This is a genomic window from Ruegeria atlantica (genome assembly GCF_013033965.1).
Classification (GTDB): domain Bacteria; phylum Pseudomonadota; class Alphaproteobacteria; order Rhodobacterales; family Rhodobacteraceae; genus Ruegeria; species Ruegeria atlantica_D.
This window is the reverse complement of sequence record NZ_WQFE01000002.1, coordinates 113,501-228,843: the sequence shown is the minus strand read 5'-3', so window position 1 is coordinate 228,843 and position 115,343 is coordinate 113,501. Positions and strand designations below refer to the sequence as shown.

The window sequence follows — 115,343 nt, the reverse complement described above, 5'->3', positions numbered from 1 at the left end:
CAGGCACAGGAACGCGCGGTGGACGTGCAGATCACCCGCCTGCGCCGCAAGATCGAACAAGACCCCAAGCAGCCGCGTTATCTGCAGACCGTACGGGGTGCAGGATATATGTTGGCGCCGGATTGATTTAGCCGCTACGCGGGGTTTTTGTGCCTTCGGCGAGGATATTGTTAGCCAGATGAAGATGGGATCCCAATGACGACCGCCCTTTTGACCCACGCCGATTGCCTTGACCATGTGACGCCACAGGGACACCCCGAGCGGGTGGCAAGATTGGAGCACATTCTGCATGCATTGGAAGGGCTGGATCTGAAACGTGTTACCGCGCCGCTGGCTGCAGATGACGACCTGCTACGCGTGCATCCGGAAAGCTACATCCGCGATATCCGTGACAGCAGGCCTTCTGACGGTTTCAAGCAGATTGACGGCGACACGTTCATGTCTCCGGGGTCGGTCGATGCGGCCTATCGCGCCGCCGGGGCGGTCGTACGTGCGGTGGATATGGTTTTGGGCGGCGAGGTCCAGAATGCCTTTTGCGCGATCCGTCCCCCCGGACACCATGCTGAAACGGAGACGGCCATGGGCTTCTGCCTGTTTGGCAATGCAGCGCTGGCGGCCAAACATGCGCTGGATCATCATGGGCTGAAGCGTGTGGCAGTCGTGGATTTCGACGTCCACCACGGAAACGGCACGCAGGATCTGCTGTGGGACGAAGCCCGCGCCCTGGTGATCACCAGCCAGCAGATGCCGCTTTGGCCTGGCTCGGGCCGTCCGGACGAGACCGGCGCTTATGAAACGGTGCTGAATATTCCGCTACCCCCCGGTTCGGGTGGGGCTGAGATGCGCACGGCCTATGAGACTCAGGCCTTCCCGCGCCTGCGTGCATTCAAGCCGGAGCTGATCATCATTTCAGCAGGTTTTGATGCGCATCAGGACGATCCGCTGGCCAACTTGAACTGGTCCACAGGCGATTTTGCCTGGGTCACGGCTGAGTTGTGCAAGATTGCCGATGAGCTGTGTGAGGGTCGTATCGTCTCGACTCTGGAGGGCGGGTATGATCTGAACGCCCTGGCCGAGGCCACTCGTGCCCATGTGGAAGAACTGATGAAGGCAGCCCGATGACCGATACTCCTGTTGATCAGATGACATTCGAACAAGCGATGAAAGAGCTTGAGGCCGTTGTTGGCCAGCTGGAGCGTGGGGATGTGGCGCTGGATCAGTCCATTGCACTGTACGAGCGCGGTGCGGCGTTGAAGAAACGCTGTGAGGACGAACTGAAGCGGGCCGAGGAAAAGGTGGCGGCAATCACACTGGATGCCGACGGGCAACCCACCGGGACGACCCCTGTCGAAGGTCAGTAAATGTTCAAGGAAGTTCTGGCGCAGGATGCCGCGCGGATTCAGGCTCAGTTCGATCTGGTCCTGAGCGCGCTGGACGATCTGGATGTGACCAAGGCGATGGCCTACACCACGCAGGGCGGCAAGCGGTTGCGCGGTTTTCTGGTGCTGGAAAGCGCGCGACTGCACGGCATTGACGCTGCGCAGGCAATCTGGCCTGCGACGGGAATTGAAGCCCTGCACGCCTATTCGCTGGTTCATGATGACCTTCCCTGCATGGATGATGACGATTTGCGGCGCGGACGCCCGACCGTGCATGTGAAATGGGATGATGGCACTGCGGTTTTGGCCGGCGACGCGCTTCAGACGCTGGCCTTCGAGCTGTGCGTCCGGCCCGAGGTTGGAAATGCCGAGGTTCGCGCAGATTTGGCTCTGACGCTTGCCAAAGCCAGCGGTGCGCAGGGGATGGTTTTGGGCCAGGCATTGGATATGGCGGCGGAAACAGCGGCCGCGCCTCTGACCTTGGAGCAGATCACCAGGCTGCAAGCAGGCAAAACCGGAGCACTGATTGAATGGTCCGCCTGTGCAGGTGCCCGTCTGGCGCAAGCGGATCCAGAGCCGTTGCGCCAATATGCCCAAGCGCTTGGCCTTGCTTTTCAAATCACTGATGACATTCTGGATGTTGAAGGTGATGCCGAAAAGGCCGGCAAACGATTGCAAAAGGATGCCGAGGCGGGCAAGGCCACGTTTGTTTCGCTTTTGGGTCTGGATGCCGCGAAATCCCGCGCCGCAGATCTGGTGGATCAGGCCTGCGCCGCGCTGGACGGGTACGGTGCCAAGGCTGAAACCTTGAAGGACGCGGCACGCTTCGTTATTGCCCGGGACAGCTAAGCCAGGAACGCCAAATGTCTGACCGCCCGAACACGCCCCTGCTGGACCTTGTGAACCGCCCTGCGGATCTCAAGCAGTTCTCAGATGCGCAATTGCATCAGTTGGCGCAGGAATTGCGGTCCGAGACGATCTCGGCCGTATCCGTCACTGGCGGGCATCTGGGCGCGGGTTTGGGCGTTGTTGAACTGACAACCGCCCTGCACGCGGTGTTCGACACGCCGCGCGACAAGATCATCTGGGACGTTGGACACCAGTGCTATCCACATAAAATCCTGACCGAACGGCGCGACCGAATTCGCACTTTGCGGATGAAAGACGGTCTGAGCGGTTTCACCAAGCGCAGCGAAAGCCCCTATGACCCGTTTGGCGCCGCGCATAGTTCAACTTCAATCAGCGCCGCGTTAGGTTTTGCTGTTGCCCGCGATCTGGGCGGTGTGACGCCCGAGGGATTGGGTGATGCGATTGCCGTGATCGGCGATGGCTCGATGTCCGCCGGCATGGCCTTTGAAGCGATGAACAACGCCGGCCATCTGAAAAAACGCCTGATCGTCATCCTGAACGACAACGAGATGAGCATCGCGCCGCCCGTCGGAGCGTTGTCCAATTACCTGTCGCGGATCTATGCCGAAGAACCGTTTCACGACCTGAAGGCAGCCGCCAAAGGTGCGGTGTCCCTGCTGCCGGAACCATTCCGCGAAGGTGCAAAACGGGCCAAAGAGATGCTCAAGGGCATGGCCGTAGGCGGCACTTTGTTCGAAGAGTTGGGCTTTTCGTATCTCGGCCCGATTGACGGGCACGATATGGACCAGCTGTTGCCGGTCTTGCGCACGGTCAAAGCCCGCGCGACCGGCCCGATCCTGATCCACGTACTGACAAAAAAGGGCAAGGGGTATGCCCCCGCCGAGCAAGCCCGCGACAAAGGCCATGCGACCGCGAAATTCGACGTGGTCACGGGCGAGCAGAAGAAGGCGCCTTCAAACGCACCGTCTTATACGTCGGTCTTTGGCAAAACGCTGGTGGAAGAGGCCGCACGGGACGACAAGATCGTTGCGGTCACCGCCGCGATGCCCGACGGCACCGGGCTGAACCTGTTTGCGGAACGCTACCCGTCGCGCTGTTTCGATGTGGCGATTGCCGAACAGCACGGCGTGACCTTCGCCGCCGCTCTGGCTGCGGGGGGGATGAAACCGTTTTGTGCGATTTACTCCACCTTCCTGCAGCGGGGCTATGATCAGGTCGTGCATGACGTGGCCATTCAGCGCCTGCCGGTTCGCTTTGCAATCGACCGCGCGGGGTTGGTGGGCGCGGATGGCGCCACCCACGCGGGGTCGTTCGATATCGCCTATTTGTCAAATTTGCCCGGCATCGTGGTCATGGCTGCAGCCGATGAGGCAGAACTGGTACATATGGTTGCCACAGCTGCTGCGCATGATGATGGCCCCATCGCTTTCCGTTATCCGCGTGGAGAAGGAGCTGGCGTTGACCTGCCCGAACGCGGAGAGGTCTTGGAGATCGGCAAAGGCCGGATCATCCAATCAGGCGCGCGCGTCGCGTTTCTGTCCTTCGGAACCCGGCTGGCCGAAGTGCAAAAAGCGGCGGAAGCATTGGCTGCGCGGGGCATCACACCCACAATCGCCGACGCACGTTTCGCCAAACCTCTGGACCGCGATCTGATCTTGGATTTGGCCGCCAACCACGAAGCGCTGATCACCATTGAAGAGGGTGCTATCGGTGGTTTTGGCAGCCATGTTGCGCAATTGTTGGCGGATGAAGGCGTTTTTGACCAGGGTCTTAAGTATCGCTCCATGGTATTGCCCGACACCTTTATCGACCAGGCCAGCCCTGCGGATATGTATGCGGTTGCGGGTCTGAATGCTGAACAGATCGAGGCCAAGGTGCTATCTGTACTGGGCGTCGCATCCATCGGTGAAAAACGCGCCTGAGGCAGGATGCTCAGCTCTCGAAAACCACTGTTGCTTGAAAATCTCTAAACGGCCGTTTTGGAAATCCGCAGACTTCATCCGGTTTCCGGTGGGTCTTTGAGGGCACAGGGACCGATTGCGTCCTGTCGCAACATTCCGGTGCCCCTGCTTTTCTGCTAAGCGTAAGAAAAACGAAAACTCCACCCTTGAGCAGGCGGGCGGATGAGAAACACGATAGCAGCGCTGGCAGCGATCTTCCTGATGAGCATGCCGGCAAGTTCAAAAGAGATTCAGGTTGGCAATGATCCGGGCGGGCGGATTGTGGATCGTATGGTCCAGATCGAAATCGCCAACCGGATCAACGCGCAGTTCCAGATCAACGGGGACTATTGCCACTCCAGCTGCACTATGCTGCTGGGTGCGGACGATGTCTGCGTTTCGCCCAACACGATCTTTGGCTTTCACGGCCCCCATCACCCGAACCGCAAAAAAATGACGGCCGATGAGTTCGACCGAAAAAGCGCGACCCTGTCCAGCTACTACCCAAAACCGGTCAGAAACTGGTTCATGTCCAAGGCGCGGTTCGCCGGACCCAACGAGCTTTTGTATGTGACGGGCGAGTACCTGATAGGTCTTGGCGTGCAGGAATGCGCCTAGGGCGACGATACACTAACCCCGCAGTCGCCCCGTGAAACGCACGCCAATGTCCACGACCATCGTCGCCAACACGACCGCCTATTCAGCATCTTCCATCTTGGTTGCGTTGAGATGCGCAAAAAGCTCAGGTCCGACGCGATCATACAGCTCGATCTGTGTCTCAAGAAAGTCGATGTGACCTTCTTCATCCGACATCAGTCTTTCGAACAATCCCATCGAGACATAGTCGCCAGCCTCTTTGCAAACATCCCGTGCTTCCTTGTAAAGCGCGCGCGCGCTTTGCTCTGCTGCCAGATCGCATTCCAGGGTTTCACGCGGGTTTTCACCGATCCGCAAGGGATCAAGTTTTTGCAGGTTGGGATGGCCCTCCAGAAAGATAATACGTTCAATAAGCTTGTCGGCATGCTCCATCTCTTCAATGGATTCTTCACGGCTTTTCTTGGCCATGCTGCCAAGGCCCCAATCGTCTTGCAGGCGATAGTGCAACCAGTATTGGCTGACGGCGGTTAGTTCGTGACGCAGGGCTTTGTTCAGATACTCGATTACCTTTTTGTCACCCTTCATGATGAAACTCCTTGGCTGTGTCTAAAAAACTGGCGTGGAAACAACTTTTACAAGCTTAAGGCTACCACCAGATCGGCAGAACCCAAAGCCGACAAATATCTGTTCTGAAACAGTTAATTGCCGGTTATCTGACGATTCTCGTATGAATTAGGACGTGCCACCTGGAGGCAGATTTTCAACACATTGGTTCTGGAGAGCAAAGGAGGAACACTGCGGGATTCCGGCCTCAACAATTATTCTGCCAGCGTTATTATTTTACTATCAGGAAAATTTTGTGCTATCGTGGTTCGAATTGAATTGGGTATTGCGCCACGCCTGCTTGCAGAACCGGTTTCGACAAGTGTAGCAAGAAATTGAAAGAGTGAAATTGAAGAAACGCGACAAAGAAATGGCGACAGACTTAACGCAGGACCCACATTCCGTTCGTTCGGGTGACAGAGAAAAAGTTCTTGAAGTTGCCATTGGTCGCGAAGTTCGGGCCTTCCGCAAGCAGCAGAATACGACGGTCGCAGAATTGGCTCAGATGACCGGATTGTCGATTGGTATGCTGTCGAAGATCGAAAACGGAAACACGTCGCCTTCTTTGACAACATTGCAGTCGCTGGCTCATGCTCTCTCGGTTCCCCTTACAAGCTTCTTTCGACAATTCGAAGAGCGTCGCGAAGCGGTTCACACAAAGGCCGGTGAAGGCGTTGAGCAGGAACGGGAAGGAACGCGCGCCAATCACCAATACAATCTATTGGGACATCTTGGGTCCAATGGATCGGGGGTGATCGTAGAACCTTACCTGATCACTCTAACCGCCGAGTCGGACGTGTTCCCAACTTTCCAACACGGCGGAATCGAGACGATTTACATATTGGAAGGCGAGGTGGATTACCGCCACGGAGACCAGATTTACCCATTGAAGCCCGGCGACACCCTTTTCTTTGACGCTGATGCCCCGCACGGCCCAGAACGGTTGGTAAAGCTGCCAGCCCGGTACATTTCTGTCATCAGCTATCCGCAGACAAATTGATCTTCTTGCGCAGTAAGAAATCTGTGGGGCGATCATAGCCTTCATGACTGCCCGTGCCCACCATGGTAAATCCGAGCCTTGAAAACACGCGATGGTTTTCAGTGAGCTCCACGCGCGTTTCCAGTTCCAGCGCAGGCAGACCAAGCTCTGCTGCACGGCTTTCGGCGTGATTGACCAACAAGCGGCAGATACCCTGCCCCCGCCTTCCTTCATTCACCGCCAGTTTTCCCAAGTACAAGCTGTCGGGCTTGCGCGTCAGGAACATGCACGCAAATAGTGGTCGGCCGATGGCCCAGATTTCACCGCCACCCTGACAAAAGGTGCGCATTCTTTCCACCGTCAGCCGATGGATGGAAGACGGAGGGTCGACCCGGCCATCCATATATCGAAATGACGCGCGCAGCAGAGCAAGCACATCTCGAAGTGCGATGTCATTGCTTGGAATCAACCAAGGTGATTTGTCCGGATCAACCATTTGGGCGAAGACACGTCGCAGCGTGCGCTTACTTTGACAACGGCGGTTCCGTTTCAAGATCCGGCCAGATCCCCGGCGAAGTTGGCAACCCATCGTCGAACTGGCTGAGATAGTCCAGCATCATTGGACGGTTGTCGATGAACCCTTTGTAAGTGGCCAGTTCTACCGGCAGGTCCCGGATAACGCGGTGCAGACGACGGCCCCATTTTGGAACGGTCATCAGGTCCTGAAAACTGCACAGATAACAACGGATCGGAAACACCAGCGCATTGGACCGCGGTAGACGGAAGAAGGTTTGCAATTCGACGCGCAGATGCTGCTTGTGCGCAATGTTTTCTGGTGTCAGCGTGGTCTTCTGGATGCCCCATTTGTGGTAGTTTTCCGGGCTGGTATCTAGTAGCGGATTCACCGTCATGGTCCAGTTCAAACGCCGCGCAGGTGCGCCTTGCTGGATATTCAGCAGGAACTTCAGGGCACGCTGGAAAATGCCCATCTCATGGGCTTTTGGAACCGGTGCATGCCATTCGAAAAAGTTCATGCCGATGTCAAAGTCCAGGCTCCAGTCGGCTTGAGTTGTGACCATACCGGCATCCATCCACAGCATCTCATCACGCTGATCCAATACAGCGAAATCGCCCTGAGCCTGACGCGTGATGTATTCCATCGGACCGTAAGGCAGCGTCGTTTCATCCATGAAGGTAAAGCTGTGATCAATCCCCAGCGGCTTGTTGATCCAACGCCACTGGTTGCCGTTGCGGTGCAGCTCGAACAGGTCCGGGTAGTCCTCGGATTTGCTGACCATGATCAGTTCCAGCAAGTCCCAACCCGCCAATGTCATATGCGGCAACGACTGACAGCGCAGCGGGTCCTGATCCAAAACGATGGCCCGGTCTTTCATCTCGGACACATAATGCTCGTCGACATCAAACCGCATCTCATAGACCGAGCCCTCGGGTCCACCGCGATGCTGTTCCATGTTGACCGAATACATGTAGCTGTCTTCGTGGAACGGGAAGGGAAAGCGTTTGATCGCCCAGTCCGAGTTGTGGAACGTATAGTCGTCGCGGAAGGATTCGTCGTTGAATTGAATGGTCATGTAGGGCCTCCTCTCAGCGGTCCAACACGAGGGACTTGCCCTCGAAACGCGATACGCAGGGCATTATTTTCTTGCCCGCAGCCTTTTCTTCGTCGGTCAGCCAGTGATCGCGGTGCACAAAGTTTCCGTGGTGATCCAGCACAACGGTTTCGCACTGACCGCAAGCCCCGCCGCGGCACAGATACGGCGCATCCACGCCTTCCCGTTCAATAGCTTCGAGCAGGCTTTCATTTTCACCCACATGAATGACCTTGTCCGACTTCGCCAGTCGCACCTCGAACGGTTTGCCGGGTTGAGGTGCCAGAAACTCTTCGTAATGTACGCAATCTTCTGGCCAACCTTCGGCGGCGGCGGTGCTTCGCACCCAATCGATCATACCCTTGGGGCCGCAGACATAGACATGTGTGCCCAGAGGCTGCCCGCTGAGCAGATTCTTCAGATCGATCTGCTGGTTCTGATCGTCGTAATACAGGTGCGTTTCGTTCGGATGCCTGTCTGTTAATTGCTCGGCATAAGATGCCAGCGTGTGATTACGGCAGGCATAGTGCAGCTCCCAATGCCCGTGCAGCAGTTCCAACTGTTTGATTTGCGCCAGAAACGGGGTGATCCCGATGCCGCCGGCCAGTAACAGGTGCTTGCGGGCACGCAGATCGAGTGAGAACAGGTTGACCGGATAGCTGATTGTCATTTCATCGCCCAGCTTGACCTGACGGTGCATGAACAACGACCCGCCCCTGCCCTCGTCATCGCGCCGAACCGAAATGGTGTAGGATGACTGATCGAACGGGTCGGACATCAGCGAATATGGGTTGAGCCGGGTGATGCCTCCGTCCTGCATTTCGACAACCGTATGCGCTCCGCCCGAAAAGGTTGGCAATTGACTGCCATCGGTTCGTTCGAACCGGAACCGCGTAACCAACTCGTTCAGCGGGGTGATCTCGGTCACTTTGACCTGAATTTTTTCGGCGCCACTCATTCGTAGATCCCCTTCGGCTCGGGCACGTTACCATGATCTTCGGCATCAACGCGAACACCCTGATAAGCGGCTAGTCGGCGGGAATAGTGATCGCGCACGAACAGGTTCAGCCCGCAATGCGAACAGACAAACGGATCAATCTCAACGTCTTCGGTAATGCCCTTGCAGTGGACGCATTGCATCCGGCGCGCAGTCGAGCCGCGATGTTCCGTCTGGATCGCCGTGTGTGGAAGACCGACGGCCATCACCTCGTTCATGGCCTGCCCCATCATGCCCTCTGTACCGGTCAGATAGACCTGCAACCCCATATGCGCGTCCTCCAGCACGCGGCGAATGCGCTGCAGCGCGGCTTCATAGGACGGGCCTTCGTAGAATTGTGCGGGGTTCAGCGCCTGCAGCTTTTCCGAGTAGTCCGTGCCTTTGGGAATGTAGATCAGATGGGTTTTGGCCATCAGGTCGGAGGTTGCGATGTCAAGAACGGCTTCGGCGCCTTCGGCCTCAGCGATCATGAGATGATGTTCGCCCTGGCGAACCTCTAGCGTGCCCCAGACCGGGCGGCTTGCGATTGACTTGGGAAATTCGAACTTTGACATTGTGCCCTCAAATAGGAAAAGGGCGCCACGGTTTGCCCGTCGCGCCCCCTGAAACTCAGCCCTTTGCGGTTCTGATCGATTTGTCCTGATCGTAGAACGGCATCTCTTCCGCGGTCGCCGCTATTTCTGTCCCATCGCCGTTGCGGACCGTCAGATTGGTTCCGGGTGACGCGCAGGCAACCGGCATCCGCGCAATGCCAACGTTGTGTCCGTTGATCTCGGAGTACATGCCGAAGGTGACAACACCGACTTTTTCACCGTTCTGCAGGAGGTCAGCGCCCTCGTCCGCGGGGGTCGTGCCGTCGAGTTTAACACCATAGATCTTGAACCTTTCCTTGCCTTGAGAGGCATAGTGGTTCTCGGCCCCGATGAACCCGGTTTTTCCAGGTGAGACGGTGAATTCCAGACCCAACTCCCACAGCGTATCACCACAGGTTTCATCGTCGAACGGATAGGTTTCAGAGTTATCACCGGGGTAAAACAGCAGGTAGCTTTCGGTACGCAGCAGATCGAGCGTCGAGAACTGAACCGGGACGATACCCATGTCTTTACCCTCAGCCAGAATGTTGTCCCAAAGGTGCACAGCGTGCTTGGCCTGGCAGAAAATTTCGTACCCACGTTCACCGGTATAACCGGTCCGCGAGATCATTACCGGGCAACCATAGAGCTTGGTCTGCATAATCCCAAAATAAGCCAGGTCTCGAATTCCGGGAATGTGCTTGGCCAGAAAATCAACGGCCACCGGTCCCTGCAGCGACATGTCGTGCATGTCGTCGTCAAATATGACCGCGCAGTTCTTGCCCGCCGCAACCGATGTCAGCTGCTCCATGCCTGTCCCCGTGCCATGCACGACAAGCCATGTGTTCACCGATAAGCGATAAATGATGCAGTCATCAACAAACTTGCCTTCGGCATTCAGGATCGAAGCATAGGTCGACCGGCCCGGCATGATCTTTTCCACGTTCCGCGTGGTGACGCGGTCAATGACATAGGCGGCATCTTCGCCAACCACGTGAACCTTTTTCAGACCCGATACATCCATAAGACCCGCTTTGGTACGGATCGCTTCATAGTCCGCTTTGGCGCGTTCAGGACTGTGGTCATAGAACCAGGCGGTCCCCATTCCGTTCCAGTCCTCAAGTTCGCCGCCGATCTCGGCATGGCGCTGCGCAAGGGCTGACGTCCTCCAAAGAATGGCCATGGTTCAAGTCTCCCGTTGATTGCTTTTGTTGCCCATATTGAGGCCGATGTCGGGTTCAAAATCAACACCTGTGTGCAGAATTTTTTCCTGTTGGGAATATTAGCCTGCGTTTTTTGCACCCTGGAACATCCAAAGATTTCCTATAAAACTTTTTATTATCAGTACCTTGAATAGTGAAATCTCTCATCAAGGCACGGTCGCGACGCCCATGTAAAAGATGTTTGCCCCACATATCTATTGACAGGTCGTCAATGAAATTGTCCCCTGAGTAGATAAAATTTCCCAGCAGGAAAACTCCGGAGAGAGACCTCCTGCTGCAACAACAGGGAGACTACGAAGTGGATGGTAATCTAAACGCACTTACGACGGTCTTTACCGAGTTTTATTACTGGGTAACGGTCGTTTTCATGTTCCTCATCCATGTGGGCTTTTGCATGTACGAGGTCGGCGCCAGCCGAGCCCGTAACCATATGCACACATTGATGAAAAACATCATGATCATCCCGCTTGTGACGGTCACATTCTTCTTCTTCGGATGGTGGATCTACTGGGCTTTTCCAAACTTTCCGTTCTGGGGTGGGCTCGACACAGAAGCGGGTGCAGCAAACCTACCCTGGGCCGACACGATGGCGACCAACCTTGGCGATAGAATCACAGGGGTTTTCTGGGCCGCATTCCTGCTGTTCTCTTGGACTGCAGCATCAATCGTTTCCGGGTCTGTGATCGAACGGATCAGATCTTCGGCCCTTTGGGTGCATGCGGTCATGATCGGATCGGTCTGGTGGATCATCGACGCCGCCTGGGGCTGGCACTATGGCGGCTGGATGGTGCGAATCCTAGGCTACCATGATGCTTACGCCTCTGGGGTTATCCATGCCATTGCCGGGGGCTACGCGCTTGGCGTGATTATGGTTCTGGGGCCGCGCCTCGGCAAATTCGCCAAGGACGGCACGCCGCGGGACATCCCGCCGCACAATCCATGGCTGCTGACGATCGGAATCTTTCTGATCTATACCGGGTTCTGGGGCTTCTATGCCGCTTGCAACGTTCCTGCCATTTCGCCCGAGGCGATTGACGGCCAAATCACCGGCGTAACCTGGACAGCAACCAACATCTATCTGGCTCCGACGACCCTGTCGGCGATCACCTTCAACTTCCTCATGTCGCTGTCTGGCGGTCTGATGGCAGCATATGTGATCTCGAAAGGTGATGCGTTCTGGACATTCTCGGGCGGGCTTGCCGGAATCATCACCGCCTCGGCCGGTAACGATCTGTATCACCCAATCCAGGCGATGATCATTGCCGCCATCGGTGTCGTCATCGTGTACAAGCTGCACTATTGGGTCGAACGCCGGTTCAAGCTGGATGACGCGGTGGGTGCCGTTGCGGTGCACGGTTACGCCGGGTTCGTTGGTCTGGTGATCTCAGGGTTTGTCCTGTGGGGTGTCCCGTCATCGCCTTACGAAGGTTATGCAACGATCAACCCGATCGGGCAGATCACCGGCGCGGTCATCATGTTCTTTGTTCTGGGCTTCCTGCCTGGATGGGCTCTGGCCAAGATTCAATCTTCCATGGGCGTGCTGCGCATCCCGGAAGAGGTTGAACTGCAAGGCCTCGATTATGCCGAGCATCACGCCTACGAGGACGCAAAGGCCGCAATCATCGAAGCTGACAAACAGGAACTGGCCGCCCGTGCAGGCGCGGCTGCCAAGTAAAGGAGAGAGACATGTCTACAAATGGATACACAAGCTGGGCTGTCGATCTTGCTGAGGTTGGACCGATCTACCCCTTCCAGGGCTACGAAGTTCTAATGGTCATTGTCGGCGTCGTGTTCTGGATTGGCTGGCATCGCATTCAGTTTGTCCGCGAAGGCGAACACCTGGAAAAGGCACGCCACACTGGTGACGAAGAAAAAGTGAAAGCCCAGTTAGAGCGATACTGACTCAGCTTCAAAAAGAACCTGCAATGGGCGAGAAACCAGAGGTCTCGCCCATTGCCTCTTAGGAAAAAAACTTTCCTATGATTATTGATGTCCTGCGAATTTGTTGGTACCGTCGAATCATAACGAAACACACAAGGAGATCTGCCAGCCATGTGCGGAATTGTTGGATTATTCCTCAAAGACCAGTCTCTTGCGCCCCAACTGGGCAATATGCTGACAGACATGCTGATCACGATGACAGATCGTGGCCCCGACAGTGCCGGTATTGCGATCTACGGCGCGGAAAGGGACGGGAAAACCAAGATAACGGTTCAGTCCCCCACCCCCGAAACCGACTTTGTCGGCTTGGCCGATGAGCTGGGCAAAAGCCTAGGTGCGATGGTTGGTCAGACGGACAACGATACACATACTGTTCTGGAAGTTCCCGCCGGTCAGTTCGAAGCCGCGCGCACAGCACTGGCCGAAATCCGCCCCTCGGTTCGGATCATGAGCCGGGGTGACAGCCTCGAAATCTATAAGGAAGTTGGCCTGCCCAAGGATGTTGCGGACCGCTTCAACCTGAGCGGCATGAGCGGGACCCACGGCATTGGTCACACCCGAATGGCCACGGAATCTGCGGTGACGACTATGGGCGCGCACCCTTTCAATACGGGATCCGATCAATGTCTGGTCCATAATGGGTCGCTGTCCAACCACAACTCGTTGCGCCGAAAGCTGCGCCGCGAGGGTGTGGTTATCCAAACCGAGAACGACACCGAAGTTGGTGCTGCATACCTCACTTGGAAAATGATGAACGGAGCCACTTTGGGGGAAGCTCTGGAAACCAGCATCGATGATCTGGACGGATTTTTTACTTTTGTTGTGGGCACAAAAGACGGCTTTGGCGTCGTGCGCGACCCGATTGCCTGCAAACCCGCGGTGATGGCGGAAACAGATCAATATGTGGCCTTTGGCAGCGAATACCGCGCCCTTGTGAACCTGCCCGGAATCGAAGACGCCCGGGTTTGGGAGCCTGAGCCTTCCACTGTTTATTTCTGGTCGCACACCAACAGCCCAACAACACACGAAAAGGCCGCCTGATATGCAGACCTATGATCTAGAGGCAGACGGGCTGCGCGGATTGAACTCGTCCCTGCAGGCGCAAAACGCTGAGACCAATCAAACAAGCTGGGAAATCGTGAACCCCAAGGGCAGTCATGCGATTGCCGTCGGGCTGGACGCACCCATTGAGGTGACGGTCAAGGGCTCGACCGGGTACTATTGTGCCGGGATGAACCAGCAGGCGACCATCAAGGTCGAAGGCTCAGTTGGTCCGGGCGTGGCCGAGAATATGATGTCCGGTCAGGTCATTGTTGACGGCGACGCCAGCCAGTACGCCGGGGCCACGGGCCACGGCGGGTTGCTTGTGATCAAAGGCAATGCAAGCTCGCGCTGCGGCATCTCGATGAAAGGCATCGACATCGTGGTGCATGGCAATATCGGCCACATGTCCGCCTTCATGGCGCAAGCAGGAAATCTGGTGGTTTGCGGAGACGCAGGCGATGCGCTTGGGGATTCACTCTACGAGGCACGGCTATTCGTGCGTGGTTCGGTCAAAAGCCTCGGCGCCGATTGCATCGAGAAGGAAATGCGCCCCGAGCATCTGAATATCCTGAAAGACTTGCTGGATCGTGCGGGCAGCGACGCCAAGCCGGAAGAGTTCAAACGCTATGGCTCGGCCCGTCAGCTCTACAATTTCGACATCGACAATTCCGCCGCTTACTGAGGAAGAAGGGTATGAAAGATATGGACGATCAGATCCCCCGCACCCTGCCGATTCAGTCGGCGACGTTTTCCAACCCGATCAACGCAGAGATCCGTCGCGCCGCTGCGACCGGCATCTATGATATTCGTGGCGGTGGTGCCAAACGGAAGGTTCCGCACTTTGACGACCTGCTGTTTCTGGGAGCGTCGGTGTCACGCTATCCGCTGGAGGGCTATCGCGAACGCTGCGATACCTCGGTCACACTGGGCACGCGCTTTGCCAAAAAGCCGATTGAGCTGGATATCCCGATCACCATTGCGGGCATGAGCTTTGGTGCCTTGTCCGGCCCGGCAAAAGAAGCCTTGGGCCGTGGCGCATCTGCGGCGGGCACGTCTACCACCACCGGTGATGGCGGCATGACGCCCGAGGAACGCGGTCATTCAACCAAGCTGGTCTATCAATACCTGCCTTCGCGCTATGGTATGAACCCCAATGACCTGCGCAAAGCGGACGCGATCGAGATCGTGGTTGGCCAGGGTGCGAAACCCGGCGGCGGCGGTATGCTGCTGGGCCAAAAGATCAGTGACCGGGTGGCCGAGATGCGCACGCTGCCCAAGGGGATCGACCAGCGTTCGGCCTGTCGCCATCCGGATTGGACCGGCCCGGACGATCTGGAGATCAAGATCCTCGAACTGCGTGAGATCACGGATTGGCAGGTGCCGATCTATGTGAAAGTTGGCGCAACCCGCCCCTACTATGACACTGCATTGGCCGTGAAAGCCGGAGCCGACGTTGTCGTCATGGATGGTATGCAAGGTGGCACGGCGGCCACGCAGGACGTGTTCATCGAACATGTCGGACTTCCAACGCTGTCTTGCATTCGCCCGGCCGTGCAAGCGCTGCAGGATCTGGGCGTGCACCGCGAGGTCCAACTGGTCATCTCGGGCGGTATCCGCACAGGGGCCGATGTTGCCAAAGCGCTGGCGCTGGGTGCAGATGCGGTCGCCATCGGCACGGCCGCACTGGTGGCGCTGGGCGATAACGACCCGAAATGGGAATCTGAATATCAAAAGCTGGGTACAACCACCGGCGCCTATGACGACTGGCATGAAGGCCAAGACCCGGCTGGTATCACCACGCAAGACCCTGATCTGGCCGCACGTCTGGACCCGGTCGATGCGGGCCGCAGGCTGCGTAACTATCTGAAAGTTATGACACTTGAGGCGCAGACCATCGCCCGCGCCTGTGGTCACAACCATCTGCACAACCTCGAGCCCGAGGACTTGTGCGCCCTGACAATGGAGGCCGCCGCCATGGCGCGGGTGCCGCTGGCGGGAACCAGTTGGTACCCGGGCAAGGACGGGTTCTGAAACGATGCTGCGCGGCTCCCTGAAGGGGGCCGCGTTTTTGCTTTGAAAAACTAAAATTCAACAGGGAAAGGAAAGCAATCGTGACGACAGATCTCGCAGCTTTCGCAAAAGAAAAAGGCGTCAAATACTTCATGATCTCGTTCACCGACCTGTTCGGCGGACAGCGGGCCAAACTGGTGCCCGCACAGGCAATTGCGGAGATGCAGGAAGATGGCGCTGGCTTTGCCGGCTTTGCAACCTGGCTCGATATGACACCGGCACATCCAGACATGTTGGCGGTACCTGATCCGTCCTCGGTCATTCAATTGCCCTGGAAGCCCGAAGTGGCCTGGGTCGCTGGCAACTGCGTGATGGAAGGCCAGGATGTGGCGCAAGCGCCGCGCAACGTGTTGCGCCGCCTGATCGACGAGGCCGCCGCCGAAGGTCTGCATGTCAAAACCGGCATCGAGGCCGAGTTCTTTTTGCTGACCCCAGACGGAGAGCAGATCAGCGACCCGTTCGATACAGCCGAAAAGCCCTGTTACGATCAGCAGGCGGTTATGCGTCGCTATGACGTGGTACGCGAGATCTGCGACTATATGCTGGAACTGGGCTGGGGGCCGTATCAAAACGATCACGAGGACGCCAATGGCCAGTTCGAGATGAACTGGGAATTTGACGACGTTCTGCGCACGGCAGACAAGCACTCGTTCTTCAAGTTCATGACCAAATCCGTGGCCGAAAAACACGGGCTTCGGGCGACCTTCATGCCGAAACCAGTCGAAGGACTGACCGGCAATGGCTGTCATGCGCATATCTCGGTCTGGGATGCGCCGGGCACGGATGCAAAAACCAACGTATTTGCTGGTGAAGGCGAAGGCCCCACCGGAGAGGTCGGTCTGGGCGAACGCGGAAAACACTTCCTGGGCGGCATCATGAAACACGCCTCAGCGCTGGCAGCGATCACCAACCCTACAGTGAACAGCTATAAACGTATCAACGCGCCGCGAACCATGTCAGGCGCAACATGGGCGCCCAATACCGTGACCTGGACCGGTAACAACCGGACGCATATGGTGCGCGTCCCCGGCCCCGGCCGGTTTGAGCTGCGCCTGCCAGACGGTGCCACCAACCCCTATCTGCTGCAAGCCGTCATCATAGCGGCAGGTCTGTCCGGTATCCGGTCCAAGGCGGATCCTGGCAAGCGCTGGGACATCGACATGTACGCAGAAGGCCACAAGGTACGCGGCGCACCGAAGCTGCCTTTGAACATGCTTGATGCCCTGCGTGAATACGACAAGGACAAGGAGTTGAAGGCCATGATGGGTGCCGAGTTCTCATCCGCGTTCCTCAAGATGAAACATCAGGAGTGGAACTCTTTCGTCTCTCATTTCTCGCGCTGGGAAAAAGACAACACATTGGACATCTAGGCCGGATTACAGGATTGCGTCTCTGGGCCGTGGCACAAGCTGCGGCCCTGTTTCTTCAAGCCCCAAGAGGCACGCCATGAACGTTCTGGTTTTTCAACATACCCAAGGTGAAGGTCCCGGCGCATTTTGCGACCACATCGCCAATCACCAGGATGATATGCAGATCGTACATCTCTACAAAGGGCAACCCATTCCACAATTGGACAATTTTGATCTTTTGCTGGTGATGGGTGGTCCAATGGATGTCTGGGAGATGAATACCTACCCGTGGCTAACTCTTGAAAAGCAGGCCATCAGGACATGGGTGCGTGATCTCAATCGACCGTATTTCGGTATCTGTCTTGGACATCAATTGCTTGTTGATGCACTGGGCGGCACTTGCCAGCGCATGCAGACCCCCGAAATCGGCGTGCTACCTGTCGCGCTGACTGACAGCGCGTATCAGGATGCCCTATTTGCCGCCCAGCCCCGGCAGTTCACCGTCCTTCAATGGCACGGGGTCAGCGCTCAGGATCTGCCACCTGGCACGACCGTTCTTGCAGGATCAGTGGGATGTGCGGTGCAAGCCATACGCGTCGGGAACCGGGCATGGGGTGTTCAGTTTCACCCCGAAATCGTTCAGGGGACGATCAGCGCCTGGATGGGCGATCAAGGCAACCATCAGTGCGCTGTTGACTGGCTGGGATCGGCTGACGCGGCGTTGGCTATGGAGCGTGACAGCGACAAAATCGCAGCTGATCAGTTTAGGATGACATCAAGAATGTACACTGCGATGCGCCAGCTCTGATCAGAACAGCCAGATGCGCAAATTGTCTCTACACAAGTCCTTCATCCGTCTCTAGCCGCCAGTCCGGAACGTCGTTGACGAGCACGAGAGCGGCCCTGCGCAACGTCGCGCGCATTTTATCGACAACCGGGCCCGACATGTCACAGTCAGCCAATGCAGCATCAAACGTGTCCAACCATAACTCTGCGTCGGCTTTGCGAATAGGGATATGCGCGTGGATTTCACGCAGATCCATGTGGCCAAAACGTTCGCGGTAGTAGGCCCGTCCGCCCAGAAACCCACTGAGAAACTCGAACTGAGCCTGCCTGGTGTGGTTTAACCCATGTCCCCGAAAATGCAGCCTGTGCAGGGAATGCACCGCCGGGTCGGTCTCCATGCGATCATAAAATCGTTCAACTAGTGCCCGTAGTTGTTCTTCGCCGCCAAGTTGTTCCAAAGCAGAAGACATTGATGATTTCTCCGAGCTTTTGCTAGCTGAATATTGCATATCAGGAATATTAGTTTATCAACAGTGACATCTTGGCGCTGCAAATTTGTGGAAGAAAGTGTATGTGGGCAGCATTGAAACGATCACCTTTGGCTGACGCATGAGCGCTCTCACTCTTGGGCTGCTTGCGGCGTTGTGCTGGGGCGTCCACGATCTGTCGGTCCGCTACGTCAGCCGGACCGTCAACGTAATCGCCTCGCTCATGACTGTATTGGTGATCGGCGCGGTGCTGCAGTTTTGTCTGGTGGCTGCGAAGGGCGATTTCGCCCCGATACCTGGCCGCGCGATTTCGTTCGCAATGGCAACCGGTGGCTTTTACCTCTTGGCCGGTCTCAGCATGTACGAGGCGTTTCATCGTGGACCTGTAAGGCTGGTTGCACCTCTTGTTGCCAGCTACCCGGTCCTGTCCGTCAGCGCCGCAATCTGGCGTGGTACGACAATCAGCGCCTGGCATTGGCTCGCCGTGGCTGCAATCGGGATCGGTGTATCGATCGTCGCGGTACGTTCCGATGACACAACCACGACCTACCCCGCGTTCGGTCCGACCATTGTCTTATCTTTGCTGGCGGCAGTCGGATTTGCGGCAGCATTTGCCTTGGGTCAGTATGCCACCGAAATCAGCGATGAATACACGGTTTCGCTGATTGGTCGATTGACGGCAATTCTTGCTCTGGCGGTAATAGCATTTGTGTCACGCAGTTCGGTCTGGCCCGGAATGCAAGCCTTGCCATTGTTGTGCCTGATGGGTCTTTTGGACGCCATTGCAATTCTAAGTGTAGTTGCCGCCGGAGGGCTTCCAAACGCCCAGTACGCTTCTGTCGCTGCCTCCGTGTTCGGGCTATTGACTGTCGTTCTGGCATGGGCAGTTCTCAGAGAGAGCATGGCCCCAAGCCAATGGCTCGGTTGTATCATAGCGTTTGCTGGTATCGGCTATCTTGCGCTCTGAGCTTTGACCAAGTTCAGTGCCTATTCGGCGGCTTAGAACAAGCCCTCGATCTCACCGCAGACAACCACGATGAAGCCCGCACCCGCGGACAGGCGCACCTCGCGCACCGGAACCGAGTGGCCGGTGGGTGCGCCGCGCAAGGAGGGGTCGGTGACAAAGTGGTTGATGGCGACAACAACCGGCACGCCGAAGGATTTCACGTTCTCGATGTGACGGCCCAGGTTGGCACAGCCAGATTTCACAGCATCGACATTTTTTCACACCCAAACCGGCACCAAAGCCCGCTTCGGTGACCACATAGTCGGCGACTTTCAGCGCGGTTTTGGTGGCGATGACCGCGCTGCTGAAAGACGCGATGCAGCCGAATCTGGTGCAGACTATCGGGGTCAGGCGTATCTTTTTCGCCCCGCACTGAGACCCAACAACCAGCCTTCGACAATGCGCTGTTCTGGAAATGCACTGTGACTCGGCCTTTTCAGCAGATAGTATCCTGACTGCGTTCGCACAAATGCATCTTGTACTGGCCGGACCAAGGCGCCGCTTTCCAGCAATGGGTCGACAAGATGGGCCCAGCCCAATGCAATCCCCAATCCATCAACCGCAGCCTGCACCGACAAAGGATAGGTATTGAACGCAACGGCTTGTTCCATTGATGATGTCGACACACCATTTCCACTGAACCATGTTCGCCATGTCATCCATTCTGCATGGCCGCTAGTGACCTCGATAAGGTCCAGTTCCGGCAGCGCAGAAATATCAGCCGCGCTGGGATTGTTTTTGAGGTACTCGGGGCTGCACACCGGAAAAACGGTTTCGCCAAACAGAAGTTTCGCCTCGTAACCCGGCCAGTCGCCATCCCCACGCAGAATTGTCAGGTTCATCGAGTCCGACAGGCATTCTGCATCACTGTCAGAAGACACCAAAGAGATGCGGATACGGCCATTGGATTTGTTGAACTTACGAAGTTGCGGCATCAACCATAGTGACGCAACAGAATTGGTCGCAGATATCGAAACCGTATTGGCCTGATGTTTGGCCAGCATGTCCCGGCTGACCTCCCGCATCAGGTCCAGCGATTTTTCTACAGTGGCCAGCAGGATCGCACCCTGTTGGGTAAGGGAAACCGATCGATGCCCCCGCACAAACAAAGGCACGTCATAATGCTGTTCCAGTAAGCGCACTTTGCGGCTGATCGCGGTCTCTGAGATGTTCAGCACCTTGCTGGCTTGCGCAAAACTCTGCGCCTTGGCCGCGGCCTCGAATGCCAGCAAATAGTCCAGCGGTGGCAGAACTTTCCCGGTGACTGGCGCTTTTTTTGACATCTTGGCGCAGATTCCCGATCTGGATGTGGTCGCGATCAAAAACATTTGCCCGCATCTGTCAGCATCCGATCAGGCAACTGCCTGTTAAGATAGCAAAAAGTCGAGTTAGCCTCAAGAATTTATGGCCAAGGCCCCTCAAATTTCTGTTCTGCACATTCGCCGATCTTGGGCAGAATGATCGAATTCTGGGCCGGAAGAGTCCTTAACTCAAAAATGAACGTCACTCAGGGAGCAAACATGAAACTTACAAACCTACTTTCTGCTGCAACCTTGGCAGCAGTAGCGGGAACCGGGGCGATTGCCGAAGACAGCAGCGACCCCATCGTCATCCCAATTCACAACTGGTCCAGTCAGATCGTGATGTCGAATGTTGTCGGCCTGATCTTCGAAGAGATGGGCAACAATGTCGAATACGTCACCACCGACAGTCAGGCCGTCTATGAATCGGTACGCCTGGGCGACGTCGCGCTGGAGATGGAAGTCTGGGAAGGCGCGTTTGGTGCGTCATACCGGGCAGCGCTGGAAAAAGGCGGCCTGCATGACGCGGGCGATCACGATGCGGTTACACGCGAGGATTGGTGGTATCCGATGTGGACCAAGGAATCCTGTCCAGGTCTGCCTGACTGGCAGGCTTTGAACGACTGTGCGCACCTGTTCGCGACAGCCGAAACCGGCGATAAGGGCCGTTATCTGGATGGACCGGTGGACTGGTTGAAGCATGGTAAAGAACGCGCCGAAGCGCTCGATCTGAACTTTACTGTGATCAACGCAGGTTCTGCTGCGGCTCTGTGGGCGGAAATTGGCGCGGCTGAAGCCGACAAGAAACCTGTTTTGGTCTTCAACTGGACGCCAAACTTCGCTGAGGCTGTCTGGCCAGGTGAGTTCGTTGAGTTCCCCGCATGGGAAGACGGGTGCGATACAGACCCGGCCAAGGGCCCCAATCCCGAAGCGCTGTATGATTGCGGCAACCCTGCCAAGGGGTATCTCAAAAAGGCAGCATGGGACGGTATGAAGGACAAGTGGCCAGCCGCATATTGCGCCCTGACCAAGATTTCTTTCACCAACCCTCAGATTGCTGAGATGGCCAAGCTGGTCGACACTGATGAGCTTGAGCCGGAAGAAGCGGCTGAAGAATGGCTGGACGCAAACCGCGACGTCGTTGATCCTTGGATCAGCGCCTGCAGCTCTTAATCCGGCCTTATCCACTGAAACTGGCGCGGCCTAGCACATCTCAGCGATGCAAGGCCGCGCTCAACACGAAAGAAAGGCAGCCATGTCCGCCACAGCGCCTGTCATCTCAGCAAAAAACGTCTGGAAACTGTTTGGACCCTCGCCAGAGAGCTATCTGAAATCTCTGCCCGCGGGCCGCAGCTTCGATGAAATCCGTGCCGATGGGTACATCGCTGGGGTTAAGGACGTCTCGATTGAGGTCGGCCGCGGCGAGATGCTTGTCATCATGGGGCTGTCTGGATCAGGCAAGTCCACTCTGGTGCGGTGTTTTTCAAGACTGCACGATATTACAGGCGGAACGATTGAGGTTGACGGTCAGGACATCATGAGCCTGAGCGAGCGCGAACTGATTGAGCTGCGCCGCAACAAGATGGGTATGGTGTTTCAGTCCTTCGGATTGCTGCCGCATCGCACGGTTTTGGACAACGTAGCCTTTCCACTGGAAATGCGCGGGCAGGATCGCCACGACCGGCGCGAACGTGCGCTGGAAGTCATCAAGCTGGTGGGCCTCGAGGGACGGGAGGAGTACTTCCCGCGCGAACTCAGCGGTGGCCAACAGCAACGAGTTGGCATTGCCAGATCCCTGGCCATCGAACCGGATATCTGGTTTCTGGATGAGCCGTTTTCGGCTTTGGACCCGTTGATCCGCCGCGAAATGCAGGATGAGTTCCTGCGATTGCAGGAGATGCTGGGTAAGACCATCGTCTTTATCACCCACGATTTTGACGAAGCACTGCGTCTGGCCGACCGGATCGCGATCATGCGAAACGGCGCCGTCGAACAATGCGATACGCCCGATCAGATCGTGATGAACCCAGCCACCGAATATGTAGCCAAGTTTACCGAGGACATCGACAAAGCCCGCGTCGTGCATGCGAAGGGCCTGGCAAAACCCGTGAACGGACATGCATTGGAAGGTGCTCCGATCAATGGCGGTTCAACCATTCACGAACTGGCGCGGATATTGGTCAACGACGACCGGATCCTGTTGCCAGTTGCGAATGACAAAGGTGTCGTCACCGGGGTTCTGGACCGCGACACCGCATTGAACGTTCTGCTTGGAGCGGAATGATGGCGACGCTGTCCACCGAAATACCGGACACATCAGACGGGACCTGGGGGCGGACCAAGGTTCTTACCGCACTGCTGGTCACCGCCCTTGCTCTGATCCTCGCCAAAGCCGTCGGCGTTTTGCCCGAATGGCTGAACCGCATCCCCGAAGCGGCAATACCGCCGACCGCGCAGATTCTGGATGCAATCTTTGACTTCATTCAAAACGACCTCGGTCTGATCTATGTCACCCGCTTTATTGCTGAAGGTCCGCTGGAGTTCCTGCTGGATACGTCGGCAAATCTTTTGGAGGGCAAGCGGCGCTGGCCCTATCTGGGTCCGATTCCATGGTCCGCGATCGCCGCAGTGGCAGCTGTTGTCGGCTATGCCGTCGGTGGTTGGAGGCTTGCCGCATTGGGGGCAGGAACCTTCATCTGGACCGCCGCAATCGGCCAGTGGAAGATCGCCATGCAGACGATGTCCGTCATCGTGGTCGCAGCGCCTCTGGCCTTCTTACTGGGTCTGGTTTTGGGCATCGCCGCCTGGAAGTACGGCTGGTTCGAACGGATGCTGAAGCCCATTCTTTCAGTGCTGCAAACCCTGCCTTTCTTCACTTATCTTTTGCCGGCGGTGATCTTCTTCAAAGTGGGTCCAACAGCAGGAGCCGTCGCGACAATTACTTTCGCTATCCCGCCGATGATCCTGATGACCACTCTGGGCCTGAAAAAGGTCAGCCCCGAAGTGATTGAAGCAGGCCAGATGTCTGGCTGCACCCGCTGGCAGATGCTGCGCCATGTCTATGTTCCCGCCGCGCGAACCGAAGTTTTGGTTGGCGTCAATCAGGTGATCATGCTGTGTCTGGCCATGGTGGTTCTAACCGCCTTCATCGGTATGCCCGGCCTTGGCGCTAAACTGTTGGCAATGATGGGCAGCTTCAAACTTGGCCGGTCTTTCGAAATTGGTGTGACCATCGTCCTTCTTGCTGTCACGCTTGACCGGATGTCCAAGGCCTGGGTCGTCAAACAGCCTGTTCACTTCGAACGTGGGACGCCGTGGTGGAAACGGCATCAAATTTCTCTGGTCGCACTGGTTCTGTTTGTTGGGTTTACTTTGCTGGCGCAGGTGTTCCCGATCCTGGCCGAAGTTGGCCGCAAGCAGCATCTGAGCCAGGGCAAGGAAATCGACGTGGTGATCAAATCGTTCCTGGCCATCGATGTGATCAAAGGAACAACCGAATGGTTGCGCTGGTTCCTGAACGTCAAAGTTCTGATCCCCTTCCGCGACACTTTGCTTGCCATTCCCACGCCCGCTTTCATCCTGTTGGTGGTTTCCTTTGCCTACTGGGTCGGAGGCCGTAAGCCCGGAATATATGCCGCGATCTTCTTTACGATTGTCGCGTTCTCAGGCTGGTGGGATCGGTCGGTGATCACGCTGTACACCGTGATCTCAGCCGTCGCTCTGGCGACCCTGATCGGCATTCCGCTGGGCGTTGTCGCGGCCCGGTCCAACCGCTGGTCCAAAAGCATTCTGTTGGCCTGCGATACAGCACAGACTTTCCCCAGCTTCATCTACCTGATCCCGGCGATCATGCTGTTCGGCGTCAACGACGTGGCCGTTGTATTCTCGATCCTGATTTTCGCCGCCGTGCCGCTGATCCGGTACACTATTATTGGCCTCAGCAGCGTGCCGCCGGAAATGACCGAGGCTGCTGATATGTCCGGCTCGACCCGTCGGCAAAAACTGATGTCCGTGCAGTTTCCGCTTGCCCTGCCGACAATGGCGGTCGGATTCAATCAGGCAATCATGTTCGCCTTCTTCATGGTCATCATTGCGGCGTTCATCGGTACGCAAGACCTAGGGCAGGAACTTCAACGAACGCTGGCGGGAACCGAGTTGGGCAAGAATTTTGTGCTGGGCCTGAACGTGTCGCTGATGGCACTTACCTTTGACATGGCAATCAGCAGCTGGGCTGAGCAACGCAAAAAGCGGTTGGGGTTGGATTGAGATGGCACAGCAGCAAATCACACGCACCGTCACACGTTTTGAAGACCCGGGATTCGTCCGGATGCGGATGGACGGCCTGCCTGACGCGCAAGTCTGGTGGAAAAATGTCAGCTTTGATGAGGAAACCGGGCAAGGCAGCTATCTGATGAAGATGGCACCGGGTACCCATTCGAACCCTCACATCCATCACGGACCGGAAGAGTTCTTCGTCCTCGACGGCGACCTGACCGATAACGACGGGTTTCAATATCGCAGCGGCGACTTTGTTAGCCTGGCAGCGGGGTCAAGTCACTATTCGCGAACCGAGGCGGGATGCCTGCTGGTCGTTACCCACCGCGGCCAAACCGAAGCCATTCAGGAAAATGCACTATGAACGTGAAGCCGGTATTCGAAGTTCCTTTCGAACGCAGCGGGGTTCTGACCCCGGGTCTTCCGATCCTGCCGCATGGAACGGAACGTCATCCGATCCCCGGAATGGGGTCGCGCGCTGTTCCGGTGTCCAAGGGCGACACCATTACGCTGCTGGACCGCGATGGGATGCAACCGGCAGAATTGGTTTTCTTTGCCCCTGACCGAAGCTCCGATGCAGCTATGCTTGGCGCACAGGGACACGGGCGACCAGACGGTTTGATTGCGACGCTGGCGAACGGATCGCCGTCCGGAAAGAAAGTGCTGCGCGCCCTGGAGGTTGCCGGGTTCAACATCGGACAAGGTGACGCAATCCGGGCTTTCTCAGACGGATCGCGCCCCGGCGACATGGTACATTTCGTAGCTGAAAATGATGGTCTTCTAATCGTCGCCGCACCGGGTGAGGCGATGCGTCCAGAGGACAACAACCCACCCACAGATATCATCCTGTACATTCAGCGATCTGCGCCCGGATTGGAAAAACCCGATGTAGGACCGCCCGATCCGCTGGCCGATCCGCTCAAGGATTTCAATATTCAGCCGGGCAATGCGCACTCCTACGAAGTGAAGGCTGGCGAGTTCATTCAGATCGTGGATGTCCGCGGACGCGAGTGCTCGGATTTTCAGGCGTTCAGCCGCCGCGCACTGGATCAGGGGATTGAGCGCGAGATCGACCCGACAACAACCCGCAGCCTGATGGGCAGCCTATATCCGCAACCGGGCATATTCTCGAAATACTGGTCGGTCGATCAGGAACCTCTGGTCGAGATTGTACAGGATACGTGCGGGCGCCATGACACATTCGGCCTCGCCTGTACCGCACGATACTACGAAGACCTTGGCTATCCGGGCCACGTGAACTGCTCGGAAAACATCAACAAGGATCTGGATCAGTATGGCATCAAGCCGCGCGGTGGATGGCCTGCGATCAACTTCTTTTTTAACACGATGCTGGATGACACCAACGCCATTGGAATGGACGATCCGTGGTCGCGACCGGGTGACTTTGTGTTGCTGCGGGCGCGGACCGATCTGGTCTGCGTCAGCACCGGATGTCCCTGTGACATCGATCCGGCGAATGGCTGGAACCCAACCGATATTCAAGTGCGAACCTACAAGGCGACCGAGGATTTCACACGATCCTACGGCTATAGAAAATCTGCGGAGGCGGATGTGGAAGAAACCAAGAAAACTGCATTTCACGACTGCTTCGCGCGGCATACCCGTGATTTTGTCGAGTACAACGGCTATTGGCTGCCCAACACGATGACCAATCATGGTGCCATTGCCGAATACTGGGCCTGCCGGGACAAGGTTGCCGTGATGGATCTTAGTCCTTTGCGAAAGTACGAGGTGGTTGGACCCGACGCGGAAGAGTTGATGCAGCTCTGCGTGACCCGCAACATGAAGAAACTAAGCGTCGGTCAGGTCGTGTACACAGCCATGTGTTACGAACATGGCGGTATGATCGACGATGGCACGGTCTACCGGCTGGGTGAGACCAATTTCCGCTGGATTGGCGGCAACGACACCAGCGGCTTGTGGCTGCAGGAACAGGCGCAAAAGCGAAACATGAATGTATGGGTGCGCAACTCCACGGATCAGTTGCACAACATTGCGGTTCAGGGACGGCATAGCCGTGAAATCCTGTCCCGGATATTCTGGACACCACCACAACAACCGACAATTGAAGAACTGCCATGGTTCCGGCTTACCATAGCTCGGGTTGGTGATTTGCAGGGGAAATCCGTGGTGATTTCCCGGACGGGCTATTCCGGTGAGCTGGGATATGAAATCTTCTGTCATCCGAAGGACGCCGTCGAGATCTTTGATCGCGTCTGGGAGGTTGGTCAGGAGTACGGCATCGCTCCTCTGGGGCTTGCCGCGCTGGATATGTTGCGGATCGAAGGCGGCTTGATTTTTGCCGGGTCTGAATTCGACGATCAAACCGATCCCTTCGAGGCAGGCATCGGTTTCACCGTGCCACTGAAATCAAAGGTTGACGATTTTATTGGCCGCGCGGCGATTGAAGAACGCAAGGCTCATCCTCATCGGAAACTGGTAGGTTTTGAAATTGATGGAGGGACAGTTCCTTCACCCGGTGACTGCGTGCGTGTTGGTAAAGCCCAAGTTGGAGAAATCACCAGCGCAATGAAGTCTCCCATTCTCGGGAAAGTCATTGCGTTGGGTCGCATTGCAACCACACATGCTAACGTCGGCAGCGACATCGAAATCGGCCAGTTGGATGGACAACAAAAGCGCCTGAAAGCCAAAATTGTGCCCTTCCCGCATTTTGATCCGACAAAGGAACGAGTGAAGGGTAACTATTCACAAGCTGATGTTCCTGATGCCGCGGAATGAAAACTCTGTCACAACCGGTTTGATCAAAGGGATATTCACGCCCTGGCGAAACGTATGGGGGTTTTTGGCGTGAAAGAAGAGCATGGCAACTGGGGTGCTGTCTTCCCAGTGCCATCACCCAACGCCAACCCCAAAAATGGCGTTTCACTACCACTTTGGCTTTCATTTGTAGCAATCACACTCGTTCAGCCAGCCATTGGATTAGCGGCCGAATGCCCAAGAATTTACGCCGTCGAAGACTACAATCGCACCGGTGTCGCGCCTTATGGTTCCGTATGCCAGGCCTTCGAGGGATTGGATAGCTCCCGAGGCGTTTCATGCTATTGGACGTTTCCGTTTAGAAGCGCGGAAGCCGCAAGCTATTTCGAAGACGCATGGGCTGAAGTCGTTCGATGTCGCGAAGGCTCCTCAACTTCTGACAACAGCCCCGTCAATCACCCCGACAGCTATGACCTGAGAGAATTTAACTCTGGAAACCGCGTCTATCGTGCAGCCAAAAAAGACAAAGGCAATGAAAAGCGGACACTGGTTTTTCTGAGCGTCGAGTACAGCAACTGAAACCTACTGGGATGTGTTGCGCAACTTGTGCAAGATCAGTTTTGGCGTTTGGTTCGGCAAAAGCCGCTATCAGACATTTGCAATACCCAACATCGCTGTCAAACGACATACGCGATGAAAGTGTAGAAGCCAGTCACGAAAATTAACCACCTCGAACGTCAACGCGACCGCTGATCTTTGCACCAGAGCTCATCGTCATGGTTCCGGTCGTCACGTCTGCCTTCAACTCACCTTTTTCTTCGATAGCCAAAGCGCGACTCTTTACGCTCCCTTCGACACCGCCCGCAATTTTTACTTCCTCAGCCTGAATGCCACCCTTCACTGTTCCTGAAGCCAGTACATCAACGGACTTAGCGTCGACATTGCCAGTCACGTTGCCGGCAACTGAGATGGTTCCTTCATTGGCGACCAGGTCACCCTGAATCGTCAGGTCTTTTTGAATCACTGTTGCAGTCAAAACATCTTCCTCGCGGTTCTACTTGAGTCAGGCATACGTGCTGCCGAGGAGGAATGCGAATGAAGGTGCCAATGGAAGCAGGTTTCTGCCGATGGTGTCGTCACTCTACTGTTGTGCAAGCGGGCCTTCGGGGTGATTAATTGACAGGTTAGTGTCGGAGGGAAACGAGGTTAGATTCAAGTTCCGGTGTTGGAGGCGCACCAAAACACGACACATGTTTATTTCAAAAAGTCAATTTTTGGACGAAAGGGAAAACTAATAACTCGTTAGCTTTTTTCACAGCGCCCTAAGATTCAGACTACTTGTTTTCAACAGATTGGACCGTCAGTTCAGTGAGTTAAGTGTCACAAGACTTTGGGGAAGCCAAATTTGTAAACCATAGCTGGCGCTCGTGCCGATTTTGAACAGCAAATCATTTGGTCCAAAGAGTTCAATTCGATATGTGGATTATCCGGTGGCTCAAAGAGCACCGCATGACTTAACAGTTTGATAATTATTCTTATTTTTGAAAGATATGGTGCCTCAAGAGGGACTCGAACCCCCGACCTTGTCCTTACGAAGGACCTGCTCTACCAGCTGAGCTATTGAGGCAAGCGATGGTTCCTTTAAACTCAAGTGCTGACGCGTGCAAGTCTCGATAGCCTTGGATGTCCTTTGTAAGCGTTGTTGCGATTCCTGACGCTAAAGTCTCCGGCCACCCGCACCGCCTTTGAAGCCCAGCGAAAAAGCGTCGCCTTTTTGGCCAGTTACCCTCGCGTTTCGTGACCGCATCATTACGATTGACTGATCTATATTATTTCTATATTTCATGAAATATGATAGAACGAATAACAGACCAACTAGCCATACTTGGTCATCCGCAGCGCATCCTTGTGTTTCGCATGTTGATGCGACGTTTTCCTGACAATGTCCCTGCGGGAGAACTGGCGGCGGAACTCGACCTGAAGGCCAGCACCCTGTCGAACTACCTGAATGCGCTTCAGCGTTCTGGTCTGATAAAGCAGGAACGCTCAGGAACCTCTTTGCTCTATTCCATTGAAATGGAGAACGTGCAGCAGATGCTTGACTACCTTATCGTCGATTGCTGCCGTGGCCGCCCCGATATCTGCATGCCTTATGCTCAGGGAACTGAGGTCGTGGCCGATCGGAAATACAACGTTCTGTTTCTGTGTGTCGGCAACTCCGCCCGATCGATTTTTGCCGAATCCTTGCTGCGCATGATGGGGGGTGACAGGTTCAATGTTTATTCGGCAGGTACGCAGCCCACGTCAAAGCTCAACCCGTTCGCCATGCAAGTTCTGGGTGATAAAGGGCACGACACGTCCGTCCTTCGGTCCAAGCACATGTCAGAGTTCGCAGCACCCGGCGCACCCGAGATGGACTTTGTCTTCACCGTCTGCAATCAGGCTGCGAATGAGGAATGCCCAGCCTGGGAAGGCCAACCAATAAGTGGCCACTGGGGCATGCCAGACCCGGTCAAGGCGGACGGTACGGATGCCGAAAAGAGCCTTGCGTTCCAAAATGCTTACGGCGCGCTCAAGCGCCGGATCGAAGCCTTTACGTCTTTGCCGGTCGAAAGCCTTGACCGGATTGCCCTGCAATCTGCTGTCGATGAAATCGGCAGAACGTCACCCGAGGATATGAAATGACAACCTACGCTGTGAACGGGCTGGGCCGGATGGGAAAGCTGGCCCTGAAACCGCTGCTGGACAAGGGCGCTAAGATCGCCTGGATCAATGACGCAGTCGGCGACCCGGAAATGCACGCGCATCTGTTGGAATTTGACACCGTGCATGGGCGCTGGGACACCAGCTTCGGGCATGACGCCAACAGCGTTACGATCAACGGCACCCGCCTGCCCTTTATCGGCACCAAGGATCTGAAAGCCCTGCCGCTGGAGGGTGTCGATGTGGTGATCGACTGCACCGGCGTCTTCAAGACCGGGGCCAAACTGGCACCTTACTTCGAAGCCGGAGTGAAGAAGGTTGTTGTCTCGGCCCCGGTCAAAGATGGGCCGACCGCCAACATCGTCATGGGCGTGAATGAGGACACATATGATCCGGCTGTCCACCGTATCGTGACGGCGGCGTCCTGCACCACGAATTGTCTGGCCCCGGTCGTCAAGGTCATCCATGAGAACCTTGGCATTCGCCATGGGTCGATGACCACGATCCACGACGTGACCAATACACAAACCATAGTGGACCGCCCCGCCAAAGACCTGCGCCGGGCGCGGTCCGCCTTGAACTCGCTGATCCCGACCACCACCGGATCGGCCACGGCGATCACACTGATCTACCCGGACCTCAAGGGGCGGCTGAACGGTCACGCGGTTCGCGTACCGCTGCTGAACGCGTCGCTGACCGATTGTGTGTTCGAAGTCGAACGTGAAACCACTGTCGAAGAGGTCAACGCGCTGTTCAAAGCCGCTTCTGAGGCTGAGTTGAAGGGCATCCTGGGTTATGAAACGCGGCCGCTGGTTTCGACCGACTACACCAATGACGAACGCTCTTCGATTGTCGATGCGCCCTCGACCATGGTGGTGAATGGCACCCAGGTGAAGATCTATGCCTGGTACGACAATGAAATGGGCTATGCGCATCGGCTGGTCGATGTTGCACTGATGGTTGGTGCCTCGCTGTGACCCGGCGGCCCGAAGGTTTGTCGGCCTATGTCGCGGTCACGGCAGCCTACTGGGCCTTTATGCTGACCGACGGGGCGCTTCGTATGCTGGTGCTGTTGCACTTTCACACGATGGGATTCTCACCGGTTCAGCTGGCATACCTGTTTGTTCTGTATGAGATCGCCGGCATGGGTACGAACCTGGCCGCCGGATGGATCGCCGCGCGGTTCGGGCTGACCTCGACGCTGTATGCGGGGCTGGCGTTGCAGGTTGGGGCGTTGCTGGTTCTTACCCAACTAGATCCTAACTGGCCGATTCCGGCAAAAGTTGCTTTTGTGATGGTTGTTCAAGGGGCCAGCGGGGTAGCCAAGGATCTGGCCAAGATGTCCTCGAAATCAGCTGTGAAACTGCTGGCACCGACCGAGGGCGGCGGACTGTTTCGCTGGGTTGCCGTGCTGACCGGGTCTAAGAATGCGGTCAAAGGGTTGGGGTTCCTTTTGGGGGCAGGCCTGCTGGCGACCGTTGGTTTTATGTGGGCGACACTGGCCATGGCGATTGTGCTGGCGGTCATTCTGGTCGCTGTCTTCGTTTTGATGCCGCCTGGCCTGCCCAAAGGGCGCAAGGGCGCGGAATTCTCCGAGGTTTTTTCGAAATCCGCCAATGTGAACTGGCTTTCAGCCGCACGCGTGTTCCTGTTCGGTGCGCGGGACGTGTGGTTCGTGGTCGGCATCCCGATCTATTTCTACGCCGTCCTGTCCGACGGCACCGAGGCGGGCAACCACGCGGCATTTTTCCTGATCGGAACCTTCATGGCCGTCTGGGTTATCCTTTACGGGGCTGTTCAGGCCAGCGCGCCGAACATCCTGCGTGCCAAAGAACGCACGGAAGATGACCTGATCCACGCTGCCCGAAACTGGGCTGCTGCCCTGTTCTGTGTGCCTGCTGCCCTGGCCGTGGCGGTTCTGTTCTCCTCCGGACCCGCAACCTGGCTGACCGTTACGCTTGTGTTGGGCTTGTTGGTCTTCGGGGCCGTCTTCGCGGTCAACTCATCGCTGCATTCCTACCTGATCCTGGCTTTCACCAAGTCCGAGCGGGTGACGATGGATGTGGGCTTCTACTACATGGCCAACGCGGCGGGCCGTCTTATCGGGACAGTTCTGTCCGGCCTGACCTACCAAATCGGTGGGCTTCCACTGGTTCTGGGCACCGCAGCCGCCATGGTCGCGCTGGCCGCCATGGCATCCGGCAAGCTGACCTCTCAGCCGCGTGAGGCATATTCATGAGCATTTTTGAGCGCTTTTTGTCCGTCTGGGTCGCCCTCGCGATGGTTGGCGGCGTACTGATCGGGCTGGCTGCACCCGGCCTTGTCCAGCTGGTCGCCTCTGCCGAGGTGTCCAGCGTCAATCTTGTCGTGGCCGTACTTATCTGGGCGATGGTCTACCCTATGATGGTGGGCGTCGATTTCGGTTCGGTGGCGGGCGTTGCGCGCCAACCGCGCGGGTTGATCGTGACTCTGACGGTCAACTGGCTGATCAAGCCGTTCACCATGGCCTTTCTGGCGGTTCTGTTCTTTGACCACGTCTTTGCGCCGTGGATCGAACCCGATGACGCAGCCCAATATACGGCAGGGCTGATCCTGCTGGGTGCCGCCCCCTGCACTGCGATGGTGTTTGTCTGGTCTCAACTGACCAAGGGCGACGCGACTTATACGCTGGTGCAGGTTTCCGTGAACGACCTGATCATGGTGGTGGCGTTCGCCCCAATCGTGGCCTTTCTGCTGGGTGTGACCGATATTCAGGTTCCGTGGCAGACACTGGTTCTGGCAACTGTGCTTTACGTGGTTTTGCCACTGATCGCTGGTCTGATCACGCGGCACAAACTGGGATCGCAAGAGGCCGTCGATGCCTTCTCTGCCCGTGTCAAACCCTGGTCAATCATGGGCTTGATCGCCACGGTCGTTATCCTGTTCGGCCTGCAGGGTCAGACCATACTGGCCAAACCACTGGTCATTGTCATGATCGCAGTGCCAATCCTGATCCAGAGCTACGGCATCTTTGCCCTGGCCTATGGCGCAGCCTTTGCGCTGAAGGTGCCGCACCGGATCGCCGCACCTTGCGCCATGATCGGCACGTCGAACTTCTTTGAATTGGCCGTCGCTGTGGCAATCAGCCTGTTCGGGCTGAACTCGGGCGCGGCACTTGCGACCGTTGTTGGCGTTCTGGTTGAGGTCCCGGTGATGCTGTCGTTGGTGGCCTTCGCTAACCGAACACGCGCACAGTTTCCGGAACCTGCGCCGTCTGTGTCAGAGAACTGGAACAAAGAACGGCTTTAACCGTTCTTTGCTTGCGATCGCCGACAGCGCCGCGCGCGCGGTATCCAGCGACTCGCGAATCGTGACATCCATATCCAGATACCGATAGGTGCCCAGACGGCCAACGAAAGTGACGTCTCGGGTTTCTTCGGCCAGCGCAACGTATTCACCTAGCAACGCTTTTTCCTTTACCTGACGGATCGGATAATAAGGTATGTCATCCGGACCAGCGTCGCGAGAAAACTCGCGATAACAGACCGAGCCTTCGTGTGTCTCCCACGGTGCAAAGTGCTTGTGCTCGGTGATCCGGGTATACGGCACCTCTTCTTCGCCATAGTTCATCACCGCGCACCCCTGATAGTCGCCGTCATAGGTGAAACGTTCAAAATCGAGGGTGCGATAGCCCAGGCGCCCAAGCTCATAGTCGAAATAGCCGTCCAGCGGGCCGGAATAGAACACATGATCGAAGTCACCGGCCATGCCGCGTTCGAACGTGGTGTTCAGCCTCACCGTGATGCCAGGGTGGTCAAGGATACCAGAAATCATGTCGGTATAGCCGTTCTCGGGCATGCCCTGGAATTTATGGAAAAAGTAGTTGTCGTCGTAGTTGAACCGCACAGGCAACCGCTTCAGGATCGACGCTGGCAGCTCGGATGGGTGGCATCCCCATTGCTTGATCGTGTAGCCCTTGAAAAATGCCTCATACAAATCACGACCGACAAACCGCATCGCTTGTTCCTCGAAACTCTGCGGGTCGGTGATGGATGTGTCGGCCTGTTCTTCGGTGATAAACGCATGCGCTTCGTCCGGTCGCATGGTCTTGCCAAAGAACTGGTTGATCGTGTGCAGGTTCACAGGCAGCGAAAAGACCTGACCCTGAGACGTGGTTTTGACCCGGTTCTTATAGGGCAGGAAGTTGGCGTATCTGTTCACATACTGCCAAACTTCTTCGTCATCGGTATGGAAGATATGCGGCCCGTAGACGTGCACCATAACGCCAGTGTCCGTGTCCCGTTCCGTATGGCAATTGCCACCGATATGGTCACGGCTGTCGACGATGGTGACATCATGCCCCTGTTCCGCAAGTTCCCGACCGATCACGGCGCCGGACAGCCCGGCCCCAACCATCAAAAACCGCATATCAGGTGCTTTCCTGTTTCAGAGAGATCGTCGTCATGTCGAGCGGTTTGATCAACTGACGCCGTGCAATCTTGAAAATGCCGGATCGCGCTTCGCTGGTACTGCGGAACTTTGACAGGACCGACATCCATGCACGGCACATGTGCCAACCCAGTTGCAGACGACCCGAGATGGGTTGCCCACCCTGCAGGATCGCCGCGAAAACAACCGGGACGGTGCGCCGCGACAGATCAAACATCTGCTTCAGGACGGCCTCTTCTTCCTCAGAACTGAGGTTGTTCGACTCGGCCATCGCCGCTTTCAGGTTTTTTCCGATCGGCCTTGTGTGGTGCATCGCGATTTCGTCCAGAATGGCGGTTCGAAACGCGCCGGCCTCCGCCCAACGGCACCAGATATAGTCCAGGCCATATCCGCTCATCGTACCCTGGAACAGAGGCAGTGCTATTTTCAGGATATCCTTGTGAAGGCATGGAGCCATAATCTCGATATAGTTCGTATACCGCAACACAAAGCCCGGACATTGGCTGAACACAAAATGCGAGAAATAGCTGTCAGGAGTGAGCGACGGTTGTGCAATGCGTAAACCGTGAACCTGCATGGCATCGAACAGCGCATTTACATCCGTGGCACTGATGTCCAGATCGTCATCCGGCAGCCAATAGTAATCATACTGATCAAGATCACGGTCGGTGAGGGTTTTGTACAACCCGTCCCACTTGCCGCCTTTGACGAGAATAGCCTCGACGCCAGGTTCGGGTTCAAACGCCGCAAACGCCTCGTCCGAGAAGTAGCTTATCAGAAGATCGAATTTGCGATCTTCATAGGGAATTTCTTGCCACCGATGGTGCAATGACTTGTTGCCCGCACGGACAACCACAAGGCTTTTCTTCATACGCGGTTCCGAACCCGATTACCGGCCTGCATCAAGGGGCCGAGCCCTTCAATCATGTCTGGATTCAGAGGATGGCTCAACCGCCCGTAGGTGTACTTTGTCTGGTACATTATGTTTCGGACAAATCTGGCCATGGGTGAGCCGGGTTTCATTTTACTGCGGCAGGGGTCAATTGTGCTGTCTGTCTCTTTGCGCTCTGCAACCATCTGCTCGGCAAGAGTGAGAATAGGCACGTTGTGTTCCCAATAGAACTTGAGGTCTATGTCGATAGGGCGCGCAATAGGGGCTTCGAGCGCCAAGAGCCGAGCGGCGGCACGACGGCCGATGATATAGCCTGTGGTTCTGGGTGGCAGGCGATCAGACAGCACAAGCTCTTGATCTGCAACAGATTTGATAACCTGCCCGTTGTTTCCCGACACACCATCAATCTTGATCATAACGTCTTCGAAACATTCTCCGCATTCGGTCAGCTCATTAAAAAATGGTCTGGGGTCCTGCACGAAAGTTGCGTCGTCTTCCAAAACAAGATTCACATAGTCGGACGAGTCAGCAATTTCCTGCCATATCTGGCGATGCCCCAAGGTACAGGCGACTTCATTGCGGCTGAGCGGACGTTTGAATTTGGTCCGGTTCATGTCGGCATCGTAAAGGTGATGCAACTCCGAGTTGTTCAGCTGCTCACCGGGGATGGCGTCGCAAAACTCATGGTTCAAGCCAAAGCGGGCAAATTCGCTTTCGCAGAAACGTCGCCGTTCTACATCTTTCGGCAAACTCAGAATGACGGTCTTAATCGACACTGTTCCATTACCAATAATTTTTGCACCGCGTAATTATGGGCCGCATTTACCAAGCACAAGGGTAAAAGGTCTGTTCTTTTCCCACTACGCGACGAGGACTTACTGCGGCAAAAAACCGCCGAATTTCAATCGTTATACTCACACTACAGCTCTCAGCCCTACAAAATCAGAGCTTCCATTCTTCCCCGCATATACATATCACAATGAAACCAAAATGAAAATCGTTTGACAGCACCGATAGCGGTAGCGCGAGATTTTGCCAACAGCTATGTTTTTTATCAGATTTCAGGAGTTTTTCGGCGCAATATTTTCCACACAGAACCCCTTAAAGTTGAGCAAACAACTGCGGGCCTCGACCCAAAAAGTGCTGGTATGGTCGGCGCGGGAAAACTCGCAGTATACTGTGCCACCCCGCTCAATGCGAACGTCAGTACCTTGCACAACGCTTTGGCACTCCCTATTTGGCGGACTCTCTGCGCAACCGTTCGATTGGGCAACTCTGTCGCGTCATTTGATCTGCCCTTTAGGCAGGAACGATTATAGGTTATCTGAGCGAGCGCATGATTTCATGATCTGGAGAATGCAATGATTAAGCGTGCCTGGACCGAATGGCGATCAGGCTATATGGGCCGCCTCATTTCCGAGAGTTTTTTCGCTCAGGGTCCTCTTTATGCCGTTGCCATCGTTGCAATGATCGCCGTCGCTGCGACCACCGCAGGCTCCGCTTTCATGATGGAGTACATCGTTGATGCGATGACCAGCCCTGAAATGCGTGACTGGGCAGCCGTGATCGCTCTGGGCGTTGTTCTGCTCTTCCTGACCAAGGCGGTCGCCTCTTACATCCAAGCCATCTACCTGGCGCGTGCGGGCAACCGGATCGTCGCGACACAACAAGACCGCGTGTATCGCAAACTGTTGCGGCACGGCGTTTCCTTCTTCGCTGAAAACGAATCTGCAGATTTGCTGATGCGAACGACTCATGGTGCTCAGGCAGCCCGGCAACTTATCGATGTTCTTGTCACCGGATTCGTTCGGGATGCATTGACGTTGGTGGGCCTTGTGATCGTCATGGTGTACCAGCAACCTGTACTTTCGATCATGTTCTTCGTCGTCGGACCTATCGCTTTGCTGGGCGTGCGGCACCTTCTAAAAAGCGTTCGCGCAATCATGCAGGCCGAGTTCAAGTCTTTGGCTGAAATCATCCGCGTCCTGCAGGAGACGACGGTCGGTATCAAGGTAATCAAGGTCTTCTCGCTTGAAGATCGGATGATCACCCGCATGGACACAGCTATCCGCAAGGTCGAAGAGCGTTCGAACGACATTGCAAGACTGCAATCCATTGCCAGCCCGTTGATGGAGTTTCTGGCCGGCTTGGCCGTTGCAGGTGTTCTGGTCGTCAGCACACTTGGGATTGCGGGCAGTGAACAGCCAACTGCAGGCCAGTTGATGTCGTTTATTACCGCCCTGCTGATGGCATATGAGCCGGCAAAACGCTTGTCGAGAATGCGCGTTCAAATCGAGACCGCAATGGTGGGTGTTGGTCTTTTGTTCGGCCTGCTGGATCAGGAAGACACGATGCAGGAAAATCCCGAGGCACGCGATCTGCTTGATGGGCCCGGCGAAATAGCTCTGCGCAATGTCACCTTCGGCTATCAAGGTTCAATGCCAGTGATCGAAGACATGAATTTGGTTTTCGAAGCCGGAAAAACCACTGCGCTGGTCGGCCAATCGGGCGGCGGTAAGTCGACAATTTTCGGTCTGATAATGCGGTTCTACGACCCCGATGGGGGAAGTGTCGAAATTGACGGTCAAAACCTCCGGGAAGCCAGCTACTCTTCGCTGAGGCGCAAGATTTCTTACGTGGGCCAAGACACGTTCCTGTTTTCCGCTTCGGTAATGGAAAACCTGCGCTGCTCGGCACCAGATGCAACGGATGAAGAGGTCATCGAGGCTGCGAAGGCCGCACATGCGCATGACTTTATTTGTGAACTGTCCAACGGCTATGACACACATGTCGGGGAAAACGGAACATTCCTGTCCGGTGGTCAGAAGCAACGCATCGCCATCGCCCGCGCGATCCTACGCAATGCCGAGATCTTGTTGCTGGACGAAGCCACCAGCGCATTGGACGCAGAATCCGAAGCGCTGGTGAAGTCGGCCCTGGACGCGTTGACGCAGAACATGACTGTGATTGTTATTGCGCACCGTCTTTCGACCGTTCTTGAAGCCGATAAGATCATGGTCGTTCAGGATGGGGCCGTTGTCGAACAAGGCAATTTGGACGAGCTTATGGAACTCAATGGCCAGTTCCGCAATCTGTTCGACCGGCAGTTCAAGAAACGCGAACCTGCAGCCAGCGCACAGACCGAAATCGCGGATTGATCTTCGCGACGCTGATTGTATAGACGCGTCACCCCACCGCGGCAGGGGCGGCGTGGCAACTGGGTTCATGGCGGAGATGCGGTACCGGATTAAGGCGCGCTGGGAACCGCCAGAAAGTTGTTGCATTTGTGTCCCATCATCTTTGAAAACTTTGAATTTGAGACTTAAACTCTCACAACCAGAGATTTAATTAAAAAATTCAGAGACTTCTTCTCCGCCATGAAAATGACAAGTTGCGGAATGACATTGCCGCGTAAATTACAACATCTCATCTTGAGGCTAAAATATGGTCACCAGTGTTTCGAGGCCCTCCTCCTCTTCACCACTTCACTCAATTCAAGGGTCTGTGGCCTATGGTGATGGAATTGACAGCACGGCGACCGTACTTACGTATCACTTCGGCAAAGCCGTCGACTCGCAGACCTGGACTGAAGCATACAAAGCGGAATTCAGGGCAGCGCTCGCCGTCATTGAAGCTGTAGCAAACATCAGATTTGTTGAATCTGGCAGCCCGTCGGCTGACCTGGTCGAATTTATTGCGCCTAGTTCGGTCTTCGGAGGACCAAGCACACTAGGTTCACATCAAATAAACTTTTTCGGTCCATCCGCAGGTGTATACAGCACTGATTTTTGGAGACCGGGCACTCAGAGTAATGGAGATCCCGGCGGGTTTTTCTTCACCACAATCGTTCATGAAATTGGGCATGCCTTGGGTTTGGCGCACCCGCATGACAACGGACTTGGCACATCTGTCATGACCGGAGTGACCTCCCCTTTCGATTCTTTCGGGGCCGGAAACTTGAATCAGGGTGTTTACACCGTCATGTCCTATAATGACGGCTGGACCCAGCAAAATGGTCTGCTCTCGACTTCGGCAACTTATGGCGGGTCAACCGGACTGGGCGCACTGGATATTGCCGCCTTGCAGGAAATGTATGGCGCAAACACGTCAACCAATTCTGGCGACAACGTTTATATCCTTTCGGCCGCGAATGTTGCTGGCGTAGGTTACCAAGCCATCTGGGATACCGGCGGCATCGACATCATTGCCCATAATGGCCATCAGGGGGCTACTATCGATCTGCGATCAGCCACTCTGGATTATTCAAGTACCGGCGGTGGTGTCGTTTCTCATGCCGCTGGGGTCAAAGGTGGATTCACGATCGCCCATGGCGTCGTGATTGAAAACGCTGCAGGCGGATGGGGCGACGACACGATCCACGGCAACAGTGCCGTGAATGATCTGCGGGGTCACAATGGCCACGATACGATTTTCTCGGCATCAAACGGATACAACAACAACACAATCTACGGCGGGAATGGCAATGACGTCATTCACCTCGCGGACGGGCGTGGTGCGGATACCGTTTATGGCGAAAACGATGACGACATTGCCCTTGTATCAAGCAACGCGGGTTCGTTTTTTGGCGGCGCCGGGCATGATACGGTCAGATTTGCCAGCGCGTTAAGCAATTTTCTGTTCCTGAACAACGGCGGAAATTACGAGTTTCTTAACCTGATCACTCGCCTCACATTCACGGTCGGCACTGATGTCGAACTGTTTCAGTTCCAGAATGGAGTATGGACCTACGATCTGGCGGACCTGACCCCTGCAGTGGCCGTTCAGAATATCGAAACGAACGGCACTGTTCTGCAGCACACCGCGCAAGGCGCTTACATTTTGGACGGCGGCACATTGAACATTGGCTTGAAGTACAAAGACCAAATCGTCGGCGACCAAACCTTCGCAGGGTGGCAGGCTGTACAAGCCCAGGCTTCCAACGGTGGTTATCGGGTTTTGTGGAAAAAATCCGACGGTCAATACGTGAATTGGGTCGTACATTCTTCAGGTGATTTCATCACATTTGACCGCATTGAAAACATTGTCGACCTGGAAACCTTTTTTAATGCTGATCTGAACGATGACGGGACAATCGGGCACACGATCAACATCGTCGAAACAGATGGCTCGACCAATCTCCGCGAAGCCACTCAAGGGTACTACTTGATCGGCACGGATACCCGGATCAAATTCAACGGTCAGGATGTCGGACCCAACAGCTTTGCCGGCTGGAAAGCCACTCACGTTGAGGCCGATGGCGATGGTTACCGGGTTCTGTGGACAAACGGCGCGGGGGAATACACGGATTGGACCGTGGACGGAAGCGGTTCATATGTAAGTCATACGACTGTCGACAACATTGTTGATGTTGAAACCGTGTTCGACGTCGATTTTAACAACGATGGTACGATCGGCCATACCACCAGAACCATCGAGTCAAACGGATCTACAACCCTGTCGGAATCGACCCACGGGTATTACCTGATTGGCGCGGATACACGGATCAAGTTCAACGATGAAGATGTCGGACCAAGCAGCTTTGCTGGCTGGCAGGCCGTACAGGTCGAAGCCAAGGATGGCGGGTACCGCGTTCTCTGGAAGAACGAAGCTGGTGAATACACGGATTGGACCCTGAACGGCGACGGTGAGTATGTGTCTCATGCTCCCGTCGGAGTCATTGAAGATGCTGAAATTCTCTTCGGCGTTGATCTGAATGACAATGGGACAACTGGGTATGAAACCACCACGGTCGAGACAAACGGATCAACGTCATTGGCAATTGCGCGTCAGGGTTTCTACCTGATTGATGGCGCGACACGGATCAAATTTAACGGTCAAGACGTCAGCCCCAGCAGTTTTGAAGGCTGGGTCGCCATTCACGTCGAGGCTACCGCAGGCGGCTACCGTGTCCTGTGGAAAGATGGCGACCGTAACTACACTGAATGGACCCTTGATGGCGACGGCAATTACGTAAGCCACGCTCAAGTGGACGACGTTGTAAGTGTCGAGAGCTTTTATGGATATGATATCGACGGGAGCGGAACTGTCGGGTTCAATGAGCCTAGACTGGCGCTACAGCCGAGCGACAATCAGAAGTCCAAAATCGCGGAAGGGCGTCAGGCATCCTTGCCCGGGAATGACGATGAAGACGACTTCCAATTCCACGCGGAATCAATGGAAAGACTGGCAAATTCCAATTCCTCCGAAAGGGCTGAAGCCGGCGATCTTGATGTTCTGATCAGCGCCCCGCATGAAGCGCTCCGTGTTGCCGCCAATGGCAGCGCCGGTATTGATCAGGAAATGATGCCGGAAGAGGTTATCCTTGAAAGCTTGCTCGAGGAGGACGCTTTCTGGCTGTGATGCGCAAGGGCCCAGCAGGATCCCAACATTGCCATAGGTCGAAAAAATGGCGGAACGAAAAGTGCATTCCGCCATTTTAGTTCATTCTTGCCGTCAAAACTTAGTTATTCGCCAGCGCTTTCGAAAGCGTATAGTACAAGCTGCCGACGGCATCTTCCGGAGATGTCAGAAAAACAGTATCGATCCCTGGCTTAGGATGCTCTTCTTTAGCCAGCGCAAACGAGATAAATCTCTCTTTCGTGAAACCATCCAAAAAGATGACCTTCAGTCCAAGCTCACGTGCAATCCACGCTATATTGGACTCGCTATGGAAGAACCGGTGCGCCGGATACACATAACCAGGCGAAAGCATCGGGCCCTGACAGATAAGCACGCCATCCGGAGCAAGAGACTTAACGGCTTCCCTTAGGATTTCCATCGGATTCTCAAAGTGCTCGATGACATGCCAAAGGAAGATAATGTTCACGCGTCCCTGTTCTTCAGAGCGCTGCGCCAGAAAATCCAAAGCCGAGGTCGTTATCAATCGATCACCCGGCAGATCAAAAGCTGCGCGCGCACGATGACTTAACTCGGCCGATGGTTCACATCCGTAGGCATCATAACCTTTGGCAAGCAATGCGGCCAAAAGGTTGCCGCGACCTGATCCAATATCATAAGCGATAGTGTTTTCGCCCGGTGCCTTTATGATTCCCTCGTAAAAATCAACAACGGCTTCCATGCCAGCAACCAATTCGGCCAAGGATTCCGGCGTTTCATCCTTCCAAAACTCCTCATGGAAAGATGTCTGCCTAGAAATTTCGTCTTCGACGACTTCAGGATAATCGGGACACAACGCGGCACAATTCTTGCAATGGAAGATTTGAACCGGGGCCATTTCGAAGTCCGGCGCTTTGAGGATTGGGACCACATCCTCAGAGTTGCAGCAGTTGCAGCTGGTTAATTCTTGGCTCACGACTGGTTTGCTCTCTTGTTCCACGTGTTTTTCTTTTCAAGTGGCACGCATGACTGCAGACGAAACTTGTAGCAAATGCGTCCTCGTGACTAACCGATTGTTCACAAATTACTAAGCACCAGCGGTCGCAGGCTGCGACGCGCCTGAAACTGTTCCTCCGAGGATCTGTTGATACAACTTTATATACGAGTTGCAAATGTCCTCATAGTTATGCCCGCTTGTCGCGGCCTCGCGGCAAGATTTTCGGATATCGGTCAGTTTTTCTGGTGTGAGTTCGCGCAAAAACTCCACGATGGGCTCGATCTTGTTCTTTGTCAGGATACCGGTGACTCCGTTATCCACCAACTCAGGAATGCCTCCGTTTGCAAAACCAGCAATCGGTGTACCAGATGCTAAGCATTCCAGAACAATAAGAGGGCAGTTTTCTTCTTCCGAAAACACAAAGGCGGTATCACAAAGGCTGTATAGTTCCGCGCGTGTCTCTTGGTCTTTTACAAAGCCGGCGTGGACTACGGACAAACCTTCAAACAGGTCAGCTGCCAATTCAGAATAGCGCCCGACAAGAACAATTACGGGGTCTTTGTCTTCCATAATCCGCGCAATTTCGGCGACTTTGTTAGGTCCTTTACGCGAGTCCCCAAGGTGGCTGGCGGAAAACAGGTAAACTGGGCGGCCATCGTCTGGAATATCGTGCTTTTTTCTCATCTCGCTGACGTTGCGAAGACGGAAACCCTCGAGGTCCACCCCATTGGTGATAAAATGCGCTTTGTCGGCAGGCCAGCCCGCGGACTTGTATTGCTCGATCATCCAGCGGCTCGGCGCAGAAAAATGGACGTTTTCCTGCTGCAACTTCTTACGCCGAGTATGCAAGGTTTTGACCCGGTTCTTTCTGGTCTGCATAGGCCAGTTTCCCAACTGCGGGCAAAACTCACATGTCGATTGAAACTGCGTGCAATTGGTTGGGTAAAGGCAGCCGGCCGTAAACGGAGAGCAATCGTGGAGTGTCCACAAAACCGGAGTTTTTTGCGAGATCCAATTCACGGCCTCATGTGAGAGTGTCGTGGACAGATCGTGCATGTGGACGATGTCGAAGTCCTGTCGCAGGCTCCGTACCGTGGAAGATAACAACTCGAAAGGGTTGTGATCACGGTAACCGCGCTTTCCCTCAAGGTTCTTCAATGCCCGTATAACAGGGCCGGCACCACCGTAAATTGGGTGTTGTGAATCGTCATCAGCGTTGAAATGGACGGCTGTATGCCCGAACTTCTGCAGATACCGGGTAACATCGGCCGCGACTGCGCTTGCACCGCCGCCGCGCACATCGCTTTTGCTGACTACAGCTACTTTCATATTCGCTCCGGTCTTCAAACTTTAGAGAGTTTCTTTTTCTTGCGGACATAGTTGACTCTGGCACGGGTCAACTTGCCCAGTGTCGCCGCGTAAGCCTCGGGCCAACGACTACGCTTTAGATTTCTCTGGTGAGAGTTCTTTTCACCAATCATTGTTAGGCTCTCGCCAATTTCGTCCCCAATCCCCGAAAAAACTCTGACGGAAGAAAAACGATGTGCATCATGCCGTGATGGAGTTTGCATGAATTGCCAAGCATCCGAGGCATCATAGCCTTGAGTGAGTACCTTGATATCGTCATACGACAGTTTTTCGGTAAGGTCTTCAATTGCTTTGAAGGCACCGTTTTGAATGTACCGCGCCCTTTGCATAGCGGAATGTTCTGCTTCGGAAACATCAAACTTGAGCCAGGTGTATTCGTCATTTTCCTTCACAACAGAATAGACGCTGCCGTGATCAGCGGAAAAAAAGAACTCAAGAATGTCGCGATACCGGCCAGTCATTTCAGCTTGGTACGACCCCATACCATTCATGCAGGTAAAGGCTTCGTGCGGAAAACCCCGGCGCTCAAGAATGTCGATCGCATCCCAACTGGTTCCGGCATAAAAGCCGACGATGTCTCTTTTGCCGTTTAGGCATTCTTCGATTGCCGCTTGCAGGCTGCCGCGCCAGCCCAAATCAACCAGGCCGGATTTTTGACCTTCTGGGAACTCCCGTTCATAATAAGCAACAACGGCTTCGCGCTCTGCTCCGAACGCGCGTAGCAGCGGACCGGAATTCTCGGACAGCCCGTGCAAGAACTTCTTTCGCGATCTGCGATCAAGTTTCGCATCAGGGTCGAAACCCAAAGATTGCATATGTGCTTTTATCGATTCCGCCACGCGCAACTTGACAAAAAACTCTGAAATGGTTTCTGAGTTTTCTAAAGTCGTGTGTAAGAAGTTCTTTACAACTTCCGGTCGCAAAAGCGTAAATGGCAAGGTTGTAAGGCGCCGGGACGCAGCGACATATGATGTTTCCCACTCTGGATGCAAAAGATCGAAGACCTTTTGCATAAACTGGCCGTCCCGAGCCAGGAACGCCATTTTTTGAACGCCATGCTTGCTGGCATTTTCCGCCAGCCAAATGCTGAAAGCCGTCACAAATGGCGCAAGTATAGTCGCACCAATGGCTTCAAAGTACTTTTCTTCACTCAGCTCGGTGACATCTGCAGTTGCGCGCTTATAGCACTCTTCCTCCAGGAAACGGGCAATAAATGCTTGAGACAGCGCATGGCCGCCATAATAAGCAAAGGTGTTGTCCTTGGCCCGTTTGACGCGATGCATAAGTGAGTTGGACGGCGTTAGGTGATGTGTCCTGAACCCCCTCAACTCTGCCATGCGAACGTCTGGGTACCAGTTGTCGCCGATATGCATAATCTCGGTCGGAGCAACTTTAAAATGGTCCACAACCAGGTCGTATGCTGTACCGTGGTGCTTGGACTTCTGTGTTTCGCTGGACAGGAACAGCTTTTCGTAACCAGTAATGCCAACGTTCTCGAGAATATCGTCAATGACGTCACGCGGAAGGTACATATCCGAAGTCACCACGTACCGCGCGCCAGTTTTCTTGATGTGGTCCAGGAATTCTCGACCGAATACCGAGAGCTTGATTGCACGCTTTTCGGCAGCGATTTCTTTTGCCTTCAAAACCCGCGCATCTTCCTCGCTGCAGCGAGCAAGCAGACTCAGGCATTCATATATCTCATCCAGCGAGGTTTCTTCGCGGCCATCGGTTGCAGCCATTCGACGCGCAAGTGATTCACCGTGAACCCTATAATCCGTGAAGTTGTCAATGATGCGCTTCACTTCAGGATCCGCCTCCATTCCGACAAATACGTCGACAGGCGTTTTTGTTAATCGAAATACTAGCGTGTCAAATATGTCCACTGAAAAGTGGGTGATATTGGTGTCTGTCGCGAACAAAGAAACGCAGCCTTTTTTGGAAACGATATTGCCCGCTCTTTATCGTAGAAAGGGCGGTAATAGCCAGCCTGATTCTGGCGGTCGGAGCGTTTCCGCCACAGGAATTGTGTCGGAGGACGATCTAGCCGGAAAATGATGCGCATGCCTGCAAAGATATCAGCTCTGAGTTTTTGACGGCAGGTGCGACCTGGGTTTTGCGGAAGCGTTTTCAGTAACTATTGACGAGCCACTAGCGGGGTAGAACGCCCGGTCCTCACTTTTTGCAACCATTGGCACCTGACAAAAGCGCAAGATTGGAGCCTGGCCTGGCGACCCCGGCAGGATTCGAACCTGCAACCTGCCCCTTAGGAGGGGGCTGCTCTATCCAGTTGAGCCACGGGGCCGCGCATGGCCCTCTGTAGACGGGTTTTTCCAGGTTGTCATGGCCTTTGCACAACAGTTGTAAATCTTGCGCTGTTCACGCTACCATCGGGCAAAACAACATCGCAGGTGCCCCAGTGACAACAGAAACCAAACGCCCACTTACCCTTCGTGATGTCTCGGAAGCGTCCGGAGTGTCAGAAATGACGGTTAGTCGGGTTTTGCGAAACAGGGGCGACGTCTCGGATGCCACACGCACGCGTGTTCTGGCTGCGGCAAAAGAACTTGGTTACGTGCCCAACAAGATCGCGGGCGCGCTGGCGTCCAGCCGGGTGAATCTGGTGGCGGTGATCATTCCCTCGCTGTCGAACATGGTTTTCCCAGAGGTTCTGACCGGCATCAATCAGGTGTTGGAAGATACCGAACTGCAGCCTGTTGTCGGCGTCACCGACTATATGCCAGAAAAAGAAGAGAAAGTGCTGTACGAGATGCTTTCGTGGCGGCCGTCAGGCGTGATCATCGCCGGACTGGAGCACACGGACGCGGCGCGGGCGATGCTGGACTCGGCCGGTATTCCAGTGGTCGAGATCATGGACACCGACGGCAAGCCAGTGGATGCGATGGTTGGGATTTCGCATCGTCGGGCAGGTCGCGAAATGGCGCAGGCAATCCTGAAGGCAGGATATGAGCATATTGGTTTTATGGGCACCAAAATGCCGCTGGATCACCGGGCCCGCAAACGTTTCGAAGGTTTCACCGAAATTCTGGGCAAGCATGGGATCGAGATCGAAGATCGCGAATTCTACTCTGGCGGTTCGGCCCTGGCCAAAGGGCGTGAGATGACGCAGGCCATGCTGGAACGATCGCCCGATCTGGATTTCCTGTATTATTCCAACGACATGATCGGTGCCGGTGGGTTGTTGTACCTGCTTGATCAGGGAATTGATGTGCCAGGGCAGATCGGTTTGGCCGGATTCAACAATGTCGAGCTTTTGCAGGGCCTGCCACGCAAGCTGGCCACAATGGACGCCTGCCGGTTAGAAATTGGCCGGAAAGCGGCAGAAATCATTGCGGCGCAACTGGCCGATCCCACAGCCGAGGTTGACACACGTGTGACCCTGACCCCCAAGATCAGCTATGGCGACACGCTAAAGCGGCGTTGAAAACATGGCGCTGCAGCGGCTGGACAACCGGGCAGCCCGCGCGCTGTTCATGGATCGCCATGCGCTGGCTGAGCCGCCTTCCGGCGGTGCAAAAGGCACCGACTTGCTTGAGCTGATCCATCGACTTGGCTTTGTGCAATTGGACAGCATCAACACGGTCGCGCGCGCGCACGACATGATCCTGTATTCGCGTAGGCCCTCCTACCGCGCCAACAACCTCAAACGCCTGTACGAACGCGACCGAGCGCTTTTCGAACACTGGACCCATGACGCTGCCGTCATTCCGATGGAGTTCTACCAGCACTGGCACTTGCGGTTCCAACGCGATGCGGAATTGCTGAAATCCCGATGGAAAAACTGGCGCCGCGATGGGTTCGAGCAGCGGTTTGCCACTGTCCTGCAGCATATTCGGGACCACGGGCCGGTTTCTTCGTCCGATGTTGGCAAGGACGAGAAGAAGGGGTCTGGCGGTTGGTGGGACTGGCATCCGTCGAAAACGGCGTTGGAGTTTCTGTGGCGCTCTGGCGCTTTGACAGTCATTGGACGGCAAGGTTTCCAAAAGCGCTATGATCTGACCGAGCGCGTGATTGAAACGCATCTATGCCCCGGGAACATGCCTTGTGACGAAGAAGCAACCGTAGACTGGCTGTGCAACGCAGCCTTGGATCGGCTAGGCTTTGCAACCTCGGGCGAACTGGCTGCGTTCTGGGACACAGTGTCGGTCAGTGAGGCCAAACACTGGTGTGAACAGGGTCTAACACAGGGAATACTTGAAGAAGTCGAAATTGCCTGCGCGGATGGAAAACTGCGCAAGGTATTCGCACGCCCAAACATTGTCGAAGACGCAGGGGCCGTGCCCCGCCCTTCGGGTCGCATCCGCGTCCTAAGCCCGTTTGACCCGATGCTGCGCGACCGTACCCGTGCCCAGCGACTGTTCGGCTTTCATTACCGCATTGAGGTCTTTGTCCCTGCCGCCAAACGAACATACGGATACTATGTATTCCCCTTGTTAGAGGGCGACCGAATGATCGGGCGGATTGACATGAAGGCCAACCGGGATCGCGGCGTGCTACAGGTCAGCGCTCTATGGCCTGAACGATCCGTGCGCTGGTCCGACGCCAGGACCAACAGATTGCAGTCAGAGCTTGAGCGTGTCCGCCGATTTGCCGGATTGGACAGTGTGGAATTCGACCGTGAGTGGCTGAAAGCCCCAAGATAGAGTCGGCTTATTGGGCCAACTTCAGGTGAATCGGCTGTAGCCCGTCAATCCCTCCGTCCAGTACATCACCTGCCTCGACCGGGCTTACCCCAGCCGGCGTTCCCGTCAGGATCAGATCGCCGGGTCGCAGGTGATAGTACCCGGACAGGTGGCAGATGATCTCATCAATCTTCCAGATCAATTCCTCCAGCGTCGCATCCTGCCGGGTTTCCCCGTTCACGTTCAGATAGATGCGCTTGTTGTCGTCCGGAGACCAATCGGTCGCGCGGGCCAACGGCGCAAGCACGGTACCGTTTTCAAGATCCTTGCCCAGATCCCAGGGCCGCTGCTTGTTCCGTTCACGGATTTGCAGGTCACGGCGCGTCATGTCCAGCGCGCAGCCATAGGCAAAGACCGCATCCAGCGCCTCGGCCTTAGTTGCGCGGAAAACAGGTTTGCCGATCGCAACTGCCAGCTCCATCTCGTGGTGGAAGTTCTCAGTTCCCGGAGGATAGGGCACGGTCGCACCTGACAGAACAGCGTTCGGGGCTGATTTTGTAAAGTAGAACGGGGCCTCTCGGTCAAGCTCGTCGCCCATTTCCGCCGCATGGGCCGCATAATTGCGGCCAACGCAGAAAATACGTCCCACAGGATATGTCGACTCTTCGCCCTCGACCGGGATTGAGATCGGTTCGGGTAAGGAAAACAGGTCGTCCGGCATCAAAGCCCCCTAACTGTAACTGACAGCTTACTTCTATGTTGGCAGCGCCACATGGACAAGCCATGCCGGAACGCACCTACCATCACCATTACGCGAACATGCCCTGGCGTCGGGCTGTTCACAATTCCCGGTTTCGCCTTGGAATGAACCGGACTTGAGCTACCTTTGGTTGCAATAAGGGTCCTGCTATCAACGTTCAGGACAGCCACGCGATGGCGAAGACCTTAACCCACCTGCCGCTGATCAAGCGCTTTGCTTGCAGGCAGGTGCAACTGAATCAGAGAACGACGGCCAAAGATCTGTACCCCCCACACGATCTTTGCGTTCGGATGTCCGCCAATTTTCAGGCGGCTGCTTCTCTGAGGTGTGAGCCGGGTGCTAAGGGAAACCTGAACATCTGGCCGCAGGCCAGACATGCAGTCCAGTCAAAGTCTGGCCACCCCGCCGGAGGATACCCATGCTTCTCTGGCGGGGACAATGCACATAGCATGCAAAACGCAAGTTCAGGTTTTTAGATCATGCAGATCATTCAGCAGGTCCAGAAGGGCTTCGTGCCGGTCAGGGCCAAGTTGCGTTTTGATCTCTTCGGCCAAGTGCAGCGTCACCTGCATATTATCTTCGATGATCTTTTCGCCTGTGGCCGTGATCTCAACGATCTGACGGCGCTTGTCTTCGGAATGGGTCCGGCGCCCGATCAAACCCTTGGCTTCCAGTTTTTGCAGAATGCGCGTCAGACTGGGCAGCAAAAGGCACGCACGATCCGCGATATGCGTCGGCTCTTGCGGACCTTCTTCTTTCAGAACACGCAGAACGCGCCATTGTTGTTCCGTAACACCCGCATCAGCCAGCATATTCCGAATGGGTCCCATGACCCTTTCACGCGCCCGCAGCAATGCAATCGGCAATGAGCGGGACGTCCTAGGTAAGTCGCTGGTCATAAATGAATTTTTGCCGAAATTGGGTCGAAATTCAACTGGTCAAGAATTTTATTCATGATATCAGCAAGTTGACCAGTTTGGATGTCACCTTTTCCAGTGCCGCCCAGTATTTTGGGAGTGTCAAAATTAGTAAACAAAGCAATTAATATTGACGTTTTCCTTAAAATGACCATCACTGGACGCATGAAGAAATTTAAACCCGGCCTTATCCCGGGTTGGCAGAGATCCGAGGTTGACATGAAGTGGGATGAGTTTTCGGACTGGGGCAAACGAATTGCCGAGTGGACGCAGGATTACCACCTGACTGTCGGTGACAAACCCGTCCGCGCCAGGACCGAGCCAGGGGATATCCTGAACGCCCTACCGGCGCGACCACCCGAGGCGGCGCAGCCGATCGAGGATGTGTTTCGGGACTTCGAACAGATCGTAATGCCCGGTATCACCCATTGGCAACATCCAAGGTTCTTTGCCTATTTCAATTCGAACGCCTCGGCCCCATCGGTTCTAGCCGAGTTTCTGGCCAGCGCCATCGCGCCGCAATGCATGCTGTGGCAGACCTCACCTGCTGCGACCGAGATGGAAACGCGGATGATGGACTGGTTGCGTCATGCGCTGGACCTGCCCGAGGGTTTCGCTGGCGTCATTCAGGATTCAGCGTCGTCCGCGACTCTGGCTGCTGTTCTTACGATGCGCGAGAAAGCGTTGAAATGGAGGGGTAATCAGCAAGGTCTGTTCGGACAAAAACCGCTGCGTGTCTATTGTTCGGCCGAGGTACACACCTCGGTTGATCGTGCCATTTGGGTTGCGGGGATCGGACAGGACAATCTGGTGCGGATTCCAATCAAGGGCGGTTGGCGCGGCATGGACCCCGAGGCGTTGGAAGCAGCGATTCAAGCCGATTTAGACTCTGGTTTGCATCCAGCGGGCGTTGTTCTCTGCGTTGGTGGCACGGGAACAGGGGCCACCGACCCTGTAGATGATTGCCTGAAAATCGCGCGAAAGTACGGGCTTTATTCCCATGTGGATGCGGCCTGGGCGGGATCGGCCATGATCTGCCCGGAATACCGCCATTACTGGCCCGGCGTGGATCAGGCTGACAGCATCGTCTTCAACCCGCATAAATGGCTGGGCGTGCAGTTCGATTGCTGCGCGCATTTCCTGAAAGACCCCGACGATCTGGTGCAGACGCTGGCGATCAGTCCCGAATACCTCAAGACCCACGGCAAAGATGGAATCATCAACTACTCCGAGTGGTCGGTGCCATTGGGCCGTCGGTTCCGGGCGCTCAAACTGTGGTTCGTTATCCGGGCGTATGGGTTGGAAGGACTGCGCGCGCGGCTGCGTAATCACGTGAACTGGTCCGTGGCGCTGCATGATCGGCTCGCGAGCGAGGCGGATTTCCAGATAGTCACCCAGCCCATGTGGTCGCTATGGACATTCCGCTATGCACCGGCTGGTCATATGGATCTGGACGAATTGAATCTGCGTCTGGTGAACGCCATCAATGACGATGGTCGCATCTATCTGACGCAAACACGCGTTGACGGCGATCTGGTGATCCGGTTCCAGGCCGGTCAGTTCGAAACCACCGAAGAGGATGTTCGAATGGCCTTTGACGTCATTACTGAAATCGCCCGCTCATTGACTTAGACAGGAGGCCCGGCCATGCCAGTCCCACAGAACGGCTTCAAACAGGCTCTAAAACAGGGAGATCGTCAGATCGGTTGCTGGATGAGCTTTGCTGAATCCATCACCGCCGAGATCATGGGTACGGCCGGTTTCGACTGGCTGGTCATTGATGGTGAACACGCGCCGAACCATATCCGCTCGATCCGGGATCAGTTGATGGCGCTGGCGGCTAGCCCCTCGCACCCGGTCGTCCGCGTTCCAGTCGGAGATACGGCAGTGATCAAGATGGCGCTGGATGCAGGGGCGCAAACTGTCCTGGTGCCGATGGTCGAAACCGCCGATCAGGCGCGGCAACTGGTGCGAGACTGCCGCTATCCACCAACGGGTGCGCGCGGCGTTGGGGCAGGTGCGGCCCGGGCGACAATGTACGGTTCGATTCCCGAGTACATCCAATCCGCCGACGATCAAATCTGCCTGCTGGTGCAGGTGGAAAACCGCGCCGGAATGGCTGCCTTGGATGACATTCTGAAAGTCGAGGGGATCGACGGGGTGTTCATTGGCCCGGCGGACCTGTCCACCGACATGGGCTATCAAGGAAACAGCGCAGCACCCGAAGTGCGTGCCGTCATTGCAGATGCTATAACGCGTATCAAGGCCGCGGGCAAAGCCCCTGGCATCTTGGGCACCAATGACGAGGCCAGCCAGGCCTATTTTGAAATGGGGGCGCAGTTTCTTGCGGTCGGCATTGATGTGATGTTGCTGGCCCAGACATCGCGGGCTCTGGCAGCCAAATGGAAAGCGAAATAGCGCGTCAGGCGTGCATGGCGGCGGCGGCTTGCGCATAACCACCCGAGGCACCATCGACAAAGTGAACGTGATCGTCGCGCGTCGCCGAAGGAACGATACAGGTCATCATCGCCTCATCCTGCGCATGCAACCCATAGCGAATCTTGCCCTGCCCGCGTGCTTGTTCAAGCATCATCTGGATTTGCGACAGAGTGGTCGGGTCGCAATCCAGGGTCATTTTAAGCCCGTCATCGAATTTTCGGTAGTCAGCATTGCGGCTGACCATACGCTTGTAATGCTCGGGTTCGAAATTGCCCAACCGTTTGCCCGATGCGAATAACAGAGCGATCAAAAAGTTCTGCCCCAGCAGTTTGATCCGCTGCACCAACAGGTTGCGCCCAGCACGCGATACGCGGGCATCCAGACCAACATCCGGGGGCGGCCAACTGATCGGCGGGCCGTTTTCCGGCACCGGATGCCCCGAACGCTCCAATTCTTCAGAGGCCGACAAGACCGAGCGGGCGAGATCCGCAAAATCGCTCTCGGTTGCATTTGCCGTCGGCTGAATCACGACCGAGACGATCTGACCATTGCGTGCCTTGCTGTTGGACCACCGGCAGGACAATCCGGTCAGGTCCGGCTGCGCGCCCGGTTCTGCGGGTGCCACCGTGAATTTGCCTGCCTTCATCTGAGCTTCGGCCCAGGCTAACCCACCACCCGAAAACATGGCATAGTCCACCCCATCAGATGGCGCATAGCGCGCAACTCGCAGGTCTTTGCCAGCTGTCCGGATTTCAGCAACCGAAACCAACGCCGCGCGCAATGAGATCGAGAACTCTTCTTCCGCCCAGCGCCTGAGATCCGCCAACACCGCGTTGGCGGTGTCAATCTCACTTGCGGGCACGGCAAATCCGGCGCCATCGCCGCCAAAAACGTAAGGAAACTCTTTGCCCCGAAGCGCATTGATCATGGCCGAAATCACAGCGGCACCGACCATGTTCACCGTTTTGTATCGTCCTTTTGCAATCTCACCGGTGGAATCAACAATATCGGCCACGCCCAACGCCCAATCGCCCGGGACAGCGGAAAACCGCGCCGGATCCACCAATCGTGTAAACTCCCGCAACAGGGGAAGGCTGTCATAGAATGCGGCCTGGGCGTCTTTCATGGGCACCTCGAATACTCGGTAAGGACAAGAATAGCCCGAATGTGATCACTGTCCGGTGAAAACAGTATAGCACACGCGCTTGTGCATGGCACCGTGACGTGCCAAGCATTTCTCCGCTGGTGCGGGGAGAGGCTTTTCATGAAGACAGGTCTGGTGGTGTTGTGTCTGGGCTATGTGCTCAGTCAGTTCTTTCGCGCCTTTCTCGCGGTTCTCAGCGTCGATCTGGGGCGCGATATCGGCGCCACGCCCGAGGATTTGGCCTTTGCGTCCGGTCTTTGGTTTCTGATCTTTGCGGCGATGCAATTGCCGGTGGGCTGGGCGCTGGACCGGGTCGGCCCGCGCCTGACAGCGGCGGTCTTGCTGCTGGCAGGTGGTGCGGGCGGTGCGGCGTTGTTTGCGGTATCCAGCACTCCCTTTCATGTCGCCATCGCCATGGGGCTGATCGGGGTTGGCTGCTCACCGGTTCTGATGGCGTCGTACTACATCTTCGCGCGCGAGTACCCCCCTGCCCGGTTCGCCACTTTGGCCGCGGTCATGCTTGGCGTTGGGTCAGTTGGCAATCTGGTCGCCTCGTACCCTACGGCATTGGCGGTTGAGTTGATGGGATGGCGGGCCACGATGGGGACGCTGGCCGGATTTTCTGCGGCCATCGCGTTGGGTATCTGGGTCAGCGTGCATGATCCCAAGCGTGTCGAGACCGAACACAAGGGATCAGTGCTGGACCTGCTGAAAGAGCCCGCGTTATGGGCGATACTGCCATTGATGCTGGTGGCCTATGCCCCGTCGGCAGCAACGCGCGGCCTTTGGGCAGGACCGTACCTAAGCGATATCTTCGGCCTCAGCACCACCCAGATCGGGACGGCGACCCTGATCATGGGCGCAGCGATGATTGCTGGAACTTTTGCATACGGCCCACTGGACAGAATGTTGGGTACACGAAAATGGGTGGTTTTCGGCGGCAACGCGCTGGCTGTGGCGGGTTTGGTCCTGATGTGCCTGTGGATCGACAACGCGGTTTGGCTGTCGGTTATTCTGATGGCAGCGATCGGATTTCTGGGGGCCAGCTTTCCGGTCATCATGGCCCATGGCCGTGCCTTTGTGCCGCCGCATCTGGTCGGGCGCGGCATGACCCTGTTGAATCTGTTCGGCATCGGCGGCGTTGGGCTGGCGCAATTCGTCACCGGGCGCATTCACGCCGCCACGGTGGACATCAGCCCAACCGCGCCCTACACAGCGATATTCGGCTTTTTTGCGGTCACGCTGACCATCGGATGCGTGATCTATCTGTTCAGCCGCGACAGCGTCGACTGACGCTAGAACCGCCAGGAGTATCCCAGTGTCAGACCCCCGCGTCATTGCCCCCAACCTCAAACGCAGGCTGTCAGGCGTAACCGCGACGATTGCCCGCTTGGTGCCGCTACAAGTGCAATGGATCGATATCGCCGCAACCGGGCCGGGCTTGCCGGATGACATCCCGCATATCCCGCTGGGCCGACTGCCTTTTTTGTCGCGCAAAACGCTGCGCGTCTGGCACGCGCGCCGCAATACCGAGATGTTGCTGGGCCTGATCCTCCGCAACGTCCTGCGGCTGCGGTTGAAACTATTGTTCACCAGCGCCTCCCAGCGCGCCCATAGCGGCTATACAAAATGGCTGATCGACAAGATGGACGCCGTGGTCGCCACCTCGCGCAAAACCGCCGGGTATCTGGAGCGCGACGCGCAGGTGATCATGCACGGCATCAACCTGCAAGACTTCACGCCGCCGGAAGATAAGGCTGCCATCCGCGACCGGCTGGGTTTACCTGACGGGCTGCTGCTGGGGTGTTATGGCCGCATCCGGCACCAAAAAGGCACCGATGCTTTTGTCAACGCGATGATCGATCTGTGCGGTCGCTTTGATGACGTCCATGGCATCGTCATGGGCCGGGCCACGGAAAAACACACCAGTTTTCTGGCTGAGCTGAAAGACAAGGTTGTCAAGGCGGGTCTGTCCGACCGCATCCTGTTCAAGCCCGAAGTCACGGTTGATCAGATCGCCGAATGGTATCAGGTGCTGGATCTGTTCATTGCCCCACAACGGTGGGAAGGGTTTGGCTTGACGCCGCTGGAAGCAATGGCTTGCGGAGTCCCGGTTGTTGCTACGGATGTGGGAGCGTTCTCCGAAATCGTCACCGACCCGTCGCTGGGCCGCGTGGTCGAGCCGGGCGATGTACCGGCGCTGGCCGACGCCGCTGCCGAATTGCTGTCTGACCGCGAATCCCTTGCGCGTTCCGGTGGGGCTGCCCGCACGCATGTCGAACAAAATTTCGACATCAATGACGAGGCAAGAACGCTTGTAGCCCTCTACGAACGTCTTTTGACCGACACCTGAGGCGATGCGCCGCGTAAAATCGGCGTTATTGCGTCAATTAGGCCCCGAATACTCTTTTTTCTTTGCCGCAACGCAGCTATGAACGCGCGTCCTTAACTTTGGAGACATGATATGGGCTATCGCGTCGTAGTCGTCGGCGCCACGGGTAACGTGGGCCGCGAAATGCTGAACATTCTGGCTGAACGCCAGTTCCCCGTCGATGAACTTGCTGTTCTGGCAAGCCGTCGTTCGCTGGGCACCGAAGTAAGCTTTGGCGACACGACACTCACTACCAAGGACCTGGATACGTTCGACTTCACCGGCTGGGACATGGCACTGTTTGCCGTGGGTTCCGAGGCGACTAAAGTGTACGCCCCCAAGGCGGCGGCCGCCGGCTGCGTGGTGATCGATAACTCGTCGCTGTATCGCTATGACCCGGACATTCCGCTAATCGTGCCGGAATGTAACCCGCAGGCGATCCACGACTACAAAAACAAGAACATCATCGCCAACCCCAACTGCTCGACCGCGCAGATGGTTGTCGCGCTGAAGCCGCTACATGACCGCGCCAAGATCAAGCGCGTTGTCGTGTCGACCTATCAGTCGGTTTCGGGTGCCGGTAAGGAAGGCATGGACGAGCTGTGGGATCAGACCAAAGCGGTCTACAACCCCACCACGGACGTTCCGCCGAACAAATTCCAGAAGCAGATCGCCTTCAACGTCATTCCGCAAATCGACGTCTTCATGGAAGACGGCTCGACCAAGGAAGAATGGAAGATGGTTGTGGAAACCAAAAAGATCGTCGATCCGTCGATCAAGGTTACAGCCACCTGCGTCCGCGTCCCGGTCTTCGTCGGCCACTCCGAGGCCGTAAACATCGAGTTCGAAGAATTCCTGGACGAAGACGAAGCCCGCGACATCCTACGCGAGGCACCGGGCATCATGGTGATCGACAAGCGCGAACCCGGCGGTTACGTCTCGCCAGTTGAATGCGCAGGTGATTTTGCCACCTTTATCAGCCGCATCCGTCAGGATTCGACGATTGAGAATGGTATCAACCTGTGGTGCGTCTCTGACAACCTGCGCAAGGGTGCGGCACTGAATGCCGTTCAAATCGCCGAACTGCTGGGCCGTGAGGTTCTGAAGAAAGGCTGATCTTTCAACCCAAAACGCATTTTCCAAAGAACCCGCCAATCCGGCGGGTTCTTTTTTTGCAAATGCCTGTTTTTTTGGGACTCGTCGGAGGACTTAACCAGTCAAAACATTCAGAGAATGACGGCATCCAATGTTTTCGGATGCTCGGTGACAGCTTCCCAGCCATCCTCGTTAATGATGAAACTGTCGCCCACCTGTGCGCGGAACGTATCCACTGATACCGATCCATCGACGGCAAATACCATGCCAGGCTGCAAGACGGTCTTGTCGCCCGTAACTAGCTGCGGTTTCTCCAAATAGCTAAATCCGGTCGCACGGCCACATCGGAACGGATATTCATAGCCTGCGGCCTGAATGACTTCGGCATAGGCGGCATGTACGCTTTCGGCGGTCACGCCAGGACGCAACGCATCTAACGCAGCCGCTTGACTGGCCACAGCAACCTCGTAGACGCTCTCTTGCCGCTTATCCATTACTTCGCCGATCCAGAATGTGCGGTCGAACCCCAGTTTGAAACGGTGAAAATTGGTCATCCCGCAGAAACACAGAAACACCGGCTCGCCCCGTTTCATGATCCGGGTGGTCGCGCGGTGATGCGTTTTGGTGATGGTGTCGCCCGAGGCCATGATCTGCAGAAAATGAGTGTTCGGGGACATATCCGCATCATCGTAATGCGCAGCTAGCAGGTCCGCGGCTTTTCGTGTTCCCGCCTGAGACGTCGCCAAGGCGACTTCATATTCCGGCACCCCGTGCCCGATGGCACTGCGCCCGGCTTCCATCATCGCCATAGCCACCTGACCAGCATAGCGGGCAAGCTTGAGTTCTTCGGCGGACTTAATCATGCGCATTTCAGCAAGTATTGGCGTGACGCTAACCATCCGCTGCGCAGGAACAATCGTATCCATATAGGCACGAACAATCGGTGGCATATGATCGGGTTCAACCCCGACACTTTGTGCACCCTTTACTGCGGCAGGAAGCTCGGCCCGCCACTCATCACCCATGCCATCGTTCCACGCAGCGATGCGATCAACCTTGGCCGCCGAAATGGCCGCGTTCAGATCGATCGTGGGTGTGATCAACAGACTTTCGCCGCTGCGGTGCACGACCAGTATCGTAGGTCTGCCGAACTCCATATGGAGGAAGTCATAATACCCGGTCAAATAATAGACGTTGTCATCGTCGGTGATGAGAGCAACGTCTATTCCGGCCTCAGACATATGATCCTGAAACTCTTGCATCCTCGTGGCAAACATCAACAGCTTCTCTCCTGAGGTAGCAAATCGGGTATTTTACAACTTGTTGAGCTGCGGAAAATCACCCCTGTCCTTCAACCAGCGCCTTGAGGTTGGTCAGACCCCGCTCATAGTCTCCGCCGACCCAGTTATCCATCATCAGACCCATCCAACGCGACATCGGGTTCATGCCAAGATCGGATTCGAACCCCCAGGTCACCTGTGTCTGTTCTCCCTCGGGCGTCAGATCGAAGGATGCCGTCGCTTGCCCCATCGGGCCGAAATCCAGCGCCGTCTTAACCGTCTGGTCCGGCACGCTTTCGACGATTTCTTGCGAGCCGGTGCCCACCTGCGGGTGGTCTGATGCCCAGTTCAGAGTGTTGCCGACGCCCGCCTCAGGTCCGCTATAGGACAGTTGCGTTTCAGGATCACGCGACAGCCAGGGCGACCATTTTTCGGTTTCCTGCATCGAGTTCACGTAAGGAAAGATCGCGCTGGCAGGTGCGTCGATCGTGATGCTGCGGGACACTTCCGCCTTACTGGGCAGCAGATAGGACACGCCGACAAGAACCAGAATGAGAACAAGCAGAGTGACGAGAATACGTTTAATGAATCGCATGACGCGCTCCTGATCGAAAAGATGTGGTTTTGATCATAACAAAAAATGGCGCGAAATCAGAGACCTGATCCGCGCCATTCGAATTCTTCAGATGTCAGCTCGCTTAGACGACCACGAATTTCTTCTCTGCCGGGTCATAGCATTGCAGCCCACCTTCCCCGATGTCGGTCCACAGCCCATGCAGGCTGAGCGAGCCATCCTCAACCGCAGAGGACACAAACGGGAAGGTCATCAGGTTTTCCAGCGAGGCCACAACCGCCTGCCGTTCAAACTGTCGCGCCTGTTCGACGCTGTCCTCGACATCGGCGACCAGATCGTATTTCGGTTTAAGGATATCCATCCAGCGGCCAACAAAGCTTTCTTTTGCTTCCAGTTGCGGCGCCTTGCCCTTGCACATGTCGATGCAGCCCTGAACGCCACCGCATTGCGAATGGCCCAGCACGATCAGATGCGCCACTTTCAGCGCCGTTACCGCGTACTCAATGGCAGCACTTGTGCCGTGGTGATCCCCATCGGGGGCGTATGGCGGTACAAGGTTGGCAATGTTGCGGTGAATGAAAAACTCGCCCTGGTCAGCACCAAAGATCGATGTCACGTGAACCCGGCTGTCACAGCACGAAATCACCATCGCACGCGGACGCTGTCCTTCGGTGGCCAGACGGCGATACCAGACCTGGTTTTCCGAATAGGTGGTGGCTTTCCATCCGTGGTACCGCTTGACCAGATAGGTCGGCAGAGGTTTGGCTAAGTCCATTCTCATGTCCCTGTTCTTGTCTCTGTCGGCTGCTGTAACCTGAATTCGCAAAAAATTCGAGCCATTTTCCAGCATCGACGCAAGGATTTGCAAAGGTTTCTACCGCCAAAGTCCAGCTATGCCGTGGGGGCGTAGAGAATTGGGGTAGATGTGGTGGATAAAATAGTCACGCTTGAACAAAAGGAAACGGTTCGACTGGATTTGGACCGTCTGAACGGGTTGTACCGGCAACTGGGTGACAAGAACGCTCTGGATGTTCTGTGTCGCACGGTCGAGGAACTGGCCGTGCGCCTGTCGAACTGTGAACGGTATTGGCGTCAACGCGACTGGGCCGGGCTGCGCAAATGCGCGCGGTCTCTGGTGGCAATAGCCGAACAAATCGGCATGACCGCACTGGCCCGTGTCGCTGGTGACGTGGCGCAAAACGTCGATGCCGGGGATGCGGTCGCAACCGGGGCTACGCTGTCCCGCCTGATCCGGGTCGGTGAGAAATCGCTGACAGTGATCTGGGATCAGCAGGATCTTTCCGTCTGACGGGGCTTGCGGACGGAGTGTGGGCGGATAGGCTGGGCACAACCCGAACCAGTCGAGATACCCATGACCCTGTCCTTCGCTTCACCTTCAGAGCCTTCCGTGCCGCTGCATGTCATTGCGCAACCTGATCTGGACGATTGGCTGAAAGACCAGCCAAACAGCGTTACGTCCTGGGTCGAGGCCAGCGGGTTCACCGGGGCCCTGGGACAGGCGCTGCTGATCCCGCAATCGGATGGCACACCGGAAATGGCCTTGGCTGGTTACGGAAAAAGCAACGGCCGCGCGCGCAAACGATTCCCACTGGCCGCGGCGGCCGAAGCCTTGCGGAAAGGATCCTATCACATTGCGTCCGGCGTACCCGCTGATGCGTTAAGTTCGGAATGCCTGGGCTGGCTGCTGACCGGATATGCCTTTGACCGCTATGCCAACCAATCTCCTGCCAAGGCGCGACTCGTTGCTCCGGAAGATATCGATGCCACGCGGATTGAAGCGCTGGCCAATGCCGAGGCGCTGACCCGCGATCTGGTCAACACACCGACCTCCGACATGGGACCAGATCAGCTGCAGGCCGCAGCCGAAGATTTGGCGCAGGAATTCGGCGCGACGTGCAAAACGGTTCATGGTGACGCTCTGCTGGATCAGAATTTCCCGATGATCCACACGGTCGGCCGGGCAGCCGCACAAGCTCCACGCCTGATCGAGATGAACTGGGGCAAAACCGGACCCAAACTGACACTGGTCGGCAAAGGTGTGTGCTTTGACACCGGCGGGTTGAACCTGAAACCCGGGAATTCGATGTCCCTGATGAAAAAGGACATGGGCGGCGCGGCCAATGTGCTGGGACTGGCACGGATGATCATGGCCCTGAACCTGCCTGTCCAACTGCGTGTGTTGATCCCGGCAGTCGAAAACTCGGTTGCCGGCAATGCCTTCCGGCCGGGGGATATCCTGACTTCCCGAAAGGGTTTGACGGTCGAGATTAACAACACCGACGCCGAAGGACGGCTGGTTCTGGCCGATGCCTTGGCGCTTGCGGATGAAGGTGATCCGGACATGATCATCTCGATGGCGACGCTGACCGGAGCCGCGCGAGTGGCCGTTGGTCCCGATCTGGCGCCTTTCTACACCGATGACGACCAAGCGGCCGAGGCGCTGGCACGAGCGGGTAAGAATGCCGCCGACCCGGTCTGGCGGATGCCCTTTCACGAACCCTACGAGGCGATGATTGAACCCGGCATCGCTGATCTGGACAATGCACCTCCGGGAGGGTTCGCGGGATCAATCACTGCTGCGCTGTTCCTGCGTCGTTTCGTCGGGGAAAGCCGCTATATGCATTTCGACATTTATTCCTGGCAGCCCAACAAGGCCCCCGGACGCAGTAAGGGGGGGCTGGGTCAAGGGCCGCGCGCCTTGCTGACCGCGCTGCCTGAGATCCTGGGCCTATGACCCGCAAGCGCATCATAAAGCCGGTTGTCGATCTGCTGCGCAATCCCGACGGCCCTCGGGACCGGCAGCTATTGTTTGGCGATGAGGTCGATGTTTTCGAAACCTCCGACGGGTGGGCCCGGGTTACCGCAAAAAAGGATGGCTATCCCGGTTGGGTTTCTTCCGATCAACTTGGGCCTGAAACAGCCGGGACCCACTGGGTTACAGCGCCAGCAACACATGCCTATGAGCAGCCGGACATGAAAAGCCCCGACCGGGCAACTCTGAGTTTCGGCAGCAAACTGAACGTGCTGTCGGAACATGGGAAGTTTCTTGAGACGGAACTGGGGTTCATTCCTGCGATTCACGCCAAGCTCAGCGAAACACGGCTAACCGATCCGGTTGCCGTGGCCGAACTGTTTCTGGGCACGCCGTACCTGTGGGGCGGCAACAGTCGCTTCGGTATTGATTGCTCCGGGCTGGTTCAGGCCGGTTTGCTGGCCTGCGGCACTCCCTGCCCCGGTGATAGTGGGGATCAGGAGCGCGAATTGGGCAAGCCGTTACCCGCCGGGACAGAGCCAAAGCGGGGGGATCTGCTGTTCTGGAAGGGCCACGTGGCCTGGATCTATGGCGAAAATATGCTGCTACATGCCAACGCCTACCACATGGATGTGACATTCGAGCCGATGGATCAAGCAATCACACGGATTCTGGAGCAGGGCGACGGGCCAGTTACATCCCACAAAAGGCTCTAATCAAGGTCAACAGACCGGATCAGTTTTCGCTCCAACACGCGCAACACCGTGCGCAGGTCATGGCCCCGCTTCAGGATGCGCCCATCCATGCCAACCACCGAGTACATTCCCTGTTTTGACCGCAGCCGGGGGTGTTTTTCGACCCGGTAAATCGGATGCTCTGCCGTGCGCCGAAATATGGAAAACACTGCGATGTCACGCAGGTTGGAAATGCCGTAGTCGCGCCATTCTCCGGCGGCTACCATCTTGCCGTAGACGGACAGAATATGTGACATCTCGCGCCGGTCGAACGCGACGGGCATCTGGGCCGAGTTTGCAGAAAACCGGCTGGGAGGCTGCATGTTCATACCCTCAGCCTTGCCGGAAAACGCGTTTGAATCAAGCCCGATGCCAATAGGTGTGGTATTTTTGGACCGCTGTGTCCTAGCGCCGACCAACTTGCCGGCAGATCAAAATCACCGGTAAAAGCCCGACTGCCAGGATCACAAGCGACGGCACCGCCGCCCCCTCCAACCGCTCGTCCGAGGCCAGACGATAGGCTTGCACCGCAAGCGTATCAAAGTTGAAAGGGCGCATAATCAGGGTTGCGGGCAGCTCTTTCATCACGTCGACAAACACGATCAACAAGGCCGTCAGCAATGAAGGTGTCAGGATCGGCAAATGCACACGGCGTAAGGTGCCCAATGGCGATTGGCCCAAAGACCGGGAAGCGGCATCCATATTGGCATGCACTGTACTCTGCCCGCCTTCATATGCGCTGAGCGCCGCTGCCAGAAAGCGCACCATATAGGCCGCCACCAACAGCCAGATCGAACCCGTCACCAACAGTCCTGTCGAGATGTCGAATGTCTGACGCATCCACGAATCCAGCGCGTTGTCGAATCTGGCAAAAGGCACCATCAAACCAACGGCGATCACTCCGCCGGGCACCGCATAACCCAACCGCGCCAGATAACCTGTGGTCGATGATCCTCGACCCGGGCGAAGACGCTGAAAGAAGCCGATACAGATCGCGGCGCAGACTGTTACCACGGCGGCCACGCCTGCAAGTGTCAGTGAGTTTTGAATGAACCCGATGTAGCGCCGTGATAGCAGGTTTTGTTCCGAAGTCAGGCCCATCTGGATCAGGATGAACACCGGCAGCAAAAAACCCAGCACAACTGGAATTGCACATAGTGTTATTGCTGCCGCAGATTGCCAGCCCTTAAGCTGCGCCGAAGGCAGGGATGCATGGCTTTTGCCCGCCTGATAGTACTTTGCCTTGCCGCGCTGCATCCGTTCCGCCACAGCCATGACCAGCGCGAAACCCAACAGGCACAGGGCCAACTGCGCAGCGGCGGCGCGGTCCCCGATCGAGAACCAGCTTGTGTAAATACCCGTGGCGAAGGTCTGAACGCCGAAATAGGCGACCGTGCCGAAATCAGCGATGGTTTCCATAATGGCCAGCAAAACACCCCCGGCAATCGCCGGGCGGGCCATCGGCAAAGACACGTGCCAGAACGCCAGCCACGGGCTTTTACCCAGCGCGCGGGCGGCGAGAAAGGCGGTGGCGCTTTGCTGCAGAAACGCCGCGCGCGCCAGCAAATAGACATAAGGATAAAGCACCAGGATCAGCATCACCGCCGCGCCCTCGGTCGAGCGGATTTCGGGGAACCAATAGTCGCGCGGCCCCCACCCCGTCACATCGCGCAGCGTGGTCTGCACGATACCGGGATGATCCAGAATGAAGGTATAGGCATAGGCCAGAACATAAGCCGGGAAGGCCAGCGGCAAGACCAGCGCGATCTCAAGAAAGCGCACGCCCGGAAAGCGCGTCATCGTCACCAGCCAAGCCGCGCCGACCCCGATCGAGAACGTGCCCGCGGCCACCAGAACGACGAGGATCACGGTCGTCAGCGCATAACCAGGCAGAACCGTCTCGACCAAATGCGAGACTGTATCCGTACCGCCCGTCACCGCAGCCAGAACAACTGCAACCATCGGCAACAGGCAAGCCGCCGCCACCAGATAGGCCACAGATGCCACCAACCGGGTGCCTAGCGCACCGCGATTGCGCGTTCCGTGTTCTGAATAGTCGATTTCGGCCATGGATCCGGGTTGTGACTGCCGTTGGCTATTGATCAGCCTTTAATCGACCAAAATGCTAAGAAACACCAGTGTGGGGGCGCACAAATCTGCGGCACATACTGCCGCAGACATGCGATCCGATCACTCGTAGACGCGCTGATCCTCGATCACCAGCCCGTCCTTAGGTAGCGATCCGGGGGCCACAACCTCGATCGCGCCCTTCAGTTTCAGTACCTCGACCACGGTTCTGGCATAGGTCACGTCGTCACCGCCCGGGCTTTCGATCTGAACGGTCATCGTATCCATCTCACCCTGTCGGGCGGCAATGACACGGGCTTTGACGATTTCCTCGTGCTTGTCGACCAGCGCCGCCACCTGTTCGGGCCGCACAAACATGCCCTTGATCTTAGTGGTCTGGTCCGCGCGCCCCATCCAGCCTTTGATCCGCAGATTGGTCCGCCCGCAAGGCGACACGCCCGGCATGATCGCCGACAGGTCACCGGTGGCAAATCGGATCAGCGGGTAATCAGGATTCAGAGAGGTTACCACAACCTCACCCACGTCACCGGGCGCCACCGGTGTTCCAGTGCCCGGGGTAACAATCTCGACGATGACATGTTCGTCGATGATCATCCCCTCCATCGCGGGGCTTTCATAGGCGATGTTGCCAAGATCAGCCGTGGCATAGCATTGCAGGCAGGAAATGCCGCGGTCGGCGTAGTCCTGACGCAACGAGGGGAACAGCGCCCCGCCGCCAACAGCGGCCTTAGAGATATTCAGGGCCACGCCCATCTCGTCCGCCTTGTCCAGAATGACTTTCAGATAGTCGGGCGTGCCCGCATAAGCCGTGCATTCAACATCGCGCGCTGCTGTCACCTGCAGTTCCGTCTGTCCGGTCCCAGCTGGCAGTACAGCCGCGCCAACTGCACGGGCACCGTTTTCAAAGATCATCCCTGCTGGCGTCAGGTGATACCCGAAACAGTTTTGAACGATATCTCCGGGGCCTACGCCTGCCGCATGCAGGAACCGTCCCATGCGCCACCAGTCATGATCCGTGCTGCCGGGTTCGTATATTGGGCCGGGCGACTGGAACACATGATGAAAATGCCGCGCGGGTTTGACGGTGAACCCGCCGAATGGCGGGCGTGACGCTTGCGCCGCTGCCAGATCGGACTTCCGCAATACCGGCAATTTGACCAGATCTTCGGCAGAGTTAACAGCACCAGTGTCCGCATCAGCCAGATGCGCTGCAAAGCCGGGGGCCGACAAGGCTCGGGTCATCTGAGTGCGCAGCGCCTGGGCGTGATCGGCGGCACGTTCGTCGGCTGATCGGGTTTCGAGAGCGTCGTAATAGGTCATCGCCAGATCCTCCATTCCCTTACAGCCACCTCTTGCGGCGGCGGTAAGATCGCACGTCGCGGAAGCTTTTGCGGCCTTCGTCGGACATGCCCAGATAGAATTCTTTCACATCCGGATTTTCGCGCAGATCAGCGGCGGGACCGTCCATCACGACACGCCCGGATTCAAGGATATAGCCGTAATGCGCAAACCTTAGAGCCACATTGGTGTTCTGTTCGGCCAGCAGGAAAGATACACCCTCTTTCTCGTTCAGGTCCTTCACGATGCCGAAAATCTCTTCGACCAGCTGAGGCGCCAAACCCATCGAGGGTTCGTCCAGCAGGATCGTCTCGGGTCGCGACATAAGGGCCCGACCCATCGCAACCATCTGTTGCTCACCACCCGAAGTATAGCCTGCCTGCGACCGGCGGCGTTCCTTGAGGCGGGGGAAATACGTGTAGACCAGTTCAAGGTCCTGCTGGATCGCGGCTTTGCCATCCTTGCGGGTATAGGCGCCCGTCAGCAGATTTTCCTCAACAGTCAGGTGTTCGAAACAATGGCGGCCTTCCATCACCTGGATGACGCCTTTTTCCACCAGATCGGCGGGGTCACTTTCATGCACGCTGGTGCCGCGATATTCGATCGTCCCTTTGGTGACCTCACCGCGTTCCGAATGCAGCAGGTTCGACACCGCCTTGAGAGTTGTCGTCTTACCCGCCCCGTTGCCGCCCAGCAGGGCCGTGATACCACCCTTGGGTACGGTCAGGCTGACGCCTTTCAGGACGAGGATCACGTGATTGTAGATCACCTCGATATTGTTGACCTCAAGCAGGGTTTCCGCCTTTACGTCAGTGGTTTGAGCCGCATCCAGCATCTGCGCGTGTCCTTAAGCGAGTGTGGGCTTCGGGGCGGCGGTCTGCCGCCGCCCCGTTAGTTCAAAGCGCCGTATCAGCAGCGCCCTTCAATGTTGTTTTCCGCGGCATATGCTGCGGAGTCTTCGTCGATCAGCGCACCGATCACGTCGCCATCAGTTGGCTTGAAGTCCGAGATCAGCGTCCAGGTTTTGTTCGCTGCGTCCCACTGGGTCACACCAACCAGGGCGTCACCGCCGTGGTTTTCACACGAGACCGAGAAGGTCGGACCAAAGTTCGCCAGGCCGAGTTCGGCCATTTTCTCTTCGGTCATCTCCAGCGCTTCCATGCCGGCGCGCATCTCGGACGGGGTGATTTCCGCATTGCCCGAGATTTCCTGTGCCTTCTTGATGGCCTCGGCGGCAAGAACGGCCGCATAGAGACCTCGGTTGTACAGAACTGTACCGACCTGATCGCCCGCGCCAGCGGCCTTGCCCGCATCGACAACGTGCTTCTGCAGATCCTCAAAGACCGGGAAATCCGTGCCTACGTTGTGGAAAGTCAGTGCCTTGTAGCCATTGGCGGCTTCGCCCGCTGGCAACACATCGTTTTCAGAACCGGACCACCAGATACCGATAAAGTTTTCCATCGGGAACCGGATGTTGGCGGCCTCTTGCACGGCAACCTGGTTCATGACCCCCCAGCCCCACATCAGCACATAGTCGGGACGATCACGACGGATTTGCAGCCATTGTGACTTCTGTTCCTGACCTGGATGATCGACCGGCAGCGCGACCAGCTCAAAGCCGTGCTTCTTGGACAGCTCTTCAAGTGTGCGGATCGGTTCCTTGCCGTAGGCCGAGTTGTGGTAGACCAGCGCGATTTTCTTGCCGCTCAGATCGCCACCGTTTTCCTCGAGCAGATAGTTTATCGCGCCCGAGGCTCCGTCCCAATAGTTGGCCGGATAGTTGAAGGTGTGGCTGAACACATCGCCATTCTTGGCCGAGGTCCGGCCATATCCCATCGTGTGCAGCGGAATGTCATCCGCAGTAACTTTCGGGATCAGCTGATAGGTGATGCCTGTCGACAGTGGCTGATACACCAAAGCGCCTTCGCCCTTGGTGGCTTCATAGCATTCAACGCCTTTTTCGGTGTTGTAGCCGGTTTCGCATTCGACCATCCGGATCGGAACACCACCGATGCCGCCATCGCGTTCATTCAGCAGCGTGAAATAGTCGTTATAGCCATCCGAGAACGGAATGCCGCCAGCGGCGTAAGGCCCGGTGCGATAGCTCAGATCGGGGATTACGAGATCCGCCAAAGCCGGACCTGCGGCCATCAGGGCGCTCAGCGCCACGGTTGCCAGTTTCAATTTCATCGGGTGTCTCCTCCCTTGGTTAGTCCGATGTTGCGTTCAGGCTTGTGCCGCCCGTTTTTTCATTGGGCCGATCCCTTAGTGCGGGAACGGCCATAGTCTCAGTTTCTCTTTCGCCACGCGCCACAGCTGCGCCAGCCCGTGCGGTTCGAGGATCAGGAACATGATGATGAGCGCGCCCACGATCACCAACTGCAGATGCGCCACGATATCCGTGGGCCAGCCTAGAACGTCGACGCCCACCACTTTCAGGACCACCGGCAGCAAAACAAGGAAAGCAGCACCGGCGAACGATCCGAAAATAGACCCTAACCCGCCGATAATGATCATGAACAACACCAGAAACGATTTCTGGATGCCGAAGACTTCGCCGACCTCGACCGCGCCCAGATAGACTGCAAAGAACAGCGCTCCTGCGATGCCGATGAAGAACGAGCTGACAGCAAAGGCGCTCATCTTGGCCTTCAGCGGGTTCACCCCGATGATCTCGGCCGCGATGTCCATGTCACGGATCGCCATCCATGTCCGGCCCGTCGTGCCGCGCGTCAGGTTGCGCGCGATCAGGGCGCTGACGGCCAGGAAAATCAGGCAGAACATATAGGTGGCCCAAGCAGGGGCATTTGGGCCGGTGATGATGATGCCAAACACATCCCGTTCCGGTGCGTTGATCTGACCCGAGGCAGAATAGTTGTAGAACCACGGCACCCGGTTGAAGAGCCACACAAGGAAGAACTGTGCCGCTAACGTGGCCACCGCCAGATAGAACCCCTTGATACGAAGGCTGGGCAAGCCAAACAGCACGCCCACTATGGCTGTAATGCCGCCCGCCAGAATGACATGGATGAACATGCTGACATCCGGGAAAGAGGTCATCAGTTTGTAACAGGCATAGGCACCCACGGCCATGAAACCACCAGTACCCAAGGATACCTGCCCGCAATACCCCACAAGGATGTTCAGCCCGATCGCCGCAATCGCATAGATTAGAAAGGGCAGCAGCAGCGCATTGGCCCAGTAGTCATTGATCACGAAGGGAATGATCCCGAAGGCCACCGCCAGCACGACATAATACCGATACCGGTCGAACTTGATCGGAAAGGTCTGGCTGTCATCTGTGTAGGAGGTTTTGAAATCCCCGGCCTCACGATAAAACATGTCTTACTTTCCCCATTCTTCCTGCGCCCGGTTGCGGGCCTCGGCGTCCAGTTGTTTGGAGCCTTTTGCATATCCGCTCGCCTCTGAGGCGCGCACCAGTTTCATGTAGGCCAGGATCCCCATGACCAGCCCGGCAAACGCCAGGATCGCTGCAATCACCAGTTGGCCTTCCGTCAGATCGTCTGAGGTCAGGGCGATATAGCCAAACGCCCAGAAGCCGGCCCACGCGATGATGTTGATGACAGCGATCAGCTTGGTCATTCGGCTATACCCTCTCGATGATCTTCTCACCGAACAGGCCCTGCGGCCGGAACACGAGGAAGATCAGCGCCAGAACATAGGCGAACCAGTTCTCGGTCGCGCCGCCGACCAGCGGGCCGATGGCAAACTCGAACAGTTTCTCACCCACACCGATGATCAGGCCACCAACGATGGCGCCGGGGATCGAGGTGAACCCGCCCAGCATCAGCACCGGCAGCGCCTTGAGTGCGATCAGCGACAGCGAGAACTGAACGCCCGACTTGGTGCCCCACATGATGCCAGCGACCAATGCCACGAACCCGGCCACCGACCACACCATGATCCAGATAAAGTTCAGTGAAATCCCCACCGACAGCGCGGCCTGATGGTCATCCGCCACCGCGCGCATGGCCCGGCCCTGCTTGGTATATTGGCTGAACGCGACCAGCGCGGTTACTAGCAGCGCGGCAATCACCGTCGCCACAATGTCCAGATTGTCGATAAAGAAGCCGTAGCCGAAGATGTTGAACGTGGTCTCATCGATCCACAGGTTGATGCCCTGCGGCAGGCCCACATCCAACGCCTTGATCTCGGACCCCCACATCAGGTCGGCCACACCCTCAAGGAAGTAGGCCAGACCAATGGTGGCCATGAACAGGATGATCGGCTCCTGCCCGACCAGATGCCGCATGACAAAACGCTGAACCGCCCAGGCCAGCAAAACCATGACCGCCATCGTCATGATAATCGCCACAAACGCAGGCACGTTCCACCCGAACTTGTGGATATGCGTCCCGAAGGTCGCGTTGATCAGATGGGCAAACGGCACTTGTCCATTCATGATGCCCACCAGCGTCATGGCGGCGAACAGCGCCATAACCCCTTGGGCATAGTTGAAAATTCCGGACGCCTTGTAGATCAGCACAAAGCCCAAAGCGACCAGAGCGTAAAGAACCCCGGCCATCAGACCGTTGAGGATGACCTCCATCGCAAAAATCAGCTGATCAGGCATGTATGCCTCCCCTCATGTCTGTCAGTTGCTTAGTCATGGCTCACCCCCAGATAGGCGTCGATGACTTCCTGATTGCTGCGCACCTCGTCAGGCGTACCGTCGCCGATCTTGCGGCCATAATCCATCACGACCACCCGGTCGCTCAGGTCCATCACCACGCCCATGTCATGTTCGATCAGTGCAATGGTGGTGCCGAACTCGTCATTCACGTCGAGGATAAAGCGGCTCATGTCCTCTTTCTCTTCGACATTCATCCCGGCCATCGGTTCATCCAGCAGCAGCAGCTTGGGTTCCGCCGCCAGCGCGCGGGCCAGTTCGACCCGCTTTTTCAAGCCGTATGGCAGGCGCGAGACCGGAGTTTTGCGGATGTGCTGAATCTCAAGAAAATCGATGATCTTCTCGACCGCCTCACGGTTCTCGACCTCTTCCGCCTCAGCCTTGCCCTTCCACATGGCCTGCTGAAACAGGTTTGTCTTCATATAGTTCAGCCGCCCGGTCATGACGTTGTCCAGCACGCTCATGCCCTCAAACAGGGCGATGTTCTGGAATGTCCGAGCAATGCCTTGCCGCGCAACCTCATAAGGCCGCATCGGTGGGCGTTTCGATCCATGGAACCAAACCTCACCGTCCTGAGGGACATAGAACCCGGAAATCACGTTCAGCATTGAGGATTTACCCGCCCCGTTCGGACCGATGATGGCGCGGATCTCGCCCTCACGGATATCGAACGAGATATCCTTGATCGCCACCACACCGCCAAATCGCAGGGTGATATTCTTCATCTCCATCACCACTCCGCCGATCTTGCGGCCGTCTTCGGTGACATATCCTTCGGAGCTATCCAGCATCAGTCACTCCCAGACTTGCGGAAAAACGGGACGGCGGGCGGGGCGATGACCGCAGGTCGAGCGGCGCACGACCGGCCCTCATTCCGCCGCCACCTTGTGCTGCGCGACCGGGACAACCGGCGCGTCGACAATCTCAAGCGTCGCGCTGATCGAGCCCTTGCGGCCGTCTTCATAGGTCACTTCGGTCGTGGTCGAGACACTCGAAGACCCATCATAAAGCGCATCGATGATGTCGCTGAATTTATCCTCGACAAACCCGCGGCGTACCTTCCGCGTGCGCGTCATCTCACCATCATCCGCATCCAATTCCTTGTGCAACACCACAAAGCGATGCACCTGACAGCCCGATAACATCTCATCCGCGGCCACGGATTTGTTCACCTCTTCGACATGACCACGAATTGTCTCTAACACACGTGGATTTGCCGTTAGTTCCTGGTAAGATGCGTAAGCTACATTGTTGCGTTCCGCCCAATTGCCCACCGCCGTCAGGTCAATGTTGATAAAGGCCACACAACGGTCCTTGCCGTTACCGAAAAGAACAACCTCAAGAATATCTGGGTAGAACTTTAGTTTGTTCTCAACATACTTGGGGGCAAACATCGACCCATCGGCCATTTTGCCAACATCCTTGGCCCGGTCGATGATCCGCAAATGGCCCGAGCTTTCCTCAATGAACCCGGCATCGCCTGTGGCAACCCAGCCCTCGGCATCTTTGGTCGAGGCCGTGGAATCCGGGTTGTTATAGTACTCGACAAATACACCGGGCGAGCGGTAGTGGATCTCACCACTGTCGTCGATTTTCAGCTCAACATCGGGCGCTGGAACGCCAACCGTGTCGGCGCGCACCTCACCATCCGGCTGAACGGTGATGAAAACCGTCGCTTCGGTCTGACCGTAAAGTTGTTTCAGGTTGATGCCGAGCGAGCGGTAAAAATCGAAAATCTCCGGCCCGATCGCCTCACCCGCAGTGTAACCCACGCGAAAGCGGCCATAACCCAGCGTATCCTTGAGCGGCCCATAGACCAACATATTGCCCAGCGCGTATTTCATCCGATCGCCGAAACCGACGGGCTTGCCGTCCAGCAGCAAACCACCCACCTTTTTCGCGTGCGCCATGAAGTGGTGGAACATGCGCTGCTTCAGCTTGCCGGCGTCCTCCATCCGGATCATCACATTGGTCAGCTGGGTCTCGAACACGCGCGGTGGGGCGAAGAAGTAGGTCGGCCCGATCTCGCGCAGGTCGGTCATCATCGTGTCAGCGCTTTCGGGGCAGTTCACACAAAACCCGCACCAATAGGCCTGACCGATGGAAAAGATGAAATCGCCTACCCAGGCCATCGGCAGGTAAGACAGGATGTCCTCGTTCCGGGTCAGGTGATCGAAATCGGCCGAGTTTTTGGCGCTTTCAATTACGTTGCGGTTCGACAGCACCACGCCCTTGGGTTTGCCGGTGGTGCCCGACGTATACAGCATCACACATGTATCGTCATATCCGATCCCGGTAATCCGACGGTCCAGTTCCGCGTCAAAACGCGCGTGGCCGGCGCTGCCCTCAGCCATCAAGTCTTCCAGCGCGTTCATCTGGCTGTGGTCGTATTTCCGCATCCCCCGCTTATCGGTATAGAGGATGTGTTTGACCTGATGCAGGTTCTCCTGAATCTCGATGACCTTGTCGACCTGCTCCTGATCACCGCAGACGACGTATTTCGCGCCACAGTGTTCCAGCACATAGGCCATCTCTTCGGCCACAGCGTCCTGATATAGCGGGACAGGAATTGCGCCCACCATCTGGGCCGCGACCATCGACCAGTAATGCGCCGGGCGGTTGCGTCCGATCACGGCGATGTGGTCGCCTTGTGCTACACCAAGTTCCAGAAATCCCAAAGCAATCGCGCGGATCTCTGCGGCTGCCTCGGCCCAGGTCCAGCATTGCCAGATTCCGAATTCCTTTTCCCGGTAGGCCGGGGCGTCCCCGAACTGGGTCGCATTGCGGTGTAGCAGCGCCGGAAGAGAGTGCATCCCTTCAGCGCCCGACTGCGTCTGAGCCAATCTCTTTCTCCTCCCCATCCGATCCCTCCTCCGGGCCGGAAACGGCGGACCGGGGATCAACCCCGAGCGCCAACGCCCCGATAAGGGACGCAGGAAAGATCAGCGTCAAGTTTTGCCTGATGTTTTCTCAATTCTTACGAATTGTAACAAGCTATTCGATCTGGGTGTGGGAGCGCGGTCTGCCTCGCACGCGAAGGTTGAAGGTGGCGTGTTCGAAGGTGGTTTTTGTAAGACCCGTTTTTGATATTCCAAAAGAATAAATAAACGAATCCCGGCTTACACTAGGGCGGCCATCGGGCGTCGTAATCCTGCCGTCAGGCGCAGCAATTACAACGGAAAGGCTCTCTTCAGTTTGACCAGCTAAAAATGCAAGAAAAACCTCACCGGGCTTAGCATCGTCAAAGTACATTTGCCGAACCCAGTAACAGCCATATGCGCCATCATCGAGTGTATCGAACACAAGTTGGAATTCATTCACAGGTTCATCCGAATTGATTGGATTAAACCATTCGCCCCTTAAATTGTAGTTGGCATCGGGGCAATCGTCACGAGCTTGCGCCGCCGCGGCTATCCCTAGGATTGCAATTGAGCCAGCAATAGATACCCACTTCATTGAATCTCATACTTCTATGTTTATGCACTTGCTGCAACACAGGCTTAAGCTGAAAAGAGTATGACACATCAAGTTATCCTTCATTTGTCTGAAGCGACATCTGAATAGCAACCACTACAACCAATCCCGCAGGATCGGGATCAGCGGCACGTCCGCCGCAGGCATCGGATAATTGCGCAACTCATTCGCCCGCACCCATTTCAGCGCCTGACCTTCTTTCGACTGCGGAATCCCCTCCCACTTGCGACAAGCAAACAGCGGCATCAGCAGATGAAAATCGTCATAACTGTGGCTGGCAAAAGTCAGAGGCGCGAGGCATGAAGCCCAGGTGTCTATTCCCAGTTCCTCATGCAATTCGCGGATCAGGGCGGCCTCGGGGGTTTCGCCGGGTTCGATCTTGCCGCCGGGAAATTCCCAGAGACCGGCCATGGATTTGCCTTCGGGGCGTTGGGCCAGCAAGACGCGGCCCTCGATGTCGATCAGGGCGACCGCAGATACCAGAACCGTTTTCACGACCGGTAATCCGCGTTGATCTCGATATATCCATGGGTCAGATCGCAGGTCCAGACGGTGGATTTGCCCGCGCCCAACCCCAGATCGACGGCAATCACCAAATCCTGACCTTTCATATAGGCGGCGGCGTCTTCTTCGCGGTAATCGGGGCTGACCCAGCCTTTCTCGGCCACCAGAATGTCGCCGAAAGAAATGCTCAGCAGGTCGCGATCGGCTGCGGCACCGGACTTACCGATAGCCATGACCACGCGGCCCCAGTTCGGGTCCTCGCCCGCAATCGCGGTTTTCACCAGCGGTGAGTTGGCGATGGCCAGACCATGCACCTTGGCGTCAGCATCCGAGGCCGCTCCGGTTACACGAATTTCTACGAATTTTGTGGCCCCCTCACCGTCACGTACAACTTGCTGTGACAGATCCAGCATGACGCTTTCCAGTGCCTCGGCAAACGCCGTATTACCGGTGGCATCGACCCCCGAGGCCCCGGTTGCACACAACAGCAGGCTGTCCGAAGTCGACGTATCGCTGTCTACAGTGATGCAGTTGAACGTGCGGTCGGTCTGAGCGCCCAGCATCGCCTGAAGGGCAGACTGTTCCACCTGTGCGTCGGTGAAGATGTAAACCAGCATCGTCGCCATATCCGGCGCGATCATACCTGAGCCCTTGGCAATCCCCGCAATAGAGACTGTTTTGCCCGCAATCTCGACCTGCGCACTGGCCCCTTTCGGAAACGTGTCGGTGGTCATGATGGCGCGCGCTGCGTCCTCGATCGCATGGCGACTGAGCCCCGCCTTGAGCGCCTCAAGCTGTGCCACAATACGGTCGTGGGGCAGCGGCTCACCAATCACGCCGGTGGACGAGGTGAACACCCGCTCCGCCGCCACATCGGTCGCGGCGGATACGGCTTGTATGACTTCGACCACCGAGGTCTGGCCGTAATGCCCCGTAAAGGCATTTGCATTGCCCGAGTTCACCAAAATCGCCGCAGGCCCGTCACTGGGGCCACCGATTTTCTTCTGACAGTCCAGAACCGGAGCGGCGCGAGTGGCGGACCGGGTGAACACCCCAGCCACGGATGTGCCGGGGTCCAGCACCGCCAGCATCACATCAGTGCGGCCCTGATAGCGGACGCCCGCCTCGACGGTGGCGAAACGCACACCGTCGATGGCCGGCAAATCGGGGAAGGCCGCTGGGGCCAGCGGCGAAACCTTGGTGATGGTGGCCACTGGAGTTACTCCTGAACCAAGTCGATCTGACGGATGACCTCTGGGCCAACGCCATCCAATGCAGGGCGTTCGATCTGTGCCTGTTGCGTCAATTCGTCGATCTTGGCTTGAACCGCCTCCTGCTGAATGGACTGGGCCAGTTGATCGCGAACGGCATCAAGCGCCGGCGCTTCGGTCTTTCGCATGTTGTTGAGAATGATCAGGTGCCAGCCGAATTGCGTCTGCACCGGGTCCGAGATCTGACCCTTTTCCAGCCCAACAACGGCGTTTTCAAATTCCGGCACCATTTGACCTTTGCCGAACCATCCCAATGACCCGCCATTTGGACCCGATGGGCCGGTTGACTTTTCTTTGGCCATCTCGGCAAAATCGGCGCCGTCATCCAGCAAGGTTTTGATTTCCTTGGCCTCGTCTTCGGACGCTACAAGAATATGGCTGGCGTCAAACTCATCTTCGCCCTGAAAGTTGCTGAATTCCGCATCATAGGCAGCCTGGATCGCCTCGTCGGTCACGACATCGCCCAGCAACGCATTGACAGTTTGTACTGCCCGCATGGACCGGCCTTCGTTTTCCAGCCCCAGTTGGTTCAGCCGGTTCAGGTCGTCCTGCTGCTGCGCAAGCAACTGTTGCTGGATCAACTGCTCGATGATGAATTCATACAGAACGTCATCTTCGATCTCGGCGTAGTTCGGCGGCAGCGCCGCAACGGATGCGATAACGTGACCCAATGTGATTTCATCCCCGTTCACATTGGCGACGACCGTATCCGCGTCCGGCTTGGTTTCGGCGGCAAGCGGCATCGCCATCACGGCAGCCAAAGCCAGCGATGGCAGAAAAGTGAGGCCTTTGGGCATGGAATCATCCTATTTCTTTGCCGCGACAGGGCGTGGCGTTGACACTCTGGGACCTGCCGCTTACATCGCTTTGAAGCCTTGGACAGGGCCGCCTTTCATTCCCCGTATCTATGGGTTGCAAGCAAGGTGGGCAAGCCTGTCGCAACCAAGACAAGAACAGATCCGCTGGAGTGAACATGCTGGGACTCGGAACGCTCGCCAAAAAGGTGTTCGGAACACCGAACGACCGCAAGATCAAGGCGACCCGCCCGCTGGTCGAAAAGATCAATGCGCTGGAACCTGAGTTCGAGAAACTGTCCGATGAGGGCCTGATCGAAAAGACCGCCGAGCTGCGCAAGCGTGCACTGGATGGCGAAGCGCTGGACGACCTGCTGCCCGAAGCCTTTGCCAACGTCCGCGAGGGCGCCAAGCGCGCGCTGGGTCTGCGGGCCTTTGACGTGCAGCTGATGGGCGGTGCATTCCTGCATCAGGGCAACATCTCGGAAATGAAGACGGGTGAGGGCAAAACCCTGGTTGCCACCTTCCCCGCCTATCTGAACGCGCTGACCGGCAAGGGCGTACACGTGGTCACGGTAAACGAATACCTGGCCAAGCGTGACGCCGAGTGGATGGGCAAAGTGTTCGGAGCCCTTGGTATGACCATCGGCGTGATCTGGTCGGGTCAGCCAGATGCCGAGAAAAAAGCCGCCTATGCCTGCGACGTCACCTATGCCACCAATAATGAGCTGGGGTTTGACTATCTGCGCGACAACATGAAGGCGGATTTGGATCAAATCTACCAGAAATACCACAATTTCGCGATTGTGGACGAAGTCGACTCGATCCTGATTGACGAGGCGCGAACTCCGCTGATCATCTCGGGCCCGTCCGAGGACCGCTCGGACCTGTATACCACCATCGACGCCCTGATTCCGTCGCTGAGCGATGATCACTTTACGCTGGATGAAAAGTCCCGGAACGTGACCTTCACCGATGAGGGCAACGAGTTCCTGGAGCAACGGTTGATCGCCAACGGTCTGATCCCAGAAGGCCATTCGCTGTATGACCCCGAAAGCACCACGGTAGTACACCACGTCAATCAAGGCCTGCGCGCGCACAAGCTGTTTACACGTGACAAAGACTACATCGTCCGTGACGGAAACGTCGTTCTGATTGACGAGTTTACAGGCCGGATGATGCCGGGACGCCGTCTGTCCGAAGGTCTGCATCAGGCCATCGAAGCCAAAGAAGGCGTACAGATTCAGCCAGAAAACGTGACGCTGGCCAGCGTGACCTTCCAGAACTATTTCCGCCTGTATGACAAGCTGGGCGGCATGACCGGCACCGCACTGACCGAAGCTGAGGAATTCCAGGAAATCTATGGCTTGGGTGTGGTCGAAGTTCCGACAAACAAGCCGATTGCTCGTCTGGACGAAGACGATCAGGTCTATCGCACCGCAGGTGAAAAATACGGCGCGATGATCAGTGAGACTAAAGAGGCGCAGGAAAAGGGTCAGCCGGTTCTGCTCGGAACGACCTCGATCGAGAAATCAGAACTGCTAAGCCAGCTGCTGCAAAAAGAAGGCATCGAACACAACGTTCTGAACGCCCGCCAGCACGAGCAAGAGGCGCAGATCGTGGCAGATGCTGGCCGATATGGTGCGGTGACCATTGCCACCAACATGGCCGGTCGCGGAACCGACATTCAGCTGGGCGGCAATGTCGAGATGAAGGTTCTGCAGGCGCTGGCCGAAAATCCCGAGGCCGACCCGGTCGAGCTGCGCGCCAAGGAAGAAGCGCGCCACGCAGAAGAAAAAGAAAAGGTTCTGGCTGCAGGTGGTCTGTACGTCATGGCGTCCGAGCGTCACGAAAGCCGCCGGATTGACAACCAGCTGCGTGGCCGTTCGGGCCGTCAGGGTGACCCGGGCCGTACCGTGTTCTACCTGAGCCTCGAAGACGACCTGATGCGCATCTTTGGTTCCGAGCGGTTGGACAAGGTTCTGACCACGCTGGGCATGAAAGAGGGCGAGGCGATCGTGCACCCTTGGGTGAACAAGTCGCTGGAACGCGCGCAGTCCAAGGTCGAAGGCCGCAACTTTGACATGCGCAAGAACGTCCTGAAATTCGACGACGTGATGAACGATCAACGGAAGGTGGTGTTCAGCCAACGGCGCGAGATCATGTCGACCGATGACCTGTCCGAAATCGTCTCGGACATGCGCGAACAGGTGATCGACGATCTGATCGACGAATACATGCCGCCGAAAACCTATGCCGATCAGTGGGACACCGATGGCCTGCACGAGGCGATCAAGGAAAAGCTGACCATAGACGCGCCCGTACAGGACTGGGCCGCCGAAGAAGGTGTGGATGATGAGCAGGTGCGTGAGCGCCTGGTCAATGCGGCCGATGAGATGATGGCGCAAAAAGCAGCGGCCTTTGGTCCCGAGAACATGCGCAACATCGAAAAGCAGGTTCTGCTGCAGACAATCGACAGCAAATGGCGCGAGCACCTGCTGACGCTGGAACATCTGCGCTCGGTCGTTGGGTTCCGCGGTTACGCCCAGCGCGATCCACTGAACGAATACAAGAACGAGAGCTTCCAGCTGTTCGAAGGGATGTTGGACAGTCTGCGTGAGACCGTCACTCAGCAATTGTCGCGGGTCCGTCCGCTGACCGAAGAGGAACAGCGCGAGATGCTGGCCCAGATGCAGGCGCAGCAGGCACAGGCGCAACAGGCGGTGGATCAGGCCGCTGACAGGGCCGAAGCGGTGGCCGAAGCCCAGGCTTCCGGCGACGCGCGACCCGGGTTTGTTGAAGACGATCCTTCGACCTGGGGGAACCCGTCGCGCAACGATCTGTGCCCCTGTGGATCGGGCAAGAAATTCAAACATTGCCACGGCCGGCTGACCTGACGTCACCCTAATCAAAACACATTGAGTCCGTCTCACGGCCACATATTGGCCGTGATTCAACACCAATGTGCGACTCGCTCCTTCAACTGGGGAGGGTGTTTTGTTTGTAATAAAAAATTACGTGACCACTGGCGGCACTGTCGCTTGTGCCTTGGCCATTGGTTACCTGATGCAATATGGATCGCCAGCGCAATCGGAAGATGCGCAGGCTGCTGAAGCTTTGGCTTCCGCCAATCAATCCTCGGTGATTGCCGGGCTGGAGGGAATTGTCCTGACCTCCTCGCTTCCAGCTGCTGAAGCAACCGCCGACATCAAAACACCGCAGCGGGCACTCCAGCCCAACCGATCAGCCCCCTCTGATCTGGCAAACTGTTCCCTGAGCGCCCGCGCCAGGGCAGTGCCGGGTGCCGCAGCCCGACTGTCTATAAAAGCCCCCTGCCACCAAGACGAACGGATCGAAATTCATCACAGCGGACTGACAGTTACTCAAAGAACGGACAAAAATGGTGCCTTGGATCTGACGATCCCGGCCTTGTCGGAATATGCGATCTTTCTGATCTCGGTAGACGATCAGACCGGGACCGTAGCCACCACTCACATCCCCGACCTGGCCAACTACAACCGCATCGCCCTGCAATGGCAGGGCGAGACAGACCTGCAGATTCATGCGCTGGAATTTGGGGCCAGCTATGGCACGGCAGGGCATGTATCGTCGGATTCCAATGCACAGGGTGCGGGCAACGTCATGCACCTGGGCCAAGGGGCATTTGGCGACGCACAGAATATCGAAGTTTATTCTTTCCCCGTGGGTGAAACCAACCAGACCGGCTCGATCGAACTGACGGTCGAAGCTGAAGTGACTGCGGCAAATTGCGGCCGGGATTTGGCCGTACAATCACTGGAACTGCGTGGTGATCGCCGGTTGCGGTCACGCGACTTGTCGCTGCCCATGCCCGATTGCGCGCAGGCCGGTGAGTTTCTGGTGTTGAATAATCTGCTCCAAGACCTGACAATCGCGGCAAACTAACCCGCAGGCAGGCTCGACTTTCTTATGACATTCTTTCGTGTGGCAGCGGCCACACTGATTTCAGCGACCCTTGCGTCGCAGGTTAACGCACAGGACATCACGCTGACCTCGCAGGACGGAAAGGTCGAGGTCACCGGCAATCTGCTGAGCTTTGACGGCGAGTTCTATCGCGTCGACACACAATTCGGCGAGCTGACCGTGGACGGGTCGGGTGTCACCTGCGAAGGCCCCGCCTGCCCCAATCTGACAGATTTTGTCGCCGAGGTCCGGTTTTCGGGCTCGTCCGTGATGGCGGAAAAGGTGCTGCCAGCTTTGCTCGTCGGATTCGCCAAGCAAGAGGGGTTATCCGCGACTCCACAGCGATTGGATTCAGGGGAGTTCACCTATGAACTGTACAAGACAGGGCGCGATGCCCCATTGGCACGGTTCTTTTTCAACCCAAGCAATACAGGCGGCGGCTTTGCGAATCTGATCGCAGATGAGACCGATATCGTCATGGCCTTGCGTGAAATTCGGCCAACGGAACACGAGGCCGTAGCGAACGCCGGACTGGGCGATCTGGCTGATGCAAGGCGGTCCCGGGTCATCGCACTGGACGCGCTGGTGCCAATTGTGGCCCAAGACAATCCGGTGCGACAAATTTCGCCCGCTGAGTTGGTGCGTGTGTTTTCCGGCGAAATCAGAAACTGGTCTGAACTAGGGGGGGCAGATGCCCCCGTTTCCCTGCACTTGCCAGACGCCGGCTCAGGTTTGGCGCAAGGAGTCGAGGATCGGCTGTTGGTTCCAGCGCAGTCGACGCTCGCCGAGGACGTTACCCGTCACACCCGAAGCAGTGATCTGGTGCGCGCTGTCGCCGCTGACCCGTTTGCGATCGGTATCGCCAGCCATGCCGAGATCGGATCGGCTCGGGGCCTGCCTCTGACCGGCGGTTGCGGTCATGCGCTGACTGCCACGCGGCAATCCATCAAGACCGAAGACTACCCGCTGACGTCGCCTATGTTCCTGTACCTGCCAGAAATCCGCCTGCCCCGCATTGCACGGAAGTTTCTGGCCTATTCGCAAAGCGGCGAAGCGCAGATGGCGATCCGCGATGCGGGATTTGTGGATCAAACACCGGAAACGATGCGGATCGGGCTGCAAGGGGATCGTCTGGCCAATGCTGTGGTTTCCGGGGGTGCCGAGGTCGGGCTGGAAGAGTTGCAGCGCATGATCGACACGCTGCGCCCACAATCGCGCCTGTCGCTGTCGTTCCGGTTCGAGGCCGGTTCCTCAAGACCTGATGCGCAATCGCGGTCGAACATCCGGCAATTGGCCCAGGCGCTGGAAACCGGAGCGCTTGATGCCCGCAAACTGACTTTTGTAGGCTTTAGCGACGGCGACGGCGCAGCCTCAACAAATGCCCGGATCGCATTGCTGCGGGCAAAAACCGTGCGCAACGCGGTTCTATCAGCCGTAGAAACGGCCATTCCGGACAGTGTCGAAATTGCGGTGGATGCATTTGGAGAAGCGATGCCCATGGCCTGCGATGACACGGACTGGGGCCGCAAGGTCAACCGCAGGGTCGAGGTCTGGGTTCAGTAACCGTTACAAATAACCCTCGGACCGAAAGCTGAGCTCATTCGATTTACCGATGATCAGATGGTCATGCAGGGTCAGACCCAGCGCGACGCAGGCATCCTGAATTCGATTGGTCATGTCGATATCCGATTGTGATGGGGTGGGATCGCCCGACGGGTGGTTGTGCACCAGAATCAGCGCTGACGCGTTCAGTTCCAGCGCACGCTTTGCAACCTCACGTGGGTAAACCGGTACGTGATCTACTGTCCCTTTGGCCTGTTCCTCATCCGCGATCAGCACGTTCTTGCGATCCAGGTAGAAGACGCGGAACTGCTCTGTCTCGCGATGTGCCATCGTAGTGTGGCAATAATCCAAAAGCGCGTCCCAGCCGGAAATCACATGCCGCTGCATCACCCGGGCGCGGGCCATCCGGTGCGCGCAGGCCTCAAGGATTTTCAAGTCGGTGATCACCGTATCGCCGACGCCTTTGATTTGCCGCAGCCGCTCCTCCGGCGCGGTCAAAACACGGTTAAAATCACCAAACGTATCCATAAGCGCGCGCGCCAGAGGCTTTACATCCTGCCGTGGGATAGATCGGAACAGGACAAGTTCCAGCAACTCGTAATCCGGCATCGCCGCCGATCCGCCTGACATGAACCGCTCACGCAGGCGTTTGCGATGATCTTTGATGTACGACGGCAAGCGACCCGTCGGCAGCGGCTGAACCGGGGCTTCGTCCGTTTCAAACAGCATCGGGGCTTCGGCAAAGGCATCCTGTGTCATAACACCATCGTGACGCAGAATCGGTTTCTGAATGGTTAACGCGTCTCACCCGCAATGCGTGCCGTTGCCCGTCGAACAATCAGGTGCAACAGGATCGAAAACACCCCCAGCGTCAGCATTGCAGCAAACATCAGATCGGTTTTGGCCCGCCCGTTGGCCAGCAACATCAGGTATCCCAACCCTTGCGACGACCCGACCCATTCGCCGATCACTGCCCCGATCGGCGCATAGACAGCCGCCAGCCGCATGCCCGACGCCAGCGAGGGTAAGGCTGCAGGGACACGAATGTGCCAAAGCACGGCGCGCGGACTGGCCTGCATCGTGCGCGCAAGGTCCAGATATCCAGATGGGGTCCGCATCAAGCCATCGAAGAAAGACGAGGTAATCGGGAAATAGATGATCAGCACTGCCATTGCGACCTTGGACCACAGCCCATAACCCAACCAAAGGGTTAACAGAGGTGCCAATGCGAAGACCGGCAACGCCTGTGTGAACACCAGCATCGGCTGTATCAACACGCGCGCGACGCGGGAATTAGCCAACTGTAGCGCGGTGACGACTCCCAGAACTGTTCCGCAGGCGAAGCCGATTACAACCTCAACCGCAGTGACCCATGTGTGTTCAGCGATAACCCAGCGGTTCTGCCACCAGGTCTCAGCCACCAAAGCCGGGCCAGGAAGGATAAATTTCGGCAGACCGGTCAGGGATACGATCCCCTGCCAGATCGCCAACGCAAACACCGATGCGGCAAGGGCCGACAGCAGCTTCATGCCGCTTCCTCACGTAGCAGACGCAGCAACGCGCCCTGCGTTTCCAGCGTTTCCAGATCGTCGACCTTGCGCGGGGCCGGCGCATGGGGAGGCTGGCAAGGCGTTATCCCCGTCTGCGCCATGACCACGATGGATTGACCCAACCGAGCAGCCTCGCCCGGGTCATGTGTGACCAGAAGAACGGTCCGGCCCTGCAACGCCTCGGCGGCCAGATCCTGCATATCTGCCCGGGTGCGTGCATCAAGTGCTGAGAATGGTTCATCCAGCAGCACAATGGGGCGATTTTCCATCAACGTGCGGGCTAGGGCCACGCGCTGACGTTGCCCGCCAGAGAGTTCGCCGGGCTTCTTATCCATATGATCCAGCAGGCGCATCCCTTCGATCAGCCGGTCGCGCCGGTCCAAATCCGGCTTCTCCCCGCGCAATCGCGCACCCAGCGTGACGTTCTGCGCTACGGAGGCCCAAGGCAACAGCAGATCGTCCTGCGCCATATATGCCACCCGTTCCCGCACGGATTGCCCGTCGCTGGCCGTGATCTGACCGGTGAATTCTGCGCCGGTTTCCAAGCCTGCAATCAGGCGCAGTATGGTGGTTTTTCCGACCCCCGATCCGCCCAACAAACACGTCCACTGCCCAGCCGAAAGGGTCAAAATCAGCGGCGCGAACAATGTCGCGTCGCCTATCGCGGCGGACCCGCTGATGGTCAGATCGGGGGCCAGGATCATGGGGTCAGACCCATTTGCCAGAAATTGACTTCAAGTTCGGTTGCAGTGCGGAATGTTTGGCACAGGCGGTTCCAACGCGGAGATGCCTGGAAATCTGCTCCAATACGTCGTGTTAGAGCCGAATCAAGCAGTTCCCCAACCGCCGCACAGGCGCCCTGATAGTCATCGCTGGCATAAGTGGTGATCCAATCGCAATAGGTGTCTGACGTCGCCTCAGCCGCTAGCCTTGTGCCGATCTCACCATAGCCCATCACACAAGGCACCAACGCCGCTAGAAGGTCGAGCAAATCACCGCTGTACCCAGCCTCAAGCACGAACCGCGTATAGGCGAGGTTCTCAGCCCGCTCCGGGGTCGCAAACAACTGATCCTGCAGGATGCCTTCGGCCTCGCAGATCCCGATATGCAGCTTCATCTCTTCGCTGATCAACCCGTTCACGGTGCGTGAGGCTGCCAACATTTCCTCATGCGTTTCCGATTTCACGACCGCAAGCGCCCATGCACGAGAGAAATGAATCAGAAACACATAGTCCTGCCGCAGATAGTGCAGAAATGCCTCTCGCGGCAGCGAGCCATCTCTCATCCCTTCGACAAAGGCGTGGCGGGTGTAATCCCGCCATGGCCCCTGCGCGGAATCGCGCATAAGCGCGAATGCTTTGCCATAGTCGCTCATTGCACGGTCACGTCGACTGAGATGTCGCTGACCGGGTTGATGCTGTCGATCATGCCGCTGTCTTTTAGGAACGCTTCGAAACGGGCATAGCGACCCGCATCAAACCCCGCCGGGCGCAGCGCGAAACGAGGCAGTGTATCCACCCATGCGCGCGCGTTCAGCTCGTCCTGCAATTCGGGTGAAGTAGCGGCGAAGATTTCCCAGCTTTTTTCGGGGTTGTTGACGATGAACTGGGTCGCTTTTTCAGTGGCGGCCAGGAAACGGGCAACCTTGTCCGCATCCATTGTGTCGGGATTTGCGACATAGATCAGCTCATCATAAGACGGCACGCCTTCTTCTTCGATGTAAAAGCAGCGACCTGCAACGCCTTCGATGTCCATCTGATTCAACTCGAAGTTCCTAAAGGCGCCGATCACCGCATCCACCTGCCCGGTCATCAACGATGGCGACAGCGAGAAGTTGACGTTGACCATCTCAATATCGCCCAACGCGACACCATGGGCCTTCAGCATGGCGCCCAGCACGGCCTCTTCGACACCCGCGACTGAAAAGCCCACCTTTTTGCCTTTCAGATCGGCAAGCGTTTCGATCGGGCCGTCCTTTAAAACCAGCAGACAGTTCAACGGCGTAGCGACCAGCGTACCAACGCGCTTTAGCGGCAGGCCCTCATGGATTTGCAGGTGCAATTGCGGTTGATAGGACACTGCCAGATCGGCTTGACCGGCAGCAACCAGACGCGGAGGAGCGGACGGATCGGCGGGCGGCACGATCTCAATCTCCAGTCCTTCATCGGCGAAATAGCCGTTTTCTTGTGCCACAATGATTGGCCCGTGGTCGGGGTTGACGAACCAGTCCAGAAGAACGGTCATCTTGTCCTCGGCCCAGGCAGGCGCGGCGGCCAGCAGGGCAATCGCGGTTATCAGCTTTTTCATGTATCGCGTATCCTTTTCGTTCACGAGGTTGAGGCCGCGACGAGGACAATCTCGCCCGGCCAATTTGGTTTCAATTGTTCAGCAGCACGCCACGCGCGCAGCCCGGTGGCACAGCAAAGAGCCAGTCTTATGCCTTTGTTAGGCTCTATACTAAGCGAATCGAGAGGCCTGCGGAGCGCCTTGGGATGTATGGGTTCGGGGGCTTCTTCAGGGCCGCGCAATTCGATGATCAGATCATCCTGGTTCAGTTGGCATGCCGATACGAATGGGAAATGATGAGTAGGCTCAGGCGCATTTTCAAAGCGGAATGTTGTGCTGCGCATCGTGCGGGCGTCGAATTGAACCATCTGCCCCAGCGGTGAAGGGCTCAGCCCCAAGATCAGACCGAGCGCCATTTGCGCCTGCATCGCCCCAATTATTGCGACAACCGGACCCAGAACTCCGGCCGTCGAACAGCTTGCCCCGCTGTCCGGCGCATCGGGAAAGATCGCCCGCAATGAAGGCGCACCGCCACAGAAACCGCCAACATACCCCGACATCCCCAGCACCGAGGCACTTATCAACGGCTTGCCCAGCGCACGGCAGGTATCCGACAGCATATAAGTTGCCGCGTAACTGTCTGCGCAATCGAGGATGACGTCGGCGTCGGCGACAATGTCCTGAGAATTCGCACTTGTTAGAGTCATTTTTTGGACCGAAATTGTAACTTCGGCGTTTAGAGCTCGGCTCCGTTCGGCAGCGACTTGGGCTTTGGGACGACCGCAATCCCGCTCGGTAAACAATGTCTGGCGATGCAGGTTCGACAGGGCGACCTCATCGGGGTCCACGATAGTCAGATGTCCGATCCCGGCACCGGCCAACAACGGCAGAACGGGCGCTGCCAAGCCACCGGCCCCCACAACCAGAACTCGTGCGTCTGACAAGCGGGCCTGACCGTGATCGCCGACCTCGGGCAGGATTGTCTGACGGGCATAGCGGTTCATCTGGTGACCTCGATCCAGGCACGCACGCGAGCCTCTGGGTCGGCATTCAGCGTTATGTCCGTCACGACCGAAACGATGTCCGCCCCGGCCTGTAGAACGCCTGACGCACGCTCGACGGTCATCCCGCCGATACCGACCAACGGGATGTTACCTACCCGCGCTTTCCATTCGGTGACACGAGGAAGGCCCTGCTGTTCCCATTTCATCTTCTTCAGGATCGTTGGGTAGACCGGCCCCAGCGCGACATAATCGGGGCTCATAGCCAACACACGCTCGAGCTCGTCATCGTCATGGGTTGAAACACCCAGTTTCAACCCTGCCCGTCGGATGGCTTTCAGATCCGCTTCATCCAAGTCTTCCTGTCCCAGATGAATCCAGTCACAACCTGAGTCGATGGCCGCCTGCCAATAGTCATTCACCACCAGAACAGCCCCATATTTGCGGCACAAATTCCGCGAAGCCGTGATCTGTTCACGCACGACTGCGTCCGTCTGGTCCTTGATCCGCAACTGCACCAGTTTTACGCCCAAAGGCAGAATCCGGCGCAGCCAGTCGGAATGATCAAAAATTGGGTAAAACCGGTCGAGGCTCATGACAAAAACGCCTTTCCGATAACAGGGGTCGAAGGTTCGGCCATATCGCGCGCTTCGATCGGGTCGGCCTGATGGGCCAGTTGCCCCGCCATGACGGCCTGCATCATCGCTTTGGCCATGACGACAGGATCGCCGGCCCGTGCCACGGCGGTGTTCAAAAGAACGGCGTCAAATCCCAGCTCCATCGCGTGCGCAGCATGGCTGGACAGGCCGATACCAGCGTCGATCACCAATGGGACATCCGGAAACTCGGCCCGCATTGCACGCAGGGCGTATTCGTTGTTCAGCCCGCGGCCCGAACCAATCGGAGCCCCCCATGGCATCAGAACCTCACACCCCGCCGTCAGCAGGCGTTCGCCCACGATCAGGTCGTCCGTGGTATATGGAAACACCTCGAACCCGTCGTCGGTCAGAATCCGCGCGGCTTCGACCAGTTGGAACACGTCAGGTTGCAGGCTGTCGGTATGTCCGATCAGTTCCAGCTTGATCCATTTGGTGTCAAACACCTCGCGCGCCATATGGGCGGTGGTCACGGCTTCTTTCACCGTGTGGCAGCCTGCCGTGTTCGGCAGAACCAGCACACCCAATTCACGGATCATCTGCCAGAAGGTCTGCCCGGCACCAGATTCGCGCCGCAACGACACTGTGGCGACCCCTGCCCCACTATCCCGAAACGCCTGTTCCAGAATTGCCGGGCTGGGATATTGCGCGGTACCCAACATCAGGGGATTGGGCAGTTGAGTGCCGTAGAACGTCTTCATCCTTCAGCCCCCTTGCATCGGGGCCAGGACTTCGACCCTGTCACCCTCATTGAGTGTTTGGGATATGCGCAGGCCAGAGGGCACAAAATCCTCGTTCACAGCCGTCGCCACCCGTCCGGAAAACCCGCATTCCAACAAAAGGTCGGCAAGAGTTTCAGCGCTCACGTCACGCGGTTCGCCATTAAGCACGATCTTCATCGACCATCTCCGAATGTTTGTTGTCCAACGCCAGATCAGCCACGCCTTTTGCCAGCGCGGGGGCCAGCAGGTAGCCATGGCGGTAGAGGCCATTGGCGTAAATCGTCCGTCTCAAACGACGGATGCGCGGCAGATTGTCCGGAAAAGCAGGGCGCAGATCGACACCGATTTCCAGAACTTCGGCCTCACCAAAGGCGGGGTTCAGTGCATAGGCAGCGCTGAGAAGTTCCAGCATCGATCGTGCGGTGATGCGGCTGCTGTCCTCGGATTCGATCATCGTTGCGCCCAGCATGTATACGCCGTCGCCGCGTGGCACGATGTACAGCGGCATCCGTGGATGAAGCAGCCGAACGGGTCGGGTCAAGGTAACGTCCGGGCACCGGATCACCAGCATCTCACCCTTCACACCACGCAGATCATGCAGGTCATCGCGCGCACGCAAGCCACGGCAATCGATGGCGTTTTCCAAGTTCGGCGGCGCTAGCGTATTGTGGAACTGGACCCCCTGATCGCGAAGCTGACAGGTCAGGTTTTGCAAAGTCTGACGTGGATCCAGGTGCGCTTCGGCACCGAAGTAGAGACCTTTGCTGAAATCTTGTAAATCAGGCTCTAATCGGGGAATTTCTCGCTTATTGACTTCGGAGAAACCCTCTGTGCGGCGAGCGAAGCGGCGAAGGTCCGGAAAGTCCCGCGGGTTGGCAACGACCAACGTACCGCGCTTGTGAACCTTTGTGCGCTCAGCCCACCAATCAATTGCCATCTGACCAAGGCGCAAAACCGGCTCTTCTGCATTTTCGTACTCACACCAGGGGGCCAGCATTCCGCCCGCCCACCAGGAACAGCCATGCGGTCCCGGCGGACCGCCAGGATCAAATACCCGTACCCTTGCCCCGCGCGAGACAAGCTCGGACGCGACGGCCAAACCGGCGACGCCGGCCCCTATGACTGACCAGACGGTCATAGGGGCCATACCTGATGGAAGTGGTGCACCGGCCCGTGACCCTGTCCGATATTCAAAGCATCAGCCTGTAAGATCGCCCCCTGCAGATACCCATGCGCCTGGGTGACGGCCTCGGTCAGCGGCAGGTCCTTGGCCAAACCGGCGGCGGTGGCAGAGGACAAGGTGCAACCGGTTCCATGCGTGTTGCGCGTCCGCTGGCGCGGCGCTTGAAACTCACTAACAACGCCCGAAGCGGAAACAAGGATGTCGTGGCAAATGTCGCCCTTGCCGTGACCGCCCTTCATCAGAACCGCACCCGAACCCATCGCGCACAGGTCGTGTCCCTGTGCGGCCATTTGATCAAGACTGTCCGCCGGTTCAACGCCCAGCAGACAAGCTGCTTCGGGCAGGTTTGGCGTCAACACGGCAGCACGCGGCAGCAAAACATCGCGCAAAGTCTGCACGGCCTCTGCCACCAGCAGCGCATCGCCGGATTTTGCAATCATGACCGGGTCCAGAACTACCGGCCCATCAAAACCCGCGATGCTTTCAGCGACGTTGTGGATGATCTCTGGGGTCGCCAGCATTCCGATCTTGATCGCGCGAACGTCCAGATCGGTAAGAACAGCCTCGATTTGGGCCGAAATCACGTCTAGCGGGATGCCATGCACCGCCGTTACCGCGCGCGTGTTCTGAGCCGTCACCGCAGTGATCACGCTGGCCCCGTAGACGCCCAGCGCCGACATCGCCTTGATGTCCGCCTGAATTCCGGCCCCTCCGCCGCTGTCAGATCCTGCGATTGTTAAGGCGATAGGTGCCATGTCGTTGCTCCGGTTCAAAATGGGCAACGGGGCATGGAAAACGTCTAAGCACTATAAGACCGTTCCCTACGCCGGTATTGCCCGGATCAGGTTCGATGGGTTAGCGCATTCACGCCTCTCAGCCCCAAGCAGGGCACCCCAACGGTTGGGCGGACAATCTCAGGGGATCAAAAGGGAATCAAGGGCCAATTTTGTGGCAGATTGCGGCCAAACTGGACTTATGAAATGCAAAAGCCGGCCTTGATGGGCCGACTTGCGATAGAAGTTCACGAAGTGTTGGTTCAGCCTTTCATGCCGTCCCAAAACGATTTGACGGATGAGAAAAAGCTTTTCGATTCCGGGTGGTTATCTTCGCCCAGATCATCAAACTCGCGCAGCAGTTCTTTCTGCCGGCTGGTCAAATTGACCGGGGTTTCCACAGCTAGTTCGATGAACATGTCGCCAATACCCCCGCCGCGTAGTGCAGGCATACCTTTACCCCGCAAGCGCATCTGACGACCTGATTGACTGCCAGGCGGGATTTGCACGCGGCCACGACCACCGTCGATGGTCGGCACTTCGATCGAACCGCCCAGCGCAGCCTTGGCCATGCTGACCGGTACGCGGCAATACAGGTTCACGCTGTCGCGCTCGAACAACTTGTGGTCCGAGACTTCGACGAAGATGTACAGATCACCCGGAGGGCCACCGCGCATACCGGCCTCGCCTTCACCGGCAAGACGAATACGGGTTCCGGTTTCGACACCAGCCGGAATGTTGACCGACAACGCACGTTCTTTTTCGACGCGCCCGGCGCCCCCGCAGGCTTTACAGGGGTTTTTGATGATCTGACCCAGACCTGAACAGGTCGGGCAAGACCGTTCGACCGTGAAAAAGCCTTGTTGCGCCCGAACCTTACCCATGCCCGAGCAGGTCGGGCAGGTTGTGGGTTCCACCCCACCTTCCGCACCTGATCCGTCACAGGCCGAACAGGCCACGGCGGCAGGTACACTAATCGTCTTTTGCAGTCCCGAGAATGCCTCTTCCAGGTTTACGCGCAGGTTATAGCGGAGGTCGGATCCGCGCGCGGCGCGTCGGCCACCCCCGGTCGCACCGCGTTGGCCACCCATGAAATCGCCGAACAGGTCGTCGAACACATCCGAGAACGCGCTGGAGAAGTCGCCCTGCCCGCCAAATCCGCCACCGGGGCGGCCACCGCCGCCCATGCCATTTTCGAAAGCGGCATGGCCAAAGCGGTCGTAAGCCGCTTTTTTGTCACCGTCGCGCAGGACATCATAGGCCTCGTTCGCCTCTTTGAACTGCGCTTCTGCGTCGGGGTTGTCCTTGTTGCGATCCGGATGCAGTTCCTTGGCTTTCTTGCGAAAGCCTTTCTTGATCTCATCCGCCGAAGCGCCCTTGGACACGCCGAGCACTTCGTAATAGTCGCGTTTGGACATCAGTGTTTCCTTCTGCCTCAACGTAATTGGGCCGGCCCGGCAACCGGACCGGCCCGAATTGGCCCGGTTACCCGTTAGTTACGCTTGTCGTCGTCCAGATCTTCGAACTCGGCGTCGACAATATCGTCTTCACCCGGCGCTTCATCTGCGGCCGCCGGTGCATCTTCACCCTCTTCGGCTTGTGCCTTGTAGATGGCTTCGCCCAGCTTCATAGCCGCTTCGGTGACGTTCTGAATACCCGACTTGATCTTGTCGGCATTTTCAGTTTCCAGCTCGTCCTTCAGCGCGGCAATTGCCAGCTCGATGGCTTCGATGGTGGTCGGGTCGACCTTGTCGGCATGCTCTTCCATCGACTTTTCGGTCGAGTGGATCAGGCTTTCCGCCTGGTTCTTGGCGTCGACCAGTTCGCGGCGTTCCTTGTCGGCTTCCGCGTTCTCTTCGGCGTCCTTGACCATCTTGTCGATATCTTCGTCCGACAGACCGCCCGATGCCTGGATGGTGATCTTCTGCTCTTTACCGGTGCCTTTGTCCTTGGCCGAAACCGAGACAATGCCGTTGGCATCGATGTCAAAAGTCACCTCAATCTGAGGCATGCCACGCGGTGCGGGCGGGATATCTTCAAGATTGAACTGACCCAAGATCTTGTTGTCCGCAGCCATTTCGCGCTCACCCTGGAAACAGCGGATGGTCACAGCGTTCTGGTTGTCCTCGGCGGTCGAAAAGACCTGAGACTTCTTGGTCGGGATCGTGGTGTTGCGGTCGATCAGGCGGGTGAACACGCCACCCAGTGTCTCGATGCCCAGCGACAGCGGGGTCACGTCCAGCAGAACCACGTCTTTGACGTCACCCTGCAGAACACCGGCCTGAATGGCGGCACCCATGGCGACAACTTCGTCCGGGTTCACACCTTTATGCGGCTCTTTACCGAAGAACTTGGTGACCTCTTCGATCACTTTCGGCATCCGGGTCATACCGCCGACCAGAACAACCTCGTCCACGTCAGCAGCCGACAGACCAGCGTCTTTCAGAGCAGCCTGGCAGGGCTTCATCGACTTCTTGATCAGGTCGCCAACCAGTGATTCCAGCTTGGCACGGGTCAGTTTCATGACCATGTGCAGCGGCTGTCCGTTAGCACCCATCGAGATAAACGGCTGGTTGATTTCGGTCTGCGAGGTCGAGGACAGCTCGATCTTGGCTTTTTCAGCAGCTTCTTTCAGACGCTGCAGGGCCATCTTGTCCTGAGACAGGTCGACACCGTGTTCCTTTTTGAACTCATCCGCCAGGTAGTTGACGATGCGCATGTCAAAGTCTTCACCACCGAGGAAGGTGTCGCCGTTGGTCGACTTAACCTCGAACAGGCCGTCGTCGATCTCCAGAATGGTCACGTCGAAGGTACCACCACCAAGGTCATAAACCGCGATGGTTTGGGTTTCTTCCTTGTCCAGACCATAGGCCAGCGCAGCAGCTGTCGGCTCGTTGATGATCCGCAGCACTTCCAGACCGGCGATTTTACCGGCGTCTTTGGTGGCCTGACGCTGTGCGTCGTTGAAATATGCAGGAACGGTGATAACCGCCTGCGTGACTTCCTCACCCAGATAGCTCTCGGCGGTTTCTTTCATCTTGCCCAGAGTGAAGGCCGAGATCTGGCTTGGAGAATATTTCTCACCGCGGGCTTCGACCCACGCGTCGCCATTGCCGCCATCAACGATGGCGTATGGCACCATTTTCTTGTCTTTTTCGACTTCTGCATCATCCACACGACGACCGATCAGACGTTTGACGCCAAAGATGGTATTGTCGGGGTTGGTGACCGCCTGACGTTTTGCAGGCTGACCGACCAGTCGCTCATCTTCGGTGAAGGCGACGATCGAGGGCGTGGTCCGCGCCCCTTCTGCGTTTTCGATGACCTTCGGCTGCGAGCCGTCCATGATGGCCACACAAGAGTTGGTGGTCCCGAGGTCAATACCGATTACTTTTCCCATATGTTCAATCCCTTTCTCTTCAAGGCGATGTCCCGAGGCCCGGACCCGTTATGGCATCCGGCCCCGATCTGGTTTGCGCAATAGCACTACACCATCGCGCGTCCCGGCGTATATAAGGGCGAGACCAAAAGCCTGCAAGCGGTCTAAAAGGCAGGTTTTCGGGAATCTGCGGCCTTTTTGGGCAAGGTTTTGGCAAGGATTGAGGAATCTTCAATGGCGCGGCTGCTCTTGCGCGGATTTGATATCAGAAAAGCCTATCTGGACGTTGCGGCACAAACGCAGCTGATTGAGGCTTTGCGCCCGATTCTGAAATCCGCACCCCTGTTTCGGCCCACCACGCCGTCCGGCAAAGAAATGTCCGTGCGCATGACCTCAGCCGGGGCGTTTGGCTGGGTTACCGACAAAGCGGGATACCGATATCAGGCGCAGCATCCGAAGGGGATGGAGTGGCCCGCCATTCCCGCACCCATTCTTGAAATCTGGCGCAATCTTGCCAGCAATGAACACGACCCCGATTGCTGTCTGATCAACTACTACGGCGAGGGCGCACGCATGGGTCTGCATCAAGACAAGGACGAAGCCGATTTTTCATGGCCAGTGCTGTCGGTGTCGCTGGGCGATGATGCCCTTTTTCGCATCGGCAACACGTCGCGCGGCGGCAAGACGGAATCCATCTGGCTGAACTCGGGCGACGTTGTGATCATGGGCGGACCAGCGCGCCTGACCTATCACGGGGTGGACCGCATCCGTTTTGGGTCATCCAAACTTTTGCCCAAAGGCGGACGGATCAACCTGACTTTACGGGTCGCGAACTAGCGACGCGCACCCCAGCTGGCCGAGACGTGCTGACGGGTGTAGAAAATCCCCAGCAATCCGATCATCAGCAAAGCCAGCCCAACCCACAGTGCATATTCCCAACTGGAATTTCGCGGATAGTAGTTCCGAAAGACAAAACCACGGCACTGATCAATCACATGGAACAACGGGTTCCATGCAAAAAAACTCAGCAAGAAGCCGCCCAGCGCATTCCCGACAACCATCTTGCCGGAAAACAACATATTCATGCGCCGGTACATGTTTTTCAAAATTTCAGAAGTGCCAGGGAACCACGGCTTTAGCGCCATAAGGACAACACCCACTGCACATCCCGTAAACCAGGCCAGGATCAGCATGTAGAATGCCCCGCCCGGGTCTTGGATCTCTAGGGGTTCAACCAAAACGCTGTAGGCGAAAAGGATCACAAGGATTGAGACCAATTGTGTGTAAAGCGACCCAAAGGCGGTGGCCAACAATGCCACCATCATGTTCATCGGAGAATGCAACATCATCGGGTTGTTCCCGGTGCCGACACCAGCAACAGTCGCGACAGCTTTGATGTGGGTCAGGAACAGAAAAACGCCTGACAACAAAAACAGGATGAAGTTCCCTCTGATCTTGGCGACCCGGGTACCAAGCATTGACAAGATAAAGTAAAATACGGTCACAAGTGCGAGAATTTGTACGATATTTATAATGATCGCGATCACAGCATTCGCATGTCTCGATCGTATCCCATGCACGACCGCATGATATATAAGCTCGGCAGTTGTGAAGGCACCGCCCAGAAGCGTCTGATTTCGCTTAAAATAAAACACTCAGTGCTCTCTTTCCCGCTGAATTGCCTGCAATCTTTCACGAAATTCTTGCCGTTCCGTAACCGGCGCAGCATAAGGCCCACAAGGATTTCGATCAACAAACTACAGCAACGGAGCATTTTTGTGACCTACGACGCCCTTATTCCCGTAATCAGACGTCTTGCACTAGAAGCCGGGGACACGATTATGCAGATATACGAGGCAGATGATTTCGACGTCAAAGTCAAATCCGACGCCAGCCCCGTTACCGAAGCGGATGAGGCCGCGGATGCTCTGATTTCGGCAGGTTTGCGCGCAGCGTTCCCGGATATTCTGCTGGTGACCGAAGAACAGGCTGCCTCACATTCTGAAAAGGGCGACACGTTTCTGATCGTCGATCCTTTGGACGGCACCAAAGAATTCATCAACCGGCGTGGTGATTTCACTGTGAATATCGCACTGGTCGAAAATGGTGTGCCGACGCGGGGTGTTGTTTATGCCCCGGCAAAGGGTCGTATGTTCTACACACAAGCGGACGGTCTATCGGTCGAGGAAACCGGCGCACTGGAAAAGGATCAAATTGGCGATTTAGAGCCAATTTCGGTTTCTAAACCGGACAATTCCGCACTTTTGATCGTCGCATCGAAGTCACATCGCGATCAGGCCACTGAGGATTACATCAACAAGTATCAGGTGCAGGACAGCAAAAGCGCAGGCTCGTCGTTGAAATTCTGTCTGGTCGCCACCGGCGAGGCCGACCTCTACCCCCGCGTCGGTCGCACCATGGAATGGGACACCGCTGCTGGCCACGCTGTTCTGGCAGGCGCAGGCGGCAAGGTTGTACGCTTCGACGACCACGCGCCGCTGACATATGGTAAGGACGGCTATGCAAACCCGTTCTTTATCGCCTACGCTCCGGGCGTTGACCTGAAGGAGGCCTGATGTCTGTTCTGATAGCCATTCCCGCCCGCTATGCCTCGACCCGTTATCCGGGCAAACCACTGGTTCCGCTGACCGGAGCCAATGGCACCGCGATGACCTTAATCGAGCGGTCCTGGCGCGCGGCCTGTTCGGTGTCGGGTGTCGACAAAGTGGTTGTTGCCACCGATGACGACCGCATCCGCGATGTGGCAGAAGGGTTCGGAGCCGAGGTGGTGATGACCTCGGAAAGCTGCGGCAATGGCACCGAACGTTGCGCTGAGACGCATGCGAACCTTGGCGCTGGCTTTGACATCGTGGTGAACCTGCAAGGCGACGCGCCGCTGACGCCGCATTGGTTTGTCGAAGACCTGATCGCCGGCCTTCGCGCCGCCCCCGAGGCAGGCGTGGCCACACCTGTACTGCGCTGCGATGGCGACGCACTGAACAGCCTGCTGAACGACCGCAAGCACGGGCGCGTTGGTGGCACCACTGCCGTCTTCGCAGCTGATCACAGTGCCATGTATTTTTCGAAAGAGGTCGTCCCGTTCACCGCCGAAACCTACGGTGGAGAGGATGAGACGCCGGTCTTCCACCATGTCGGCGTCTACGCCTATCGCCCCGATGCTCTGGCTGCCTATTCGACCTGGCCGGTGGGACCATTAGAGCAGCTGGAAGGGCTGGAACAGCTACGCTTCATGGAGAACGGTCGCAGAGTTCTGTGCGTTGAGGTCGAGGCCAAGGGGCGCCAGTTCTGGGAGTTGAACAATCCGCAGGATGTGCCGAAGCTCGAAGAAATGATGGCCGCGATGGGGTTGGATTGACCCTTTTTCCCCTGCACTTCTGTCAGGACGACGTCTAACTGGACGCGGCACCACAATTTGGAACGAATTATGAAAAATATTCTTGTCACCGGCGGCGCCGGGTACATTGGATCTCATGCCTGCAAGGCGCTGTCCCGGGCCGGGTACACGCCCGTAACCTTCGACAATCTGGTAACCGGCTGGCAGGACGCGGTGAAATTCGGTCCCTTCGAACAGGGCGACTTGCTGGATCGAGCCCGGCTGGATGAGGTGTTTGCCAAATACGAGCCCGAGGCCGTTATGCACTTTGCCGCCCTCAGCCAAGTAGGTGAGGCGATGTCCGAGCCCGGCAAATATTGGTCCAATAACGTTACCGGATCATTGAACCTGATCGAGGCCGCGGTGGCCGCCGGGTGTCTGAACTTTGTGTTCTCGTCCACCTGCGCCACCTATGGCGAGCATGACAACGTCGTTCTGGACGAAGACACACCGCAACTGCCCTTGAACGCCTATGGTGCCTCAAAACGTGCCATCGAAGATATCCTGCGCGATTTTCAGGCGGCGCACGGGCTGAACCATGTGATCTTTCGGTATTTCAACGTGGCGGGCGCGGACCCCGATGGCGAGGTTGGTGAGTTTCATCGCCCCGAAACCCACCTTGTGCCCCTGATGCTGGACGCAATCGACGGCAAGCGCGACGGGCTGACTGTTTTCGGGACGGATTACGATACTCCGGACGGCACCTGCATTCGCGACTACGTGCACGTCTGCGATCTGGTCGATGCCCATGTCTTGGGGCTGAACTGGCTGGAGCAAGGCAAAGGCAGCCGCATCTTCAACCTTGGCACCGGATCGGGTTTTTCGGTGATGGAGGTGATCAGCCATTCCAAAGCCGTTACCAACCGCGACGTGCCTTTCGCGATCGGGCCACGCCGGGCGGGGGATTGCACCAAGCTGGTATCGGGTTCTGTTCGTGCAGGTAACGAGCTTGGCTGGTCCCCGGAAAGATCCACGTTAGAGACGATGATTGCCGATGCGTGGCGATGGCACCAAAACGGTAACTACGAAAAATGAGCCCGTGGTGACTGGTACAGAGGAAGATACACTTCCGCCCATTTCATGGGTGCAAAGATACCGGTTGCGGCTGAAACGACAGCGGCTGTTGTGGCGATCCTTTCGCAGCCGCCATCAATTGTCCGGATTGATCGACCGTACTGGGAACATCAAACCCGGCGACATTCTGGCCTTCACCACGCTGCGAAATGAAATCACCCGCCTGCCCTGGTTCCTGCGCCACTATCGGGCATTGGGGGTCGATCACTTTCTGATCGTCGACAACAGCAGCAATGACGGCACGGTGCCGTATCTCAGGGAACAACCGGACGTGTCGCTGTGGCGGACCCCGGACAGCTACCGCGCGTCACGCTATGGGCTGGATTGGCTGACCTGGTTGCAAATGCGCTATGGCCACAACCACTGGACCCTGATGGTCGATGCGGATGAGCTGTTGATCTACCCTGATCATGACACCCGGCCCCTGCGCGACCTGACGGACTGGTTGGATGATCGGGAGCGTGCCGCGTTTGGCGCGCTGATGCTGGATCTTTATCCCGAAGGCCCGCTGGCGGAACAAAGTTACGACCCTCAGACCGATCCGACGGAACTGGTGGGTTGGTTTGACGCCGGTCCTTACCGGGCACAACGGCAAAGCCCGATGGGCAACCTGTGGGTGCAGGGCGGCGCGCGCGAACGCATGTTCTTTGCCGATACCCCTCGCCGATCCCCCACACTGAACAAAATCCCGCTGGTCCGATGGTCGCGGCGCTTTGCCTATGTGAATTCGTGCCATTCCGCGTTGCCACGCCATCTGAATAGCACTTACGCAGGCCCCGGCGACACTGCCCCTTCCGGCGTATTGTTGCACACAAAATTCCTGCCGGAAGTTGTGGAAAAATCAAAGATTGAGAAAGCGCGCCGGCAACATTTTCACGATCCCGAACAGTTTGCAGGCTACTATGACGGCATCATGGATCGCCCCGTTTTGTGGACGCCGGATTCCAAACTATATACCAGTTGGAGATTTTTGCAGACACTAGGTCTGATGGGAACGATCGACTGGGAAGGTCACAACTCGAACTAACGGTTTTTAAAGTCGTTGCTTCGAAAGATGAAAGAATGGCATAAAACGGCAATTGCCCGGCACCACTCTGGCTTGTCCAGGCACCGGGCACGCTCGCGTAAATAACAAAGGTTGGGCAGTCGCGTGGGCCTATTGGATTCATACCGAATGAGATTGCGGCGCAAGCGCCGTATATTACGTTGCCTTCGAAAGCGGCGCGACCTTGTTCCCGTTTCCGTAAATACAAATTCAATACGACGGAAAGACATCCTGCTGATCAGCGTGATACGGAATGAGAAAATCCGCCTGCCGTATTTTCTGGACTACTACCGGCAACTGGGTATCAACCATTTTCTGTTCGTTGATAACGCCAGCGACGACGGGTCGCTTGAGTATCTGGCAGGCCAACCCGATGTGTCGGTCTGGCGTGCCGATGCAAGCTATAGGCGTGCGTCATTTGGGGTGGACTGGACAAACTACCTGCTGCGAAAGTTTGCACACCGGCACTGGGTTCTGACAGTCGATCCGGACGAATTCTTCATTTACCCGTTTTGCGACACACGCCCAATCCGGGCCCTGACCGACTGGTTGGACGGTTGCGCCGTGCGCAGCTTCAGCGCGATGCTAATCGACATGTATCCTGAAGGACCGGTGGAAGACGCAGTCTATTCCGAAGGACAAAACCCGTTCGACATCGCCAATTGGTTTGATGCGGGGAATTACACGATCACGAAAAACCCGACTTACGGAAATCTCTGGATCCAAGGCGGTCCCCGCGCGCGCGTTTTCTTCAGGGACGAACCCAAAAAAGCACCTGCGCTGAACAAGATCCCATTGGTGAAATGGGACAAACGCTATGTCTATGTCAGCTCGACCCATGCGCTGCTGCCACGCGGGCTGAACCAGGTCTATGATGAATGGGGGGGCGAAAAGGCAAGTGGTGCGCTATTGCACGCCAAACTCATCAGCACGCTGGGCGAAAAAGCCCAGGAAGAGATGGAGCGCGGACAGCACTACCGCAGCTCGGGCGAATATCGCGCCTATGCGAAACACCTGGCGGACATGCCAGAGTTTTGGTGCGACAAATCGGAATCCTATATCAACTGGCGGCAGCTTGAGATTCTGGGCCTCATGTCGAAAGGAAACTGGGCATGAGCAACCTGGGCATCGTTATGTTGGTCCACACCGCACTGAACCGGGCCGGGCAAGTGGCGCGTCACTGGACGGCGTCAGGGTGTCCTGTGGTGATCCACGTGGACCGGAAAGTTCCCGATAAGGTCTATGCAGAGTTCGTAGCCGCCTGTTCCGATGATCCGCTGATCCGTTTTTCTGAACGCCATGTCTGCAACTGGGGTGGTTGGGGCATAGTTGCCGCCTCGCAATCTGCTGCCGCCTTGATGCTTGAGGTGTTTCCCGATGTGCGCCATGTCTTCCTGACGTCTGGGGCCTGCCTTCCCTTGCGACCGGTGGATGAACTGGTCACATATCTCTCTGACCGCCCGCGCGTTGATTTTATCGAAAGCGCCACAACCTCCGATGTCAGCTGGACTATCGGCGGCCTGGATCAAGAGCGTTTTACCCTGAGATTTCCGTTCTCGTGGCGCAAAAACCGCAAGCTGTTTGATGCCTACGTGAAACTGCAACGCGCATTGCGCATTCGTCGCCATATACCCGAAGGGCTTGTGCCGCATATGGGTAGCCAGTGGTGGTGCCTGACCCGACAAACGCTGTCTGCCATATTGCAGGATCCGAAGCGCGCGACCTATGATCGGTATTTCCGGCGCGTCTGGATTCCTGACGAGAGTTACTTCCAGACGCTGACGCGCCTGTATTCCACTCATATCGAAAGCCGCTCTCTGACCCTGTCCAAGTTCGACTACCAGGGTCGTCCGCATATTTTCTACGACGATCACCTGCAGCTCCTGCGCAGGTCGGATTGCTTCGTAGCCCGCAAAATCTGGCCCAACGCGAACCGCCTGTATCAGGCCTTTCTGACCGACCAGGCCGGTGCCATGAAACCCGCTGAACCCAACCCGAGCAAGATTGACCGGGTGTTTTCCAAAGCGGTCGAACGGCGCACACGCGGGCGCGACGGGTTGTATATGCAAAGTCGTTTTCCAAGGCACGGCAACGAAAACGGCCTGACGTCATTTCCGTATTCGGTCTTTCAGGGTTTTACCGAAGTGTTCGAAGATTTCGAGCCCTGGTTGGCCAATATCACTGGCGCGCGCGTGCATGGACATCTGTTTGGCCCGCAACGGGCTGAATTCGCCGGCGGAGAGACCATAGTCAACGGCGGCCTCAGCGATTGCGCAAAGCTGCGAGACTACAACCCAACGGCATTCGTTTCGAACCTGATCTGGAACACGCGAGGCGAGAAACAGTGTTTTCAGTTCGGCCCCGCTGACACGCAAGAAATCAACTGGTTCCTGGCCCGGGACAAGAACGCGCAGATATCTGTCATTACCGGCGCATGGGCGATCCCGCTGTTTCGATCCAATTTGAACTTTGCCGATATCCGGGCCGAGGCCGCCCGACTGCAGCAGATCGAAACCAAGCAGCTGGAAATCCTGTCTTCTGTCTGGACCAAAGCGCGCTTGCGCACCTGGACTTTGGCAGAGTTCGTAGAATCCCCGGTCGAGCCTTTGCAGGCCGTGGTCGAGGATGCCGGAACCGTGCAGACCAGCCACCTGACCGAAGCGCCGAAAATGGTGGATCTGACCGGATTCGGCCAGTTTCTGCAAAACCTCAAGAATCAGGGCATGCATCCTTATCTTATGGGCGATTTCCCACCGGATGACAGTTTCACCAATCGGATACGGCCGTACCGAAAACCCTATCTGGTGCAGTAAAGCCCTATGACTCCCAACTTTGACTATTTTATCATTCTTGCAGCCATGCGAACTGGTTCCAATCTGCTTGAGGCGAACCTGAACGCCATCGAAGGTATCACCAGCCATGGCGAAGCATTCAATCCCCATTTCATTGGGCGGCTGAAATCCGACACTCTGCTGGGCATCTCGGTGGAAGAGCGGGATCGGGACCCATCCACACTGCTGGAGGCGATCCGCAAGGCGCCCGGAGAGATGAACGGCTTTCGCTTTTTTCAGGGACATGATCCCCGCGTGTTAGAGCCTGCTTTGGATGACCCGCGCTGCGCCAAGATCATTCTGACCCGAAACGCGTTGGACAGCTACATCTCGTTGAACATCGCGCGGGAAACCAAGCAGTGGCAGCTGAAAAACATCAAGCGCCGTCGCGAAGCACAGGTCACGTTCGATGCCGAAGCGTTCGTAAAATATCTGAACCGGCAGCATGAATTTCACCTCATGCTGTCACAGCGTTTGCAGCAAAGCGGGCAGACCGCGTTTTACATTACATATGACGACCTCAGTCAGGTGCACCTTCTGAATGGCCTTGCCAAATGGTTAGGTGTGTCTGGCAGGCTGTCGGCAATCGATGACACGCTCAAACCGCAAAATCCGGAACCTGCGCTGGCAAAGGTGACAAACCCGGATGAGATGGAGCAGGCGTTGTCGCAGATCGACAGCTTCAACTTGCACAGCACACCGAATTTTGAACCGCGTCGTCGCCCTCTGGTGGCCAATTATGTTGCCACGCCAAAGACGCCGCTGATGTACATGCCGATACGCGGAGGAATGGAAGCCCCGGTCGCAAGGTGGATGGCCGCGCTGGATCATGTCGATGTCGATCAGCTATTGACCAATCAGAACAGAAAGCAGACCCGTCGGTGGTTTCAATCCAATCCCGGGCATCGCAAGTTCACCGTGCTCCAGCATCCATTGGCCCGCGCCCATGGTGCTTTTAGCCGGCATATCCTCAACACAGGTTCCGGTGCGTATCCGAAAATCCGGCACGTCCTGCGCAACCGGCTCAAGGTTCCGATCCCTGGGCAGCTGCGCGAAGGCAACTACCCGGTTGAGCAGCATTACGAAGCGTTTTCAGCGTTCCTGACCTTCCTGCGACAGAACCTTTCGCTGCAAACAGCAATACGCGTGGATGCGGCATGGTGCAGTCAATCGCAGGCTCTTGAGGGGATGGCGGCATTTGCTTTGCCAGACCTAATCATTCGCGAAGAGGAAATCTCTGACGCCCTGCCCGATCTGGCGCGAAGGATGGGGCACAAGACACCACCCTTACCTGAACTCAGCGAAGCGGATACTCCGTACTCGCTGGCTGAGGTTTATGACGAAAAGTTGGAAACGCTGGCAGCCCAAGCGTACCAGCGCGACTATATGCAATTCGGGTTTGGGGCTTGGAAACCGGTTAAGGGCGCAGAGTGATCAGCGTCCCGCGGTTTACCATTGCATAGATCTCTTCCATCTCGTCGTTCTTGACGGCGATGCAGCCCGCGGTCCAATCCGGCGTCTTTTTGGCGCGCTTGCGCTCTTTTCGACGGTTCGGTTGTCCGTGGATAAAGATATCTCCTCCGGGATCGACGCCCATGGCCTTTGCTTTCGCAATATCTTCAGAGTTCGGATACGAGATCCCCAGCGACAGATGATAGCGGCTGTTGGGATTGCGGCGATCAATCAGATAGCTGCCTTCCGGCGTGCGTCCGTCGCCCTTCTTGGCTTTGGTACCGTTGGGTGCAAACCCAAGATCGACCTTATATTCTTTCAGGATCTTATCATTGTGCAGAAGATATAGTTTTCGCGCGCCCTTGTTGATGACCAAAGAGGTCACTTCGGGCCCATCATAAGTCAGAAATCTGGGGCTTGCCGAAGCACACGCTGAAAGACTCAGCGTTGCCATCGCGCCCAATCCAAATGCTCGACGATCCATGTTCACTGCCTGCTGCTTTTTTTGTGTATTATGCCAGAAAACGTGAAAACTGAAATCACTTTTTGATGTATTGCTGTTCTGTCAGGCGTCGTTCGATGCTCTCAAGCCGCTCCAGCACTTCATCGCGATAGGCATCGGTTCTGACTTCGTCCTCTGCATGGTGCGCATCCTGCATCGAATTCACGATCAGACCAACCAGCAGGTTCACCACCGCAAAGGTGGTCACCATGATGAACGGCACAAAGAACAACCAGGCGTAGGGATAAACCTCCATCACCGGGCGCACGATCCCCATGGACCAGCTTTCCAGCGTCATGATCTGGAACAGCGTATAGGCGGACAGGCCCAGATCACCGAACCAATCCGGGAACGATTGCGAGAACAACTTGGTCGATATCACCGCACCGATATAGAACAGGATTGCCATCAGAAGGAAAACACTGGCCATGCCCGGCAAGGCCGAGATGAACCCTTCGACCACGCGGCGCAGGCGCGGGGCGACTGAAATCACACGCAATACCCGCAGGATTCGCAAGGCCCGCAGCACCGACAGGCCGGACCCGCCGGGAACCAACGCGATGCCGACAATCACGAAATCAAAGACGTTCCAGCCGTTGGTGAAAAACCGGCGTCCGGTTGCCAGCAGCTTTATCGTAATTTCGACAACAAAAATGGTCAGACAAAGACTGTCCAACGCCACGATCACCGGACCCATTGCGTCCATCAGAGCGGGCGATGTCTCCATCCCCAGCAGCACCGCGTTAAAGATAATGACACCGGTAATGAATTTCCCGAATGCTGGGGCTTCGATTAGGGTCAGCAGGCGTTGGGTGATCGCCATTCGGGTGGTCTCCTGTAGTTCTTAGGGGTTCAGAGTGAACCGCGCGGCAAGTTCGGTGTGTGACGACCATCGAAATTGGTCAACGACCTGTACCCATTCAAGGGTGTAGCCCGCATTGACAAGCATTTTCGCATCGCGGGCGAAGGTCACCGGGTTGCAGGACACATACGCAATCACCGGGCGCAGGGCTTGCGACAGCTCAGTCACCTGCGCTTCGGCTCCGGCGCGTGGGGGGTCGATCACCACCGCGTCAAAAGATTTCAGCTCATCGGGCATCAATGGCCGACGAAACAGGTCGCGCGCCTCGGTCGTGACCCGCTTGAGGCCCGGCGCCCGGCGCCAGCCCTGATCCAACGCTTTAGTCATCGCAGCCTCGCCCTCAACGGCGTGAACCTCGGCCATTTCGGCCAACGGCAACGAAAATGTGCCGCTGCCGGCAAACAAATCGACAATGCGCTTTGATTTACCCACAGCCTCCGAAACAGCCTGTAACAGAGCCTGTTCACCGTCTTTCGTAGCCTGCAAGAACGCTCCGGGTGGTGGCACGACTTCCGCCTGATCAAAGCGCTGGACTGGCGACTGGCGCATCGCAATCACTTCACCATCCCAGCTGAGGCGCGCAAGACCATGCTTCTCGGTCGCTTGTGCCAAGGACAATTCGAGCGGGCCGTCCAGCGGTTTGCCACCTTTGACGGCCACATCTAACCCGGCTTCAGACAAGGTCAGCGTCACAGCCAGGACAGCTTTGCGGCTGCCGCCCAGAACCGCCAACGCTTCGGCGACTGGAATGGCGGCGATCAGGGCCGGGTCCAGCAGATGGCAATCCGGGATTTCGGTGATCGTGTCAGACGCGCGACCGTGGAACCCCGCCAGCGTGCCTTTCTTGGTCCGTCGAACCGCGATTGTAGCCCGGCGGCGGGATCGTTCTGGAGAGGTGTGGATTGGCCGCATCGTGGCCTCTAAACCTTGGGCGGCCAGCGCTGTGCGCACCACATCAACTTTCCAGTCTGCGACGAATCCATCTGCCGCGTGCTGCAATTGGCATCCGCCGCAGGATTTGTAATGACGACACGGTGCCTTGACCCGCTGGTCCGAGGGTGTCTCGACGCGGATATCTGTCAAGAATTGATCCAGCAGCGTGCCGCTGACCACCTCACCCGGCAAGGTGCGCGGAGCGTATACTGGGCCGTCAGCGATACCATCGCCCTGATGGCCAAGGCGGGTAATGGTGTAGGTCTGCGTCATGAGACGCCTGATACCGGGGCTTGGGCCGCAACAAAACCCTTATTCGGCAGCTTCGGCCTGAATGAACCCACCCGACTGGCGATGCCAGAACCGCGCATACAGCCCGCCCTGATCCAACAACGCATCATGCGTGCCGGTTTCCACAACACGTCCCTGATCCAGGACTATGATCCGGTCCATCTCGCTGAGCGTTGACAACCGATGCGCAATCGCCAGCACCGTCTTGCCCTGCATAACCCGATGCAACGCCGTTTGGATCGAGGCTTCGACCTCGGAATCCAGCGCCGAGGTCGCCTCGTCCAGCACCAAAATAGGCGCGTCCTTGAGAATGGCACGGGCTAACGCGATCCGTTGCCGCTGCCCACCGCTCAGCTTCACACCGCGCTCACCCAGATGCGCATCATAGCCGGTGCGGCCATGCGCGTCTTGAAGACTGAGGATGAACTCATGCGCTTCGGCCTTTTCGGCAGCCTCGATCATTTCATCCTCTGAGGCGTCCGGACGACCATACAGGATGTTCTCACGCGCAGACCGATTGAACATCGCGGTTTCTTGCGTGACCATACCGATCTGACGGCGCAGGCTGTCTTGCGTCACTTGCGACACGTCCTGACCATCAATCAGGATGGCGCCCTTTTCACCGTCGTAAAGGCGCAACAGCAACGAAACCAGGGTCGATTTCCCCGCCCCCGAAGCGCCGACAATACCCAGCTTTTCGCCAGGATGGACGATCATATTCACATCCGATACGCCGCCGATATCACGCCCATAGGCGAAACTGACGTGATCAAAAGAGATCTGACCCTCGGGCACGGACAAATCCGTCGCACCTGCTTGATCCTCGACCCGTTCACGCTTGGCCAGCGTGTTCATGCCGTTCTCAATCTCACCCACATTTGCGTAAAGACCCATGAGCGTGAAGCTGACCCAGCCGGTCATCTGAGCAATACGGATGGATACGGCACCAGCGGCCACGATATCCCCCGCGGTTGCGGTTCCAGCCTGCCACAGCCACAGGGTCGCGCCAATCAGCAAAACAGGCAGAACACCGGCCAGCAACATCAGGATAAAGCGGAAGCTGGCCGACAAACTGCCAAAGGCCAGCATCTTGTCCCGCAGATCAACCATTGAGTTTCTTGCCGCCGAATCCTCGAACTCGGAATGGGCAAAGAGTTTGACAGTCTTGATATTGGTGATTGTGTCAACGACCTGCCCGGACACCATTGCCCGTGCGCCAGCCCGCGCAGCAGACCGCTTGCGGATACGAGGCAGATACCAGCGGATCAGCAGGAAGTAGACAGCAAGCCACGCCGCAAATGGCAACATAACCAGCGGATGAATAGACCCTAACAAAAGCAAAGAACCTACCAACGAGGCCAAAGCAAACACGATCGCACTGATCGTCTCGGACACGACCGACGCCATCGCGTTGGACGTTTGCATCTGCTTCTGCGCGATCCGTCCGGCGAAGTCGTCATCGAAATAGGTGACCGACTGACCCAGCGTCCAACGGTTCAGCTTGGCCAGAACCAGAGGCGTAATGTTGGGCATCACAACATAGGCATTGGAATAGGCCGAAAGACCAAACAAAATCGGGCGCAGGACCATGAAAAAGGCCACGGCCCCCAACATCATCCACACGTTGTCAGCGGTCAGAAAGCTATCTGGCCCGCTTGACGTGGCCACGTCGATCACCAGACCCAACACCCAGGCTGTTCCGGCCTCCATCGCACCCGCCATGGCCGAGAAGAAAGCCGCGACGAAAATCATCAGCCATGCGCCGGACAGGCACCAGCGAATGAACGCCCCCAGCGTTTGAGGCGGGGGCGTTTCGATGTTCTTGAACGGGTTTATAAGGTCCGTAACCTTCATTCGGCAGCCTCCGGATTCAGGAAGCCGCCAGATTGCCGTGCCCAGAACTGGGCGTAAAGCCCGCCTTGAGCCAGCAATTCCGAATGCCCGCCCTGTTCGACGATCCGGCCACCATCCATAACCAGAATACGGTCCATCTGCGCAATGGTACTCAGCCGGTGGGCGATGGCGATCACGGTTTTTCCTTGCATCATGCCGTAGAGAGTTTCCTGAATTGAGGCTTCGACCTCGGAATCTAGGGCAGATGTCGCCTCATCCAACAGCAGGATCGGGGCGTCCTTCAGGATCACCCGCGCCAGCGTGACCCGCTGCCGCTGACCACCGGACAGTTTCACACCGCGTTCACCCACATGGGCGTCATAGCCGGTACGCCCTTCGGGGTCCTGCAGGTCAAGGATGAACTCATGGGCCTCAGCCTGTTTGGCGGCGGCGATCATCTGTTCTTCGGTGGCGTCGGGACGACCATACAGTATGTTGTCCCGCACCGAGCGATGCAGCAGAGCGCTGTCCTGTTGAACCATACCTATATGGCTGCGCAGACTGTCCTGGGTGACGCTGGCGATGTTCTGATCGTCGATCAGGATCGCACCCTGTTCAACGTCGTAAAACCGCAAAAGCAGCTTAACTAGGGTCGATTTACCCGCCCCAGACCGCCCGATCAATCCGATCTTTTCGCCCGGATGAATGGTCAGGTTGACGTGATCCAGACCACCGGTTTTACGCCCGTAGTGGTGAGACAAATCCTGGATATCGATCTGGCCCTTGCTCAACTGTAATGGCTTGGCATCCGGCGTATCCAGCAGATCAATTGGCTGGGCAATGGTCTCCATGCCTTCGGCCACGACACCAAGCTGGCGAAAGAAACTGGTCAACGCCCACATGATCCAACCGGTCATCGCGTTCAGCCGCAGGGTTAGTGCGGTTGCCGCCGCAACAACACCGACAGAGGCACTGCCTTGCATCCACAAGGCAATCGCCCAGCCAACCACGCCGACGATCAACAGGCCATTCAGCGTGACCAGAACTGCATCCATGATGGTGAAGATCCGCATCTCGACCTGAAAGGTGCGACGCGTCTCTTCGATAGCTTCGCGGGCGTAATCCAGTTCCTGCGCACCGTGGGCGAACATCTTGACCGAGTGGATGTTGGTATAGCTGTCCACCACCCGACCCGTCACAGCCGAACGCGCATCCGACGCAGCCTGGGACGCGGGACCAACCCTTCTTACCGTCCAGCGCACCAGAACGGCGTAAAGTGCAAACCAGGCCAGCAGCGGCAACAACAGCCGCGGATCCGCTGCCATCAACAGAACTGCAGCCCCAATCAGATAAGCAATTGAGAATGAAATTGCGTCAAATACCTGAAACACGGCCTCACCCGCGGCAGGTGGCGTTTGCATGATCCTGTTGGCAATTCGACCGGCAAAGTCATTCTCGAACCACCCGACGGATTGGCGCAGAACGTGTTTGTGCGCACGCCAGCGGATCAGGGTGCCAAAGTTCGGCAGGATCGTGTTGTTCAGCAGCAGCACGTCCACAACATGCAGCAAAGGGCGCAGAAACAGCACGAACAATGCCAGCAGGATCAGTTCGGTTCCGTGGGCCTGCCACACTTCTGCCGGAGGACCCGACAACAGGTCAACCACGCGACCCATGTAGTAGATCAGGCCAACTTCAACTGCCGCAACAACGACAGAAATCAAACCGGCCCAGAAGAACACCCGCATGAAGGGTTGCGAGTAGTCCAGCATGAACGGCCACAACCGCGTCGGCGGTGTGTCGGTTTCCTTGTAGGCAACAAAAGGGTCAACGAGGTTTTCGAAATAGCGAAACATAGAGAGTGCTCCGATTGAGCAGAAAATTAGTCATGCGAAGTATGATGGCGCCAGAACACCACCCCTACGGGTCAACGTGTTCCAGCTTTAGCTGTCCCAGATCCCGTAATACATTCGCATCCCTCCATTCATGTGACATGGGCAAGTAAGCATAAACTCTTTTACTTGTCATCCCCCTTTGAGACTTCCTTTATCCGCCCAGCAGGTCTTCGCGGCTCAGCGTAAAGCCCGACGCGATCCATTGCGCCTCAAGCTCGGCCAGCTTCTTGCCCAGCGCAGGACCGGAAAAAGTTGGGATCAGATCGGAAGCCTTGATTGGGAACGTCGCGGCCGCACCGGCGTGCAGGTCCTGTTTGATGTCCTCTGACCAGGGCTGCTCCATGAAGGCGCACCGCAAAAGTGCTTCGTGCAATCCATCAGTTTCGCCATATCTAAACCCCAATTCGGCAAAACTGGCCGGGCTGGATGCCTCATCCCGCATCCGGGTCAGGCGCTGCAATTGCGCGCGGCTGAGGCGCAGGGTTTTTGCGACTTCCGGCGGCGCAATTGCCGCCAGTCGCCGCACCGGTTCCGGGTCAGCGCCTGCCTGCTGTTCCAAAGTGATCAACGGCGCCAATGATCGGTCGTCAGCACCCGGCAATAGATGTACCAAAACTCCGGCACTGCGCATCGCGGCAACAGACGGCGCGGGGTCCGGTGCGCCCAACAGCTTCAAAAGCTCGGCCCCGACACGTTCGCGGGACAAGCCGGCCAGACCGTCCAGGGTGGACGCAATAGCAGCCAGAGCGTCTGGATCAAACCCTGCCTCGGCATCCCCATACCACGCGTGAAACCGGAAATAACGCAGCGAGCGCAGGTAATCTTCGCGAATGCGGTTTGCAGCGGTTCCTATGAACCGCACGCGACGGGCCTGTAGGTCAGGCAAACCGTTCAGAGGGTCCAGAACCGCCCCGTCAGGCCGCGCATAAATTGCGTTCATCGTGAAATCGCGACGCGCAGCATCCTCTTCGACCTTGTCAGAAAAGGCGACGACAGCGCGACGGCCATCCGTTTCCACATCGCGGCGGAACGTAGTGATCTCGTGCGGGATTCCCTGACTGACCACGGTGATTGTGCCATGATCTATGCCAGTTGGAATTGCTTTGAGCCCTGCGTCTTGTGCCAGCTCGACGACTTTGTCAGGTCGCGCATCTGTGGCGATGTCGATATCGGATACCGGGGCACCCAACAGAGCGTTGCGCACGCATCCGCCCACAAACAAGGCTTGCTGCCCGGCATCGGTCAGGGCGGCGCACACCCGTTGCGTTGCTGGTTCCGACACCCAGTCTTCTGTGATTTGCATCATCCGTTGATCCGTGCTGCCAATCCCCGCAGAATTCGGGCGGTTGCGCCCCAAATGTAATAGGGACCGAAGGGTACCGTGAAGTAGTACCGCCTTTGTCCCCGCCAGCGGCGCGATTCAACAATATAATTCGCAGGGTTGAGCACATGTGCAAGTGGAACCGAAAACACCTCGGCTACTTCACCCGGCTCCGGCACAGGTTGGAAAGGTTTCCGCAAGATCGCCACAACAGGTGTGACGGTGAAAGACGTCACTGTTTCATGTGTCGGCAAGTGGCCAAGAATTTCCGGCAGGTCAGACGGCAGGCCGATTTCTTCATGCGCCTCGCGCAATGCGGTGGTGGTGACATCGGCGTCGCCTTCATCCTGCTTGCCACCGGGAAAGGCGATCTGACCGGGGTGATGTTTAAGCGCCGAAGATCGCTTGGTCAGGATCAGGCGCGGCATACCGTCTGCTACTGAAATGGGAACCAAAACGCCGGCAGGGCGCAATTTACGGCCCTCGGGCAGCACGAAATCGGGGTTCAGGTCGAAATCGCTGGACCCCTGGCCGGGGCGGCGCAGGGCCGCCCGCAGCTGATCTGTTGGATCAGGCGTTGTCAGCATCAAATCCGACCGTGGAAGGATCCAGCACATAGTGTGCACCGCAGAACTGACAATCAGCCGTCACCTCACCCTCGGGCGTGGTCATCTTTTCGATGTCCTTGGCCGAATAGATCGACAGGCTCTGGCGCACCCGGTCTTCTGAACAGGTACAGCCGAATTGCACCGACTGCGCATCGTAAACGCGCGGCTGTTCCTCGTGAAACAGTCGGACCAACAGGTCCGTGGGTGCAATCGAAGGCCCAATCAGTTCCAGATCTTCGACCGTATCCAGCAGTACGTTGACGCGGCCCCAGTTTTCACCTTCTTCGCCATCGACAAGGTCATCTGCCGTCAGGATGTTCCCGTCGCCCTCGCCCGAAGCCACGAAGGGCGAAGCCTTGGGCATGTGCTGCAACATGACACCACCGGCGCGCCAGTGTTCGCCAACGCCCGGCTCGGTCGATTTGCCAAAGCTCAGCGAAAACCGGGTCGGTAACTGTTCCGACTGGGCGAAATACGCCTCGGCACAAGCGCTAAGCGATCCACCGTCCAAGGGGGTGATACCTTGATAAGGTTGGGTTCCCTCACCCTGATCAATCATGATGGCAAAATACCCCTCGCCCACCTGGTCAAACGGCGCACCATCAGTCAGGCGATCACGGTCAAAGCTGGCATATGCGCGGATGCGCGCTGGTTCACCCTCGGACTTGGGGGCGTAGTAATCGGTCGCAATCATCCGCACGGCACCCTTGGACTGAACCTGCAGGGACAGCTTCCAGCGCAGCGCAACGGTCTGGCCGATCAGAGCAGTCAAAAGGGCCATTTCGGCCACCAGTGCCTCGACCTTTTCGGGGTAGTCATGCTGTTTCAGGATGCCGTCAAGCACACCATCCAGACGGGCCACGCGGCCACGGATATCCGATACATCGAGTTGAAAGGGCAGGACGGTGTCGTCCCACGCGATTTTTGTTCCAAGAGACATGGGGTTTCCTTACACGCCACAGGTTGGCATACCGCCAGCATATAGGTCGAACTATTTGGGTTGTAAGGGGCCATACATGATCAGACGGTTTGGTGAAACCCCTCAGTCTGGGCGGACATACACGCGCCGGGTGGGTGTCTATGCGTTACTGCCGCGTGGCAGAAGCCTGTTGCTGACCTGTCAGACAGAACCCGGGCCCGACCTACAATTGCCTGGCGGCGGGATCGATCCGGGCGAATCGCCCATCACTGCCCTGCACCGCGAAGTTTTCGAGGAAACCGGCTGGTCGATCGCGTCGCCCCGCCGTGTCGGCGCCTTTCGTCGCTTCACCTATATGCCCGAATACGATCTGTGGGCCGAAAAGCTCTGCCATATCTATCGCGCGCGCCCGATCCGGCGCTTGGGGCCGCCATCTGAACCGTTCCATGAAGCCATTTGGATGGACACAGCCGATGCGGCCCAGATGTTGGGAAATGGTGGCGATCGCCACTTTGCCGCGCTGCATGAACAGCAGCTTCAGTGACCATTATATTCAAAGAAGACGGCCGACACGTCATCATCCATACCACCGCCAGGTGCCATGGCCTCTGTCAGACGCCAGAACATATCGTCCAGAAACTCGGTTCCATTGCGACCCGGACCGCAATCCAGCGCCATCTGTCGCAAGCCGTCCTCTTCCAGCAGGCCACCATCGGCAAGACTGCATTCCGTGAATCCGTCGGAGTACAGCAATAGCCGGTCGCCGGGTTTCATGTAGAACTCGGTCCGCTGAAAGGTAACGTCCGGCAGCAGTCCGATGGGTAACCCGCCCTCGCCGAGAAACTCGGTTCTGCCGTCTTGGCATAGCAATAGCGGATGTGGGTGTCCGGCCTGCACCATTTTCACATGCCCGTTGCGCAGATCCACGATGGCATAGACCATCGTGAAATACTCTTCGATACCCTTGTCTGCCATCAGCCGCGAATTCAGGGTTTCAGCGACCTCCTCCGGCGGCAGCAGGGCGAAAAATTTGTCGAACCGCCGCGCCATCGCAACGTTCTGATCGAAATGTTTGCTGGAGAGATAGCCCCCCAAACGAGCCGTCATCATGGCCGATGTGATGCCATGCCCGGAGACGTCAATACTGTAAAACCCCAGCCTGTTCACACCCGGAGAGAACATCCCCACCAAATCGCCCCCAATATGACCGCAGGGTTTCAACAGCATGCTGACCCGCGACTTGCCAAACTCGCGTGTCAGTTCGGGCACCAGCGATTCCTGTATCTTTCGGGCCTGAATCAGGTCTTTATCGATCGCATCATGGGCCACGCGCAGTTCTTCAAGCGCGGATTCGATCATCTGGTTTTTCTTGGACAACTCGCGCTGCATACCAAGAATGCGCGCACCTGCCGAAATGCGCGCCCGCAGTTCATCCGCCTCAAGCGGTTTGATCAGAAAATCATCCGCACCGGCATCCAGACCGCGGGCAACCTCTTGCTTTTCGCTTTTAGACGTCAGCAGGATGAAATAGCTGTATTGCTTGCTGTCCAGGGCACGGAACGCCTTGCAGAAGTCCAACCCGCTCATCCCCGGCATCACCCAATCGCTGAGCACAAGATCCGGCGGGTCCGCCGTGCACATTTCGATGGCCACATCGCCGCTGTCAGCCTCAAGCACCTCAAAGCCCCACTTCTTGAGCGAGGCAACCAGAATACGCCGCTGCAGGCGGCTGTCATCGACAACAAGCACCTTTTGGATCACACCAAATTCCAGATCTGATCCAGTGTCTGCCTGACTGACCTCTGTCACCTTAACCCTCTACCCAGCGACGCCTGTTGGAATAGGGTGACCCTAAAGCGCGTCTATTTAATAATGGGTGAAAGTCGTAGTTCATTCCATTTAACCTGCCCTTTACCTGTTCTGCATTACCAATATCCCCGGCAGATAAAGCGAGGGTGGCATGATCAACTGGTCCAGGGTCCGGC

General features: G+C 56.8%; 108 protein-coding genes, 2 tRNA genes, 2 pseudogenes and 1 riboswitch (2 of these 113 running past the window's edge). Of the genes and pseudogenes, 51 read left to right on the top strand and 61 right to left on the bottom strand.

Annotation, left to right across the window (positions count from 1 at the left end):
- From GOW16_RS04990 to GOW16_RS04965, 6 genes are all read left to right on the top strand, one after another.
- Positions 1-126 carry the final stretch of a response regulator gene (locus GOW16_RS04990; RefSeq protein ID WP_170411191.1) on the top strand. It extends 576 nt beyond the left edge of the window, so the window shows 126 of its 702 coding nt (coding positions 577-702); its start codon lies beyond the left edge, outside the window; the stop codon is at positions 124-126.
- Between the two features lie 69 nt (positions 127-195).
- Positions 196-1,122, top strand: coding sequence for a histone deacetylase family protein (locus tag GOW16_RS04985; RefSeq protein ID WP_170411188.1), 927 nt, complete (start codon positions 196-198; stop codon positions 1,120-1,122).
- Positions 1,119-1,361 (top strand): exodeoxyribonuclease VII small subunit, encoded by a 243-nt coding sequence (locus tag GOW16_RS04980; RefSeq protein ID WP_037313918.1) that lies wholly within the window; start codon positions 1,119-1,121, stop codon positions 1,359-1,361. Before GOW16_RS04985 ends, GOW16_RS04980 begins: the two co-directional genes overlap by 4 nt.
- The gene (locus GOW16_RS04975; RefSeq protein WP_170411185.1) at positions 1,362-2,228 is read left to right on the top strand and encodes a polyprenyl synthetase family protein; all 867 of its coding nucleotides are present in this window, start codon (positions 1,362-1,364) and stop codon (positions 2,226-2,228) included. It begins immediately after the preceding gene.
- A 14-nt stretch (positions 2,229-2,242) separates the two neighbouring features.
- Positions 2,243-4,171, top strand: a complete 1,929-nt coding sequence (gene dxs, locus GOW16_RS04970) for a 1-deoxy-D-xylulose-5-phosphate synthase (protein WP_170411182.1) — start codon at positions 2,243-2,245, stop codon at positions 4,169-4,171.
- A gap of 201 nt (positions 4,172-4,372) precedes the next feature.
- Entirely contained in the window at positions 4,373-4,807 is a 435-nt protein-coding gene (locus GOW16_RS04965; protein WP_170411179.1) for a hypothetical protein, read from the top strand.
- A 78-nt stretch (positions 4,808-4,885) separates the two neighbouring features.
- On the opposite strand, the gene bfr is transcribed toward GOW16_RS04965, so the two are convergent.
- Entirely contained in the window at positions 4,886-5,371 is a 486-nt protein-coding gene (gene bfr / locus GOW16_RS04960) for a bacterioferritin (protein WP_170411176.1), read from the bottom strand.
- A 388-nt stretch (positions 5,372-5,759) separates the two neighbouring features.
- On the opposite strand from bfr, the gene GOW16_RS04955 reads away from it, so the two are divergent.
- Positions 5,760-6,389, top strand: a complete 630-nt coding sequence (locus GOW16_RS04955) for a helix-turn-helix domain-containing protein (RefSeq protein WP_170411974.1) — start codon at positions 5,760-5,762, stop codon at positions 6,387-6,389.
- Here the strand turns inward: GOW16_RS04955 and GOW16_RS04950 are convergent.
- The 5 genes from GOW16_RS04950 to GOW16_RS04930 are packed head-to-tail and all read right to left on the bottom strand — an operon-like array spanning position 6,367 to position 10,730.
- Positions 6,367-6,864 (bottom strand): GNAT family N-acetyltransferase, encoded by a 498-nt coding sequence (locus GOW16_RS04950; protein ID WP_170411173.1) that lies wholly within the window; start codon positions 6,862-6,864, stop codon positions 6,367-6,369. The two genes, GOW16_RS04955 and GOW16_RS04950, sit on opposite strands and share 23 nt — an antisense overlap.
- A 28-nt stretch (positions 6,865-6,892) precedes the next feature.
- Positions 6,893-7,960 (bottom strand): heme-dependent oxidative N-demethylase family protein, encoded by a 1,068-nt coding sequence (locus GOW16_RS04945; protein ID WP_170411169.1) that lies wholly within the window; start codon positions 7,958-7,960, stop codon positions 6,893-6,895.
- A 13-nt stretch (positions 7,961-7,973) separates the two neighbouring features.
- Complete coding sequence (locus tag GOW16_RS04940) at positions 7,974-8,936, bottom strand: PDR/VanB family oxidoreductase (protein WP_170411166.1); 963 nt, start codon at positions 8,934-8,936, stop codon at positions 7,974-7,976.
- Entirely contained in the window at positions 8,933-9,529 is a 597-nt protein-coding gene (locus tag GOW16_RS04935) for a dimethylamine monooxygenase subunit DmmA family protein (protein WP_170411164.1), read from the bottom strand. The genes GOW16_RS04940 and GOW16_RS04935 overlap by 4 nt, the downstream gene beginning before the upstream one ends.
- A 55-nt stretch (positions 9,530-9,584) precedes the next feature.
- On the bottom strand, positions 9,585-10,730 hold the full coding sequence (locus GOW16_RS04930) for an aminomethyltransferase family protein (protein WP_170411161.1): 1,146 nt from the start codon (positions 10,728-10,730) through the stop codon (positions 9,585-9,587).
- A gap of 338 nt (positions 10,731-11,068) precedes the next feature.
- Here GOW16_RS04930 and GOW16_RS04925 point away from each other — a divergent pair, with 338 nt between their 5' ends.
- The 7 genes from GOW16_RS04925 to GOW16_RS04895 all read left to right on the top strand — a co-directional run bounded on the left by GOW16_RS04925 (position 11,069) and on the right by GOW16_RS04895 (position 17,982).
- On the top strand, positions 11,069-12,445 hold the full coding sequence (locus GOW16_RS04925; RefSeq protein ID WP_170411158.1) for an ammonium transporter: 1,377 nt from the start codon (positions 11,069-11,071) through the stop codon (positions 12,443-12,445).
- An 11-nt stretch (positions 12,446-12,456) separates the two neighbouring features.
- Entirely contained in the window at positions 12,457-12,672 is a 216-nt protein-coding gene (locus GOW16_RS04920) for a hypothetical protein (RefSeq protein WP_010437786.1), read from the top strand.
- Positions 12,673-12,822: 150 nt separating this feature from the next.
- Positions 12,823-13,752 carry a class II glutamine amidotransferase gene (locus tag GOW16_RS04915; protein ID WP_170411155.1) on the top strand — a complete coding sequence of 310 codons (930 nt, stop codon included), beginning with the start codon at positions 12,823-12,825 and terminating at the stop codon, positions 13,750-13,752.
- Position 13,753: 1 nt separating this feature from the next.
- Entirely contained in the window at positions 13,754-14,437 is a 684-nt protein-coding gene (locus GOW16_RS04910; RefSeq protein WP_170411151.1) for a protein GlxC, read from the top strand.
- A 20-nt stretch (positions 14,438-14,457) separates the two neighbouring features.
- Positions 14,458-15,786, top strand: coding sequence for an FMN-binding glutamate synthase family protein (locus tag GOW16_RS04905; RefSeq protein WP_170411971.1), 1,329 nt, complete (start codon positions 14,458-14,460; stop codon positions 15,784-15,786).
- 80 nt (positions 15,787-15,866) lie between these two features.
- On the top strand, positions 15,867-17,195 hold the full coding sequence (gene glnT / locus GOW16_RS04900) for a type III glutamate--ammonia ligase (RefSeq protein ID WP_170411148.1): 1,329 nt from the start codon (positions 15,867-15,869) through the stop codon (positions 17,193-17,195).
- A 76-nt stretch (positions 17,196-17,271) separates the two neighbouring features.
- Positions 17,272-17,982: a type 1 glutamine amidotransferase gene (locus tag GOW16_RS04895; RefSeq protein WP_170411145.1), complete on the top strand. Its 711-nt coding sequence runs from the start codon at positions 17,272-17,274 to the stop codon at positions 17,980-17,982.
- A 28-nt stretch (positions 17,983-18,010) separates the two neighbouring features.
- Here the strand turns inward: GOW16_RS04895 and GOW16_RS04890 are convergent, their stop codons facing one another.
- Positions 18,011-18,430 carry a group II truncated hemoglobin gene (locus GOW16_RS04890; protein ID WP_170411141.1) on the bottom strand — a complete coding sequence of 140 codons (420 nt, stop codon included), beginning with the start codon at positions 18,428-18,430 and terminating at the stop codon, positions 18,011-18,013.
- Positions 18,431-18,569: 139 nt separating this feature from the next.
- Here GOW16_RS04890 and GOW16_RS04885 point away from each other — a divergent pair, with 139 nt between their 5' ends.
- Positions 18,570-19,415 (top strand): DMT family transporter, encoded by an 846-nt coding sequence (locus GOW16_RS04885; protein WP_170411138.1) that lies wholly within the window; start codon positions 18,570-18,572, stop codon positions 19,413-19,415.
- 47 nt (positions 19,416-19,462) lie between these two features.
- Here the strand turns inward: GOW16_RS04885 and GOW16_RS04880 are convergent.
- Together GOW16_RS04880 and GOW16_RS04875 are read right to left on the bottom strand one after the other, a co-directional pair.
- A pseudogene (locus GOW16_RS04880) lies at positions 19,463-19,781 on the bottom strand (formate--tetrahydrofolate ligase); the annotation flags it as partial.
- A gap of 20 nt (positions 19,782-19,801) precedes the next feature.
- Positions 19,802-20,737, bottom strand: a complete 936-nt coding sequence (locus GOW16_RS04875) for a LysR substrate-binding domain-containing protein (RefSeq protein WP_170411135.1) — start codon at positions 20,735-20,737, stop codon at positions 19,802-19,804.
- A gap of 237 nt (positions 20,738-20,974) precedes the next feature.
- Here GOW16_RS04875 and GOW16_RS04870 point away from each other — a divergent pair, with 237 nt between their 5' ends.
- The 6 genes from GOW16_RS04870 to GOW16_RS04845 all read left to right on the top strand — a co-directional run bounded on the left by GOW16_RS04870 (position 20,975) and on the right by GOW16_RS04845 (position 28,348).
- Positions 20,975-21,928: an ABC transporter substrate-binding protein gene (locus GOW16_RS04870; RefSeq protein WP_170411132.1), complete on the top strand. Its 954-nt coding sequence runs from the start codon at positions 20,975-20,977 to the stop codon at positions 21,926-21,928.
- Positions 21,929-22,010: 82 nt separating this feature from the next.
- On the top strand, positions 22,011-23,039 hold the full coding sequence (locus GOW16_RS04865) for a quaternary amine ABC transporter ATP-binding protein (RefSeq protein ID WP_170411129.1): 1,029 nt from the start codon (positions 22,011-22,013) through the stop codon (positions 23,037-23,039).
- On the top strand, positions 23,039-25,021 hold the full coding sequence (locus GOW16_RS04860) for an ABC transporter permease (RefSeq protein WP_170411126.1): 1,983 nt from the start codon (positions 23,039-23,041) through the stop codon (positions 25,019-25,021). The genes GOW16_RS04865 and GOW16_RS04860 overlap by 1 nt, the downstream gene beginning before the upstream one ends.
- Position 25,022: 1 nt before the next feature.
- Positions 25,023-25,394: a cupin domain-containing protein gene (locus GOW16_RS04855; RefSeq protein WP_170411123.1), complete on the top strand. Its 372-nt coding sequence runs from the start codon at positions 25,023-25,025 to the stop codon at positions 25,392-25,394.
- Complete coding sequence (locus GOW16_RS04850; RefSeq protein WP_170411120.1) at positions 25,391-27,790, top strand: DUF1989 domain-containing protein; 2,400 nt, start codon at positions 25,391-25,393, stop codon at positions 27,788-27,790. Before GOW16_RS04855 ends, GOW16_RS04850 begins: the two co-directional genes overlap by 4 nt.
- Positions 27,791-27,844: 54 nt before the next feature.
- Positions 27,845-28,348, top strand: coding sequence for a hypothetical protein (locus tag GOW16_RS04845; RefSeq protein WP_170411118.1), 504 nt, complete (start codon positions 27,845-27,847; stop codon positions 28,346-28,348).
- A 142-nt stretch (positions 28,349-28,490) separates the two neighbouring features.
- On the opposite strand, the gene GOW16_RS04840 is transcribed toward GOW16_RS04845, so the two are convergent.
- Together GOW16_RS04840 and GOW16_RS04835 are read right to left on the bottom strand one after the other, a co-directional pair.
- Positions 28,491-28,805 (bottom strand): bactofilin family protein, encoded by a 315-nt coding sequence (locus GOW16_RS04840; RefSeq protein ID WP_170411115.1) that lies wholly within the window; start codon positions 28,803-28,805, stop codon positions 28,491-28,493.
- A 515-nt stretch (positions 28,806-29,320) separates the two neighbouring features.
- Positions 29,321-29,396, bottom strand: a tRNA-Thr gene (locus tag GOW16_RS04835).
- Between the two features lie 224 nt (positions 29,397-29,620).
- Here GOW16_RS04835 and GOW16_RS04830 point away from each other — a divergent pair.
- The 4 genes from GOW16_RS04830 to arsB are packed head-to-tail and all read left to right on the top strand — an operon-like array spanning position 29,621 to position 33,760.
- Entirely contained in the window at positions 29,621-30,454 is an 834-nt protein-coding gene (locus GOW16_RS04830) for a MarR family transcriptional regulator (protein WP_170411112.1), read from the top strand.
- Positions 30,451-31,449, top strand: a complete 999-nt coding sequence (locus tag GOW16_RS04825; protein ID WP_170411109.1) for an ArsJ-associated glyceraldehyde-3-phosphate dehydrogenase — start codon at positions 30,451-30,453, stop codon at positions 31,447-31,449. The genes GOW16_RS04830 and GOW16_RS04825 overlap by 4 nt, the downstream gene beginning before the upstream one ends.
- A complete protein-coding gene (arsJ, locus tag GOW16_RS04820; RefSeq protein ID WP_170411106.1) occupies positions 31,446-32,711 on the top strand; it encodes an organoarsenical effux MFS transporter ArsJ in 1,266 nt (421 codons plus the stop codon). The genes GOW16_RS04825 and arsJ overlap by 4 nt, the downstream gene beginning before the upstream one ends.
- A complete protein-coding gene (gene arsB, locus GOW16_RS04815) occupies positions 32,708-33,760 on the top strand; it encodes an ACR3 family arsenite efflux transporter (RefSeq protein ID WP_170411103.1) in 1,053 nt (350 codons plus the stop codon). Before arsJ ends, arsB begins: the two co-directional genes overlap by 4 nt.
- Here the strand turns inward: arsB and glf are convergent.
- From glf to GOW16_RS04800, 3 genes are read right to left on the bottom strand one after another with little or no spacing between them, the layout of a single operon-like run.
- A complete protein-coding gene (gene glf, locus GOW16_RS04810) occupies positions 33,731-34,879 on the bottom strand; it encodes a UDP-galactopyranose mutase (RefSeq protein WP_170411099.1) in 1,149 nt (382 codons plus the stop codon). The genes arsB and glf overlap by 30 nt on opposite strands.
- A gap of 1 nt (position 34,880) precedes the next feature.
- Positions 34,881-35,771 (bottom strand): hypothetical protein, encoded by an 891-nt coding sequence (locus tag GOW16_RS04805; protein WP_170411095.1) that lies wholly within the window; start codon positions 35,769-35,771, stop codon positions 34,881-34,883.
- A complete protein-coding gene (locus GOW16_RS04800; RefSeq protein WP_170411091.1) occupies positions 35,768-36,568 on the bottom strand; it encodes a glycosyltransferase family 25 protein in 801 nt (266 codons plus the stop codon). The genes GOW16_RS04805 and GOW16_RS04800 overlap by 4 nt, the downstream gene beginning before the upstream one ends.
- 585 nt (positions 36,569-37,153) lie before the next feature.
- On the opposite strand from GOW16_RS04800, the gene GOW16_RS04795 reads away from it, so the two are divergent.
- The 3 genes and pseudogenes from GOW16_RS04795 (at position 37,154) to GOW16_RS04790 (ending at position 42,152) form a co-directional block, all read left to right on the top strand.
- Complete coding sequence (locus GOW16_RS04795; protein WP_170411088.1) at positions 37,154-38,950, top strand: ABC transporter ATP-binding protein; 1,797 nt, start codon at positions 37,154-37,156, stop codon at positions 38,948-38,950.
- Positions 38,951-39,236: 286 nt separating this feature from the next.
- Positions 39,237-39,677 (top strand): annotated as a pseudogene (locus GOW16_RS23050) (matrixin family metalloprotease); the annotation flags it as partial.
- 96 nt (positions 39,678-39,773) lie between these two features.
- On the top strand, positions 39,774-42,152 hold the full coding sequence (locus tag GOW16_RS04790) for a M10 family metallopeptidase C-terminal domain-containing protein (RefSeq protein WP_254429688.1): 2,379 nt from the start codon (positions 39,774-39,776) through the stop codon (positions 42,150-42,152).
- Between the two features lie 100 nt (positions 42,153-42,252).
- Here GOW16_RS04790 and GOW16_RS04785 read toward each other — a convergent pair whose 3' ends face one another.
- The 4 genes from GOW16_RS04785 to GOW16_RS04770 all read right to left on the bottom strand — a co-directional run bounded on the left by GOW16_RS04785 (position 42,253) and on the right by GOW16_RS04770 (position 46,798).
- A complete protein-coding gene (locus GOW16_RS04785; protein WP_170411082.1) occupies positions 42,253-43,128 on the bottom strand; it encodes a class I SAM-dependent methyltransferase in 876 nt (291 codons plus the stop codon).
- 87 nt (positions 43,129-43,215) lie between these two features.
- On the bottom strand, positions 43,216-44,454 hold the full coding sequence (locus GOW16_RS04780; protein WP_170411079.1) for a glycosyltransferase: 1,239 nt from the start codon (positions 44,452-44,454) through the stop codon (positions 43,216-43,218).
- A 14-nt stretch (positions 44,455-44,468) separates the two neighbouring features.
- A complete protein-coding gene (locus tag GOW16_RS04775) occupies positions 44,469-46,415 on the bottom strand; it encodes an HAD family hydrolase (protein ID WP_170411076.1) in 1,947 nt (648 codons plus the stop codon).
- A gap of 306 nt (positions 46,416-46,721) precedes the next feature.
- Positions 46,722-46,798: transfer RNA gene (locus GOW16_RS04770), tRNA-Arg, on the bottom strand.
- Positions 46,799-46,912: 114 nt separating this feature from the next.
- Here GOW16_RS04770 and GOW16_RS04765 point away from each other — a divergent pair.
- Together GOW16_RS04765 and GOW16_RS04760 are read left to right on the top strand one after the other, a co-directional pair.
- Positions 46,913-47,938 carry a LacI family DNA-binding transcriptional regulator gene (locus GOW16_RS04765; RefSeq protein ID WP_170411073.1) on the top strand — a complete coding sequence of 342 codons (1,026 nt, stop codon included), beginning with the start codon at positions 46,913-46,915 and terminating at the stop codon, positions 47,936-47,938.
- 4 nt (positions 47,939-47,942) lie between these two features.
- Positions 47,943-49,157: a winged helix-turn-helix domain-containing protein gene (locus GOW16_RS04760; protein ID WP_170411069.1), complete on the top strand. Its 1,215-nt coding sequence runs from the start codon at positions 47,943-47,945 to the stop codon at positions 49,155-49,157.
- Positions 49,158-49,164: 7 nt separating this feature from the next.
- Here GOW16_RS04760 and GOW16_RS04755 read toward each other — a convergent pair whose 3' ends face one another.
- Positions 49,165-49,857 (bottom strand): fumarylacetoacetate hydrolase family protein, encoded by a 693-nt coding sequence (locus GOW16_RS04755; RefSeq protein ID WP_170411066.1) that lies wholly within the window; start codon positions 49,855-49,857, stop codon positions 49,165-49,167.
- A gap of 503 nt (positions 49,858-50,360) precedes the next feature.
- Entirely contained in the window at positions 50,361-50,795 is a 435-nt protein-coding gene (gene hpaR, locus GOW16_RS04750) for a homoprotocatechuate degradation operon regulator HpaR (protein WP_170411063.1), read from the bottom strand.
- A gap of 237 nt (positions 50,796-51,032) precedes the next feature.
- Between hpaR and GOW16_RS04745 the strand changes: the two genes are divergently transcribed.
- Together GOW16_RS04745 and GOW16_RS04740 are read left to right on the top strand one after the other, a co-directional pair.
- On the top strand, positions 51,033-52,445 hold the full coding sequence (locus GOW16_RS04745) for a pyridoxal phosphate-dependent decarboxylase family protein (RefSeq protein WP_170411968.1): 1,413 nt from the start codon (positions 51,033-51,035) through the stop codon (positions 52,443-52,445).
- Between the two features lie 15 nt (positions 52,446-52,460).
- On the top strand, positions 52,461-53,231 hold the full coding sequence (locus tag GOW16_RS04740; RefSeq protein WP_170411060.1) for an HpcH/HpaI aldolase family protein: 771 nt from the start codon (positions 52,461-52,463) through the stop codon (positions 53,229-53,231).
- Positions 53,232-53,235: 4 nt separating this feature from the next.
- Here the strand turns inward: GOW16_RS04740 and GOW16_RS04735 are convergent, their stop codons facing one another.
- Entirely contained in the window at positions 53,236-54,378 is a 1,143-nt protein-coding gene (locus tag GOW16_RS04735) for a DUF3095 domain-containing protein (protein WP_170411058.1), read from the bottom strand.
- Positions 54,379-54,516: 138 nt separating this feature from the next.
- Between GOW16_RS04735 and GOW16_RS04730 the strand changes: the two genes are divergently transcribed.
- The 3 genes from GOW16_RS04730 to GOW16_RS04720 all read left to right on the top strand — a co-directional run bounded on the left by GOW16_RS04730 (position 54,517) and on the right by GOW16_RS04720 (position 57,883).
- On the top strand, positions 54,517-55,689 hold the full coding sequence (locus GOW16_RS04730) for an MFS transporter (protein WP_170411055.1): 1,173 nt from the start codon (positions 54,517-54,519) through the stop codon (positions 55,687-55,689).
- 19 nt (positions 55,690-55,708) lie between these two features.
- Positions 55,709-56,749 (top strand): glycosyltransferase family 4 protein, encoded by a 1,041-nt coding sequence (locus tag GOW16_RS04725; protein ID WP_438826264.1) that lies wholly within the window; start codon positions 55,709-55,711, stop codon positions 56,747-56,749.
- A 111-nt stretch (positions 56,750-56,860) separates the two neighbouring features.
- Positions 56,861-57,883, top strand: coding sequence for an aspartate-semialdehyde dehydrogenase (locus GOW16_RS04720; protein ID WP_170411049.1), 1,023 nt, complete (start codon positions 56,861-56,863; stop codon positions 57,881-57,883).
- 110 nt (positions 57,884-57,993) lie between these two features.
- Here the strand turns inward: GOW16_RS04720 and GOW16_RS04715 are convergent, their stop codons facing one another.
- The 3 genes from GOW16_RS04715 to GOW16_RS04705 all read right to left on the bottom strand — a co-directional run bounded on the left by GOW16_RS04715 (position 57,994) and on the right by GOW16_RS04705 (position 60,491).
- Positions 57,994-59,139, bottom strand: coding sequence for a M24 family metallopeptidase (locus GOW16_RS04715; protein WP_170411046.1), 1,146 nt, complete (start codon positions 59,137-59,139; stop codon positions 57,994-57,996).
- Positions 59,140-59,200: 61 nt separating this feature from the next.
- Positions 59,201-59,737, bottom strand: coding sequence for an SRPBCC family protein (locus GOW16_RS04710; RefSeq protein WP_170411043.1), 537 nt, complete (start codon positions 59,735-59,737; stop codon positions 59,201-59,203).
- A 103-nt stretch (positions 59,738-59,840) separates the two neighbouring features.
- Positions 59,841-60,491, bottom strand: a complete 651-nt coding sequence (locus GOW16_RS04705; RefSeq protein WP_170411040.1) for a carbonic anhydrase — start codon at positions 60,489-60,491, stop codon at positions 59,841-59,843.
- 153 nt (positions 60,492-60,644) lie between these two features.
- Here GOW16_RS04705 and GOW16_RS04700 point away from each other — a divergent pair, with 153 nt between their 5' ends.
- The 3 genes from GOW16_RS04700 to GOW16_RS04690 all read left to right on the top strand — a co-directional run bounded on the left by GOW16_RS04700 (position 60,645) and on the right by GOW16_RS04690 (position 63,205).
- Positions 60,645-61,025, top strand: coding sequence for a hypothetical protein (locus GOW16_RS04700; RefSeq protein ID WP_438826261.1), 381 nt, complete (start codon positions 60,645-60,647; stop codon positions 61,023-61,025).
- A gap of 63 nt (positions 61,026-61,088) precedes the next feature.
- Positions 61,089-62,471, top strand: a complete 1,383-nt coding sequence (locus GOW16_RS04695; protein ID WP_170411037.1) for a leucyl aminopeptidase family protein — start codon at positions 61,089-61,091, stop codon at positions 62,469-62,471.
- On the top strand, positions 62,468-63,205 hold the full coding sequence (locus GOW16_RS04690; RefSeq protein ID WP_170411034.1) for a C40 family peptidase: 738 nt from the start codon (positions 62,468-62,470) through the stop codon (positions 63,203-63,205). Before GOW16_RS04695 ends, GOW16_RS04690 begins: the two co-directional genes overlap by 4 nt.
- Here GOW16_RS04690 and GOW16_RS04685 read toward each other — a convergent pair.
- The 14 genes from GOW16_RS04685 to GOW16_RS04620 form a co-directional block, all read right to left on the bottom strand.
- Entirely contained in the window at positions 63,202-63,552 is a 351-nt protein-coding gene (locus tag GOW16_RS04685) for a DUF2794 domain-containing protein (protein WP_170411031.1), read from the bottom strand. The genes GOW16_RS04690 and GOW16_RS04685 overlap by 4 nt on opposite strands.
- Positions 63,553-63,628: 76 nt before the next feature.
- Positions 63,629-65,293, bottom strand: a complete 1,665-nt coding sequence (locus GOW16_RS04680; protein WP_170411028.1) for an ABC transporter permease — start codon at positions 65,291-65,293, stop codon at positions 63,629-63,631.
- Positions 65,294-65,413: 120 nt separating this feature from the next.
- Entirely contained in the window at positions 65,414-66,631 is a 1,218-nt protein-coding gene (locus tag GOW16_RS04675; protein WP_170411025.1) for a phenylacetate--CoA ligase family protein, read from the bottom strand.
- Positions 66,632-66,650: 19 nt separating this feature from the next.
- Complete coding sequence (locus tag GOW16_RS04670; RefSeq protein WP_170411022.1) at positions 66,651-67,484, bottom strand: ABC transporter ATP-binding protein; 834 nt, start codon at positions 67,482-67,484, stop codon at positions 66,651-66,653.
- Positions 67,485-67,558: 74 nt separating this feature from the next.
- Positions 67,559-68,839 carry an ABC transporter substrate-binding protein gene (locus GOW16_RS04665; RefSeq protein WP_170411020.1) on the bottom strand — a complete coding sequence of 427 codons (1,281 nt, stop codon included), beginning with the start codon at positions 68,837-68,839 and terminating at the stop codon, positions 67,559-67,561.
- Between the two features lie 75 nt (positions 68,840-68,914).
- Complete coding sequence (locus GOW16_RS04660; protein ID WP_170411018.1) at positions 68,915-69,991, bottom strand: branched-chain amino acid ABC transporter permease; 1,077 nt, start codon at positions 69,989-69,991, stop codon at positions 68,915-68,917.
- A 3-nt stretch (positions 69,992-69,994) separates the two neighbouring features.
- The gene (locus GOW16_RS04655) at positions 69,995-70,252 is read right to left on the bottom strand and encodes a hypothetical protein (RefSeq protein ID WP_170411015.1); all 258 of its coding nucleotides are present in this window, start codon (positions 70,250-70,252) and stop codon (positions 69,995-69,997) included.
- Between the two features lie 4 nt (positions 70,253-70,256).
- The gene (locus GOW16_RS04650) at positions 70,257-71,243 is read right to left on the bottom strand and encodes a branched-chain amino acid ABC transporter permease (protein ID WP_170411012.1); all 987 of its coding nucleotides are present in this window, start codon (positions 71,241-71,243) and stop codon (positions 70,257-70,259) included.
- 29 nt (positions 71,244-71,272) lie between these two features.
- Positions 71,273-72,091, bottom strand: a complete 819-nt coding sequence (locus GOW16_RS04645; RefSeq protein ID WP_170411009.1) for an ABC transporter ATP-binding protein — start codon at positions 72,089-72,091, stop codon at positions 71,273-71,275.
- Between the two features lie 78 nt (positions 72,092-72,169).
- Positions 72,170-74,113, bottom strand: a complete 1,944-nt coding sequence (locus GOW16_RS04640) for an AMP-binding protein (protein ID WP_170411962.1) — start codon at positions 74,111-74,113, stop codon at positions 72,170-72,172.
- A 181-nt stretch (positions 74,114-74,294) separates the two neighbouring features.
- A complete protein-coding gene (locus GOW16_RS04635; protein ID WP_170411006.1) occupies positions 74,295-74,756 on the bottom strand; it encodes a hypothetical protein in 462 nt (153 codons plus the stop codon).
- Between the two features lie 114 nt (positions 74,757-74,870).
- Complete coding sequence (mutT, locus tag GOW16_RS04630) at positions 74,871-75,269, bottom strand: 8-oxo-dGTP diphosphatase MutT (RefSeq protein ID WP_170411003.1); 399 nt, start codon at positions 75,267-75,269, stop codon at positions 74,871-74,873.
- Positions 75,266-76,492 (bottom strand): bifunctional glutamate N-acetyltransferase/amino-acid acetyltransferase ArgJ, encoded by a 1,227-nt coding sequence (argJ, locus tag GOW16_RS04625; RefSeq protein WP_170411001.1) that lies wholly within the window; start codon positions 76,490-76,492, stop codon positions 75,266-75,268. Before argJ ends, mutT begins: the two co-directional genes overlap by 4 nt.
- A 5-nt stretch (positions 76,493-76,497) precedes the next feature.
- Positions 76,498-77,346: a peptidylprolyl isomerase gene (locus GOW16_RS04620; RefSeq protein WP_170410998.1), complete on the bottom strand. Its 849-nt coding sequence runs from the start codon at positions 77,344-77,346 to the stop codon at positions 76,498-76,500.
- A 176-nt stretch (positions 77,347-77,522) separates the two neighbouring features.
- Between GOW16_RS04620 and secA the strand changes: the two genes are divergently transcribed.
- The 3 genes from secA to GOW16_RS04605 all read left to right on the top strand — a co-directional run bounded on the left by secA (position 77,523) and on the right by GOW16_RS04605 (position 82,848).
- Complete coding sequence (gene secA, locus GOW16_RS04615) at positions 77,523-80,240, top strand: preprotein translocase subunit SecA (RefSeq protein WP_170410995.1); 2,718 nt, start codon at positions 77,523-77,525, stop codon at positions 80,238-80,240.
- Positions 80,241-80,340: 100 nt separating this feature from the next.
- Positions 80,341-81,267 (top strand): hypothetical protein, encoded by a 927-nt coding sequence (locus GOW16_RS04610; RefSeq protein WP_217354512.1) that lies wholly within the window; start codon positions 80,341-80,343, stop codon positions 81,265-81,267.
- 24 nt (positions 81,268-81,291) lie between these two features.
- Entirely contained in the window at positions 81,292-82,848 is a 1,557-nt protein-coding gene (locus tag GOW16_RS04605) for a phosphate ABC transporter substrate-binding/OmpA family protein (RefSeq protein WP_170410992.1), read from the top strand.
- A gap of 3 nt (positions 82,849-82,851) precedes the next feature.
- Here the strand turns inward: GOW16_RS04605 and radC are convergent, their stop codons facing one another.
- The 13 genes from radC to dnaK form a co-directional block, all read right to left on the bottom strand.
- Entirely contained in the window at positions 82,852-83,607 is a 756-nt protein-coding gene (gene radC, locus GOW16_RS04600; protein ID WP_170410989.1) for a RadC family protein, read from the bottom strand.
- Positions 83,608-83,642: 35 nt separating this feature from the next.
- The gene (locus tag GOW16_RS04595) at positions 83,643-84,377 is read right to left on the bottom strand and encodes an ABC transporter permease (RefSeq protein ID WP_170410986.1); all 735 of its coding nucleotides are present in this window, start codon (positions 84,375-84,377) and stop codon (positions 83,643-83,645) included.
- Positions 84,374-85,102, bottom strand: a complete 729-nt coding sequence (locus GOW16_RS04590; protein WP_170410983.1) for an ABC transporter ATP-binding protein — start codon at positions 85,100-85,102, stop codon at positions 84,374-84,376. Before GOW16_RS04590 ends, GOW16_RS04595 begins: the two co-directional genes overlap by 4 nt.
- Positions 85,099-85,773 (bottom strand): TenA family protein, encoded by a 675-nt coding sequence (locus GOW16_RS04585; RefSeq protein WP_170410980.1) that lies wholly within the window; start codon positions 85,771-85,773, stop codon positions 85,099-85,101. Before GOW16_RS04585 ends, GOW16_RS04590 begins: the two co-directional genes overlap by 4 nt.
- Positions 85,770-86,705, bottom strand: coding sequence for an ABC transporter substrate-binding protein (locus tag GOW16_RS04580; RefSeq protein ID WP_170410977.1), 936 nt, complete (start codon positions 86,703-86,705; stop codon positions 85,770-85,772). The genes GOW16_RS04585 and GOW16_RS04580 overlap by 4 nt, the downstream gene beginning before the upstream one ends.
- Positions 86,706-86,725: 20 nt before the next feature.
- Positions 86,726-87,688, bottom strand: a complete 963-nt coding sequence (locus GOW16_RS04575) for a HesA/MoeB/ThiF family protein (RefSeq protein WP_170410974.1) — start codon at positions 87,686-87,688, stop codon at positions 86,726-86,728.
- Complete coding sequence (locus GOW16_RS04570; RefSeq protein ID WP_170410971.1) at positions 87,685-88,281, bottom strand: thiamine phosphate synthase; 597 nt, start codon at positions 88,279-88,281, stop codon at positions 87,685-87,687. The genes GOW16_RS04575 and GOW16_RS04570 overlap by 4 nt, the downstream gene beginning before the upstream one ends.
- Positions 88,278-89,042, bottom strand: coding sequence for a thiazole synthase (locus GOW16_RS04565; protein ID WP_170410968.1), 765 nt, complete (start codon positions 89,040-89,042; stop codon positions 88,278-88,280). Before GOW16_RS04565 ends, GOW16_RS04570 begins: the two co-directional genes overlap by 4 nt.
- A 3-nt stretch (positions 89,043-89,045) precedes the next feature.
- Complete coding sequence (gene thiS / locus GOW16_RS04560; RefSeq protein ID WP_170410965.1) at positions 89,046-89,240, bottom strand: sulfur carrier protein ThiS; 195 nt, start codon at positions 89,238-89,240, stop codon at positions 89,046-89,048.
- Positions 89,224-90,201 carry an FAD-dependent oxidoreductase gene (locus GOW16_RS04555; RefSeq protein ID WP_170410962.1) on the bottom strand — a complete coding sequence of 326 codons (978 nt, stop codon included), beginning with the start codon at positions 90,199-90,201 and terminating at the stop codon, positions 89,224-89,226. Before GOW16_RS04555 ends, thiS begins: the two co-directional genes overlap by 17 nt.
- On the bottom strand, positions 90,198-91,001 hold the full coding sequence (gene thiD, locus GOW16_RS04550) for a bifunctional hydroxymethylpyrimidine kinase/phosphomethylpyrimidine kinase (RefSeq protein WP_170410959.1): 804 nt from the start codon (positions 90,999-91,001) through the stop codon (positions 90,198-90,200). Before thiD ends, GOW16_RS04555 begins: the two co-directional genes overlap by 4 nt.
- Before the next feature lie 46 nt (positions 91,002-91,047).
- A riboswitch (TPP riboswitch) is annotated at positions 91,048-91,152 on the bottom strand.
- A 130-nt stretch (positions 91,153-91,282) separates the two neighbouring features.
- Positions 91,283-92,437 (bottom strand): molecular chaperone DnaJ, encoded by a 1,155-nt coding sequence (gene dnaJ / locus GOW16_RS04545; RefSeq protein ID WP_170410956.1) that lies wholly within the window; start codon positions 92,435-92,437, stop codon positions 91,283-91,285.
- A 74-nt stretch (positions 92,438-92,511) separates the two neighbouring features.
- Positions 92,512-94,419 carry a molecular chaperone DnaK gene (dnaK, locus tag GOW16_RS04540; RefSeq protein ID WP_170410953.1) on the bottom strand — a complete coding sequence of 636 codons (1,908 nt, stop codon included), beginning with the start codon at positions 94,417-94,419 and terminating at the stop codon, positions 92,512-92,514.
- Positions 94,420-94,632: 213 nt separating this feature from the next.
- On the opposite strand from dnaK, the gene GOW16_RS04535 reads away from it, so the two are divergent.
- Positions 94,633-95,235: an alpha-ketoglutarate-dependent dioxygenase AlkB family protein gene (locus GOW16_RS04535; protein WP_170410950.1), complete on the top strand. Its 603-nt coding sequence runs from the start codon at positions 94,633-94,635 to the stop codon at positions 95,233-95,235.
- On the opposite strand, the gene GOW16_RS04530 is transcribed toward GOW16_RS04535, so the two are convergent.
- Positions 95,232-96,053 carry an ABC transporter permease gene (locus tag GOW16_RS04530; RefSeq protein ID WP_170410947.1) on the bottom strand — a complete coding sequence of 274 codons (822 nt, stop codon included), beginning with the start codon at positions 96,051-96,053 and terminating at the stop codon, positions 95,232-95,234. The two genes, GOW16_RS04535 and GOW16_RS04530, sit on opposite strands and share 4 nt — an antisense overlap.
- Before the next feature lie 123 nt (positions 96,054-96,176).
- Between GOW16_RS04530 and cysQ the strand changes: the two genes are divergently transcribed.
- From cysQ to GOW16_RS04495, 7 genes are all read left to right on the top strand, one after another.
- Entirely contained in the window at positions 96,177-96,974 is a 798-nt protein-coding gene (gene cysQ / locus GOW16_RS04525; RefSeq protein ID WP_170410944.1) for a 3'(2'),5'-bisphosphate nucleotidase CysQ, read from the top strand.
- Entirely contained in the window at positions 96,974-97,774 is an 801-nt protein-coding gene (locus GOW16_RS04520) for a 3-deoxy-manno-octulosonate cytidylyltransferase (RefSeq protein WP_170410941.1), read from the top strand. The genes cysQ and GOW16_RS04520 overlap by 1 nt, the downstream gene beginning before the upstream one ends.
- Positions 97,775-97,843: 69 nt before the next feature.
- A complete protein-coding gene (gene galE / locus GOW16_RS04515; protein WP_170410938.1) occupies positions 97,844-98,827 on the top strand; it encodes a UDP-glucose 4-epimerase GalE in 984 nt (327 codons plus the stop codon).
- 7 nt (positions 98,828-98,834) lie between these two features.
- Complete coding sequence (locus GOW16_RS04510; protein WP_368039870.1) at positions 98,835-99,893, top strand: glycosyltransferase family 2 protein; 1,059 nt, start codon at positions 98,835-98,837, stop codon at positions 99,891-99,893.
- Positions 99,894-100,040: 147 nt separating this feature from the next.
- Positions 100,041-101,027 carry a glycosyltransferase family 2 protein gene (locus GOW16_RS04505; RefSeq protein WP_170410932.1) on the top strand — a complete coding sequence of 329 codons (987 nt, stop codon included), beginning with the start codon at positions 100,041-100,043 and terminating at the stop codon, positions 101,025-101,027.
- Positions 101,024-102,724, top strand: a complete 1,701-nt coding sequence (locus GOW16_RS04500) for a DUF5927 domain-containing protein (protein ID WP_170410929.1) — start codon at positions 101,024-101,026, stop codon at positions 102,722-102,724. The genes GOW16_RS04505 and GOW16_RS04500 overlap by 4 nt, the downstream gene beginning before the upstream one ends.
- A 6-nt stretch (positions 102,725-102,730) precedes the next feature.
- Positions 102,731-104,176 carry a nodulation protein NodH gene (locus tag GOW16_RS04495; RefSeq protein WP_170410926.1) on the top strand — a complete coding sequence of 482 codons (1,446 nt, stop codon included), beginning with the start codon at positions 102,731-102,733 and terminating at the stop codon, positions 104,174-104,176.
- On the opposite strand, the gene GOW16_RS04490 is transcribed toward GOW16_RS04495, so the two are convergent.
- From GOW16_RS04490 to GOW16_RS04455, 8 genes are all read right to left on the bottom strand, one after another.
- Positions 104,160-104,678 carry a L,D-transpeptidase family protein gene (locus GOW16_RS04490; protein ID WP_170410923.1) on the bottom strand — a complete coding sequence of 173 codons (519 nt, stop codon included), beginning with the start codon at positions 104,676-104,678 and terminating at the stop codon, positions 104,160-104,162. The two genes, GOW16_RS04495 and GOW16_RS04490, sit on opposite strands and share 17 nt — an antisense overlap.
- A 55-nt stretch (positions 104,679-104,733) precedes the next feature.
- Positions 104,734-105,519: an ion transporter gene (locus tag GOW16_RS04485; RefSeq protein WP_170410920.1), complete on the bottom strand. Its 786-nt coding sequence runs from the start codon at positions 105,517-105,519 to the stop codon at positions 104,734-104,736.
- Between the two features lie 21 nt (positions 105,520-105,540).
- A complete protein-coding gene (locus GOW16_RS04480; RefSeq protein ID WP_170410917.1) occupies positions 105,541-106,764 on the bottom strand; it encodes a class I SAM-dependent RNA methyltransferase in 1,224 nt (407 codons plus the stop codon).
- A 39-nt stretch (positions 106,765-106,803) separates the two neighbouring features.
- Positions 106,804-108,636 carry an ABC transporter ATP-binding protein gene (locus GOW16_RS04475; protein WP_170410914.1) on the bottom strand — a complete coding sequence of 611 codons (1,833 nt, stop codon included), beginning with the start codon at positions 108,634-108,636 and terminating at the stop codon, positions 106,804-106,806.
- Entirely contained in the window at positions 108,633-110,471 is a 1,839-nt protein-coding gene (locus GOW16_RS04470; RefSeq protein WP_170410911.1) for an ABC transporter ATP-binding protein, read from the bottom strand. Before GOW16_RS04470 ends, GOW16_RS04475 begins: the two co-directional genes overlap by 4 nt.
- A 190-nt stretch (positions 110,472-110,661) precedes the next feature.
- Positions 110,662-111,816, bottom strand: a complete 1,155-nt coding sequence (locus tag GOW16_RS04465; protein ID WP_170410908.1) for a CCA tRNA nucleotidyltransferase — start codon at positions 111,814-111,816, stop codon at positions 110,662-110,664.
- A complete protein-coding gene (locus GOW16_RS04460) occupies positions 111,813-112,418 on the bottom strand; it encodes a CoA pyrophosphatase (RefSeq protein WP_170410905.1) in 606 nt (201 codons plus the stop codon). The genes GOW16_RS04465 and GOW16_RS04460 overlap by 4 nt, the downstream gene beginning before the upstream one ends.
- The gene (locus GOW16_RS04455) at positions 112,402-113,379 is read right to left on the bottom strand and encodes an Hsp33 family molecular chaperone HslO (RefSeq protein ID WP_170410901.1); all 978 of its coding nucleotides are present in this window, start codon (positions 113,377-113,379) and stop codon (positions 112,402-112,404) included. Before GOW16_RS04455 ends, GOW16_RS04460 begins: the two co-directional genes overlap by 17 nt.
- 76 nt (positions 113,380-113,455) lie before the next feature.
- Between GOW16_RS04455 and GOW16_RS04450 the strand changes: the two genes are divergently transcribed.
- The gene (locus tag GOW16_RS04450; protein ID WP_170410898.1) at positions 113,456-113,902 is read left to right on the top strand and encodes an NUDIX hydrolase; all 447 of its coding nucleotides are present in this window, start codon (positions 113,456-113,458) and stop codon (positions 113,900-113,902) included.
- Here the strand turns inward: GOW16_RS04450 and GOW16_RS04445 are convergent.
- Positions 113,896-115,167 carry a PP2C family protein-serine/threonine phosphatase gene (locus GOW16_RS04445; RefSeq protein ID WP_170410895.1) on the bottom strand — a complete coding sequence of 424 codons (1,272 nt, stop codon included), beginning with the start codon at positions 115,165-115,167 and terminating at the stop codon, positions 113,896-113,898. The two genes, GOW16_RS04450 and GOW16_RS04445, sit on opposite strands and share 7 nt — an antisense overlap.
- Before the next feature lie 151 nt (positions 115,168-115,318).
- Between GOW16_RS04445 and GOW16_RS04440 the strand changes: the two genes are divergently transcribed.
- On the top strand, positions 115,319-115,343 hold the 5' end (the start) of the coding sequence (locus GOW16_RS04440) for an Hpt domain-containing protein (RefSeq protein ID WP_170410892.1). It continues 299 nt past the right edge of the window; only the first 25 of its 324 coding nucleotides appear in the window; it begins with the start codon at positions 115,319-115,321; its stop codon lies beyond the right edge, outside the window.

What these genes read in the sequence shown, in the direction of transcription:
- GOW16_RS04985 (WP_170411188.1), top strand. Translation starts at nt 196, where the DNA reads ATGACGACCGCCCTTTTGACCCACGCCGATTGCCTTGACCATGTGACG.
- GOW16_RS04980 (WP_037313918.1), top strand. Translation starts at nt 1,119, where the DNA reads ATGACCGATACTCCTGTTGATCAGATGACATTCGAACAAGCGATGAAA.
- GOW16_RS04975 (WP_170411185.1), top strand. Translation starts at nt 1,362, where the DNA reads ATGTTCAAGGAAGTTCTGGCGCAGGATGCCGCGCGGATTCAGGCTCAG.
- dxs (WP_170411182.1), top strand. Translation starts at nt 2,243, where the DNA reads ATGTCTGACCGCCCGAACACGCCCCTGCTGGACCTTGTGAACCGCCCT.
- GOW16_RS04965 (WP_170411179.1), top strand. Translation starts at nt 4,373, where the DNA reads ATGAGAAACACGATAGCAGCGCTGGCAGCGATCTTCCTGATGAGCATG.
- bfr (WP_170411176.1), bottom strand. Translation starts at nt 5,371, where the DNA reads ATGAAGGGTGACAAAAAGGTAATCGAGTATCTGAACAAAGCCCTGCGT.
- GOW16_RS04955 (WP_170411974.1), top strand. Translation starts at nt 5,760, where the DNA reads ATGGCGACAGACTTAACGCAGGACCCACATTCCGTTCGTTCGGGTGAC.
- GOW16_RS04950 (WP_170411173.1), bottom strand. Translation starts at nt 6,864, where the DNA reads ATGGTTGATCCGGACAAATCACCTTGGTTGATTCCAAGCAATGACATC.
- GOW16_RS04945 (WP_170411169.1), bottom strand. Translation starts at nt 7,960, where the DNA reads ATGACCATTCAATTCAACGACGAATCCTTCCGCGACGACTATACGTTC.
- GOW16_RS04940 (WP_170411166.1), bottom strand. Translation starts at nt 8,936, where the DNA reads ATGAGTGGCGCCGAAAAAATTCAGGTCAAAGTGACCGAGATCACCCCG.
- GOW16_RS04935 (WP_170411164.1), bottom strand. Translation starts at nt 9,529, where the DNA reads ATGTCAAAGTTCGAATTTCCCAAGTCAATCGCAAGCCGCCCGGTCTGG.
- GOW16_RS04930 (WP_170411161.1), bottom strand. Translation starts at nt 10,730, where the DNA reads ATGGCCATTCTTTGGAGGACGTCAGCCCTTGCGCAGCGCCATGCCGAG.
- GOW16_RS04920 (WP_010437786.1), top strand. Translation starts at nt 12,457, where the DNA reads ATGTCTACAAATGGATACACAAGCTGGGCTGTCGATCTTGCTGAGGTT.
- GOW16_RS04915 (WP_170411155.1), top strand. Translation starts at nt 12,823, where the DNA reads ATGTGCGGAATTGTTGGATTATTCCTCAAAGACCAGTCTCTTGCGCCC.
- GOW16_RS04910 (WP_170411151.1), top strand. Translation starts at nt 13,754, where the DNA reads ATGCAGACCTATGATCTAGAGGCAGACGGGCTGCGCGGATTGAACTCG.
- GOW16_RS04905 (WP_170411971.1), top strand. Translation starts at nt 14,458, where the DNA reads ATGGACGATCAGATCCCCCGCACCCTGCCGATTCAGTCGGCGACGTTT.
- GOW16_RS04895 (WP_170411145.1), top strand. Translation starts at nt 17,272, where the DNA reads ATGAACGTTCTGGTTTTTCAACATACCCAAGGTGAAGGTCCCGGCGCA.
- GOW16_RS04890 (WP_170411141.1), bottom strand. Translation starts at nt 18,430, where the DNA reads ATGTCTTCTGCTTTGGAACAACTTGGCGGCGAAGAACAACTACGGGCA.
- GOW16_RS04885 (WP_170411138.1), top strand. Translation starts at nt 18,570, where the DNA reads ATGAGCGCTCTCACTCTTGGGCTGCTTGCGGCGTTGTGCTGGGGCGTC.
- GOW16_RS04875 (WP_170411135.1), bottom strand. Translation starts at nt 20,737, where the DNA reads ATGTCAAAAAAAGCGCCAGTCACCGGGAAAGTTCTGCCACCGCTGGAC.
- GOW16_RS04870 (WP_170411132.1), top strand. Translation starts at nt 20,975, where the DNA reads ATGAAACTTACAAACCTACTTTCTGCTGCAACCTTGGCAGCAGTAGCG.
- GOW16_RS04865 (WP_170411129.1), top strand. Translation starts at nt 22,011, where the DNA reads ATGTCCGCCACAGCGCCTGTCATCTCAGCAAAAAACGTCTGGAAACTG.
- GOW16_RS04860 (WP_170411126.1), top strand. Translation starts at nt 23,039, where the DNA reads ATGGCGACGCTGTCCACCGAAATACCGGACACATCAGACGGGACCTGG.
- GOW16_RS04855 (WP_170411123.1), top strand. Translation starts at nt 25,023, where the DNA reads ATGGCACAGCAGCAAATCACACGCACCGTCACACGTTTTGAAGACCCG.
- GOW16_RS04850 (WP_170411120.1), top strand. Translation starts at nt 25,391, where the DNA reads ATGAACGTGAAGCCGGTATTCGAAGTTCCTTTCGAACGCAGCGGGGTT.
- GOW16_RS04845 (WP_170411118.1), top strand. Translation starts at nt 27,845, where the DNA reads ATGGGGGTTTTTGGCGTGAAAGAAGAGCATGGCAACTGGGGTGCTGTC.
- GOW16_RS04830 (WP_170411112.1), top strand. Translation starts at nt 29,621, where the DNA reads ATGATAGAACGAATAACAGACCAACTAGCCATACTTGGTCATCCGCAG.
- GOW16_RS04825 (WP_170411109.1), top strand. Translation starts at nt 30,451, where the DNA reads ATGACAACCTACGCTGTGAACGGGCTGGGCCGGATGGGAAAGCTGGCC.
- arsB (WP_170411103.1), top strand. Translation starts at nt 32,708, where the DNA reads ATGAGCATTTTTGAGCGCTTTTTGTCCGTCTGGGTCGCCCTCGCGATG.
- glf (WP_170411099.1), bottom strand. Translation starts at nt 34,879, where the DNA reads ATGCGGTTTTTGATGGTTGGGGCCGGGCTGTCCGGCGCCGTGATCGGT.
- GOW16_RS04805 (WP_170411095.1), bottom strand. Translation starts at nt 35,771, where the DNA reads ATGAAGAAAAGCCTTGTGGTTGTCCGTGCGGGCAACAAGTCATTGCAC.
- GOW16_RS04795 (WP_170411088.1), top strand. Translation starts at nt 37,154, where the DNA reads ATGATTAAGCGTGCCTGGACCGAATGGCGATCAGGCTATATGGGCCGC.
- GOW16_RS04790 (WP_254429688.1), top strand. Translation starts at nt 39,774, where the DNA reads ATGTCCTATAATGACGGCTGGACCCAGCAAAATGGTCTGCTCTCGACT.
- GOW16_RS04780 (WP_170411079.1), bottom strand. Translation starts at nt 44,454, where the DNA reads ATGAAAGTAGCTGTAGTCAGCAAAAGCGATGTGCGCGGCGGCGGTGCA.
- GOW16_RS04760 (WP_170411069.1), top strand. Translation starts at nt 47,943, where the DNA reads ATGGCGCTGCAGCGGCTGGACAACCGGGCAGCCCGCGCGCTGTTCATG.
- GOW16_RS04755 (WP_170411066.1), bottom strand. Translation starts at nt 49,857, where the DNA reads ATGCCGGACGACCTGTTTTCCTTACCCGAACCGATCTCAATCCCGGTC.
- hpaR (WP_170411063.1), bottom strand. Translation starts at nt 50,795, where the DNA reads ATGACCAGCGACTTACCTAGGACGTCCCGCTCATTGCCGATTGCATTG.
- GOW16_RS04745 (WP_170411968.1), top strand. Translation starts at nt 51,033, where the DNA reads ATGAAGTGGGATGAGTTTTCGGACTGGGGCAAACGAATTGCCGAGTGG.
- GOW16_RS04740 (WP_170411060.1), top strand. Translation starts at nt 52,461, where the DNA reads ATGCCAGTCCCACAGAACGGCTTCAAACAGGCTCTAAAACAGGGAGAT.
- GOW16_RS04735 (WP_170411058.1), bottom strand. Translation starts at nt 54,378, where the DNA reads ATGAAAGACGCCCAGGCCGCATTCTATGACAGCCTTCCCCTGTTGCGG.
- GOW16_RS04730 (WP_170411055.1), top strand. Translation starts at nt 54,517, where the DNA reads ATGAAGACAGGTCTGGTGGTGTTGTGTCTGGGCTATGTGCTCAGTCAG.
- GOW16_RS04720 (WP_170411049.1), top strand. Translation starts at nt 56,861, where the DNA reads ATGGGCTATCGCGTCGTAGTCGTCGGCGCCACGGGTAACGTGGGCCGC.
- GOW16_RS04715 (WP_170411046.1), bottom strand. Translation starts at nt 59,139, where the DNA reads ATGTTTGCCACGAGGATGCAAGAGTTTCAGGATCATATGTCTGAGGCC.
- GOW16_RS04710 (WP_170411043.1), bottom strand. Translation starts at nt 59,737, where the DNA reads ATGCGATTCATTAAACGTATTCTCGTCACTCTGCTTGTTCTCATTCTG.
- GOW16_RS04705 (WP_170411040.1), bottom strand. Translation starts at nt 60,491, where the DNA reads ATGGACTTAGCCAAACCTCTGCCGACCTATCTGGTCAAGCGGTACCAC.
- GOW16_RS04695 (WP_170411037.1), top strand. Translation starts at nt 61,089, where the DNA reads ATGACCCTGTCCTTCGCTTCACCTTCAGAGCCTTCCGTGCCGCTGCAT.
- GOW16_RS04690 (WP_170411034.1), top strand. Translation starts at nt 62,468, where the DNA reads ATGACCCGCAAGCGCATCATAAAGCCGGTTGTCGATCTGCTGCGCAAT.
- GOW16_RS04685 (WP_170411031.1), bottom strand. Translation starts at nt 63,552, where the DNA reads ATGAACATGCAGCCTCCCAGCCGGTTTTCTGCAAACTCGGCCCAGATG.
- GOW16_RS04680 (WP_170411028.1), bottom strand. Translation starts at nt 65,293, where the DNA reads ATGGCCGAAATCGACTATTCAGAACACGGAACGCGCAATCGCGGTGCG.
- GOW16_RS04675 (WP_170411025.1), bottom strand. Translation starts at nt 66,631, where the DNA reads ATGACCTATTACGACGCTCTCGAAACCCGATCAGCCGACGAACGTGCC.
- GOW16_RS04670 (WP_170411022.1), bottom strand. Translation starts at nt 67,484, where the DNA reads ATGCTGGATGCGGCTCAAACCACTGACGTAAAGGCGGAAACCCTGCTT.
- GOW16_RS04665 (WP_170411020.1), bottom strand. Translation starts at nt 68,839, where the DNA reads ATGAAATTGAAACTGGCAACCGTGGCGCTGAGCGCCCTGATGGCCGCA.
- GOW16_RS04660 (WP_170411018.1), bottom strand. Translation starts at nt 69,991, where the DNA reads ATGTTTTATCGTGAGGCCGGGGATTTCAAAACCTCCTACACAGATGAC.
- GOW16_RS04655 (WP_170411015.1), bottom strand. Translation starts at nt 70,252, where the DNA reads ATGACCAAGCTGATCGCTGTCATCAACATCATCGCGTGGGCCGGCTTC.
- GOW16_RS04650 (WP_170411012.1), bottom strand. Translation starts at nt 71,243, where the DNA reads ATGCCTGATCAGCTGATTTTTGCGATGGAGGTCATCCTCAACGGTCTG.
- GOW16_RS04645 (WP_170411009.1), bottom strand. Translation starts at nt 72,091, where the DNA reads ATGCTGGATAGCTCCGAAGGATATGTCACCGAAGACGGCCGCAAGATC.
- GOW16_RS04640 (WP_170411962.1), bottom strand. Translation starts at nt 74,113, where the DNA reads ATGCACTCTCTTCCGGCGCTGCTACACCGCAATGCGACCCAGTTCGGG.
- GOW16_RS04635 (WP_170411006.1), bottom strand. Translation starts at nt 74,756, where the DNA reads ATGAAGTGGGTATCTATTGCTGGCTCAATTGCAATCCTAGGGATAGCC.
- GOW16_RS04620 (WP_170410998.1), bottom strand. Translation starts at nt 77,346, where the DNA reads ATGCCCAAAGGCCTCACTTTTCTGCCATCGCTGGCTTTGGCTGCCGTG.
- secA (WP_170410995.1), top strand. Translation starts at nt 77,523, where the DNA reads ATGCTGGGACTCGGAACGCTCGCCAAAAAGGTGTTCGGAACACCGAAC.
- GOW16_RS04605 (WP_170410992.1), top strand. Translation starts at nt 81,292, where the DNA reads ATGACATTCTTTCGTGTGGCAGCGGCCACACTGATTTCAGCGACCCTT.
- radC (WP_170410989.1), bottom strand. Translation starts at nt 83,607, where the DNA reads ATGACACAGGATGCCTTTGCCGAAGCCCCGATGCTGTTTGAAACGGAC.
- GOW16_RS04595 (WP_170410986.1), bottom strand. Translation starts at nt 84,377, where the DNA reads ATGAAGCTGCTGTCGGCCCTTGCCGCATCGGTGTTTGCGTTGGCGATC.
- GOW16_RS04590 (WP_170410983.1), bottom strand. Translation starts at nt 85,102, where the DNA reads ATGATCCTGGCCCCCGATCTGACCATCAGCGGGTCCGCCGCGATAGGC.
- GOW16_RS04585 (WP_170410980.1), bottom strand. Translation starts at nt 85,773, where the DNA reads ATGAGCGACTATGGCAAAGCATTCGCGCTTATGCGCGATTCCGCGCAG.
- GOW16_RS04580 (WP_170410977.1), bottom strand. Translation starts at nt 86,705, where the DNA reads ATGAAAAAGCTGATAACCGCGATTGCCCTGCTGGCCGCCGCGCCTGCC.
- GOW16_RS04575 (WP_170410974.1), bottom strand. Translation starts at nt 87,688, where the DNA reads ATGAACCGCTATGCCCGTCAGACAATCCTGCCCGAGGTCGGCGATCAC.
- GOW16_RS04570 (WP_170410971.1), bottom strand. Translation starts at nt 88,281, where the DNA reads ATGAGCCTCGACCGGTTTTACCCAATTTTTGATCATTCCGACTGGCTG.
- GOW16_RS04565 (WP_170410968.1), bottom strand. Translation starts at nt 89,042, where the DNA reads ATGAAGACGTTCTACGGCACTCAACTGCCCAATCCCCTGATGTTGGGT.
- thiS (WP_170410965.1), bottom strand. Translation starts at nt 89,240, where the DNA reads ATGAAGATCGTGCTTAATGGCGAACCGCGTGACGTGAGCGCTGAAACT.
- GOW16_RS04555 (WP_170410962.1), bottom strand. Translation starts at nt 90,201, where the DNA reads ATGACCGTCTGGTCAGTCATAGGGGCCGGCGTCGCCGGTTTGGCCGTC.
- thiD (WP_170410959.1), bottom strand. Translation starts at nt 91,001, where the DNA reads ATGGCACCTATCGCCTTAACAATCGCAGGATCTGACAGCGGCGGAGGG.
- dnaJ (WP_170410956.1), bottom strand. Translation starts at nt 92,437, where the DNA reads ATGTCCAAACGCGACTATTACGAAGTGCTCGGCGTGTCCAAGGGCGCT.
- dnaK (WP_170410953.1), bottom strand. Translation starts at nt 94,419, where the DNA reads ATGGGAAAAGTAATCGGTATTGACCTCGGGACCACCAACTCTTGTGTG.
- GOW16_RS04535 (WP_170410950.1), top strand. Translation starts at nt 94,633, where the DNA reads ATGGCGCGGCTGCTCTTGCGCGGATTTGATATCAGAAAAGCCTATCTG.
- GOW16_RS04520 (WP_170410941.1), top strand. Translation starts at nt 96,974, where the DNA reads ATGTCTGTTCTGATAGCCATTCCCGCCCGCTATGCCTCGACCCGTTAT.
- galE (WP_170410938.1), top strand. Translation starts at nt 97,844, where the DNA reads ATGAAAAATATTCTTGTCACCGGCGGCGCCGGGTACATTGGATCTCAT.
- GOW16_RS04505 (WP_170410932.1), top strand. Translation starts at nt 100,041, where the DNA reads ATGAGATTGCGGCGCAAGCGCCGTATATTACGTTGCCTTCGAAAGCGG.
- GOW16_RS04500 (WP_170410929.1), top strand. Translation starts at nt 101,024, where the DNA reads ATGAGCAACCTGGGCATCGTTATGTTGGTCCACACCGCACTGAACCGG.
- GOW16_RS04495 (WP_170410926.1), top strand. Translation starts at nt 102,731, where the DNA reads ATGACTCCCAACTTTGACTATTTTATCATTCTTGCAGCCATGCGAACT.
- GOW16_RS04490 (WP_170410923.1), bottom strand. Translation starts at nt 104,678, where the DNA reads ATGGATCGTCGAGCATTTGGATTGGGCGCGATGGCAACGCTGAGTCTT.
- GOW16_RS04485 (WP_170410920.1), bottom strand. Translation starts at nt 105,519, where the DNA reads ATGGCGATCACCCAACGCCTGCTGACCCTAATCGAAGCCCCAGCATTC.
- GOW16_RS04480 (WP_170410917.1), bottom strand. Translation starts at nt 106,764, where the DNA reads ATGACGCAGACCTACACCATTACCCGCCTTGGCCATCAGGGCGATGGT.
- GOW16_RS04475 (WP_170410914.1), bottom strand. Translation starts at nt 108,636, where the DNA reads ATGAAGGTTACGGACCTTATAAACCCGTTCAAGAACATCGAAACGCCC.
- GOW16_RS04470 (WP_170410911.1), bottom strand. Translation starts at nt 110,471, where the DNA reads ATGTTTCGCTATTTCGAAAACCTCGTTGACCCTTTTGTTGCCTACAAG.
- GOW16_RS04465 (WP_170410908.1), bottom strand. Translation starts at nt 111,816, where the DNA reads ATGATGCAAATCACAGAAGACTGGGTGTCGGAACCAGCAACGCAACGG.
- GOW16_RS04460 (WP_170410905.1), bottom strand. Translation starts at nt 112,418, where the DNA reads ATGCTGACAACGCCTGATCCAACAGATCAGCTGCGGGCGGCCCTGCGC.
- GOW16_RS04455 (WP_170410901.1), bottom strand. Translation starts at nt 113,379, where the DNA reads ATGTCTCTTGGAACAAAAATCGCGTGGGACGACACCGTCCTGCCCTTT.
- GOW16_RS04450 (WP_170410898.1), top strand. Translation starts at nt 113,456, where the DNA reads ATGATCAGACGGTTTGGTGAAACCCCTCAGTCTGGGCGGACATACACG.